Origin of the sequence: uncultured Comamonas sp., from assembly GCF_964277875.1 — a bacterium.
GTDB lineage: Bacteria > Pseudomonadota > Gammaproteobacteria > Burkholderiales > Burkholderiaceae_C > Comamonas > Comamonas sediminis.
In genome coordinates, this window is the sequence record NZ_CAXYJV010000027.1 from 1 (window position 1) to 112,320 (window position 112,320).

The 112,320-nt window shown below is 65.3% G+C and carries 95 protein-coding genes and 1 riboswitch; of the genes, 43 read left to right on the forward strand and 52 right to left on the reverse strand.

Annotated features, from left to right (window positions below):
- Positions 1-229: 229 nt before the first annotated feature.
- The 10 genes from ACHWUQ_RS10015 to ACHWUQ_RS10060 all read right to left on the reverse strand — a co-directional run bounded on the left by ACHWUQ_RS10015 (position 230) and on the right by ACHWUQ_RS10060 (position 13,205).
- Positions 230-1,126 carry a peptidylprolyl isomerase gene (locus tag ACHWUQ_RS10015; RefSeq protein ID WP_394681029.1) on the reverse strand — a complete coding sequence of 299 codons (897 nt, stop codon included), beginning with the start codon at positions 1,124-1,126 and terminating at the stop codon, positions 230-232.
- Positions 1,123-1,845, reverse strand: a complete 723-nt coding sequence (narI, locus tag ACHWUQ_RS10020) for a respiratory nitrate reductase subunit gamma (protein ID WP_312526132.1) — start codon at positions 1,843-1,845, stop codon at positions 1,123-1,125. Before narI ends, ACHWUQ_RS10015 begins: the two co-directional genes overlap by 4 nt.
- Positions 1,846-1,862: 17 nt before the next feature.
- Positions 1,863-2,549, reverse strand: coding sequence for a nitrate reductase molybdenum cofactor assembly chaperone (narJ, locus tag ACHWUQ_RS10025; RefSeq protein WP_394681030.1), 687 nt, complete (start codon positions 2,547-2,549; stop codon positions 1,863-1,865).
- An 11-nt stretch (positions 2,550-2,560) separates the two neighbouring features.
- Positions 2,561-4,084 carry a nitrate reductase subunit beta gene (gene narH, locus ACHWUQ_RS10030; protein ID WP_394681031.1) on the reverse strand — a complete coding sequence of 508 codons (1,524 nt, stop codon included), beginning with the start codon at positions 4,082-4,084 and terminating at the stop codon, positions 2,561-2,563.
- On the reverse strand, positions 4,081-4,440 hold the full coding sequence (locus tag ACHWUQ_RS10035) for a cupin domain-containing protein (protein ID WP_394681032.1): 360 nt from the start codon (positions 4,438-4,440) through the stop codon (positions 4,081-4,083). Before ACHWUQ_RS10035 ends, narH begins: the two co-directional genes overlap by 4 nt.
- A gap of 25 nt (positions 4,441-4,465) precedes the next feature.
- Positions 4,466-8,272, reverse strand: a complete 3,807-nt coding sequence (locus ACHWUQ_RS10040) for a nitrate reductase subunit alpha (RefSeq protein ID WP_394681033.1) — start codon at positions 8,270-8,272, stop codon at positions 4,466-4,468.
- Between the two features lie 30 nt (positions 8,273-8,302).
- The gene (locus tag ACHWUQ_RS10045) at positions 8,303-9,739 is read right to left on the reverse strand and encodes an MFS transporter (RefSeq protein WP_394681034.1); all 1,437 of its coding nucleotides are present in this window, start codon (positions 9,737-9,739) and stop codon (positions 8,303-8,305) included.
- 34 nt (positions 9,740-9,773) lie between these two features.
- Complete coding sequence (locus tag ACHWUQ_RS10050; protein WP_394681035.1) at positions 9,774-11,042, reverse strand: nitrate/nitrite transporter; 1,269 nt, start codon at positions 11,040-11,042, stop codon at positions 9,774-9,776.
- 206 nt (positions 11,043-11,248) lie between these two features.
- Complete coding sequence (locus tag ACHWUQ_RS10055) at positions 11,249-12,448, reverse strand: threonine ammonia-lyase (RefSeq protein ID WP_312414197.1); 1,200 nt, start codon at positions 12,446-12,448, stop codon at positions 11,249-11,251.
- Positions 12,449-12,539: 91 nt separating this feature from the next.
- Positions 12,540-13,205: a TenA family protein gene (locus ACHWUQ_RS10060; protein ID WP_239810157.1), complete on the reverse strand. Its 666-nt coding sequence runs from the start codon at positions 13,203-13,205 to the stop codon at positions 12,540-12,542.
- 123 nt (positions 13,206-13,328) lie between these two features.
- On the opposite strand from ACHWUQ_RS10060, the gene ACHWUQ_RS10065 reads away from it, so the two are divergent.
- The 4 genes from ACHWUQ_RS10065 to ACHWUQ_RS10080 all read left to right on the forward strand — a co-directional run bounded on the left by ACHWUQ_RS10065 (position 13,329) and on the right by ACHWUQ_RS10080 (position 16,541).
- Positions 13,329-13,694, forward strand: a complete 366-nt coding sequence (locus ACHWUQ_RS10065) for a RidA family protein (protein WP_230773740.1) — start codon at positions 13,329-13,331, stop codon at positions 13,692-13,694.
- 221 nt (positions 13,695-13,915) lie between these two features.
- Positions 13,916-15,223 carry a C4-dicarboxylate transporter DctA gene (locus ACHWUQ_RS10070; RefSeq protein WP_239810156.1) on the forward strand — a complete coding sequence of 436 codons (1,308 nt, stop codon included), beginning with the start codon at positions 13,916-13,918 and terminating at the stop codon, positions 15,221-15,223.
- A gap of 5 nt (positions 15,224-15,228) precedes the next feature.
- On the forward strand, positions 15,229-15,915 hold the full coding sequence (locus tag ACHWUQ_RS10075; protein WP_239810155.1) for a GntR family transcriptional regulator: 687 nt from the start codon (positions 15,229-15,231) through the stop codon (positions 15,913-15,915).
- A gap of 14 nt (positions 15,916-15,929) precedes the next feature.
- On the forward strand, positions 15,930-16,541 hold the full coding sequence (locus ACHWUQ_RS10080) for a pseudouridine synthase (protein WP_239810154.1): 612 nt from the start codon (positions 15,930-15,932) through the stop codon (positions 16,539-16,541).
- Positions 16,542-16,560: 19 nt separating this feature from the next.
- Here the strand turns inward: ACHWUQ_RS10080 and ACHWUQ_RS10085 are convergent, their stop codons facing one another.
- Positions 16,561-17,727, reverse strand: a complete 1,167-nt coding sequence (locus ACHWUQ_RS10085) for a hypothetical protein (RefSeq protein ID WP_394681036.1) — start codon at positions 17,725-17,727, stop codon at positions 16,561-16,563.
- A gap of 162 nt (positions 17,728-17,889) precedes the next feature.
- Here ACHWUQ_RS10085 and ACHWUQ_RS10090 point away from each other — a divergent pair, with 162 nt between their 5' ends.
- From ACHWUQ_RS10090 to ACHWUQ_RS10100, 3 genes are all read left to right on the forward strand, one after another.
- Positions 17,890-18,561: an ankyrin repeat domain-containing protein gene (locus tag ACHWUQ_RS10090; protein WP_394681037.1), complete on the forward strand. Its 672-nt coding sequence runs from the start codon at positions 17,890-17,892 to the stop codon at positions 18,559-18,561.
- Between the two features lie 300 nt (positions 18,562-18,861).
- Entirely contained in the window at positions 18,862-19,071 is a 210-nt protein-coding gene (locus ACHWUQ_RS10095; RefSeq protein WP_230774304.1) for a hypothetical protein, read from the forward strand.
- Between the two features lie 111 nt (positions 19,072-19,182).
- A complete protein-coding gene (locus ACHWUQ_RS10100; RefSeq protein ID WP_239810152.1) occupies positions 19,183-19,533 on the forward strand; it encodes an RNA-binding protein in 351 nt (116 codons plus the stop codon).
- 109 nt (positions 19,534-19,642) lie between these two features.
- Here ACHWUQ_RS10100 and ACHWUQ_RS10105 read toward each other — a convergent pair whose 3' ends face one another.
- Positions 19,643-20,578 (reverse strand): LysR family transcriptional regulator, encoded by a 936-nt coding sequence (locus tag ACHWUQ_RS10105; protein ID WP_239810151.1) that lies wholly within the window; start codon positions 20,576-20,578, stop codon positions 19,643-19,645.
- 120 nt (positions 20,579-20,698) lie between these two features.
- Between ACHWUQ_RS10105 and ACHWUQ_RS10110 the strand changes: the two genes are divergently transcribed.
- The 3 genes from ACHWUQ_RS10110 to ACHWUQ_RS10120 all read left to right on the forward strand — a co-directional run bounded on the left by ACHWUQ_RS10110 (position 20,699) and on the right by ACHWUQ_RS10120 (position 23,428).
- The gene (locus ACHWUQ_RS10110) at positions 20,699-21,478 is read left to right on the forward strand and encodes an SDR family oxidoreductase (protein ID WP_394681038.1); all 780 of its coding nucleotides are present in this window, start codon (positions 20,699-20,701) and stop codon (positions 21,476-21,478) included.
- Between the two features lie 44 nt (positions 21,479-21,522).
- Complete coding sequence (locus ACHWUQ_RS10115; RefSeq protein WP_394681039.1) at positions 21,523-21,792, forward strand: hypothetical protein; 270 nt, start codon at positions 21,523-21,525, stop codon at positions 21,790-21,792.
- A gap of 274 nt (positions 21,793-22,066) precedes the next feature.
- Entirely contained in the window at positions 22,067-23,428 is a 1,362-nt protein-coding gene (locus ACHWUQ_RS10120; RefSeq protein WP_394681040.1) for a glycerophosphodiester phosphodiesterase family protein, read from the forward strand.
- A gap of 72 nt (positions 23,429-23,500) precedes the next feature.
- On the opposite strand, the gene ACHWUQ_RS10125 is transcribed toward ACHWUQ_RS10120, so the two are convergent.
- From ACHWUQ_RS10125 to ACHWUQ_RS10135, 3 genes are all read right to left on the reverse strand, one after another.
- On the reverse strand, positions 23,501-24,190 hold the full coding sequence (locus ACHWUQ_RS10125; RefSeq protein ID WP_394681041.1) for an amino acid ABC transporter permease: 690 nt from the start codon (positions 24,188-24,190) through the stop codon (positions 23,501-23,503).
- Positions 24,187-24,954: an amino acid ABC transporter permease gene (locus ACHWUQ_RS10130; RefSeq protein ID WP_394681042.1), complete on the reverse strand. Its 768-nt coding sequence runs from the start codon at positions 24,952-24,954 to the stop codon at positions 24,187-24,189. Before ACHWUQ_RS10130 ends, ACHWUQ_RS10125 begins: the two co-directional genes overlap by 4 nt.
- Positions 24,955-25,020: 66 nt before the next feature.
- Positions 25,021-25,845 (reverse strand): ABC transporter substrate-binding protein, encoded by an 825-nt coding sequence (locus ACHWUQ_RS10135; protein WP_394681043.1) that lies wholly within the window; start codon positions 25,843-25,845, stop codon positions 25,021-25,023.
- Positions 25,846-26,085: 240 nt separating this feature from the next.
- Between ACHWUQ_RS10135 and ACHWUQ_RS10140 the strand changes: the two genes are divergently transcribed.
- A complete protein-coding gene (locus ACHWUQ_RS10140; protein ID WP_394681044.1) occupies positions 26,086-26,691 on the forward strand; it encodes a DUF4304 domain-containing protein in 606 nt (201 codons plus the stop codon).
- Positions 26,692-26,737: 46 nt separating this feature from the next.
- Here the strand turns inward: ACHWUQ_RS10140 and ACHWUQ_RS10145 are convergent, their stop codons facing one another.
- The 3 genes from ACHWUQ_RS10145 to metH form a co-directional block, all read right to left on the reverse strand.
- Positions 26,738-28,087, reverse strand: coding sequence for a type II toxin-antitoxin system HipA family toxin (locus ACHWUQ_RS10145; RefSeq protein ID WP_394681045.1), 1,350 nt, complete (start codon positions 28,085-28,087; stop codon positions 26,738-26,740).
- Between the two features lie 3 nt (positions 28,088-28,090).
- On the reverse strand, positions 28,091-28,366 hold the full coding sequence (locus ACHWUQ_RS10150) for a helix-turn-helix domain-containing protein (RefSeq protein WP_369460631.1): 276 nt from the start codon (positions 28,364-28,366) through the stop codon (positions 28,091-28,093).
- 127 nt (positions 28,367-28,493) lie between these two features.
- Positions 28,494-31,262, reverse strand: coding sequence for a methionine synthase (gene metH / locus ACHWUQ_RS10155; protein WP_312461892.1), 2,769 nt, complete (start codon positions 31,260-31,262; stop codon positions 28,494-28,496).
- 35 nt (positions 31,263-31,297) lie between these two features.
- A riboswitch (S-adenosyl-L-homocysteine riboswitch) is annotated at positions 31,298-31,408 on the reverse strand.
- Positions 31,409-31,633: 225 nt separating this feature from the next.
- Here metH and gltS point away from each other — a divergent pair.
- A complete protein-coding gene (gene gltS / locus ACHWUQ_RS10160; protein WP_312836113.1) occupies positions 31,634-32,872 on the forward strand; it encodes a sodium/glutamate symporter in 1,239 nt (412 codons plus the stop codon).
- Positions 32,873-32,941: 69 nt separating this feature from the next.
- Here the strand turns inward: gltS and ACHWUQ_RS10165 are convergent, their stop codons facing one another.
- Entirely contained in the window at positions 32,942-33,397 is a 456-nt protein-coding gene (locus ACHWUQ_RS10165) for a PACE efflux transporter (RefSeq protein WP_239810141.1), read from the reverse strand.
- A 68-nt stretch (positions 33,398-33,465) separates the two neighbouring features.
- Here ACHWUQ_RS10165 and ACHWUQ_RS10170 point away from each other — a divergent pair, with 68 nt between their 5' ends.
- Entirely contained in the window at positions 33,466-34,407 is a 942-nt protein-coding gene (locus tag ACHWUQ_RS10170; protein WP_239810140.1) for a LysR family transcriptional regulator, read from the forward strand.
- Here the strand turns inward: ACHWUQ_RS10170 and ACHWUQ_RS10175 are convergent.
- The 6 genes from ACHWUQ_RS10175 to ACHWUQ_RS10200 all read right to left on the reverse strand — a co-directional run bounded on the left by ACHWUQ_RS10175 (position 34,404) and on the right by ACHWUQ_RS10200 (position 47,659).
- Positions 34,404-37,790 (reverse strand): mechanosensitive ion channel domain-containing protein, encoded by a 3,387-nt coding sequence (locus tag ACHWUQ_RS10175; protein ID WP_394681046.1) that lies wholly within the window; start codon positions 37,788-37,790, stop codon positions 34,404-34,406. The genes ACHWUQ_RS10170 and ACHWUQ_RS10175 overlap by 4 nt on opposite strands.
- Positions 37,791-37,864: 74 nt before the next feature.
- A complete protein-coding gene (locus ACHWUQ_RS10180; RefSeq protein ID WP_394681047.1) occupies positions 37,865-43,366 on the reverse strand; it encodes a DNA repair ATPase in 5,502 nt (1,833 codons plus the stop codon).
- 149 nt (positions 43,367-43,515) lie between these two features.
- Positions 43,516-45,606, reverse strand: a complete 2,091-nt coding sequence (locus ACHWUQ_RS10185) for a hypothetical protein (protein WP_394681048.1) — start codon at positions 45,604-45,606, stop codon at positions 43,516-43,518.
- A 78-nt stretch (positions 45,607-45,684) separates the two neighbouring features.
- On the reverse strand, positions 45,685-46,368 hold the full coding sequence (locus ACHWUQ_RS10190) for a ubiquinone biosynthesis protein UbiH (RefSeq protein WP_312414259.1): 684 nt from the start codon (positions 46,366-46,368) through the stop codon (positions 45,685-45,687).
- Positions 46,369-46,461: 93 nt separating this feature from the next.
- The gene (locus tag ACHWUQ_RS10195) at positions 46,462-47,166 is read right to left on the reverse strand and encodes a PspA/IM30 family protein (protein ID WP_239810135.1); all 705 of its coding nucleotides are present in this window, start codon (positions 47,164-47,166) and stop codon (positions 46,462-46,464) included.
- 40 nt (positions 47,167-47,206) lie between these two features.
- Positions 47,207-47,659, reverse strand: a complete 453-nt coding sequence (locus ACHWUQ_RS10200) for a YjfI family protein (RefSeq protein WP_239810134.1) — start codon at positions 47,657-47,659, stop codon at positions 47,207-47,209.
- 349 nt (positions 47,660-48,008) lie between these two features.
- Between ACHWUQ_RS10200 and ACHWUQ_RS10205 the strand changes: the two genes are divergently transcribed.
- From ACHWUQ_RS10205 to catC, 9 genes are all read left to right on the forward strand, one after another.
- A complete protein-coding gene (locus ACHWUQ_RS10205; protein ID WP_394681049.1) occupies positions 48,009-48,776 on the forward strand; it encodes an enoyl-CoA hydratase in 768 nt (255 codons plus the stop codon).
- A gap of 623 nt (positions 48,777-49,399) precedes the next feature.
- Entirely contained in the window at positions 49,400-50,761 is a 1,362-nt protein-coding gene (locus ACHWUQ_RS10210; protein WP_312526187.1) for a glycosyltransferase family 2 protein, read from the forward strand.
- Complete coding sequence (locus ACHWUQ_RS10215; protein ID WP_394681050.1) at positions 50,758-51,711, forward strand: hypothetical protein; 954 nt, start codon at positions 50,758-50,760, stop codon at positions 51,709-51,711. The genes ACHWUQ_RS10210 and ACHWUQ_RS10215 overlap by 4 nt, the downstream gene beginning before the upstream one ends.
- Entirely contained in the window at positions 51,708-52,691 is a 984-nt protein-coding gene (locus ACHWUQ_RS10220; protein WP_394681051.1) for a hypothetical protein, read from the forward strand. Before ACHWUQ_RS10215 ends, ACHWUQ_RS10220 begins: the two co-directional genes overlap by 4 nt.
- A 9-nt stretch (positions 52,692-52,700) precedes the next feature.
- Complete coding sequence (locus ACHWUQ_RS10225) at positions 52,701-54,590, forward strand: hypothetical protein (protein WP_312834789.1); 1,890 nt, start codon at positions 52,701-52,703, stop codon at positions 54,588-54,590.
- Entirely contained in the window at positions 54,587-55,771 is a 1,185-nt protein-coding gene (gene wecB / locus ACHWUQ_RS10230; protein ID WP_369460623.1) for a non-hydrolyzing UDP-N-acetylglucosamine 2-epimerase, read from the forward strand. The genes ACHWUQ_RS10225 and wecB overlap by 4 nt, the downstream gene beginning before the upstream one ends.
- A gap of 18 nt (positions 55,772-55,789) precedes the next feature.
- A complete protein-coding gene (locus ACHWUQ_RS10235; RefSeq protein WP_312526197.1) occupies positions 55,790-56,686 on the forward strand; it encodes a YaiO family outer membrane beta-barrel protein in 897 nt (298 codons plus the stop codon).
- A 10-nt stretch (positions 56,687-56,696) separates the two neighbouring features.
- Positions 56,697-57,461: a hypothetical protein gene (locus ACHWUQ_RS10240; protein ID WP_239810126.1), complete on the forward strand. Its 765-nt coding sequence runs from the start codon at positions 56,697-56,699 to the stop codon at positions 57,459-57,461.
- Positions 57,462-57,658: 197 nt separating this feature from the next.
- Positions 57,659-57,943, forward strand: a complete 285-nt coding sequence (gene catC, locus ACHWUQ_RS10245; RefSeq protein WP_312414285.1) for a muconolactone Delta-isomerase — start codon at positions 57,659-57,661, stop codon at positions 57,941-57,943.
- 97 nt (positions 57,944-58,040) lie between these two features.
- On the opposite strand, the gene ACHWUQ_RS10250 is transcribed toward catC, so the two are convergent.
- Complete coding sequence (locus tag ACHWUQ_RS10250) at positions 58,041-58,823, reverse strand: fumarylacetoacetate hydrolase family protein (RefSeq protein ID WP_394681052.1); 783 nt, start codon at positions 58,821-58,823, stop codon at positions 58,041-58,043.
- A gap of 209 nt (positions 58,824-59,032) precedes the next feature.
- Between ACHWUQ_RS10250 and ACHWUQ_RS10255 the strand changes: the two genes are divergently transcribed.
- The 4 genes from ACHWUQ_RS10255 (at position 59,033) to ACHWUQ_RS10270 (ending at position 64,138) form a co-directional block, all read left to right on the forward strand.
- On the forward strand, positions 59,033-60,337 hold the full coding sequence (locus ACHWUQ_RS10255; protein WP_394681053.1) for a Glu/Leu/Phe/Val dehydrogenase: 1,305 nt from the start codon (positions 59,033-59,035) through the stop codon (positions 60,335-60,337).
- Positions 60,338-60,525: 188 nt separating this feature from the next.
- The gene (locus ACHWUQ_RS10260; protein WP_394681054.1) at positions 60,526-61,479 is read left to right on the forward strand and encodes a Bug family tripartite tricarboxylate transporter substrate binding protein; all 954 of its coding nucleotides are present in this window, start codon (positions 60,526-60,528) and stop codon (positions 61,477-61,479) included.
- A gap of 23 nt (positions 61,480-61,502) precedes the next feature.
- A complete protein-coding gene (locus tag ACHWUQ_RS10265; RefSeq protein WP_394681055.1) occupies positions 61,503-63,089 on the forward strand; it encodes a class I adenylate-forming enzyme family protein in 1,587 nt (528 codons plus the stop codon).
- 44 nt (positions 63,090-63,133) lie between these two features.
- The gene (locus ACHWUQ_RS10270) at positions 63,134-64,138 is read left to right on the forward strand and encodes a tripartite tricarboxylate transporter substrate binding protein (RefSeq protein ID WP_394681056.1); all 1,005 of its coding nucleotides are present in this window, start codon (positions 63,134-63,136) and stop codon (positions 64,136-64,138) included.
- A 67-nt stretch (positions 64,139-64,205) separates the two neighbouring features.
- On the opposite strand, the gene ACHWUQ_RS10275 is transcribed toward ACHWUQ_RS10270, so the two are convergent.
- The 7 genes from ACHWUQ_RS10275 to ACHWUQ_RS10305 all read right to left on the reverse strand — a co-directional run bounded on the left by ACHWUQ_RS10275 (position 64,206) and on the right by ACHWUQ_RS10305 (position 72,031).
- Positions 64,206-65,081, reverse strand: coding sequence for a hypothetical protein (locus ACHWUQ_RS10275; protein WP_394681057.1), 876 nt, complete (start codon positions 65,079-65,081; stop codon positions 64,206-64,208).
- Between the two features lie 118 nt (positions 65,082-65,199).
- Positions 65,200-66,081 (reverse strand): HpcH/HpaI aldolase/citrate lyase family protein, encoded by an 882-nt coding sequence (locus ACHWUQ_RS10280; protein ID WP_394681058.1) that lies wholly within the window; start codon positions 66,079-66,081, stop codon positions 65,200-65,202.
- A gap of 68 nt (positions 66,082-66,149) precedes the next feature.
- The gene (locus ACHWUQ_RS10285; RefSeq protein WP_369460617.1) at positions 66,150-67,145 is read right to left on the reverse strand and encodes a tripartite tricarboxylate transporter substrate-binding protein; all 996 of its coding nucleotides are present in this window, start codon (positions 67,143-67,145) and stop codon (positions 66,150-66,152) included.
- Positions 67,146-67,253: 108 nt separating this feature from the next.
- Positions 67,254-68,633 (reverse strand): MmgE/PrpD family protein, encoded by a 1,380-nt coding sequence (locus tag ACHWUQ_RS10290; RefSeq protein ID WP_394681059.1) that lies wholly within the window; start codon positions 68,631-68,633, stop codon positions 67,254-67,256.
- A gap of 25 nt (positions 68,634-68,658) precedes the next feature.
- On the reverse strand, positions 68,659-69,840 hold the full coding sequence (locus ACHWUQ_RS10295) for a CaiB/BaiF CoA transferase family protein (RefSeq protein WP_394681060.1): 1,182 nt from the start codon (positions 69,838-69,840) through the stop codon (positions 68,659-68,661).
- Positions 69,841-69,880: 40 nt separating this feature from the next.
- Positions 69,881-71,047 (reverse strand): acyl-CoA dehydrogenase family protein, encoded by a 1,167-nt coding sequence (locus ACHWUQ_RS10300; protein ID WP_116927445.1) that lies wholly within the window; start codon positions 71,045-71,047, stop codon positions 69,881-69,883.
- An 87-nt stretch (positions 71,048-71,134) separates the two neighbouring features.
- Positions 71,135-72,031: a MaoC family dehydratase N-terminal domain-containing protein gene (locus ACHWUQ_RS10305; RefSeq protein WP_312526214.1), complete on the reverse strand. Its 897-nt coding sequence runs from the start codon at positions 72,029-72,031 to the stop codon at positions 71,135-71,137.
- A gap of 221 nt (positions 72,032-72,252) precedes the next feature.
- On the opposite strand from ACHWUQ_RS10305, the gene ACHWUQ_RS10310 reads away from it, so the two are divergent.
- The 6 genes from ACHWUQ_RS10310 to ACHWUQ_RS10335 all read left to right on the forward strand — a co-directional run bounded on the left by ACHWUQ_RS10310 (position 72,253) and on the right by ACHWUQ_RS10335 (position 79,405).
- On the forward strand, positions 72,253-73,158 hold the full coding sequence (locus ACHWUQ_RS10310) for an SDR family NAD(P)-dependent oxidoreductase (protein WP_394681089.1): 906 nt from the start codon (positions 72,253-72,255) through the stop codon (positions 73,156-73,158).
- A 280-nt stretch (positions 73,159-73,438) separates the two neighbouring features.
- The gene (locus ACHWUQ_RS10315; protein ID WP_312414313.1) at positions 73,439-74,332 is read left to right on the forward strand and encodes a MaoC/PaaZ C-terminal domain-containing protein; all 894 of its coding nucleotides are present in this window, start codon (positions 73,439-73,441) and stop codon (positions 74,330-74,332) included.
- Entirely contained in the window at positions 74,329-75,597 is a 1,269-nt protein-coding gene (locus ACHWUQ_RS10320; RefSeq protein WP_394681061.1) for an acetyl-CoA hydrolase/transferase family protein, read from the forward strand. The genes ACHWUQ_RS10315 and ACHWUQ_RS10320 overlap by 4 nt, the downstream gene beginning before the upstream one ends.
- A 25-nt stretch (positions 75,598-75,622) precedes the next feature.
- A complete protein-coding gene (locus ACHWUQ_RS10325; protein WP_230773848.1) occupies positions 75,623-76,819 on the forward strand; it encodes an acetyl-CoA C-acetyltransferase in 1,197 nt (398 codons plus the stop codon).
- A 43-nt stretch (positions 76,820-76,862) separates the two neighbouring features.
- Positions 76,863-77,852, forward strand: coding sequence for a Bug family tripartite tricarboxylate transporter substrate binding protein (locus tag ACHWUQ_RS10330; RefSeq protein WP_394681062.1), 990 nt, complete (start codon positions 76,863-76,865; stop codon positions 77,850-77,852).
- Positions 77,853-77,863: 11 nt separating this feature from the next.
- Positions 77,864-79,405: a class I adenylate-forming enzyme family protein gene (locus tag ACHWUQ_RS10335; protein ID WP_394681063.1), complete on the forward strand. Its 1,542-nt coding sequence runs from the start codon at positions 77,864-77,866 to the stop codon at positions 79,403-79,405.
- On the opposite strand, the gene ACHWUQ_RS10340 is transcribed toward ACHWUQ_RS10335, so the two are convergent.
- On the reverse strand, positions 79,392-80,213 hold the full coding sequence (locus ACHWUQ_RS10340) for a prolipoprotein diacylglyceryl transferase family protein (protein ID WP_394681064.1): 822 nt from the start codon (positions 80,211-80,213) through the stop codon (positions 79,392-79,394). The two genes, ACHWUQ_RS10335 and ACHWUQ_RS10340, sit on opposite strands and share 14 nt — an antisense overlap.
- A 317-nt stretch (positions 80,214-80,530) precedes the next feature.
- On the opposite strand from ACHWUQ_RS10340, the gene ACHWUQ_RS10345 reads away from it, so the two are divergent.
- Both ACHWUQ_RS10345 and ACHWUQ_RS10350 read left to right on the forward strand, forming a co-directional pair.
- Entirely contained in the window at positions 80,531-80,935 is a 405-nt protein-coding gene (locus ACHWUQ_RS10345) for a type II toxin-antitoxin system RelE/ParE family toxin (RefSeq protein WP_312526226.1), read from the forward strand.
- A gap of 39 nt (positions 80,936-80,974) precedes the next feature.
- Positions 80,975-81,343, forward strand: coding sequence for an XRE family transcriptional regulator (locus tag ACHWUQ_RS10350; RefSeq protein ID WP_312462483.1), 369 nt, complete (start codon positions 80,975-80,977; stop codon positions 81,341-81,343).
- 112 nt (positions 81,344-81,455) lie between these two features.
- On the opposite strand, the gene ACHWUQ_RS10355 is transcribed toward ACHWUQ_RS10350, so the two are convergent.
- Positions 81,456-82,895, reverse strand: coding sequence for an NAD-dependent succinate-semialdehyde dehydrogenase (locus tag ACHWUQ_RS10355; protein ID WP_394681065.1), 1,440 nt, complete (start codon positions 82,893-82,895; stop codon positions 81,456-81,458).
- Between the two features lie 82 nt (positions 82,896-82,977).
- Positions 82,978-84,186 carry an ABC transporter substrate-binding protein gene (locus ACHWUQ_RS10360; RefSeq protein ID WP_394681066.1) on the reverse strand — a complete coding sequence of 403 codons (1,209 nt, stop codon included), beginning with the start codon at positions 84,184-84,186 and terminating at the stop codon, positions 82,978-82,980.
- 255 nt (positions 84,187-84,441) lie between these two features.
- Here ACHWUQ_RS10360 and ACHWUQ_RS10365 point away from each other — a divergent pair, with 255 nt between their 5' ends.
- The 4 genes from ACHWUQ_RS10365 to ACHWUQ_RS10380 are packed head-to-tail and all read left to right on the forward strand — an operon-like array spanning position 84,442 to position 87,657.
- Positions 84,442-84,807 (forward strand): Zn-ribbon domain-containing OB-fold protein, encoded by a 366-nt coding sequence (locus ACHWUQ_RS10365; RefSeq protein ID WP_133856704.1) that lies wholly within the window; start codon positions 84,442-84,444, stop codon positions 84,805-84,807.
- 15 nt (positions 84,808-84,822) lie between these two features.
- Complete coding sequence (locus ACHWUQ_RS10370) at positions 84,823-86,016, forward strand: thiolase (protein WP_394681067.1); 1,194 nt, start codon at positions 84,823-84,825, stop codon at positions 86,014-86,016.
- Between the two features lie 25 nt (positions 86,017-86,041).
- Positions 86,042-87,202, forward strand: a complete 1,161-nt coding sequence (locus tag ACHWUQ_RS10375; RefSeq protein WP_239810107.1) for an acyl-CoA dehydrogenase family protein — start codon at positions 86,042-86,044, stop codon at positions 87,200-87,202.
- Entirely contained in the window at positions 87,199-87,657 is a 459-nt protein-coding gene (locus tag ACHWUQ_RS10380) for a PaaI family thioesterase (RefSeq protein WP_312462477.1), read from the forward strand. The genes ACHWUQ_RS10375 and ACHWUQ_RS10380 overlap by 4 nt, the downstream gene beginning before the upstream one ends.
- Before the next feature lie 223 nt (positions 87,658-87,880).
- Here ACHWUQ_RS10380 and ACHWUQ_RS10385 read toward each other — a convergent pair whose 3' ends face one another.
- The 7 genes from ACHWUQ_RS10385 to ACHWUQ_RS10415 form a co-directional block, all read right to left on the reverse strand.
- Positions 87,881-88,240: a hypothetical protein gene (locus tag ACHWUQ_RS10385; protein WP_394681068.1), complete on the reverse strand. Its 360-nt coding sequence runs from the start codon at positions 88,238-88,240 to the stop codon at positions 87,881-87,883.
- Positions 88,241-88,420: 180 nt separating this feature from the next.
- Positions 88,421-88,681, reverse strand: a complete 261-nt coding sequence (minE, locus tag ACHWUQ_RS10390; RefSeq protein ID WP_394681069.1) for a cell division topological specificity factor MinE — start codon at positions 88,679-88,681, stop codon at positions 88,421-88,423.
- Between the two features lie 5 nt (positions 88,682-88,686).
- A complete protein-coding gene (minD, locus tag ACHWUQ_RS10395) occupies positions 88,687-89,499 on the reverse strand; it encodes a septum site-determining protein MinD (protein ID WP_133856701.1) in 813 nt (270 codons plus the stop codon).
- Between the two features lie 67 nt (positions 89,500-89,566).
- Positions 89,567-90,298 (reverse strand): septum site-determining protein MinC, encoded by a 732-nt coding sequence (gene minC, locus ACHWUQ_RS10400; protein WP_239810104.1) that lies wholly within the window; start codon positions 90,296-90,298, stop codon positions 89,567-89,569.
- A 189-nt stretch (positions 90,299-90,487) separates the two neighbouring features.
- A complete protein-coding gene (locus ACHWUQ_RS10405; RefSeq protein ID WP_312526239.1) occupies positions 90,488-91,984 on the reverse strand; it encodes a hypothetical protein in 1,497 nt (498 codons plus the stop codon).
- Positions 91,985-92,071: 87 nt separating this feature from the next.
- Complete coding sequence (locus tag ACHWUQ_RS10410; protein WP_239810103.1) at positions 92,072-92,707, reverse strand: hypothetical protein; 636 nt, start codon at positions 92,705-92,707, stop codon at positions 92,072-92,074.
- A 23-nt stretch (positions 92,708-92,730) separates the two neighbouring features.
- The gene (locus tag ACHWUQ_RS10415; protein WP_394681070.1) at positions 92,731-93,648 is read right to left on the reverse strand and encodes a zinc ribbon domain-containing protein; all 918 of its coding nucleotides are present in this window, start codon (positions 93,646-93,648) and stop codon (positions 92,731-92,733) included.
- Between the two features lie 277 nt (positions 93,649-93,925).
- Between ACHWUQ_RS10415 and ACHWUQ_RS10420 the strand changes: the two genes are divergently transcribed.
- From ACHWUQ_RS10420 to ACHWUQ_RS10430, 3 genes are all read left to right on the forward strand, one after another.
- Entirely contained in the window at positions 93,926-95,218 is a 1,293-nt protein-coding gene (locus tag ACHWUQ_RS10420) for a solute carrier family 23 protein (RefSeq protein ID WP_239810101.1), read from the forward strand.
- Positions 95,219-95,448: 230 nt separating this feature from the next.
- Positions 95,449-96,969 (forward strand): acetyl-CoA hydrolase/transferase family protein, encoded by a 1,521-nt coding sequence (locus ACHWUQ_RS10425; protein ID WP_239810100.1) that lies wholly within the window; start codon positions 95,449-95,451, stop codon positions 96,967-96,969.
- Positions 96,970-97,197: 228 nt separating this feature from the next.
- Positions 97,198-98,499 carry an MFS transporter gene (locus ACHWUQ_RS10430; protein ID WP_394681071.1) on the forward strand — a complete coding sequence of 434 codons (1,302 nt, stop codon included), beginning with the start codon at positions 97,198-97,200 and terminating at the stop codon, positions 98,497-98,499.
- 69 nt (positions 98,500-98,568) lie between these two features.
- Here the strand turns inward: ACHWUQ_RS10430 and ACHWUQ_RS10435 are convergent, their stop codons facing one another.
- Together ACHWUQ_RS10435 and ACHWUQ_RS10440 are read right to left on the reverse strand one after the other, a co-directional pair.
- The gene (locus tag ACHWUQ_RS10435) at positions 98,569-99,549 is read right to left on the reverse strand and encodes a YihY/virulence factor BrkB family protein (protein ID WP_312414394.1); all 981 of its coding nucleotides are present in this window, start codon (positions 99,547-99,549) and stop codon (positions 98,569-98,571) included.
- A gap of 110 nt (positions 99,550-99,659) precedes the next feature.
- A complete protein-coding gene (locus tag ACHWUQ_RS10440; protein ID WP_394681072.1) occupies positions 99,660-101,504 on the reverse strand; it encodes a flavin-containing monooxygenase in 1,845 nt (614 codons plus the stop codon).
- Between the two features lie 281 nt (positions 101,505-101,785).
- Here ACHWUQ_RS10440 and ACHWUQ_RS10445 point away from each other — a divergent pair, with 281 nt between their 5' ends.
- Positions 101,786-103,750, forward strand: coding sequence for a sigma-54-dependent Fis family transcriptional regulator (locus ACHWUQ_RS10445; RefSeq protein WP_394681073.1), 1,965 nt, complete (start codon positions 101,786-101,788; stop codon positions 103,748-103,750).
- A 117-nt stretch (positions 103,751-103,867) separates the two neighbouring features.
- Positions 103,868-104,107: a hypothetical protein gene (locus tag ACHWUQ_RS10450; protein ID WP_394681074.1), complete on the forward strand. Its 240-nt coding sequence runs from the start codon at positions 103,868-103,870 to the stop codon at positions 104,105-104,107.
- A gap of 30 nt (positions 104,108-104,137) precedes the next feature.
- On the opposite strand, the gene ACHWUQ_RS10455 is transcribed toward ACHWUQ_RS10450, so the two are convergent.
- The 7 genes from ACHWUQ_RS10455 to ACHWUQ_RS10485 all read right to left on the reverse strand — a co-directional run bounded on the left by ACHWUQ_RS10455 (position 104,138) and on the right by ACHWUQ_RS10485 (position 112,200).
- The gene (locus tag ACHWUQ_RS10455; protein WP_394681075.1) at positions 104,138-105,142 is read right to left on the reverse strand and encodes a virulence RhuM family protein; all 1,005 of its coding nucleotides are present in this window, start codon (positions 105,140-105,142) and stop codon (positions 104,138-104,140) included.
- 367 nt (positions 105,143-105,509) lie between these two features.
- On the reverse strand, positions 105,510-107,234 hold the full coding sequence (locus tag ACHWUQ_RS10460; RefSeq protein WP_133856691.1) for a biotin carboxylase N-terminal domain-containing protein: 1,725 nt from the start codon (positions 107,232-107,234) through the stop codon (positions 105,510-105,512).
- Positions 107,235-107,412: 178 nt separating this feature from the next.
- Positions 107,413-109,005 carry a carboxyltransferase domain-containing protein gene (locus ACHWUQ_RS10465; protein ID WP_394681090.1) on the reverse strand — a complete coding sequence of 531 codons (1,593 nt, stop codon included), beginning with the start codon at positions 109,003-109,005 and terminating at the stop codon, positions 107,413-107,415.
- 14 nt (positions 109,006-109,019) lie between these two features.
- Entirely contained in the window at positions 109,020-109,796 is a 777-nt protein-coding gene (locus ACHWUQ_RS10470; RefSeq protein ID WP_394681076.1) for a LamB/YcsF family protein, read from the reverse strand.
- A 22-nt stretch (positions 109,797-109,818) separates the two neighbouring features.
- Positions 109,819-110,487, reverse strand: coding sequence for a pyroglutamyl-peptidase I (gene pcp, locus ACHWUQ_RS10475; RefSeq protein WP_239810093.1), 669 nt, complete (start codon positions 110,485-110,487; stop codon positions 109,819-109,821).
- Positions 110,488-110,512: 25 nt separating this feature from the next.
- Entirely contained in the window at positions 110,513-111,469 is a 957-nt protein-coding gene (locus tag ACHWUQ_RS10480) for a DUF979 domain-containing protein (protein WP_239810092.1), read from the reverse strand.
- The gene (locus tag ACHWUQ_RS10485) at positions 111,466-112,200 is read right to left on the reverse strand and encodes a DUF969 domain-containing protein (RefSeq protein WP_394681077.1); all 735 of its coding nucleotides are present in this window, start codon (positions 112,198-112,200) and stop codon (positions 111,466-111,468) included. Before ACHWUQ_RS10485 ends, ACHWUQ_RS10480 begins: the two co-directional genes overlap by 4 nt.
- Positions 112,201-112,320: the final 120 nt, after the last annotated feature.

Here is a 112,320-nt window from a genome sequence, read left to right on the forward strand (position 1 = left end):
GCGCACTTCTTTTGCTTACTTTTCTTTGGTCCGGCACACCGGTGCGAGCAAGAAAAGTGAGTCGGCTGCCGGACGAAATCCGGCTTCTGTCCTTCGATTAAGCAATTGAGATAAAGAGGAAGCTGAGTCCGTCAGCATCTCTTACTTGGACACTCCCGGCCTCTGTCATCAAAGCAACCACAGTTGCCAAAACAATAGCCTTGCGGCACAGAGCAAACAAACAAGCGAGCTACTGCACCAAAGGCGTCTCCGCCCCTTCCAAATCCACCCCCACCACCAGCGCCCGCCCAGCCAACACCCGCAGATACTGCGACAACCCCGTCGCAAAACTCTGCTGCCGCAACTGCTGCAACACAGCGGCCCGCACCTGCTCATAAGGCGGCACGGTGCCCGCCTCACGCTCCAGCACCTCCACCACATGCAGACCAAAACGGCTGTGCACCAACCGCGGCAACACCCCCACCTCGGCATGGCCGAAAAGCTCGCGGGCAAATTCAGGGGCGCAGTCTTCGATGCGCAGCCAGCCCAGCTGGCCACCCTGCGCGCCGCTGGGGCAGTTGCTGCTGGCGCTGGCAGCGGCGGCAAAGCGGTCGCCGGCGGCCTGCTCTTGTGGGGTGGCGCTGCGCACATCCAGCAGGCAGGCCTCGGCGCGCTGGCGCAAGGCGTGGATGTCGACACCCGGCGTCACGGCGAAGAGCACATGGCGTGCCCTTACGCGCTCGCCCCGGGCGTAGCGGGCTGCATGGGCCTGGTAGTGGCGGCGGCCGGCGTTGTCGTCGGGATCGGGCAGTGGCAGCTCGGCGTCCAGCAGCTGCTCGATGGCGCTGCCGGCCGCTTCGCTGATGGCGCCAGCGCTGGGCACGGGGTCGTCCGCCGCCAGCAGGCCCTGGGCCTGGGCGGCCTGGCGCAGCAGCTCGGTGCAGGCGCGCTGGCGCAGCTCCATCGGGTCCAGCAGCTCGTCGGCATCGCACAGCGCAATGCCGTTGACCTGGGCAGCGGCCAGCGCACCGCGCGGGGCGCCGAGTGGGGCCTCGATGCGGGGCAGGCTGGGGGTGGCGGGGCTGTCCTGGCAGCTGCAGGCCGCGCTTCCGCAGCCACCGGTGGGGGGGTGCAGGTCGGCGTTCATGGGCGGCCTCCTTGCTGTTTGTTGGGCAGGTTCAGACGGCGCGCACGCACCAGCTGGTAGGGGCGTGCCAGGTAGGCGACCGAGGCCAGCCCGCTCCAGACATGCACCAGGCGGCTGAAGGGGAAGAGCAGGAAGATCGTCATGCCCAGCACCATGTGCACCTTGAACTGCCAGTCCAGCCCCACCAGGCCTGCCGCGTCGGGGCGGAAGGTGACGATGCGCTGGGCCCAGTCGGCCAGCACCAGCATCGCGTGGGCATCGACCCGGTGCGAGAACGAGGCGGGCAAGGTGGCCAGGCCCAGCACCAGCTGCACCCACAGGATGATGAGGATGGCCAGGTCAGTGCGGTGGCTGGTGCGGCGAATGCGCGGATCGACAATGCGGCGGTGCAGCAGCAGGCTCAGGCCGATAAAGCAGACCAGGCCGGCAGTACCGCCGGAGATGATGGCCAGCATCTGCTTTTGCGGTGCGGTGATCAGCCACTCATACATGAAGTGTGGCGTGAGCAGGCCCACCGTGTGGCCGAACAGCAAGAACAGAATGCCGATATGGAACAGGTTGCTGCCCCAGCGCAGCTGGCCGGCGCGCAGCATCTGCGAGGAGTCGCTCTTCCAGGTGTACTGGTCGCGGTCAAAGCGCGCCAGGCTGCCCATCAGAAAGACGGCCAGGCAGATGTAGGGATAGACATTAAACAGGAAGTTGTGCAATGCAATGGGCATGGCGGTCTCCTCGGGGTTCAGCGGGCCGCGCCAGCGGGTGGCTGGCGCCGCGTGATGTGGATGGGTTGGGTGCTGCCCGGTGCGGCCTGGCCCTGGCTGTTGCAGCCGCCAAAGGCAGCGGGCTCTTCCCAGCTTGCGTCCAGCGGCTCGTCGGCGGGCAGCGGTGCAGCGGGGGTGTCGGCCACCACCGGCTGGCCGGCCAGATCGAGCACGGCCGACACGACGGCGGCGTAGTCGCTGTGCCGGCGGCTCAGTGCAGCGGCGATGGATTGCAGGATGTGCGCAAACTCACCGATGAAGGCGCGCGCCTCCAAGGTCGGCTGGGTGGAGGCGAACTCCAGCAGCACGGTCATGTGGTCGGGCAGCTCGGCAGGGTCGAGCAGCAGGCCGGCCTGCTCATAGGTCTGGACCAGGTCCACCATCGCCGGGCCCCGGTCGCGCGAGTCGCCATGCACATGCTCGAAAAGGTGCAGCGCAGTGCCACGGCCGCGGTCAAACAGGTCCACATAGATGGCCTCGGCATCCATGCCTTCGGCCAGCAGGCGGTCCATCAATGCGTCCAGCTCGCTGCGGCGCACATGGCCCAAGGCGTTCTCGGCATTGAGCGCCGTGTGGATGTCCACCAGATGACCGCGCATGTCGGCGTCGGGGTAGCGCAGCAGGTGGGCCAGTGCGCGCAAGGTAAAGCTGATGCTGTCTTTCATGTCGTCTCTCCTCACAGGCTCGCCTGGATCGGGATGGTGCGTTTTTTCTCGCTGCCGAACAGGCTGGTGTCGGTCACGCCTTCGCTGCAACCGTTGCCAAACGAGAAGCCGCAGCCGCCGCGCACATTGAAGGCGTTCTCGGCGTATTCGCGGTGCGTGGTGGGGATCACAAAGCGGTCTTCGTAGTTGGCAATGGCCATGATCCGGTACATCTCCTCGGCCTCGGCCACCGTCAGCTCGGCCTGCTGCAGCGCGGCCTCGTTGGGCACGCCATCGACATGCTTGCCGCGCTGGTAGGCGCGCATGGCCAGCATGCGCTCCAGCGCGCGCACCACCGGCACCGTGTCGCCTGCGGTGAGCAGGTTGGCCAGGTATTTAACGGGGATGCGCAGCTGGTCCACATCGGGCAGCTCGCCATTGGCGCTCACATGGCCGGCCTGGGCGGCGGCGGTGATGGGCGACAGCGGCGGCACATACCAGACCATCGGCAAGGTGCGGTACTCAGGGTGCAGCGGCAGGGCCACCTGCCAGTCCACCGCCATCTTGTAGACGGGGCTGCTCTTGGCCGCGATCAGCCAGGCCTCGGGGATGCCATCGGCCCGCGCCTGGGTGATCACCGCCGGGTCGTTGGGGTCGAGGAAGATGTCGAGCTGGGCCTGGTACAAGTCCTTGTCCTGGGTGACGCTGGCCGCTTCTTCAATGCGGTCGGCGTCGTACAGCAGCACACCCAGATAGCGGATGCGGCCGACGCAGGTTTCGGAGCAGACCGTGGGCTGGCCCGCCTCGATGCGCGGGTAGCAGAAGATGCACTTCTCGGCCTTGCCGCTTTTCCAGTTGTAGTAGATCTTCTTGTAGGGGCAGCCCGAGACGCACATGCGCCAGCCACGGCACTTGTCCTGGTCGATCAGCACAATGCCGTCTTCCTCGCGCTTGTAGATCGAGCCGCTGGGGCAACTGGCCACGCAGGCGGGGTTGAGGCAGTGCTCGCACAGGCGCGGCAGGTACATCATGAAGGTGTTCTCGAACTGGCCGTAGATGTCCTTTTGCACCTCGTCGAAGTTCACATCCTTGCTGCGCTTGCTGAACTCGCCGCCCAGGATCTCTTCCCAGTTCGGGCCCCAGACGATCTTGTCCATGCGCTGGCCGGTGATCAGGCTACGCGGCCGGGCCGTGGGCGCGGCCTTCATCTCCTTGGCGGTTTGCAGGTGCTCGTAGTCGAAGGTAAAGGGCTCGTAGTAGTCGTCGATCTCGGGCAGGTTGGGGTTGGCGAAGATCTTCATCAACAGCTGCCATTTGCCGCCCTGGCGTGGCGCGATGGAGCCATCGGCCTTGCGGACCCAGCCGCCATTCCAGCGGTCCTGGTTTTCCCATTCCTTGGGGTAGCCGATGCCCGGTTTGGTCTCGACGTTGTTGAACCAGGCGTACTCGACGCCGGGGCGGTTGGTCCAGACGTTCTTGCAGGTGACGCTGCAGGTATGGCAGCCGATGCATTTGTCCAGGTTCAGGACCATGCCGATTTGTGCGCGAACCTTCATGTTGGGTTCTCCGTGGGGGTTGGTGTGGGGGTCGGTGCGAAAAGCATGACCAGGGCCGAGGCGGCCTCCTGGGCATGCACAGCGTGGGGCTCGCCCGCGCCGATATGGCAGAAGTCACCCGGCGCCATGGCCAGCTGGCGGCCCATGGTCTCGAAGATGAAACGACCTTCGATGCACTGGATCACCATGCGCTCGGGCACCTGGTGGCGGTGCAGGCGCTGGCCGGCCTGCAGCACCAGGCGGAAGATCTGCAGATCGGGATCGCGCACCAAGGTGTACGAGCTCGCCTCGCCCAGCGCGGCCGCCAGGGGCCGCGCCGAGAAGATGGCGCCAGCAGGGGTGTGGATCAGTGCCATGGCGGGGACTCCTTCTGCGCGGCGCTCAGGGGTTCTCGCCCTGGGCCTGGTAGGCGGCGGCCAGGTGGTCATCGCGCGGCGTGTCCAGCCAGTCCACCTTGGCCATCTTGCGCACCACGACGAACTCGTCGCGGTTGGTGCCGATGGTGCCGTAGTAGTTGAAGCCGTAGCTGTACTGCGCGTAGCCGCCGATCATGTGCGTGGGTTTGAGCACAATCCGCGTGACCGAGTTGTGGATACCGCCGCGCACCCCAGTGATCTCGCTGCCGGGCGTGTTGATGATCTTCTCCTGCGCGTGGTACATCATCACCATGCCGGGCTTGACCCGCTGGCTGACGACCGCCCGCACGGCGACAGCGCCGTTGAGGTTGAACATCTCCATCCAGTCGTTGTCCTCGATGCCGGCGCGCTGGGCGTCCTCCTCGCTGATCCAGGCCACCGGCCCGCCCCGGTTGAGCGTGAGCATCAACAGGTTGTCGGTATAGGTGCTGTGGATGCCCCATTTCTGGTGCGGCGTGATGAAGTTCAGCTGGATCTCGGGGTGGCCATTGGGCTGGATGCCCTGCATGCCGGCCGTGGCCTTCATGTCCACCGGCGGACGGTAGCTGGAGAAGCCCTCGCCAAAGGCCACCATCCAGGGATGGTCCTGGTAGAACTGCTGGCGGCCGGTGAGGGTGCGCCATGGGATCAGCTCATGCACATTGGTGTAGCCGGCGTTGTAGCTGACCGTCTCGCTCTCGATGCCGCTCCAGGTGGGCGAGCTGATGATCTTGCGCGGCTGCGCCTGGATGTCGCGGTAGCGGATCTTCTCGTCCTCGCGGTAGATCGCCAGGTGCTTGTGCTCGCGGCCGGTGAACTTCTCCAGCGCCACCCAGGCCTTCACCGCCACATGGCCGTTGGTCTCGGGGGCCAGCTGCAGGATGACTTCGCAGGCATCGATGTCGCTGACGATGCGCGGGCGGCCTTCGGTCACGCCAGGCTCGGTGGTCAGGCCATTCAACTGGCCCAGCTGCTCGACCTCGGTGCCGGTCTGCCAGCCAATGCCCTTGCCGCCATTGCCCAGCTTGTCCATCAGCGGGCCCAGTGCGGTAAAGCGCTTGTAGGTGTTGGGGTAGTCGCGCTCCACCACAGTCACCTGCGGCGCGGTCTTGCCGGGGATCAGCTCGCACTCGCCCTTTTTCCACTCGGCCACGCCATAGGGCTGGGCCAGCTCGGCGGGGGTGTCGTGCATCAGCGGGGTCAGCACGGTGTCGCGCTCCACGCCCAGGTGGCCCACGCAGACCTCGCTGAAGGACTTGGCAAAGCCCTTGTAGATTTCCCAGTCCGAGCGCGATTCCCACACCGGATCGACCGCTGCCGACAGCGGGTGGATGAAGGGGTGCATGTCGCTGGTGTTGAGGTCGTTCTTCTCGTACCAGCTGGCCGTGGGCAGCACGATGTCCGAATACAGACAGGTGGTGCTCATGCGGAAGTCCAGGGTGACCAGCAGATCGAGCTTGCCCTGGGGCGCATCGGCATGCCAGGTCACCTCTTCGGGCCTGGCGTCATCGGGGCCCAGGTCCTTGCCCTGCACGCCGTTGTCGGTGCCCAGCAGGTGCTTGCAGAAGTACTCATGGCCCTTGCCGCTGGAGCCCAGCAGGTTGCTGCGCCACACAAACAGGTTGCGCGGCCAGTTCTCGGGCGCATCGGGGTCTTCGCAGCTCATCGCCAGGCTGCCGCTTTGCAGGCCCTGGGCCACATAGTCGCGCGGCGCCAGGTTGGCGGCATCGGCGGCGGCCGCTATCGACAAGGGGTTGGTCTTGAGCTGCGGCGCGCTGGGCAGCCAGCCCATGCGTTCGGCGCGCACGTTGTAGTCGATCATGCTGCCGCCGTACTGGCTGCGGTCGGCCAGCGGGCTCACGATCTCTTCAAGGCCCAGCTTCTCATAGCGCCACTGGTCGGTGTGGGCGTAGAAGAAGCTGGTCGAGTTCTGCTGGCGTGGTGGGCGTGCCCAGTCCAGTGCAAAGGCCAGCGCGGTCCAGCCGGTCTGGGGGCGCAGCTTTTCCTGGCCCACATAGTGCGACCAGCCGCCGCCGCTTTGGCCCACGCAGCCGCAGAGCATCAGCAGGTTGATGACGCCCCGGTAGTTCATGTCGCAGTGGTACCAGTGGTTCATCGCCGCGCCGATGATGACCATGGACTTGCCCTTGGTCTTGTCGGCATTGGCGGCAAACTCGCGCGCCACCATCGTGATCTGTTCGCGCGGCACGCCGGTGATGCTCTCGGCCCAGGCGGGCGTGTAGGCGGCATTGTCGTCGTAGCTGGCAGCACCGCTGCCCAGCCCCCGGTTGATACCGTATTGCGCAGCCTGCAGGTCGAACACGGTGGCTACCAGGGCCTCGTGGTATTCGCCATCGCTGCCCAGGCGCAGGCGCACGGCCGGCACCTTGGCGCGGCTCACGTCGCCTTGCTGTTCGTTGGCGGTGAAGTGCGGCGTGGCAATGCCGCCAAAGTACGGAAAGCCCACATCCACAATCTCATGGGCCTGGCTGCCGTCTTCCAGCACCGAGAGCTTGAGGGTGACCTCGTCGCCATGGCGTGCTTCCTTGGACTCCAGGTTCCACTTGCCCGCGTCATCGCGGCCCTCGGCGCCCCAGCGAAAGCCGATGGAGCCATGGGGCAGCACGGCGCGGCCCTGGCTGTCAAAGGCCATGGTCTTCCACTCGGGGTTGTTGTCCTGGCCGAGCTTGCCGTTGAAATCGTTGGCGCGCAGGTAGCGGCCGGGCACCTGCACCACGCTGCCGTCGGCCAGGGTCTTGCTCTCGAGCAGTACCAGCATCGGCAGGTCGGTGAAGCGGCGTGCGTAGTCGTCAAAGTATTCGCTGCGCTTGTCGAAGTAGAACTCCTTGAACGCCACATGGCCCATGGCCATCGCCAGCGCCGCATCGGTGCCCTGCTTGGGGTGCAGCCAGACATCGGAGAGCTTGGCCACCTCGCTGTAGTCGGGGGTGACGGCGACGGTCTTGGCGCCCTTGTAGCGCACTTCGGTGAAGAAGTGGGCATCGGGCGTGCGCGTCTGCGGCACGTTCGAGCCCCAGGCAATGATGTAGCTGCTGTTGTACCAGTCCGCCGATTCGGGCACGTCGGTCTGCTCGCCCCAGACTTGGGGGCTGGCCGGCGGCAGGTCGCAGTACCAGTCGTAAAAGCTCATGCAGACGCCGCCGATCAGGCTCAGGTAGCGGCTGCCGGCCGCGTAGCTGACCATGCTCATCGCCGGGATGGGCGAGAAGCCGATGATGCGGTCCGGCCCGTGCTGCTTGATGGTGTAGACATTGGCAGCGGCCACCAGCTGGTTGACCTCGTCCCAGGTGGAGCGGACAAAGCCGCCCAGGCCACGCACCTGCTGGTAGTCGCGGCGTGCAGCGTCGTCCTGCGCAATCAAGGCCCAGGCATCGACCGGCGTCCTGGCGACCTGGAGCGCAGCGCGCCAGCGCTCCAGCAGACGACCGCGCACCATCGGGTACTTGACCCGGTTGGCGCTGTACAGATACCAGCTGTAGCTGGCGCCCCGGGCGCAGCCACGCGGCTCATGGTTGGGCATGTCCCAGCGGGTGCGGGGGTAGTCGGTCTGCTGGGTTTCCCAGGTGACGATGCCGCCTTTGACATAGATCTTCCAGGAGCAGGAGCCCGTGCAGTTGACGCCATGCGTGCTGCGCACGATCTTGTCATGCGCCCAGCGGGCGCGGTAGGCATCTTCCCAGGTGCGGTCTTCGCCGGTGGTGCGGCCGTGGCCGCCGGCAAAGCTCTCCTTGGGCAGACGAAAGTGGGTGAGTCGGTCGAGGAAATGGCTCATAACAGTTCTCTTTCTCGTGGGGTCCAGGCTTTAGCAGGGCATCGCGGCGTTGCGGCGGGCATAGCACCACCAGGTCACCACGGCACACAGCAGATAGAACGCAGAAAAGACCCACAGCGCGGCCTCGGGCCCGCCGGTGGATGCGATCGAGCTGCCATAGCTCTTGGGAATGAAAAAGCCCCCGTAGGCGCCCAGTGCACCGGCAAAGCCGACAGCAGCGGCGCCCAGCACATTGCCTTCCTTGAGGGCGGCGGCCTGCGAGGCCGCATCCTTGCCGGCACCTTGCGTAGCCAGCTGGTTGAAGATCACGGGGATCATGCGGAAGGTCGATCCGTTGCCGATGCCGGTGGTGACAAACAGCACCAGGAACATCAGAAAGAAACCGGTGAAGCTGCCCGCCTGGGGCCCCACGGCCAGCGCGTAGCTGCCCGTGCCCTTGGGCAGAAACCACAGCACGCCCAGCACGGCCAGCGCCATCACCAGAAAGTTCCAGAACGTGACCACGCCGCCACCGACCTTGTCGGCCAGCCAGCCACCAAAGGGGCGCACCAGCGCGCCCACCAGCGGGCCCAGCCAGGCGTAGGCCAGCGGATTGACCTCGGGGAACAGGCCCTTGATGAGCAGCGGAAAGCCGGCCGCAAAGCCGATGAAGGAGCCGAAGGTGCCCAGGTAGAGCACGCACATGATCCAGTTGTGGGGCTGCACAAAGATGGCAGCCTGCGCGGCCACCGAAGCCTTGGCATCGGCCACGTCATTCATCGTGAACCAGGCCACCACCGAGGTCAGCGCGATCCAGGGCACCCAGATGAAGGCGGCGTTCTGCATCCACACCTTGACCTGCACACCGCCCTGGGTGATGGTTTGCGGCTCACCGCCAAAGATGCCCAGCAGGCCCACGGTGACGACGATGGGGCTCAGGAACTGCACCACCGACACGCCCAGGTTGCCCAGGCCGGCATTCACGCCCAGCGCCGAGCCCTTGCGGTCCTTGGGGAAGAAGTAGCTGATGTTGGCCATGCTGGAGCTGAAATTGCCCCCGCCCAGGCCGCACAGCAAGGCCAGGATCAGCATGGTCGGGTATGGCGTGGCGGGGTCCTGCACGGCAATGCCGATGCCGATCGCAGGGATCAGCAGGCTGGCAGTGGAGATCGCCGTCCAGCGCCGGCCGCCCACCAGCGGCACCATGAAGGAGTAGAAGATGCGCAAGGTGGCACCTGACAGCGCAGGCGCGGCCGCCAGCCAGAACAGCTGGTTGGTGGAGTACTGGAAGCCCAGGCCCGGCAGACTGACGGCCACCACACTCCAGACCTGCCAGACGGCAAAGGCCAGGAACAGGGCCGGCACGGAGATCCAGAGGTTGAGCTTGGCGATGGCCTCGCCCTCCTTCTCCCAGAAGGCCTTGTCCTCCGGGGTCCAGATCTTCAAGGTGCTGCCGCGGCGCGGTGCAGAGGGGGTGTTGGTTTTCATGGAGAGTCTTTCCGGGGGAAATCGATGGCGGCTGTCATGCCTTGCGGTCAGCGGCAGCGCCCATCACATCGGTGCGGCGCACCTCGGTCCAGTACATCCAGATCAGCGAGACCCAGACCACGCCATAGAGCAGCATGAAAGCGCTGGAGCGCACGCCCGTCAGATCGAGCAGCAGGCCGAACAGGATGGGCAGCACAAAGCCGCCCAGGCCGCCGGCCAGGCCCACGATGCCGCTGATGGCACCGATGTTGTCGGGGTAGTCGTTGCCGATGTACTTGAAGACGCTGGCCTTGCCAAACGCAAAGGCCACGCCCAGCACGCCCATCAGCGCGGTGAAGCTGTAGACGTTCAGGCCCAGGTGGAAGGTCTTGGGGCCGTTGACGGTGGCAATGGTGAAATCGGTCTGCGGGTAGCTGAGCAGGAACAGGCAGATCCAGCTCACCCACATCACCCACCAGGTGACCTTGTGGGCGCCGTATTTGTCGGACAGCACACCGCCAATAGCGCGCAGCACGCCGCCGGGCAGCGAGAAGCAGGCCGCCAGCAAGGCAGCCACGCGGATGTCCAGGCCGTACTCGCCCACGTAGTACTGCACCATCCACAGCGCCAGCGCCACATAGCCGCCAAAGACGATGCTGTAGTACTGGCAGTACTTGAGCACGCGCGGGTCCCTCAAGGCCTGCAGCTGGTCGACAAAGCGGACATTGCTGGCCACCAGGTGGCGCGGGTCGTGCGCGCTGAACAGCCAAAACAGCACCACGGTGCCGGCCAGAATGGCTGCATAGACCTGGGGCACCAGCGCCCAGCCGCCGGCCACCAACAGGACCGGGGCCAGAAACTTGTTGACGGCCGAGCCCGAGTTGCCCGCGCCATAGACACCCATGGCCATGCCCTGGCGCTGCTGGGGGAACCAGCGCGCCACATAGGGCGTGCCCACCGAGAACGAGCCCCCCGCCAGGCCGACAAACAGGCCGATGACGAGAAACTGCCAGTACTGCGTGGCGTATGCCATGAGCCAGACGGCTGGCACGGTGACCGCCATCAACAGGGTCATCACGTTGCGGCCGCCAAAGCGGTCGGTCCAGATGCCCAGCGGCACCCGCACCAGCGAGCCCGAGAGCACCGGCATGGCGGTGAGCAGGCCGAACTCGGTCGCGTTCAGGCCCAGTTGCTGCTTGAGCGGGATGCCGATGACGCCGAACATCATCCACACCATGAAGCAGACCGTGAAGGCCAGCGTGCTGACGGCGAGCACGCTCCAGGCCTGGCGCGAGACAGCGGGAGGGGCAGTGGCGGAATCCATGGTGGGGGCAGATGTTGTTGGTCTACCCCTACTGTCCTGCGCCAGCGCGCAGCGCACCATCCACCGGTTAGCGCATCAGGCCGCGCCGGAAGAACGATGGCCTGCGCCCTGCCATCGTTCTGAAGAACTACGCCGCCACTTTTCTCGGCAGCGCCTGATATGCATCAAACCGGCCCTGCGGCCGGGCCGGCATGATGCCCGGTTGCTCAGGCCAGATCGACCTGCATGCCGACGGCGCGCAGCTTGTCCACCACCTCGTCGATATGCGCCTTGCTGCGGGTCTGCAGCACGATGTCGATCTCGGTGTTCTGCGCGGCCAGCTTGGTGAAGGCGCGCTGGTGGTGCACCTCTTCGATGTTGGCCCCCGCCTCGGCCACGATGGCGGTGATGCGCGCGAGCATGCCGGGCACATCGCGCGAGCTGATGCGCAGGCGCGCGAGCCGGCCCGAGCGCACCATGCCGCGCTGGATGATGGAGGCCAGCAGCAGCGGATCGATATTGCCGCCCGACAGCACCAGGCCCACCTTCTGGCCCCGGAAGCGCTCGGGGTAGCGCAGAAGCGCCGCCAGACCCACCGAGCCAGCCCCTTCGACCAGGGTCTTTTCAATCTCCAGCAGCATCAGCACGGCCTGCTCGATATCGCTCTCTTCGACCAGCACCAGGTCATCGACGGTGCGGGCCACGATCTCGCGGGTGATCATGCCGGCCGTGGCCACGGCAATGCCTTCGGCCATCGTCGATACGCCCACCGGCAAATCCAGGTGCTGCACCGCATTGACCATGCTGGGAAAGCGCGAGGTCTGCACGCCCACCACCTGGATGCCGGGCTTGACGGCCTTGGCCGCCGTGGCGATGCCGGCAATCAGGCCACCACCGCCCACGGCGATGAGCAAGGTGTCCAGATCGGGCTGGTCTTCGAGCATCTCCAGCGCCAAGGTGCCCTGGCCCGCGGCAATGTCGGCATCGTCAAACGGATGCACAAACACCAGCTTCTGGTCCTCGGCCATCGCATAGGCATGGGCGCGGGCCTCTTCCAGGGTGTCGCCATGCAGCACCACCTCGGCACCAAAGCTGCGCGTGCGCTCCACCTTGACGCCCGGCGTGAAGCGCGGCATCACGATCACCGCCCGCACACCCAGCTGCTGCGCATGGTAGGCCACGCCCTGGGCATGGTTGCCCGCGCTCATCGCGATCACGCCCCGTGCGCGCTGCTCGGCGTCCAGCTGCATCAGCTTGTTGCAGGCACCGCGCTCCTTGAACGCCGCCGTGAACTGCAGGTTCTCGAACTTGAGATAGACCTTGGCGCCCACGATCTGGGACAGCGTATGGGAGTAGAGGCAGGGCGTGCGCTCGACCTTGCCTTGGATGCGCTGCGCGGCATTGCGGATGTCTTGGATGCTGAGCATGGGATGACTCGCTGAAGGGATGGGGTGCCGCCCGGCCAGGGGCTGGCTGTTGTCATGGAATGTCTCGTCGTCTCGATGGCTGGCGCGGCGTTCAGTCGGCGCTGGGCGGCTGGTAGACATGGTCAAAAAACGCCTGCTCCAGCGCGACCGCGCGGCTGAAATAATCGGCCGCCTCGGCGCGTGCATCGGGGTCGATGCTTTCGCCCATGCGGTCGAGCTCAGCACGCAGCCAGCCCACAAAATCGCGGAAGAAGTCGTTGGCATGCAGGCTGATCCATTCGGCATGCACAAAGCGCGGCGGCAGGGTCTGGCCGGGCTGGTCAAAGCCGTCCAGGTACAGGCCTTCGGCCACGCAGAGCACGGCCAGGCAGTTGGCGTATTTCTGGCTGCGCGCGGCCTGGCCCATCAGCGCCTGGAACTGCACGGTCGGCAGCGTCAGCGGCGGTGTCTCGCGCTCCTGCGCGGGCACCTGCAGCTCGTCCAAGCTGCGCTGGAAATAGGTGTTCTCGTCGCTGGTGATCATCGCCGCAAACTGCGCCAGCCGCACGCGCGGCGCAAAGCTGTCGGCACTGGCGATGGCCGCGCCCAGCAGCGCCACGAACTGGTTGATGAACTGGTAGTCCTGCACCAGGTAGCGGCGCAGCACCGCATCGTCCAGGCTGCCGGCCCGCATCTCGTCAATGAAGCGGTGGTGGATGCAGGCATCCCAAACGGGCTGGTTCAGCGCTTGGAGCGATTCAGAAAAGCGGTCGGTCATGGTGGGCGGCAGAGGCAGCAACGGCAAAGAGGGCCATTGTGCCGCAACAGCCTTGTGCCTGCGCACGGGCCTGGCGATGCGCTATGATTTTTGCGTATCCCCCTCCGTTACCGAAAGACGAGCATGACCTCTGCCATCGACCGCCGCCACGTCGGCGCACGCCTGTCCGAAACCGCCATCCACAACGGCACCGTCTACCTGGCGGGCCAGATCCCCGAGAACAACCCCGGTGCCGATATCGTCACCCAAACGCAAGAAGTGCTGGGCCATATCGACCGCCTGCTGGGCGAGGCCGGATCGAGCAAGGCCAGCATCCTGCAGTGCCAGATCTACCTGACCGACATCACCGAGATCGGCCAGATGAACAGCGTCTGGGACGCCTGGGTCGCCCCCGGCCACACGCCGCCCCGCGCCACCGTGCAGGCCACCTTGGGCAACCCCGATTACAAGATCGAAGTGGTGGTGGTCGCAGCCGTCGAAAAGGCCTGATCGCCCCGCACGGCCCTGAGCGGGCCGTTGCAGAATGCTGCATTCCTTGCATACAAAGCCTGTCTTGCATCTTGCATGGCAGGCTTTTTGCTTCTGTCTCCGAGGCCGCACAAGTCGGTGAACACTCACGGGTAATCCCTGTTCACCAAATGCTTTGTGCTTGGGTACATTTTTGCATACAAGAAATCTATAACTTGTATACAAACTCAAAAGGAATGCGTATGCGTCGCTTTGTCAGATCGCTGTTCGGGCAGGTGGTGGTGGCTCTCATCATCGGGGTCATCGTCGGCCTGCTGGCGCCGGAATGGGCCGTCAAACTCAAGCCTTTGGGCGATGGCTTCATCAAGCTCATCAAGATGATCATCCCGGTGCTGGTGTTCTGCGTGGTGGTGCATGGCATTGCCGGGGCGGGCGACCTCAAGCGCGTGGGCAGGGTCGGCGTCAAGGCGCTGATCTATTTCGAGGTGCTGACCACCATTGCACTGGTTCTGGGCCTGGTGCTGGCCTTTGTGTTCCAACCTGGTGCAGGCATGAACGTGGACCCGAGCAAGCTCGATGCCTCGGCGATGAGCGCTTACGCCAGCAATGCCGACAAGCTGACCAGCGGCGGCACGGTCGATTTCCTGATGAAGCTGATCCCCACCACCGTGGTGCAGGCCTTTGCCACTGGCGATGTGCTGCAGGTGCTGCTGTTTGCCGTGCTGTTTGGCTGCGGCCTGACGATGCTGGGCGAGCGCGGCGCGCCGGTCAGCCTGTTGATCGACACCATGTCGCATGTGCTGTTCAAGGTGATGGGCATCATCATCAAGCTGGCGCCGCTGGGCGTGCTGGGTGCGATTGCGTTTACCGTCGGCCAGTACGGCGTGGGCTCGCTCAAGCAGCTGGGCATGCTGGTGCTGCTGTTCTATGTCGCAGTCGCCTTCTTCGTTTTTGTCGTGCTGGGTTTTGCGATGCGCGTCTCGGGCTTCAGCCTGATCAAGCTGCTGCGCTACCTGCGCGAAGAGCTGATGGTCGTCTTCGCCACCACCTCGTCCGACAGCGTGCTGCCCCAGATCATGGCCAAGCTGCGCCACCTGGGCATCCGCGACTCCACCGTCGGCCTGGTGATTCCCACCGGCTACTCGTTCAACCTCGACGCGTTCTCGATCTACATCACGTTGGCAGCGGTCTTCATTGCGCAGGCCACCAACACGCCGATCTCGATGACCGATCTGCTGACCATCCTGGCCATTGCGCTGGTGACCTCCAAGGGTGCGCATGGCGTGCCGGGCTCGGCCATTGTGGTGCTGGCCGCCACCTTGCATGCGATCCCCGCGATCCCGGCCATCGGCCTGGTGCTGGTGCTGTCGGTGGACTGGTTCATGGGTATTGCCCGCGCGCTGGGCAACCTGATCGGCAACTGCGTGGCGACCGTGGCGATTGCGTCCTGGGAAGGCGATATCGACCGCGAGCGGGCCCATAAGGTGCTCAATGGCGAGAAGCTGCCGCAAGACACGGCACAATCGGAGCTGTCCACACCCCACGCCTGAGCCTCATGACTGCTGTCAGCCCCACCACCATCGCGGAACGCGTTGTCGAAGCCATCCTCGCACAGAAGCTGTCGCCAGGAGAGCGCCTGGGAGAGCAGGCGCTGGCGGACAACTTCTCGGTCAGCCGCACCCTGGTGCGTGAGGCGCTGATGCAGCTGCAGGCGCGCGGCTTTGTGCAGGTGCAGCCGCGCCGGGGCTGGTATGTGGTGCAGCCCAGTGCCGAGGAGGCGCGCGACGCCTTTGCCGCCCGCCGCATCATCGAGGCCGGCATCCTGGAGACGGCAGGCCGCCCGATGCAGCAGGTGATCCGCCAGCTGCGCCTGCATATCGACGAGGAGCAGCGCGCGATCCAGGGCGCCGATGCCGCCACGCGCGCCTTCCTGCTGGCCGATTTCCATGTCTGCCTGGCCGAGAACATGGGCCACCGTCTGCTGGCCGATACCCTGCGCGACCTGACCGCCCGCACCACCTTGGCAGCAACGCTCTACCAGTCCGACCACAGCGCCGAGCAGTCCTGCGCCGACCACGCGAGCATTGTCCAAGCGCTGGAGCGCGGCGACGCCGAGCAGGCCCGCGCGCTGATGCTGGCCCACATCGGCAACGTGGAAGAAGCGCTGGAGACCACGCCGCCGCCGCCGGAGACCGCACCCGGCGAGCGCCTGCGGGCCACCCTGAGCCCCGTGCAGCGCTGATGCCCGGGCCACGCATGCGCCCGCGCAAGAGCGGCGGGCCCGTTCAATTCCTCAAAGCTTCCAAGCCCGCCAGTCCGGCCGGTCCGCCACGGCTGTTGGGTTTTCACAAGCCCTATGGCGTCGTCAGCCAGTTCACGCCCGAGGGGCGCTGGCAAGGCCTCAAGGACTTTATCGATGTGCCTGGCGTCTATGTGGCTGGCCGGCTCGATGGCGACAGCGAAGGCCTGCTGCTGCTGACCAACGACGGCCAGCTGCAGGCCCGCATTGCCGACCCGCGCCACAAGATGGCCAAGACCTACTGGGTGCAGGTGGAAGGCATCCCCGATGCAGCGGCCTTGCAGCAGCTGCGCGATGGCGTGGACCTGAAAGACGGCAGGACCCTGCCTGCCCAGGTGCGCATGCTCGACCCGCAGCCGGCGATGTGGCCCCGCCACCCGCCGATCCGCGTGCGCCAGAGCGTGCCCGATTGCTGGATCGAGCTCATCATCCGCGAAGGCCGTAACCGCCAGGTGCGGCGCATGACGGCCGCCGTCGGCCACCCCACCCTGCGCCTGGTGCGCATGGCGATCGGCCCCTATACGCTCGATGGCCTGGAGCCCGGGCAGTGGACGGATCTGGCGCTGTAAAAAGCCGCCGCGCCACGCCTCAATGCGCCAGCATCGGCAGGTCGTTCAAAGCCTCGTCCCCCGTGGGCAAGGCCACGGCCTGCCAGCCGCCGCGCCGGGGCCAGGGCCGGTAGTGCGCCAGCGGCAATAGCTCCACCTGCAGGATCTGCCCCTGCAGCTGCGCGCCCAGCGCTTGCAAGGCCTGGCTGCGCTGCTGCGCGCAGGCCTGCATCTGTGCCCCCTGCGCGCGCCGCGCTGCCGCGCTGAGGGCCGCCATCGCACTGGGGGCCGGCAGGCATTGCGCCGCGGCCAACCAGCGCAGCGCGGCGTGGTCGCCCGCGCCCAGCTGCTGCAGCTGCTGCGCATAGCGCTGCAGCCCCTCCGGATCCAGGCGGCCTGCCAATTGGATATCGAGCACATCGCCCTGCAGCCGGTAGCGCGCCGGCAGGGCGGCCGTCCAGTGGCTGCTGCCGTGGCGGCTGCGCATGCTGGCACGGATACGGCGGCTGCCCTGCACCAGCAAAGGCTGCACCAGCTCCAGCAAGGCGGCATCGCGCAGGCGCGCCTGCTCAGGGTGGCTGGCGGGCGCCAGCTGGATACGGAGCGGCTGGCTGTCATAACCGCGCCATTGCAGGCCCCATGCCTGCAGCCCAGCCCGGTCTGGCGCCAGCAGGCCCATGGCCAGCATGGCCGGCACAAAGGCGATCGCCGCCCAAACCCACCATTCGGGCGACATGCGGCGCGCATTCCAGGCCTGGCCCTGGCGCAGCAGTGACCAGCCGGTGCTGAGCTGCCCCAGCAGCCACACGGCCACCAGCACCACAATGGCACCAGCCAGGCCCGTGCCCATCTGCACCATCTCGGCCGGGTGCAGGCTGTCGGGCAGCAGGAACAACACCATCCAGCCGCAGGCCGTGGCCACCAGGGCTGCCAGCATGGCGTAAAACGGCAGCCACACCGGCGTGCGCAAGCGCCCGTCCTCCATCCGCAACGCCGGATCGCGCAGCGCGCGCCGCCCTTCCAGCATCCAGCCGATACGGCCCACCTGTGACAGCAGCACAAACACCAGCCCGCCTGCGGCCACCGCGATCAGCAGCGGCAGCCACAGCCAGAACAGCAGCACCCCGAGCGCCACCATCACCACCCCGCCCAGCACCAGCAGCGCCGCATGGCCGCGCTGCTGCCTGCGCGCATGGCTCCCACCCATTCGTCTCTCCACTCCGTTGCCTCTCATCTCCATTGGCCTTCAATTCTTGTGCAAGAATGGCCTTTCACACCCGTAAATCCTTCAAGACCAGCTATGGTTTTGGGAGTATATGAACTGGAGGGGATGGACTCGGCTGCCATACCCCCGCTGTAAGGAGACCCGATGCGCCCCTTGCTCAGCCTCTGCCTTGGCCTGGCCTTTCAACTGACGCAGCCCGCTGCCCACGCACAGAACATGACCACGCTCGCCCTGCACCAGGCAGCGGCTGCCAACAACAGCAGCCGCATCCAGCAACTGCTGCAAAACGGGGGCGCCAGCGCCATCGATGCGCGCGATGCCCAGGGCCGCACGCCCTTGCTGGTAGCGACCCAGAGCAACCAGGTGGCGGCGGCCAAGGCCTTGATCGACGCCGGCGCCGATGTGAACGCCAAGGACAACATCGAAGACAGCCCCTACCTCTATGCCGGCGCGCGTGGCCACCAGGAGATCCTGCAGATGACCCTGGCCCATGGCGCCGACCTGCGCAGCACCAACCGCTATGGCGGCACCGCGCTGATTCCGGCGGCCGAGCGCGGCCACGTAGATACGGTGCGCACCCTCATCCAGGCCGGCGTCGATGTGAACCATGTCAACCGCCTGGGCTGGACGGCGCTGATGGAGGCCATCATCCTGAGCGACGGCGGGCCGCGCCACCAGCAGATCCTGCAACTGCTGATCGATGCCAAGGCCGATGTGAACCTGGCCGACAAGGACGGCGTTACGCCACTGGCCCATGCGCGCCAGCGCGGCTACAGCGCGATGGTGGAGATGCTGACGGCCGCTGGCGCACGCTGATGCAGCCCAGCCCAGTCCGGCGCGGCGTTGGCGGGACGGTAGCCATGTCTGCGTTATGTAATAAAACAATAAAAACTGGCTTTTTTATAACCGATGCTATATAGTGGATCGCTTGCAGGGGCAGTGCCCTATGGGCAAGCCTCTTTCTTGCGCAGCGGCCCAGCACTGCGCAAGCCGCATTCCTGGCGACCTTCGCCTGGTTGGTCTGTAGAGCAGCAGGCAACCGTTTATCTCCCCGCTCACACAGGCGGCCACAGCCTGTGCCCCTGATTGATCCCCATTTCCAAGACTTTTATTGCCATCGGGAAGTACGTCGTTTCCCCCTCGACCCACCCGGCCCCCAACGGACGCTTCGGCGCGTCCTTCTCCGTTCAGCGATCCGGAGGCAACGGCAGCTATTGCCGCGTGTTCCGCTTCGACAAGACATTCGCCACTGCAGAAGCAGCACGCATCTTTGCCGTGACCCAGGGCTGGCTCCAATCGTCGATGCCCAAGCCCCCCGTCTGTTGATGGCCCGGTAGCAACCACTCCATTTCGCCCCTTTGCGATGCAACGCCGATCCCGGCGCTTGCATTCCACCCCTGCGCTGCGTGGCGCAACCTCTTTGAGAAAGGCTCTGACATGAGCAACAAAATCTATGTGGGCAACCTGCCCTACTCGGTGACCGATTCCAACCTCCACGACAACTTCTCCGAATTCGGCACCGTGAACTCGGCCAAGGTCATGATGGACCGCGAGACCGGCCGCTCCAAGGGCTTTGGCTTTGTCGAAATGGCCTCCGCCGAAGTGGCTCAAGCAGCGATCGACGCCCTCAATGGCATGTCGGTGGACGGGCGCCAGATCGTCGTCAACCTGGCCCGCCCGCGTGAAGCATCCCGCACCGCTGGCGGCTATGGTGATGCCGGCTACCGTTCGAGCGGCCGTTCCGACGTGGGTTACGGCAATGGCGGCTATGGCGGTGGCCGCTACTGAGCACATTACCTCCTGAAGACCCGGCTGCCCTGGCCGCTGCACTTCGGGTGGGATCCGCCCGCTCCCCCGCAAGAGCCTCTCAACGCCCTATCGCGTGAGAGGCTCTTTGTCATGGCGGGTTGGAAGCGCCGGCCGTGCCCGGCGCAATCGCCCCGGCCTGCACCAACAGCTGCGCCATCCAGTCGATGAACACCCGCACCCGGCGTGACAGGTGCGCGCGATGCAGGTAGAGCACATGCACCGGCAAAGCGGGCGGCGGGTAGGCCTGCAGCACCTCGACCAATTCTCCCGATTGCAGATGGCCCTGCACGTCATAGCGCGGTATCTGGATCAGCCCCAGACCGGCCAGCGCGCAGGCAATATAGCTCTCCACATGGTTGGCCCCCACGGTGCCCGGCAGCGCCATGCTGTGCCCGGCGCCGCCCTCCACCCATTCCCAGGCGGCAGCGCGCCCCGTGGTGGGCGAGTTGTAGCGCACGCTCAGGTGGCCTGCCAGCTCCGCCGGGCTTTGCGGCATGCCATGCCGGGCCAGGTAGGCGGGACTGGCGCAGTTGATCAGCGCCATGCTGCCCAGCGCCTTGGCCACCAGCGAACTGTCCGCCAGCGGGCCCACGCGCAACGCGCAGTCGATGTGCTCCTGCACCAGGTCCACCGCCCGGTCGCTGGAGCCCAGGTCCACCTCCAGCCCCGGGTGCTGCGCCAGCAGAGCGGGCAATGCAGGGGCTACGATCAAGCGTGCCACGCGGCTGGGCACATCGATGCGCAGGCGCCCCGCCACCGCATGCGACTGCGGGCGGAAGCGCTGCTCCAGATCCTGCATGTCGTTGACCAGGCTGCTGGCCCTGTCGACCAGCGCCTGGCCGTCCAAGGTCAGCGCCACCTTGCGCGTGGTGCGGTGGAGCAGGCGCGTGCCCAGCCGGGCTTCCAGCTGCTGCACCGCCAGTGACACGGTGGGCCGGGGCAGCGCCAGCTGGTCGGCCGCCTGGGAGAAGCTGCCGGTGGCCGCCACGCGCAAGAAGATGCGCAACAGATCAATGCGGTCCATGGCACCTCTGCAGCGCAGTCATTGTTAGTAAATCATGGATAAACATGGAATAAATTCTATATTTATCTTTGATTTATGACCAATTACGCTGAACAGCTTCCCCCATCACAGGAGCTTTTCATGTCCCATCCCAAGCACAGCCTCCAAGGCAAGACCGTTCTGATCGCTGGCGGCGCCAAGAACCTCGGGGGCCTGCTGGCGACCGATTTCGTCCACCACGGCGCCCAGGCCGTCGCCATCCACTACAACAGCGCCGCCAGCAAGGCGGATGCCGAAAAGACGCTGGCTGCATTGCACAAGCTCGGCGCCAAGGCGGTGATCCTGCAAGCGGACCTGACCACGGCCGCTGCCGTGGAAAAGCTGTTTGCCGATGCGGTGGCCGCTGTGGGCCGCCCCGACATCGCGATCAACACCGTCGGCAAGGTGCTGAAAAAGCCGATGTCCGAGATCAGCGAGGCCGAGTTCGACGAGATGGATGCGGTCAACAACAAGGCGGCTTTCTTCTTTCTGAAAGAGGCGGGCAAGCAGGTGAACGACGGCGGCAAGATCTGCACCCTGGTCACCTCGCTGCTGGGCGCGTTCACGCCGTTCTATTCGTCCTACGCGGGCACCAAGGCGCCTGTGGAACACTACACCCGCGCAGCGGCCAAGGAGCTGGGCACGCGGGGCATCTCGGTCACCGCCGTGGGCCCCGGTCCCATGGACACGCCCTTCTTCTACGGCCAGGAGAGCGCCGATGCCCAGGCCTACCACAAGAGCGCAGCCGCGCTGTCGCCGTTCAGCCAGACGGGCCTGACCGACATCGAAGATGTGGTGCCCTTTGTGCGCCACCTGGTGAGCGATGGCTGGTGGATCACCGGACAGACGATTCTGATCAACGGCGGCTATACGACAAAATAAGCCCACGGAGGGCCGCGCCCTCCGGCCACTACAAGGAGTTGCCCATGCATATGATTTTGGTCATGCTGACCGGCCTGCTGCTGTTGGCCGTCTTTGCCCTGCTGGGCAAGCTCTGGGGTGCCGATGCGGCCAGCATCATGCTGGCCGCCAAATATTTCATCCCCGTCTGGCTGGCCGTGGCGCTGGTCAATATGTGGGTGGGGGTGCACAAGGCCGGCTACACCGTTGCGCAAGAGCTGCCCATCCTGCTCGTCAACTTTGCCGTGCCTGCGGCGCTGGCGCTGGGCCTGGTATGGTGGCTGGGCCGCGCCTGATTGGCGATTGGACAGAACACCACAGTTGACGCGCTGCAGCATCGAAAACACTGGGCCCGCCACCGGGCTTGCACTACGCTGGTGCGCTGGATGCGGATGCCTGCGGCAACCGGTGCGGAGGTGCTCTACAGAAGCTTTCAACGGCCAGCAAGGGGCCCGCACACCTCGCCTGTTGTGAGCCGTAGACGCGCGCTTTACATTGTCACAGCGCCGTCATACCGTCCCCGCAGCATCCATCCACTTGCTGATTCACCAACCCTGGGGACAACGGACGATGACAACACACCAACCCACATTTCGCCTGGCTGCGCTGGGCTCTGCCCTGTGCGGCGCACTGCTGCTGACCGCTTGTGGCGGCGGCGATGATGATCCCAGCTTCAAGACCCTGGACGGCAAACAGCCCCAGGTGATCGCGCACCGTGGCTACTCCGGCATGTACCCCGAGCAGACGCGCATGGCCTACGAAAAGGCAGCAGACGCCGGCGCCGACATGCTGGAGCTGGACATGCACATGACGCGTGACTGCCAGTTGGTGGCACGCCATAACGCCTGGCTGAGCGACAGCACCAACATCGCCGATGTAGCCAAGACCAATTCCGCCGTGGCAGCCCGCAAGCGCACCACCCCTGGCGTGCTGGTCGATGTGAAGTACCCCGCCATTCCAGCCAACGGCCCCAGCCAATATCTGACGGACCTGGTCGAGCCCAGCAACCAGAAGTCGGTGCTCAAGGCCCTGATTGTGGATGGCGAAGACCACACCAATGACTGGTCGATCAGCGACTTCACGATGCAGGAGCTGCGCGACTGGATTGCCGGCACCACGTTGGACAACCGCGCCGACCGCCCCACCGAGTGGAACGGCAAGCTGCCGCTGATCAGCGCCCAGGATGTGATCGACATCGCAGCGGCCAAGGGCAAGGCGCTGGGCCGCACCATCCCCGTGTATGCCGAAACCAAGAACCCCTACTGGAACAACCAGCAGGCGATCGCCAACGGTTGCGGCACCGGTAACCACCCGTTTGAAGATGCGGTGATGGCGCTGCTCGAGAAGAACAAGCTCAACAGCAAGGACGCGGCCATCTACATCCAGAGCTTTGACCCCGAGAGCCTGAAGTACCTGCGCAAGGCCGGCATGAAGGCCAAGGGCGTGCAGCTGATCGATGGCAATGACTTCGACCTCAAGGACGGCTCGATGGTCTACATCACCACCGATGAATGGACCTTCATCAGTGGCCGCCCCTACAGCTGGACCCTCGCCGGCGATGCCCGCACCTTTGCCGTGATGCAGACCCCTGCTGGCCTGGCCGAGATCAAGACCTATGCCGACGGCATCGGCCCCTGGAAGCCACAGGTCCTCGCCCATTCCGTCGTGCCGTACAAGGAAGGCGCCGGCCTGAAGGATGTCAACACGCTCAAGGACACGGGCCTGATCGCCAACGCCCACAAGGCCGGCCTGATCGTGCACAGCTTCACTTTCCGCAACGAAGCGGGCCGCCTGGCTGGCATCTACAAGGGTGATCCGGTGCAAGAGTTCCTGGCCTACTACAGCCTGGGCATCGACGGCGTGTTCACCGACTTCACCCCCACCGGTGTGAAGGCTCGCGATGCCTACATCGCCGAGCTGAAAAACCAGTAATCGCGGCACTGCAGCACTGACCCAAAAAGGACGCCTGGCGTCCTTTTTTCATGCCCGCATCAGCGTGCCAACTCAGCGTACCAAATGCGGCTGGCTACGCCGCGCCACCGCCCAGGCCAGCAGGTTGAGCGCCGAGCACATCAGCCAGTAGATGGCGCCCACCAGCAGGAACACCTCGGCCGGGTGCACCATCAGCCGCGCATTGACCTGGGTGGACAGAAAGGACAGCTCGCCCACGCCGACGATATAGGCCAGCGAGCTGTCCTTGATCAGGGTCACCCACTGGTTGACGAACGAGGGCAGCATCACCGCCAGCGCCTGGGGCAGGATCAGGCTGCGCAGCACCTGCCAGCGCGTCAGGCCCAGTGCAGCGCCGGCATCCCACTGGCCCGGCGCAATCGCCTGCAGGCCAGCGGCCACGCCATGGGCCAGGTAGGCGCCGCTGACCAGTGACAGCGCGCACACCACCGAGAAGCTGCCCGGCACATCGAGCCGGAACAGCACCGGCAGCAAGAAATAAATCCAGAAGATCAGCAGCAGCACCGGAATGGCGCGCAGAAAGCCCAGCACCACCCGCAGGCACTGCAGGGCCCGGCCGCGCCCCATCACCAGTGCAATGCCCAGCGCCAGCCCCAGCAGCGCAGACAGCACGCCGGAGACGGCGCTCAGGATCAGGCTCAGCAGCGCGCCGCCCGGCGGTCCGTCAGGGAAAGTACCCAGCAGCAGGTAGCACCAGTCATCACTCAGAGCAGCAAAGTTCATGCGCGCCGCACCTCCACCCGGCCCCAGCGGCGGCGCTGGGCCAGGTGCTGGCTGAGCAGCTCCAGCCCGATGATCAGCACGATGTAGAGCAAGGTGGTGATGCCGTAGACCTGGAAAGACTGGAAGGTTTCGGCCTCTGCCTGGCGTGCCCGGTACGAGAGCTCGGCCAGGCCAATGGCCATGCCCAGCGAGGTGTTCTTGACGATGTTCATGTACTGGCCCATCAGCGGCGACACCACGCGCGCCAGCGCCTGGGGCAGCACGATGTGGCGCAGCAACTGCCAGCCATCCATGCCCAGCGAGCGCGCCGCCTGGCTCTGGCTGGCGGGCACGCTGTTGATGCCGGCGCGCACCTCTTCGCCCACGTAGGCGGTGGCATAGAACACCATGCCGATGCAGGCCGAGAGGAATTCCAGCGACGGCCAGCCCAGGCTGAGCGGGCCCAGCGCCAGGCTGTGCGCCTGGTTGAGCCAGGCCATCCACGCGGGCGGCAGCAGGCTGGGCACACCAAAGTACCAAAAGAACAGCTGCACCAGGAGCGGCGTATTGCGAAACACCGACAGGTAGCCCAGCGCCAGCCAGCGCAGCGGCGCCCAGGCCGCACTGCGCGCGACCGCAAAGCCGATGCCCAGCACCGTGGATGCTGCAATCACCAGCAACGACGCCAGCACCGTGGTGCACCAGCCATCGAGCAGCCAGCGCCAGTACTTGCCCGCCAGCAGATGGGGCCACAGCGGCTCCAGCCAGGACATCAAGAGTTGCATAAATGCCAACGCCAAACGCACGCAGCCGCGTCTTGTCGGACGCGGGGCTGCGCAGCAGCTAGGTGCTTATTGCTTGTCGCCGATCTTGAAGTTGCGCACCAGCGGCGTCGCGCTGTGCGGCCCGAACCAGGTGTCGTAGATCTTGCCGGCCTGGCCGCTGGCCTCCAGCTCCTTCAACGCGGTGTTGACGAAATCGGTCAATGCCGCTTCCCCCTTCGGAATGCCCACGCCAATGTAGTCGCTGGAGATCGTGAACGCCGGCACCTCCCACTTGTCGCGCTCCTTCTTGTCCTTGATGGTGGCCAGCAGGCCGACCAGCTTGGGGCCGTCTTGCGAGATGGCCTGCACATTGCCATTGCGCAGCGCGGTGAACGCAAACGGCGTGTCGTCGTAGGCCACCAAGGTGGCCTGCGGGTGCTTCTCGCGCAACACGATCTCGTTGGTGGTGCCCTTGTCCACGCCAATGCGCAGCTGGTTCAGCTGCTCGGGCGAAGTCAACGTGCCCTTGGCGGCGATGAACTGGGTGCCCGAGGCAAAGTAGGGAACGCTGAAGCCCACCTGCTTGGCACGCTCGTCGGTGATCGTGAAATTGGCCAGCACCAGATCGACCTTGTTCGACAGCAGCAGCGGCACGCGGTTGGCCGGGTTGGTCGGCACCAGCTGCAGCTTGACCCCCAGGCGCTGCGCAAAGGCCTGCGCATAGTCCACATCCAGGCCCACGATCTTGCGGGTCTTGGGATCGACAAAACCAAACGGTGGATTGGCATCGAAGGCTGCCACGCGCAGCACCCCTGCCTGCTTGATATCCTGCAGGCGATCCGCCCACACCGCCCCCGATGCCAGTGCTGCGACCGCAGCGGTCGCCACCATCGCCCATACCTTGTTTTTCATAGCTATGCTTTCTGAGATCGCCTCGCCAGGGCACCATGCCCTTGCCAGCGAAACCTTGACTGAGGACCCAGTGTAGAAATGCATAGCGTCGTCAGGCAACGACGATTTCATTCAATCGATATGTAGATTCCGCATGTAGCGATCGACGACAAAGCAAGCCATCCAGAACCGTTTATAAGCTGGGAAGCGCTGCGGACCCCCGGTCTGCACCATCCACCCGAACACCCACCAGCCACAGCCATGGACCGTAAAACGATTACCAGCGAACTGCGTGCGCAGTTCTTTCCGCTGCTGCAGGCCACCGGCTTTGTGCGCCAAGGCGATATCGCCCGGCGTGTGCTGGACGGCAGTGTGGTGCACATCGTCGAGATCCAGCACCGCCCGCGCAGCGCAGTGTTCCAGGTCAACCTGGGGGCCCATCTGTTGGCGCTGGGCGATGTGGCCGGCGGCACCCTGCCCGCGCCGCAAACCATGCGCGACCATGACTGCGCCTGGCGCGGCTCGGTCATCGCCGGCTTTCGCAACGCCACAGACGCCGAGTTGGCCTACGGCGCCAGCGCACACGAGGCGGCCGAATCGGTGGCCTTTCTGGTGTCGGAATGGCAGCGGCAGTCCCAGGCCTTTTTTGCGCCTTTCAGCGACTATCCCGCATCGTTGCTGGCCGCCGCCCGGCAGGCTGCGCAGGACCGGGAGAGGCACCCCGCCCACCTGCTCACCTGGGCCCGGGTCGCCGCGCTGCTGGGTGAGGCTGCACTGGCACAGTCCATCGCCCAGGCAGCGCTGCCCCGGGTGCCGGAGCGCGCTACTTCGCTGCGTGCGAAGCTGGAGGCTGTTTTGGCGGGTTGAGCTATGCAACGATGGGGCGAGCGCTGCCGTGGCTCAACACGGCAGCTCAGTCATGCACTTTGCCCAGGCGGTTCGCTGCGTCTTGCAGGCCATGGAATATGGCCGTTGACACGCTCTCCGGAAAGTCAGGGGGCAGCTGTTTTTCGACGCGTGCAATCACGTCCGGAGTCATCTCTACCACCTGGTCGATGATTGTTCGCACATCCAAGCCTTGGGGCGAGCGGATGCCATAGCGCTCGCCAACAGCCTCCCAGTGGCGGCGCATGATCTTGTTCATGTGCCAGTGCGCATTTTTGGAACGCACGGCCATGGCCATGCGCGCCTTGTGGGGCGACAACTTGCCAGGCCCGGCTCCCAAAATCGGGTAAGCCGAGATCACGTCATACAGCGGCGTCATCTCGAACACACCCTGGGGGCGCAAAAAGATGCTGAAGTTCTTGGCATGGCCGTCAGTGCCGCACAGCATCCAAAACAACAGCTGTGCCATGAAGAACTGGAACCGGTCTGTTGCTGGATTTCTGGATCTCATCAGCAAATTCATGATGGTGTCGACGCCGGGCCCGCCATCACTCTCGTATTTGAGAATCGGAGAGACGCCGCTGGCCTGGCACATGTCCTCCTGCGGAATCCGCACCAGGACTTTCTCCTGCCATACGCTCCGGTCAAAGCGTTCCACGGCCAACACCTTCTGGTCTTCAAAGCGCAGCATGTCGCAGCGCGCAATCGGAATCCCAAAGGCGGCCACCAGCTTTGAACACAGCCATTCGTTCTCCACCGAGTGGCGCATGTCGATCTGCATATTGCCAATCAGACCCAGCGGCAATTTCAGGATGTGTGAAGTGGGTGTTGCACCCAGGGGCCTGCACCATTGGCCAGCCCAGTAAAGCAGCGCGGTTTTCTCCTGTGCCCCGGCAATCGAGATCCGGAAATCGTCGTCGTCCAGACCGCCATCGCCGGACTGCGTCGGGCTCACTACCGCGCGAACCAGGCGTGCCACATCCGCCTCACTCAGCACCTCGTACTGCATCTCTGGCTCTTCGGGGGGCGCCTCACCAGCGGGCAGGATCTGCAATGCGCCAACGCAGTCTCTGCCGATTTCCCGCAACAGCGCATTGGGGTCTGTAGCACCCACTTTGTAGCGGCGCGCGATGCGCTCCAAAATCTGCTCATTGTCCGGCAGCAGATTCTGGAAATAGAAGCGCACCGCCTCGCCTTTGTGCGGACCATTTCCCGGTGTGAAGGGCAGTGACAAGGACAAGGGCCGGCGCAAAGCCACATCATGCACCCAGGCGTCGTCGTACTGCAGAACATCGTTGCCCGCCTCGATGCGCCATGTCCCGACACGGTGACCGTTCATCCAGAGGCCCAGGGCTTTGTTATGGCCAACGCTGCGCATGGCTTACCAGCTATCGAGTGTCAGCAGTTCACGGCCGGTGTCCGGAGACGGAGACGCGGCCGGCCGGGCGCGCAATACCAGATCCACGCCCAGGATGCCCATCAGCTTCATCAAGCGCTCAGCGCTGACCGACTCGGCATTGCGCTCCATGGCCGAGACCGTCTGCTGGGTGACCCCCAGACGCATGGCCACATCCGCCTGGGTCAGCTTGGCGGTCTTGCGAAAGGCTTTGAGCAGCGTCGGCAACTGTGCCGTCGTGCGTACGGTGAATTCTTCCATGGCGCGTTCCCCTGCAATCAGCAGAAAAACACACTATACGCTGTATTTTAGATTTACAAAATATAGGCTGTATTTTCAAAATACAAGTCTTGGTTTGTATTTCCGTTTTACGGCCTATGGCTTGTATTTATGCCAGATTCGGCGCCAGCGCCCGGCGCAGCACTTCGATGTCCATGCCCCGGCGCTCTGCCATATCGGCCAGTTGGTCTTCACCGATTTCGCCGACGTTGAAGTACACCGCTTCGGGGTAGCCCAGGTAGAAGCCGCTGACGCTGGAGGCGGGGAACATGGCCAGGCTCTCGGTCAGGTGCATGCCGATATCGGCGGCGTCCAGCGCCTTGAACAGGTCGATCTTGGCGGTGTGGTCAGGGCAGGCGGGGTAGCCGGGAGCAGGGCGCACGCCCTGGTATTTTTCCTTGATCAGCTCCTCGTTGCTCAGCTGCTCGCCGGCGGCGTAGCCCCAGAGGTCCTTGCGCACGCGCAGGTGCAGGCATTCGGCAAAGGCTTCGGCCAGGCGGTCGGCCAGGGCCTTGAACATGATGCCGCTGTAGTCGTCCAGCGCGGCTTCAAATTCCTGGTCCTTCTTCTCGGCTCCGATGCCGGCGGTGACCGCAAACAGGCCGGCGTAATCGCCAATGCCCGATTCCTTGCTGGCCACAAAGTCGGAAAGGCAGCGGCTCGGGCGCATTACGGGCCGGCCATCCGGGCCGTCCACCGCCTGCTTTTCGGTTTGCTGGCGCATGCCGTACCAGGTCAGCAGCTCGGTGCTGCGCGACTCATCGGTATAGAACACGATGTCGTCACCCACCCGGTTGGCGGGGAACAGGCCCATCACGCCATTGGCCTGCAGCCAGCGGCCTTCGATGATCTTCTTGAGCATGGCCTGGGCATCGGCGAGCACCTTGCGCGCCTCCACACCCACGACCTCATCGTCAAGGATGGCGGGGTACGGGCCGGCCAGGTCCCAGGTCTGGAAGAACGGGCCCCAGTCGATGTACTGGGCGATCTCGGCCAGGTCGAAGTTCTTGAACACGCGGCGGCCCAAAACGCGGGGCGTGACGGGCGGGTGTGCGGCAAAGTCCACCGGGGTCGCATTGGCGCGGGCCTGTGCCAGGGTCCACAGCGGTGTCTTCTTCTTGTTGGCGTGCTGGGTGCGCACCTTGTCGTAGTCGGCCTCGACCTCCTGCAGGTAGCGGTCCTTGTTCTCGCCGAGCAGGCTCTGGGCCACGCTCACACTGCGCGAGGCATCGGGCACATAGAGCACCGGGCCTTCGTACTTGGGGGCGATCTTCACGGCGGTATGCACGCGTGAGCAGGTGGCGCCGCCGATCAGCAGCGGGATCTTTTTGACACGGAAATAGTCGTCCTTGTGCATCTCGCCGGCCACGTACTGCATCTCTTCCAGGCTGGGCGTGATCAGACCCGACAGGCCGATGATGTCGGCGCCCTCGGCCTTGGCCCGGGCCAGGATCTCGTGGCAGGGCACCATCACGCCCATGTTGATGACCTCGAAGTTATTGCACTGCAGCACCACGGTGACGATGTTCTTGCCGATGTCATGCACATCGCCCTTGACGGTGGCGATAACGATCTTGCCCTTGCTCGAGACATCCATGCCAGCCGCTTCCTGCTGGCGCTTTTCCTCCTCGATGTAGGGCACCAGGTGAGCGACGGCCTGCTTCATCACGCGGGCCGACTTGACCACCTGGGGCAGGAACATCTTGCCGGCGCCAAACAGGTCGCCGACGATGTTCATGCCGTCCATCAGCGGCCCTTCGATCACATGCAGCGGGCGGCCACCGCCTTGCACGACGATCTGCTGGTAGGCCTCTTCGGTGTCTTCGGTGATGAAGTCGGTGATGCCATGCACCAGCGCATGCGACAGGCGCTCGTTCACGGTCTTCGGGCTCTCGGGCGTGCCACGCCACTCCAGCTTCTTGCTGTCGTCCTTGGCGCCGCTCTTGGCGCTGTCAGCCACTTCCACCAAGCGCTCGCCGGCGTCGGGGCGGCGGTTCAGCACCACGTCCTCGACGCGTTCGCGCAGCACCGGCTCCAGGTCGTCATAAACGCCGACCATGCCGGCGTTGACAATGCCCATGTCCATGCCCGCCTGGATCGCGTGGTAGAGGAACACCGTGTGGATCGCCTCACGCACCGGGTCGTTGCCACGGAACGAGAACGACACGTTGGACACGCCGCCGCTCACCTTGGCGCCGGGCAGGTTCTGCTTGATCCAGCGCGTCGCCTCGATGAAGTCCACGCCATAGTTGTTGTGCTCTTCGATGCCGGTGGCCACGGCAAAGATGTTCGGGTCGAAGATGATGTCCTCGGGCGGGAAACCCACCTCGTCGACCAGGATGCGGTAGGCACGCTCGCAGATCTCGATCTTGCGCTCGTAGGTGTCGGCCTGGCCTTTTTCGTCAAAGGCCATGACCACGGCCGCCGCGCCATAGCGCTTGACCAGACGCGCATGCTTCTTGAACTCGTCCACCCCCTCCTTCATCGAGATGGAGTTGACGATGCCCTTGCCCTGGATGCAGCGCAGGCCCGCCTCGATCACCTCCCATTTGGAGCTGTCGACCATGATGGGCACGCGGGCGATATCGGGCTCGGAGGCGATCAGGTTCAGAAAGCGCACCATCGCGGCCTTGCTGTCGAGCATGGCCTCGTCCATGTTCACGTCGATCACCTGGGCGCCGTTTTCCACCTGCTGGCGCGCAACGGCCAGCGCTTCTTCGTACTGCTCGTTGAGAATCAGGCGCGCAAAGGCCTTGGAGCCCGTCACGTTGGTGCGCTCACCGACGTTGACAAACAGGCTGTCCTCGCCAACAAACACGGGCTCCAGGCCCGACAGGCGCATGGGAGGAACGGAAACGGGGACGGCAGACGCAGACATGGGGCTCACCTGTAAAAACCAGAAAACAGAGACAGAACAGGTGAGCGCCGTTGATGCGGGCCATGCGAAATCAGCCCGTCGACCTGCCCCAAGCCTGACAGGCCTGTGGTGGTTACCACTGGCCAGCTGCAGCGCTCCTTGGAACAAGGCCCTGCATTTTAAGCCAGCCCAGGCGCGTAAGCACAGGCGGGGGGACTTGTCCATAGCCATAAACACCACTCACGAACGTTGGTTATAGCCTTATTAAATTAAACGATGCATCAGCTTTCACCCATATTGCAGCACTTTGCTGGCAACCTGCGTGAACGTCTACGCAACGCCGGCTTTCTGTGTTTAACCAGGTCAAGGCCTGCGATTTGAGGAGAATTCCCTTGCATCTGAGTTTCGGTGCTTACTACACGCTGATCTTTGCCGTCCTCGTGCTCTTGCTAGGCAAGCTGCTGACGCGGCACATCCGCTTTCTGCGTGACTTCAACATCCCCGAGCCGGTCTCCGGCGGCCTGGTGGTCGCGGCCATCATCTTTGCGCTGCACCAGGCCACCGGTCTGACGCTGGCCTTTGCCAGCGGCATGCAGACCACCTTCATGCTGGTGTTCTTCTCGTCGATCGGGCTGAGCGCCAACTTTGCCAAGCTCCGTGAGGGCGGCATGGGCCTGGTGGTGTTTCTGGGCGTGATCGTTGCCTTTATCTTTGTGCAAAACGGCGTGGGCGTCGGCCTGGCCACGTTGCTGGGGCTGGACCCGCTGATTGGCCTGGTCGCAGGCTCGATCACCCTGCTGGGCGGCCACGGCACTGCGGGCGCCTGGGGTTCGGTGCTGGAGAACCAATACGGCCTGAGCGGTGCCACCGCGTTGGGCATTGCCTGCGCCACCTTTGGCCTGGTCATTGGCGGCCTGCTCGGCGGCCCGTTGGCCAAGCGCCTGATCACCCGCCACCAGCTGGCCCAGCCACGCAGCCTGGCAGACGCGCAGACCGGCGCGCACGGCAGCGCCAGCGAAGGCACGGAGCCTGCCAACTTTGAAACGCCCAATACCGCCCCGCGCCTGATCACGGCCGAGGCGGCCATCGAGACCCTGGCACTGTTTGCCGGTTGCCTGGCCTTTGCCGAGTTCATGACCAGCGCCACCCAGGGCACCAAGCTGCAGCTGCCCACCTTTGTCTGGGCGCTGGGCGGCGGCGTGGTGATCCGCAATGTGCTCGACTATGGTTTTGGCTTCAAGGTGTTTGACCGCGCCATCGATGTGTTCGGCAACGCCGGCCTGTCGATCTACCTGGCCATTGCGCTGCTGTCGCTCAAGCTGTGGGAGCTGGCCGATCTGGCCGGGCCGCTGATGCTCATCCTGGCCGTGCAGACCGTGGCACTGGCGCTGTTTGCCGTCTTCGTCACCTTCCGTACGATGGGCCGCAACTACGATGCGGCCGTGCTGGCCGCCGGCCACTGCGGCTTTGGCATGGGCGCCACGCCCACCGCTGTTGCCAACATGCAGGCCATCACCAGCCAGTACGGCCCGTCGCACAAGGCCTTTCTGATCGTGCCGTTGGTGGGCGCGTTCTTTATCGACATCATCAACGCCTTTGTGCTGCAGCTGATGATTGCCTGGATACGCTGAGGCCGGGGCCATAGACAAGCGGGGCGTCGTGTTACCACGACGCCCCGCTGCGTTTTCAGACCGGGGAGGTCACTGCGCCGATTGCGGCAGGCCAAACAGACGGTCGAATGACCAGTTGAACACAAAGGTGTAGACCAGGAAGAAAAGCAGCAGGCCGATGTCCATCACCAGGGCTTCCCAGAGGCTGACGTCGAACCACCAGGCAAACAGCGGCACGAGCATGAAGACGAGGCCCCCTTCCATGCCCAGCGCATGCGCAATGCGGCGGCCCAGGCCGCGCCCGCGGGTGGGTTGGGTGGCTTCCCAGCGCTCGAACAGATGGTTCCAGACGACATTCCACACAATCGCGATGGCCGACGATGCAGCGGCCACCACGCCCGAGTGCGCTGCGCCCTGGCCCGACAAGGCCGACAGGCCTGCCGTGGCGGCCACTATCGCAATTGCTTCGTACAAGGCCACATAGACCACGCGCCGCATCGGCCCCTGCAGGGACCAGGGGCTGTTTTGTATTTTTTGAACTGACATGGGGCGCTATCTTATGTGTCATGAACTGATAACATAAGTCAGAATCTTTCAGAAAAACTGATACATCAATGCGCAGCGCTTTTGCCCCGTTCGACTCCGACACCATCCAGACCTTGCTGGCCGTGCTCGACCATGGCAGCTTTTCGGCCGCCGCCCGGGCGCTGGGCAAGGTGCCCTCGGCCGTCAGCATGCAGATCGCCCAGCTCGAGGCCGAGCTGCAGATGCCGCTGTTTGCCCGCGACGGCCGCGAGCCCCGGCCGCTGCCCGCCGCGCTGGCCCTGGAGCCGCAGGCGCGTCTGTTGGCCGCGCAGCTGCAGCAGCTCAATGCCCATGCGCTGGCGCTGGAGCAAGGGCTGGAATCACGGCTGACCTTGGCGATCGCGCCGGAGTTGCTGTCCGCCCCCTGGGCGGCGCCGCTGGCCGCGCTCGCGCAGGAATACCCGCAGCTGGCCATCGAAGTGCTCACCGCCCCCCAGGCCGATGCGCTGACCATGCTGCACAGCGGCCGTGCGCAGCTGGCACTGGTGTTTGAGCGGCCCAGCCTCGATGGCCGCGAAGGCTTTCAGGAAGTGGCGACCGAGACCTTGCTGGCCGTCATCGCCCCCAGCCACCCGCTGATGCAGTCGCTGCACCAGGGGCCGCTACCGGATGAGCCGGCCCGGCCCCAGCTGCGCGAGCACCACCTGACCAATACCCGGCAGATCATCGTTGCCAGCCGCGACTGGACGCTGGACCCTGAGCGCCTGGTCTATGCCCGCGATGTCTGGCGCACTGACAACCATGTGGCCGCGTTGCAGATGGTCAGCGCCGGCATTGGCTGGGGCTGGCTGCCCCAGCCGCTGGTGGCGCCGCTGCTGCAATCGGGCGCGCTGGTGGCGATGGAGTTTGCCAACCTCAGCAATGGCGCACAGCTCTATGTGGACGTGGTCTGGTCCAAGGAGCACCCGATGGGCCTGGCCGCCAAGCGCTTTGTGGCGCTGGTGCAGGCCGCTGCTTCGCCAACCCCTTAAGTGCGCTGGGCCTGCTGCGGTGCAGCCGGGGCGGGCGGCAGATCGCGCACATGGATGTCCATCTGCGGGAAGGCCACTGCAATGCCGGCCGCCTTCAGGCGGGCATTGATGCTGCGGTTGAGGTCGTTGCGCACCGGCAGGCGGTCGTCCACCGCGCCCACGTAGACGCGCAGCTCGAACTTCTGGCCCTGGCCTTCGAGCGCCATGAACCAGCAGTTGGCCTCGGGCTCGCGCAGCACCTTGGGATGCTCGGCCGCAATCGCCAGTAGCATGCGCTGCACCTCGGCGGGGTCGCTGCCATGGGCCACGGACACATCGATGATCAGACGGGTCACATCGTCGCTCAAAGTCCAGTTGGTCACCTGGCCGGTGATGAAGGTCTTGTTCGGGATGACGATTTCCTGGTTGTCGAAATCGAGCACCGTGGTCGCACGGGTGCGGATGCGCGTGACGGTGCCGGTGTGCTGGTTGATGGTGATCACATCGCCGACCCGGAAGGGCCGCTCGACCAGCAGGATCAGCCCCGAGACGAAGTTCGCAAAAATCTCCTGCAGACCAAAACCCAGACCCACGGTCAGTGCGGCAGCCATCCACTGCAGCTGGCTCCAGCGCAGCCCCAGCAGGGACAGCGCACTCACGGTGCCGGCAATGGTGATGCCGTAGCGCGCAAGGGTCGCCATCGTGTAGCGGTCCGAGCTGCTGACCCGGCGCGTGCTGGAGAACACCACCTCGACCAGGCCCGGCAGGTTGCGCGTCAGGCTGAAGGTCATCAGCAGAATCAGCGCGCCGATCAGCAGATCCATCAGGCTCACCGGTGCGGGGCGGGCGATACCGCTGGCCTCGGTATTGGTGGTGTACCAGAGCACCACACCTTCAAAGCGCAGCAGCGCCGGCAGCACCGGCGACCAGGCATAGACCAGGCTCAGCGCCACCAGCACCCGCTGGAGCAGGCCCAGCAGGCGGTGCGCCTGCGTGCTCACCGTCACCAGCGCCATCTGGCTTTGCTCATCGGTGGCATTGCTGTTGGCGGTGGCGGGGGTGCCTGTGGCGGCATCGGCCACTGCTGCCGCATTGGCCGCCTGGCGCTGCAGCGCAGCCGCACGCAGGCGGTTGAGCGCCAGCCGGCGCTCACCCAGCAGCAGCCAGCGCCGCAGCAGGCTGACCAGCACCTCCGCTGCCGCCAGGAACACAAAGCTGCTCAGCAGCGCCTGGATCACTTCGGTGGCGGTGTAGACATAGCCCAGCCCGATGCCGGCCAGGGTGACGGCCAGCACCAGCATCACCGCCACGCTCACCACCTGGCTCCAACGCAGCCCCGGGCGCTGCTTGAGCAGGCTTTGGCGCAGGTAGCGGAAGGCCATCCAGGCCAGGCCCAGGGTCAGCACCAGCAGGCACATGCGGCCCCAGGTACTGATGGCCGTGTCGTCGTGGCTGAAAAATGCCAGGCCGCCCAGCAGATCGATGGGCACGATCAGCCAGGTGGCGCGCAGTACCATCTGGCGCAGCACCTGCACGCGCTCGCGCGGCCAGCCAAAGTGCGCCACCGCGAGTCCGCAGGGGCGGAACAGCACGTTCAGCAAGGTCACGACAAACACAAAGGCGCTCAGCTGCTCCAGCGCCTGGCCCAGCGGCTCCAGCGCCACCGGCGCCGCCGCCGATTGCAGCAGGGTGCCCAGCGCGGCGGTCGCAAAACTCCAGGGCAGCGCATACAGCAGGCTCCAGCCCAGCGCCATCAAGGTCAGGCCAAAGTGGTCCTGCGAGAAGTTGTCCACCCGCAGCGCAATGGCCTGCAGCTTCTGCAACGCATAGCGGCGCAGTCCCAGCAGCAGCAGCACGCCGGCGAAGATGCCGGCATAGGTCCAGAGATTGCGCAGCATGCTGTCGCCCAGCACCCGGGCAGTGTTCCACGGCGATGCGCTGGCGCCCTGCTCCAGGCCTGCGCCGTCCGGGCTGCGCAGCACCGAGCGCCACTCGTCCAGCCAGGCACGGCCCATGGCCAGATGGCTGGGGAACCACAGCAACTCCTTGTCCATCACCTGGCGCAGCGCGCTGCCGCTCTTGAGCGTCGACTGCAGCGCAGCATCGGTCTGCTCCAGCACGGCGATGCGCCGCAGCAGCAGCGGCTGGAGCTGGTCGATCAGCGCCGCTTGCTTGGACCACAGCGCGGTGCTTTGGGTGCCGCTGCGCGTGGTCATGCCCGTGTCGCCGCCCCCGCCCACGTTGGCCGTGCCATTGAGGTTGAAGCGCCGCTCGCTGGCGTTGAACAGCGCCAGCCGCAGCTCGGCCAACTGCCGCAAGGTGGCCTTGCGCCGCGCCTGGATGGTGTTGGCCGTCGGAAGCGCCACCCGCTGCTTCCACAGCCACTGGCCTACCGATGCACTGCCGCCCAGGCGCAGGCGCGCCTGCGTGTCGCGCAGCGCAGAGGCCAGCTGGCTCTGGCGGTACTCATCGCTGGCCAGGTCCTGGCGCTCCTGCACCAGGCGGTTGTTGTGCGCGAGGATTTGCTCGGCCAGCGCACTGTTTTGCCGTGCCAGTTCCCGCACGGAAGCGGGCGCCTCGGCCGCATCGTGTTCGGCCGCCTGCGTTTGCTGCACCTGCTGCTCCAGCTGCTGGCGCGCGCGCTCAGCAATGCGCTGGTTCAGCCAGGCCACGCGCGGCGTGCGCTCCAGCAACTCGCGGCGCTGGGTCTGCAGCTGTACATCGAGCTGGCGCTGGCGTGTCTCGATCGTCGATTGTTCTTCCTGGCGCAGCGCCAGCTCCTGCCTGGCGCGGCGGTTCTCAGCACTGCGGCGCAGCTGGCGCGCCTGGGTCAGCGCACTCGATTCGCCCGGCTCGGCCGCTAGCGGCGTGGCCGTTTCCTGCACCCGTTGCTGCAACGTGGCCAGGTCCGTGCGGCCATTGCCGGGCTGGGCCACCAGGTTCGCCTGTTCGGCCGCCGATTTCTCGATGCCGGACTTGAGCGCGGCGATCGCCTCGCGCTCATCGGTCAGCAGCTTCTCCAGCACTTCCTGGCTGGCATTGGCAGGCACGCGCTCTTCCCAGCGGGCCTGAATCTGGCTCAGCTCCAGGTCGCTCAGCGGCGCAGGGGGCGCTGCGGCCGGCGTCTGGACCCGGCTGCGCAGGCGCTCAAGCGATTGCGCAAGCGCATCGGCCTCCTGCTCGGCCGTCGTGGTGGCCTCGCGCTGCGCCTGGATGGCGCGCTCCTCGTCGCTGCCGCTGCTGCTGGACGAACTGCTCCCTAAGCCCGCCAGCGACGTCAGTGACTGCGCCGACGCCCCCGGCACCCACGGCATCAGGCAGGCGCACAGCACCAGCCACAGGGCCGGCAACCACCAGCGTGGCAGGCCCTGGCGGGCAGAGAAAGAAAGGGGGAAGGCTTGCATCGGCACAGTGTATCGGTATGCGCCCTGCCCCATGGCTAGGACAAAGGCGCTGCTTGCACCTGATAACAAAGCTTTCAAGCCGGCGGGCGCGGGTCCTGCATCCGGTCAAAAGCCTTGTCGATGTCGTCGGCCTGCAAGGTGGGCTGCACCGGCAGGCGGCCGGCGCGCTGCTGGTCGATCTGCTCCTGCAGGCGCGCAGCGACCTGCAGCAGCACCCGGTGCAGGCCCAGCTGCTGGCGCCGGCTCTGGTCCAGGTGCTCGACGACGGGCTGCAAGGACTGCAGCACCAGCTGGCCGAGCTGCTGCACCGCCAGATCCAGCGGCTGTGGGTGGGCCTGGCGGGCCGGCTGTTGCGGCGGTGCACTGTCCAGCACCGCCTGGCGGATGCCATCGAGCGACTGGCGCACCGCCGTTTGCGCCTGGCCCCACTGCGCCAGCATGTGCTGCAGCTCCGCTTGCGCCGCGCTGGCGCCGCTGTGCCGGGCCTGCTGGGCATCGGCCATCGCGCGGGTGGCGGCCACCAGGTCGACCAGCTGGGTCGTCACCCGGGTGGCGGCATCGGCATTGGCGCCGCCGGCGGCCTTCTGGCGCTGGAACTGGGCCTTGATCTCGGCCCAGCGCGCCTGGCCCTGGGCATCGGCGCTGCCACGCAGCTCGGCGAGCTTGAGCAGGTTTTCCTCGGCGCCGCCGGTCAGCATCTGCGCCTCGCCCTGGTAATGGTCGCTCAGCATCTGCGCCATCTCGGCATCGTTCATCACCGGGGTGATCTTCTCGGCCAGCTTGTTCATGTTGCGGTAACTGCCCTGCAGCTTGAACGGTGGCTCGGTGCGGTAGTTGTCGTCCTGCGCAGCGCTGTGGATGTACTGCTGGTTGACCTTGAACACCAGCTCGCGCACCTGCAGCATGCGCTGGAGCACGGCCTCCATCTCGCGCAACTCGGCGGCGGCGTAGTCGTGCGACAGCGCATTGGCCGAGACCTCCTTGCCCTGCACCCGGTCGAGCAGCAGGTACAGGTCCTGCAGGCTGCGCGTGGCCATCGGCGCCAGCACCGCGTTCGAGGTCATGCTGTTTTCGATATAGCTGAGCTTGAAGACCTCGTCCATGCCGCCCAGCACATCGCCCAGGTTGTAGATATCGGCGCGGTTGGCCAGCATGTCCGGGATCTTGAAGACCTCCCCCGACTCGGTATAGGGGTTGCCGGACATGACCACGCAAAAGCGCTTGCCGCGCATGTCATGGGTCTTGGTCTGGCCCCGCCACACGCCTTCGATGCGGCGCGTGCCATCGGACAGCGAGATGAACTTCTGCAAAAACTCGGGGTGCGTGTGCTGGATGTCGTCGATGTACAGCATCACGTTGTTGGCCATCTCCAGCGCCAGGTTGAGCTTGTCCAGCTCCTTGGCCGCCGTCGCGTCGGGCGCCTGCGCCGGGTCAAGCGAGCGCACCGAATGGCCCAGCGCCGGGCCGTTGATCTTCATGAAGATCAGCCCCAGGCGGTTGGCCACGTACTCCATCAACGTGGTCTTGCCGTAGCCGGGCGGCGAGATCATCATCAGCAGGCCCATCTGGTCGGTGCGCTTGTTCTCGCCCACCACGCCGATCTGCTTGGCCAGGTTGTCGCCGATCACCGGCAGGTAGATCTCGTTGATCAGCCGGTTGCGCACAAAGGACGACAGCGGCCGCGCCTTGAACTCCTCCAGCCGGAAGCGCGCCCGGTAGTCGCCCAGCAGCTGCTGGCGCAGCGCCTGGTAGCGTTCCCACTGCGGCACATAGCGGCGGTAGTGGCGCGCCGCGCGCGTGGTCAGCTCGTCGAGTTGGATGTGCATGCAGCCGTCCTCCACCCGGCCGTGCTGCCCCAGCAGGCCCGGCACTTCGCAGCGCAGATCGGCATGGCTGACCTGGTGCGGCAGCTCGCTTTGGCAGACCAGCCAGGCGGCGGCCTCGCTGCAGTACGGCAGCCAGGCGGCGCGCTCGGCCGGCGGCGCAGCCTCGGCCACCGTCTGCAGCCAGTGCAGCGCGCTGCGCCAGCGCTGGGCCAGCGGTGCGGCGCCGCGCTCACGGCTGGCCTGGCCGGCCTCGCTGCCCGCCCAGTAGCGCTGCAGATCGGTCCAGTGCAGCCCCTCCTTGGGGCCGGCCTTGAGCGCCTGCTGCAAGGCAGCCACCACCGCCTGGCTGGCACCCGAGAAATGGAGGCGCAGCGCCTTGTGCGCCAGCTCGGCCTGCAGGTAATCGGCGGCGGCGCGCAGCAGGTTGTCGGCCTCGCTGTCCCACTCACCCTCATCGGGCGCAGCCGCTGACAGCAACGGGCTGGCCGGGTCGGAGCGCAGCAGCGCATCGAGCAGGCCCTGGTCCTGCGCAAAGGCGCGCAGCTGGGCCATGATGTCGGTCTGCAGCGCCAGGCGCTCGGCCTCGCTGCCCAGCAGTTGCTGCATCGCCAGGGCCTGCTGCGCGCGCTCCGGCCAGCGCGCAATGCTGCTGGCCAGCTGCGGCTGCTGGATATGGGCTTGCTGGCTCCAGAACAGCAGCGCCAGGCTGCGTGCCTGCGGCGCATGGCGCAGCACACCGGCGCCATCGGCCAGCGGCACCAGCGCCTGCAGGATCAGCGCCGCATCATGGTCGTGGATGCCGCGCTCATAGCCGTCGCGGTAGCGCGGCGCAGAAAACTCCCGAATCGCCTGGGTCAGCGCCCCGGCATCGGGCAAGAGCTGGCGCAGGCGGTCCTCGCTCCAGCCCTCGCGGCCGGCACGCACGGCCTGCACCACCTCCAGCGCCAGGTACTCCCCCCGGTACATCTCGGCCGATTCGGCGGGCGACGAGGCATCCCAGTAGGCCTGCAGACCGGCCAACTCGGGGTTGTCCACGGGCTCGAAATACTCGGTGCCCACCAGGTGCAGGTAAAGCTGGCCATCGCGGGGCAGCAAGGTCAGGTCCAGATCCTGGTTGCCGACCGAGAAGCGGTGGCGGCCCAGGCGGATCAGCTTGCCATCGCCCTCGTACAGCTCATTGCGGTCCTGCAGCGCGCGGAAGGCCTGGTCGCGCAGCGACTTGATGCGGCTGTCGATGTCATCGGCCTTGACGGGGTCCTGCAGCTCTCCGCGCAGGCGCTGGGCCAGCTCCTTGAGCTTGGCGATGAGCGGGTCGCCTGCGAAGAATGCGTGCAGCGCTTCGGGGCTGGCGATCTTCTCGGTGCGCTTGGGCAGGCCCTGCACAATGCGCAGCGCGGCGTCGAGCACGCCCTGCGCGCGGCGCTGGCGCTCGTCCTGCAGGGACTGCTTGCGCGCCTCGAAGGTCTCCAGCACCTCTTCGCGCTTGGCGATGATGTCCGAGAGAAACTGCGCATGCTCGCCAAACTGGCCCTCGATGTCTTCGAGCTGCACCAGCAAGCGCGCCAGCTGCTCATCGCATTTCTCGGGGGTCTGGGCCAGGTTCAGCCCGCTGACAATGCTCTGCGAGAACAGCGCCAGCTGCGCGGCAAACTGCGCCAGGTTCTCGGCGCTGCCCAGGCCGGACTTGCGCTGCTCGGCCCGGGCCCGCACCTGGTTGAGGCGGGCATAGATGGACGAGATGCGGTCCACCACCGCCGTGCGCTGGGTGGCATCGTCGATCTTGAGGCTGCCCATCAGCTCGGACAGCAGATCGAGCGCGGCCGACATCTGGGCCATCTGCGCCAGCGGCTCGGCCAGCTGCACCACGGTGGTGGCCGCCTGGGCCTGCTGGTCCAGTGCCTGCAGTTGCTCCACATAGGGCTGCATCGCAGCATCGGTGGCAATAAAGCCCGCCGTGCGTTGCGAGACCTCGGCCTGGGCCTCGTCAGCCGTCTGCACCATGGCCTCGATCGCTGCGGCATCGACATAACGCAGCTCGCGCGTGGCCAGCAACTGGCCGCGCAATGCGGCCAGATCGGTCAGCGCGCCTACATAGTCGTCGATGCTGTCGCCATCGGACAGGCGTATCTGCTTGAGCAGCTGCACATGGCGGCTGCTGACCTCACTCATCGCCTTGGCCGAGGCCTGGCGGATACTCTCGACTTTCTCGTACTCGTCCAGCACCGCATCGCCGGTGGCGACGATGCCCAGCAGGTTCTCATGCAGCGCCTGCATGCCCGGGCCGCTGAGCCAGTGGTAGCGCTCGAACAGGCGGCGCGCGGTGTCGATCAGGCGCTCGTAGCGCGGCAGCGATACCTCGGTGGCGGCGATCTCCTTGCGCACGCTGTACAGGTCAGAGATGCCGCTGACCAGCTCGGCATTGCCGATGCGGCCCAGCGCGCTGTCCTTTTGCGGCTGGCGCGCGGCATAGTCGTCCGATGCGAAGGGCGTGCGCCACAGCTGCATCGGGTGCACGCGCGAAGCCTCATTGCTCTCGGCAGCAAAGATGACGATGCGGCCATCGTCCATGCGCGCATAGCCGTGGCCGATGATCGGCGGCTGCAGCGCCCGCTCGATCAGGTTGTACTTGAACAGTGCCATGCGCCCGCTCTCGGGCTCGTAGAACACATAGAGCACGTCCTCACCATTGGGCGAGCGGATGCTGCGGCGGTAGCGCATGCCCTGCATGTTCTGCTCGAAGGCGCGGTGCTCGCCGTTTTGCAGGTAGTAGCCGCCGGGGAAGATGATGCCGTGGTCCTGCGGCAACTGGATGCAGGCTGCGCCAATCGCATCGATGCGCAGCACCTGGCGCGACAAGGTGTTGTAGACCAGATAGCGCCACTGGTCCTCGCGGTAGGGCAGGATCTTGAGCAGGATCAGGCTGCCGACGGCCGCGTATTCAAACACCGCGTCGTCGAGCGACTGGTTCTTCTCCTGCACCGGCTCGCGGTAGATGCCCAGGCCGTCGTTGGTGTTGTTCTCGACCTTGATCGTCAGGTCGCCATCGAGCGTCTCGACAAACACCTTGTCGAGGATGTTGATGTGCGGGTGGCGGCCCTGTACCAGGTGCTCGCGGCCGGCGCGCTGCCATTCGAAATCATGGGGTGCCGGCAGCTCGATGTCACGCTCGCCCCGGTTGTCGATGTAGCGGATCTGCTGGCCATCGGGCGAGACCGACCAGCGGAACACCCGCACATCGCCCAGGCGCTCGCCGATCTGGAAGCTGGCCAGCAGCTTGCCATCGCGCACCGCCAGCTGCATCAGCTTGGTGTGCTTGTAGTAGGCGTAGAGCTCCTGGAAATCCTGGACAAAGCTCTGGATGCCCAGAAAGCTGTCCCTGGTGTCCACCGGTGTGACTTCGTAGCCCTGCTCGCCCTCGTGCAGGCGGTAGAGCGCGAACACATCGTCGATGCGTGTCTCCTGCTTGAGGCCCATGAAGACGTTGTAGCCAAACAGCAGATAACCGCCGACCTGGGCGATGTCGCGGCCCAGGCAGTTGTTTTCGGTGCGCACCCGCATGCGGGCGATGACCTCCATCTGGCTGCGGCCAAACTCCTCCAGCCGTGCTTCATTGAGTTCACGCGCCAGCGTCTCCAGCGCCTGGCCCTGGGCATCGAGCCGCTTGGCCAGCACTTCATAGGAGCCGCCACTGGCGACGGCGTCGTCAACGGCAGAGCGGTCTGGGGAGTCGTTGGATGGGGTAGTGGACATGGCTAGAGCGGCAGAGAATGCGGTGGGGCACGGCAGGCCAGCGCGCGGACTGGGGCCTGCGTTGCAAGAGGGCGGGGCGCCCAGAAGGATCGGGCCGGCCCAAGGTCAGGCCAGACCAGGCAGGGCGCCTGGCCTGGCCTGGTCAGGGTTCAGGACTCGGCCGCCGAAGGGGGCAGGCTCTTCTTGTCCTGGCCACCGCCCAGCAGGTTGCTCAGCGCATCGCTGGGCAGGCCCTTGCCGCCAATGAACTTCTGCAGCAGCTCCTGCACGATGGGGCTCTTGGCCGAGACACCCTCGACCGCCTTGCCGACCGACAGCGCCTTGGCAAAGTTGTTGAAGAAGTCGCCACCGCCGCCGACGATGTCGATATTGGCCTTGGACAGTGCGGCCGACAGCACCTCGGCCTGCTCCTGCGCCACCGTCTTGTTCGCCTCGATGGCAGCGAGCGCCTGCTCGAAGTTCTTCTCCAGCTGCATGCGGAACTCTTCGTGCGAGCGGGCCTGGTCGGACAGCGAGGCCAGCGCGCCGAACTTCTCGGTCAGGCCCTTGGCCTCGGCGAACAGCTTGTCGCGCAGCACATCGGCTTCGGACTGGCCGACATCGCGGGTCACGACGGCCTTGGTGTTGCCCACCTGGGCCTCACCACGGGCCTGCGCCATCAGGCGCTCTTCGAGCACCTTGGCATCGGCCAGGCCCAGCTTCTCGTTGGCATCGGCCTGGGCCTCGATCACGCGCACTTCGGCCAGACCCTTTTCCTCTTCGCCCTTGGCCTGGGCAATGAGCTTTTCCGCAATGATCTTGGCTTGCACCAGGCCTTCGCGCTCGATCGCGGCGGCCGTCACTTCGCGCACTTTGGCATCGGCCAGGCCGGGCGCTGCGCGCTCGACCTCGATGGCCTCGGCCATCTTCTTCTTGGCTTCGGCCGTCTTGCCGGCGGCCTCCAGCTCGGCCTGGGCCAGGGTGGTCACCTCAACGGCCTTGTGGCGCGACGCGGTTTCATCCGCCTCGGCCTTCTTGACCTGGCGCACCAGGTCCTCTTCGGCCTGGGCCTGGGCGGTCAGCACGGTGACCTGCTTCATGCGCTCGGCTTCGGACACCACGCGCACTTCCTTGATGCGTTCCTCTTCCTGGGCCACGCCCTTTTCGACCACCACACGCTCGCGGATGACGTTGGCGATGTTGGCCTTCTCGACTTCGATGGCCTTTTCCTTCTCGATGCGCTGCAGCTCCACCTCGCGCTGGCGCGAGACCACTTCCAGGTCCTTGGCGCGGGTGACCTTTTCGATCTCGATGACCACCGCGCGCTCGCGGTTCTGCTGCGCCACCGCCACTTCACGCTGGCGGTTTTCTTCGCGGATGTCGAGCTGCTCCTGCGTCTGGATGCGGGCCTGCTCGGCCTTGAGGCGCTCCTCTTCCTGCACCTTCTGGGTCTCGGCCTGTTCGCGCGCCTGGATGGTCGCGATCTCGCGCTTCTGGCGCGCTTCAGCATCGGCCTGCTGGCGCTCCAGCGCCAGCATCGCTTCCTTGGTCTCGACGTTCTTCTTGGTCACGGCCAGCTCGGCATTGCGCTCGAGCTCGTTGGTGACGATGTTCTGGTTAGCCGTCAGCTCGGTGATCTTGCGGATACCTTCGGCGTCCAGGATGTTGTTCGGGTCCAGCGAGGCCTTGGAGGTCTGCTCCAGGTAGTCGATGGCCACGTCTTCGAGCACATAGCCGTTGAGATCGTTGCCGATCACATGGATGATCTGGTCGCGGAAATCCTGGCGGTTCTCGAACAGCTTCACAAAGTCGATCTGCTTGCCCACGGTCTTCAAGGCCTCGGAGAACTTGGCATTGAACAACTCGTTGACGGCACCCTTTTCCGAGGCGCGGTCCACGCCGATGGCCTTGGCCACCTTGAGCACGTCGGCAGCGGTCTCGTTGACGCGCAGGTAGAACGCGACGGTGATATCGGCGCGCATGTTGTCGCGGCAGATCAGGCCTTCCTTGCCCCGGCGGTCAATCTCCAAGGTGATCAGCGAGATGCGCATGAACTCCTTCTTGTGGATCACCGGCAGCACCATGCCGCCGGTGAACTTCACCTTGGGCTGCGAGGTGGTGTCGTTGATGATCAAGGCCGTGCCCTGGGGCACCTTGATGTAGAAGGCCTTGACCAGTGCAAACAGGCCCAGGATGACCACGAAGACCGAGCCGATCAGCACCCCGGCAACGATGTACCACTCCATATTTCCCCAATTCATGCGGATCTCCCTATCAATATCAGTCTTTGAAAAATTGCGAATGCGGGCCGCCGCGCTGGCGCGGGCGAGCCGCTCCCATCAAACCGGTGGCAGCAGGCCCGGTATCTCGCTGCCGTCGAACTCAGCCTTGCTGACCACGCGCCAGGCGTTGTGCTCGGGCAAGTGCTCGATCAGCACGATCTCGGTGCCGCGCGGCAGGTCGCGCTCTGGCGAGCGCATCTGCACATTGAGCCCGCCGCCGCCGTCATCGACGCTGCCATAGCCTTGCGTGGCGTTGACCACCCCGCTGCGCACCAGGCCCGTGCGGCCCAGCAGCACCTGGGGGGTCTCGGGCGGCGCAATGCGCGCCACCAGGCCGCGCAGCGGCCGCAGCACCACCACGGTGGCGGCAAAGCCCAGCACCAGCGCAGCCACTGCCAGCGCGCTGCCGATAAGCAGGTTGAGCAGCGCCCAGCCCTCGGGCATGGGCACCAGGTGGCACAGCACATAGGAGGCCAGCCAGGACAGCAGCAGCAACACCGTCAGGATCACGGTGGCCGGAATGCCGCCCAGACCCACCTTGAGCAGCAGGCCGGCCAGCGCGCTGACCGAATGCTCCACGCCATGGGCATGGTCGCTGCCGTCAAACAGCAGCCATTGGTCCAGCGAATCGGTCTCCACCAGGCCGACCAGGGCGATCAGCCAGTACAGCAGCATGCACAGCAGCAATGCGCCGAAGATGAAGGTCGGAAAGCCCAGCGCATAGTGCAGAAATGTCGACATGGCAGTCCCTCTTCTAGGTGTGCGGTAGCGGCCGCAGCGCCCGCTCCTCACTTGTTGTGTGTCTGGTCGGGCCAGCCATGGCCCCGGGCGGTATCAACCTTCCTTGGAGCCGGCGCGTTGCGCCTTGAGGCGCTCGAGCACCGACTGCGCATTGCCGGCGGTGGCGGTGATGCCTGCGGCGCGCAGCTTGGCGTCGAGCGCGTCCTCGCTGCTGCTTTGCGCCAGCTCGGCCGCGCTCTCCATGCGGGCGCCGCGCTCGGCCTGCTTTTGCTTGATGCGTTCGAGCGAATCAAGCGCCGTCTGCACCCGCGACTGCGAGCCGGTGTAGCGGCCCGCCACCGTCGCCTGGGCGCGTTGCACGCTCTCGGTGGCCTTGACGGTGTCCGCCTGCTGCTTGAGGCGCTTGATGTTGGACTGCGCCGTCTGGATCGCCGTGCGCAGCTGCTCCACGCTCTGGGTGAAGGCGCCCAGCTGGGCCTCTTCTTCATCGCGCTGGGTTTCGAGCAGCGCAACCTTGCCGGCCACTTCGAGTGCCAGGGCTTCGTCCTGGGTTTCCAGCGCCTTGAGTGCATAGCCTTCGTATTCGGCAATCTTCGCCTGGGTGGTCTGCAGCTTGCCGGCAGACAGCTTTTGCTTGGCCATGATCTCGGCCAGCGCTTCCTTGGAGCTGTTCAGGTCGTTGTCGGCATCGCGGATCTCCTGGTCCAGGATGCGCAGCGCCTGGCTGTCAGTGACGGCTTCACCCGCCTCGTGCGCGGCGCCGCGCAGCGCAGTCACCAGCTTGTTCCATACGGTCATGATGCTCTCCTTGTACTGTGGGGTCGGGGACGGGCTGCGCTCAGACCTGCGCCAAGGTCAGATAGGGGGCCAGCGCCTCGGTGGCCTGGATCACGCTGTCGGCCAGGATCAGGATCTCGGCGAGGATGTCGTCCGTGCTGCTGTTGGCGCGCATCGCGGCAAACATCACATAGCCCTCGCCGCCCCGCGCCAGTGGCTCCAGCGCCATCGTCGTGAACGGGAACAGCTTTTGCAGCCGCAGGATTTGGGCATTGAGGCCCGCGCCATCGCGCACCTGGTTGGCGGGCCACAGAAAGGCCTCGACCACCAGCTGCTCGCCTGACAGCGCCAAATGCACCGGCAGGTCGCCAAAATCGGACAAGGTGACCAGCACGCTGGTCTCGGCCCCTTCCAGTAGCTCAATCTGCAACTTGCCCTCCCGGGCCAGCGCCGATGCACCCAACTCTTCGGCCAGTGCCTGAATGCTGCGGTAGTGGTGCTTGCTGCTTTCCATACTCCCCTCCTGTTGGTGGATGGTCCATGAACCCGGTTGCGCCTGCGGCTGGCGCATCTGCTTTTCGAGCAGATGCAGGACCGCGCTGTACTCTGGAAGTACCCAGACTTCTTTCTTCACCAACCCTTGCTCCCGCAGCCGTTGGCGGTGCAAGCGCTGGTAGTGGGCAGATGTTTTTTGGTCCATGGGGCCACGATAACAGTCATTACATGTGATGTGTACATGTAATAGTTTCAATATGTAAATTCTCTTTTAAAATCATAGCGCTGCATGGTTGTTTCATGCGGCTGATTGGCGTTTTGTCTCGATGGGGACCGGCCCGCTGGCGATGCATCTTCACAATGGCTGCATGCTTTTGACCGACCTGCACCATGCCCACACCAGCCTGCAAGACAACGGCGTGGCGACCCTGACTTTCCGCAACGCCGGCAGCCTCAATATCCTGTCGTCACCGGTGCTGGAAGATCTGGCCCAGGCACTCGGTACCTTGGCGCAGGACAGCCGCATCCGCGTGCTGGTGCTGCGCGGCACAGGCGACAAGGCCTTTGTCGCAGGTGCGGATATCAAGGAGATGCGGGCGCTCACGCCCGACAATGCCGCCGCCTTCATCACCCGGCTGCGCCGCGTCTGCGAAGGGGCGCGCCAGTTCCCCACACCGGTGATTGCGCGCCTGCCGGGCTGGACCCTGGGTGGCGGGCTGGAGCTGGCCTGTGCCTGCGATATCCGCATTGCCAGCAACCGCGTGCAATGCGGCATGCCCGAGGTCCAGGTGGGTATCCCCTCGGTGATCCATGCCGCGCTGCTGCCCCGGCTGATTGGCGCAGCCCGCACGCAGTGGCTGCTGCTGACCGGCGACAACATCGATGCCGCGCAGGCACTCCAGTGGGGGCTGCTCGACCAGGTGGTGCCGCCCGCGCGGCTGGACGGCGAGGTGGAACACATGGCCAACAAGCTGGCCAGCTACGGCCCGCAGGCCCTGCGCCAGCAAAAGCGCATGCTGCGTGCCTGGGAGCAGCAATCGATCGACCAGGCGATCGGCGACAGCGTGCAGGAGTTTGCCAACGCCTTCAAGACCGGTGAGCCTCAGGCCTATATGGCCCGCTTCGGACAGCACTGAGCCATTTCGCAGGCGCGCCAGGCCTGGCCCGGGCGGCCTGGTCACCCGCAGCGCCTGCTGAGCGCCGCGCCGCCGCTGCGCGGCGCTTCTATCCCCGCCTCCCACCTCTCTTAGCCAGCGCCACGCGCCCGCCCCCGCGCGGGCGCTGTCCCGTTGCGCGCTGACCCTCCTTCCCCCGCCCGCTTCTGTGGTCCCGGCCCCGGCCGCCTGCATGGAGCGCGCTTGCCTCCACTGCTGCGCATTTTTTCTATCGGTGTGCGCTTCTTGCCACTGCTGAGCGCATCACCCGGTCACAGAATCCGATGCTGCAGCGCATCATCCGCCGTGTCAAATCGTTAAAAAACACTTCCAAATCAAGCATCAATTTGTAACTGCAACAGGACGAAGATCCGGCAGAGCGTTGATAGTTATCTCCTTTGGCGTTAATAAATACTTACTTTTTACTCGGATACTTGTTGAAACACTATTCATACTGTTTTGTCGATTGATATAATCGAATCGCAAGTCGTAAGAATTTTTTTCTATCAATCACCATGCCCAAGCGCTCCGCACCCCTCCTTCAGGCACCTGCCCTCTGCGCAGCGTTTCTGGGCCTTTTTCCTGTTTGGGCCCATGCGCAGCCGTTGAGGCCTTACCAAGCCAGCTGGGCCACCTGGGGCCTGGGTCTGTGCCTGGCAGCGCTGCTGCTGGTGGTATTGCTCGAAGCGCTCTACACCTTCCGCCACTATGCGTTCACGCTCAACCGCCTGTTTGCACGGCAGCGCCCGCTGTATGCCGGCATCGAGCATGCCCATTGGCCGCACATCACGGTATTTATCGCAGCGCACAACGAAGAGGCCGTCATCTCCGGCTGCATCGAGGCATTGCTGGATGTGGACTATCCGCGCGACCGCCTGACCATCATGCCGGTCAATGACCGTTCGACCGATGGCACACGCCAGATCATCGACGGCTATGCCGACCGCCACCCAGGCCGCCTGCAGCTGTTTCACCGCCAGGAAGGCCCGCCCGGCAAGGCCGCTGCACTGGCCGATGCCACGGCGATCGTCCAGGCCCGGGGCCAGTCCGAGCTGATCGTCGTGTTCGACGCCGACTACCTGCCCGGCAAGAAGATCATCAAGCAGCTGGTGGCCCCCTTTCTCGACCCTGAAGTCGGTGCCGTCATGGGCCGCGTGGTGCCGCAGAACGCCGGTGTGAACCTGCTCACCCGCCTGTTGGATCTGGAGCGCTCCGGCGGCTACCAGGTGGACCAGCAGGCCCGCTTCAACCTGGGCGCCGTGGCCCAATACGGCGGCACGGTCGGCGGCATTCGCCTGAGCGCGCTGCAGGACGTGGGCGGCTGGACACCGGAGGTGCTGGCCGAGGACACCGACCTGACCTACCGCCTGCTGCTCAAGGGCTGGCAAACCGCTTACCTGGGCTATGCCGAATGCTATGAAGAAGTCCCTGAGAGCTGGGCCGTGCGTTTTCGCCAGATCAGCCGCTGGGCCAAGGGCCACAACCAGGTCATGACCAAGCTGGGCACCGAGATGCTGACCCGCAAGGGCCTGCGCTGGATGGAGCGGGTCGATGGCGTGGCACTGCTGGGCGTGTTCCTGATGTCCCCCATCCTGCTGGTGGGCTGGATGCTGGCGCTGGTGCTGACCGTGACGGGCTATGGCATCGGTGCGAATGTGAACATTGCGCTGCTGATGCTGCTGATCGCCACCGGTTTTGCCTGCGTCGGCAACTTCGCGGCCTTCTTTGAAGTGGCTGCGGCCGTGCACCTCGATGGCCACCAGCGCCGCCTGCGCCTGCTGCCGCTGCTGCTGACCGGCTTTGTCGTCAGCATGGTGGCGGTCTCGAAGGCCACGATCGACGGGCTGCTGCTCGACAAGCTGTTCAAGCGCCAGTTCAAATGGGACAAGACCGTGCGCTACCGCCAGCCACCCGCTGCGCCAGCCACTGTCCCGGTCACCCCCGCCCTGCCTGAAGCCCGTGTATGACCGCCCCCACCAACCCCTTGCTGTTTGGCAGCATGTGGCTGATCGCGACCGTCCTGGTCTTCCTTCTGCCGCTGTTGCCGGCGCTGCGAGAGCTGTACTCGCGCAGCGATGCCGATGCGCTGGAGATCGACCCGCTGGACGACGGCCGCACCGACTACGCCGCCCACCGCATGGCCGAGCAGCTCGACCTGCTCGAAGCCATGCCGCGCGTAGCGCAATGGCAACGGGATGACCAGGGGCGCCTGATGGTCCCCCGAGGCCAGAGCCGCCTCATGGCCCGGACCGCACTGCCGGTGGTGATCGGCTTTCGCTCCGAGCTGCGCACCCTCGTCTCCAGCGATATCGTCGAGCTGCAGGCCAACAGCGTCGTGCAGCGCGTGTTGCATGCCAAAAGCATCCACTGCCTGGGGCCGGCGCAGCTGGCGCGCCTGACCAGTGCCGAACGCCATATCGTGCTGTCGCCCGGTGCGCGCTTTCTGCGCCTCGCAGCCGAATGCGTGTTTACCTGGCCGCTCAAGCGCTCGCTGCAGTTTCCGCTGCCCGAGCTGGGCATCGGCATGCCGCTGACAACGCAGCAGCGGCGCCATGAAGGTGACTTGCGCATTCCCGTCGGCACCATCTTGCGGGGCGGCCTGGTGGTCACCGGCAACCTGCTGATGGAGGAGATGTCCGTGGTCATCGGCCACGTCAAGGTGCATGGCAATGCCGTCCTCGCCAAGAGTGCCTGCGTGCAAGGTGCCGTGTTCGTCAATGGCGATCTGCAGACCAAGGGCAACAACTATGTCGAAGGCCCGCTGTGCGCGGGCAAACGCCTGCACCTGGGGCCTGACAGCCAGGTCGGCGACAAGGACTGTCCCAGCAGTGTCTCGGCCTGGACCATTGCGCTCAACGCCAGTGTGCGGGTTTATGGCAGTATTGCGGCGGTACGTTCCGGACAGGTGGTGCTATGAAAACACGCAATCTCTGGATCGCCTCTGCCGCGATGGCCTGGCAGCTCGCAGGCGCGGCCCAGCCGGCCGAGCCGCCGGGGCTGGCCGCCTTTGCCACCGGCGATGGCGCCTATTACACGACCGTGGGCGGCCAGGTGGTGGACCCGTATTTCGTCAACAAGGGCTTCACGATCGCGCTGCAGGCGGATGCGCCCCTGCAGGCCGAGCTGCAGCAGTGGCTGTCCTGGCTGTTGCCGCGCCAGCGCCAGGACGGCGGCTTTGACCGCTTTTGCCCTGCAGCGGACAAGGCCTGGCGCAGTTGCATGGGTGCCGATGCCGATGATTCCATGGCCGCCACGACGATCGAGATGCTGCATCTGGCACAGAAAAAAAAATGGCTGCTGCCCAGCCAGCAGCCGGCTGCCGAGCAAGCCATCGCGCGCAGCCAGCAGCTGCTCGCACGTCTGCGCAACCCCAAGAACCAGCTCTACAAGGCCTTGCTCGACACCGAGCTGTACTACCTGATGGACAACATCGAGGTCTATGAAGCACTGCGGGTGAGCGAAGGCGCGCAGGCCGGCCCCGGATCCAAGCGGCTGGCGGCCGCCATCCACCAGCGCTTTCGCAGCGGCAGCGAATGGAAACCCGCCTTGCCCGAGTACGACCGCCCCCGCTTTTACCCCCATACCCTGGCCAGTGCCTACCTGTGGCAGACCGGCCTGATCTCGCGCGCCGAATCGGACCGCGCCACCGCCCAATGGCTGGCCCAGCACGGCAACGCCTGGCTCTCGCGCAGCGAAGACCACTATGCCTGGGGTCTGGTGGCCTGGAAGATGCGCCAGACTGCCCCGATCCAGGCTGCCTGCTGGCGCGCATCGCTGCGCCCCTTCCCCGCTGCGCTGGGCTGGACCGTGCTGGATGCGATGATCGACCCCTCGCTGGCGCACACCGGCATCGGTACGCAGTGCCCCTTTGCCCCTGCTGCGGCGGCCAACCGCTGAGGCTGAACCATGAACAAGCTCTTGCGCTGGAAAAAATGGCTGGCTGCCTCTGCGCTCGTGCTGTGCGTGCTCGCCGCCATCGCCTGGCACCAGTCGCGCAGCCTTCGGGCCAGCCAGCATTACGCCACCATCAGCCTGTTGATCCCCGACCGCATGGCCCCCGATGCGCCAGAGGTCGCCATCTGGCGCCAGGCCGCGCGCGAGCGCGGCGTGCTGCTGAGGCCGCTGGCCATCAGCGAATGGATGCGTGGCATCCACTACGGCGCGCCCGCGGCGCAGCAGTCGGTGATCCTGCCCGATACCTTCCATCGCAATATCTCGGACGCCGCTGTGCAGACCCTGATTGACGTCGTGCATGCCGGTGGCCAGGCCATGGTCGTGCAGGATGGCGGCTTGCTCGATGAGCGGGGCTACTACAACAAGGGCAGCTCACGCCTGTCGCAGATGCTGGGCCTGCGCTATGGCGATTACGACACCTTCAAGGACCAGCTGTCGGACTATGAAGAGATCCGTGGGGCGCCAGCGACGATGGAGCTGCTGGGCATACCCCCCGGGCGCTACCTCGATGCCAAGGCCGCCGCCAAGCTCACCGCCATCGACCCGGCCGAGCTGGCGCAGCAGGAACCGGCCTTCCCCAGCTTCATCGCGGGCTACACCAAGGATTCGCAGCGCTTTACCGTGCTGAAAACCGACCGTCCCAGCGGCCTGCAGGTGCTGCTGCAATCGAGCAACGGCGATGTCGTGGCCAGCGTCAACCGCTGGGGCAAGGGCCAGGCGATGTTCATCAACCTGCCGCTGACCTACCTGCTCGAACGCACCGACGGCATCTTTCTGCATGGCTTTCTGGCCTACTTTGCCCACCAGGTGGTGCAGCAGCCCGCGCTGCTCAGCGCGCCGGACGGCAAGGGCGCTCTGGTGCTGAACTGGCACAACGACGACGGCAAGGCCATCGGCTACCTGCACGAGCTGCAGGAGGCCGGCATTTTCGACCACGGCCACCAGTCGATGCATTTCACCGCCGGCCCCGATGTGAACAAGCCGGGTGACGGCCTGGGCATGGACCTGGACTACAACGAAGACGCCCAGCAGATGATCCAGAAGCTGCTCAGCCAGGGCCATACCATCGGCAACCATGGCGGCTGGATCCACAACTATTTCGGCGACGGGGCATCGGACAGCAACAGCGATGACTTCATGCCGCTGCTCGACCTGAACAATGCCGCCGTCACCAAGGCCAACCATGGCCAGCAGCCCAAGGAATACTCGGCCCCCAATGGCAACACACCGCTGTGGACCTACGACTGGATGGCCGAGCATGGCGTGCAGGCCTTCTACACGGTGGCCAACGTCGGCATGCCACCCACGCGGCAGTGGCTGGGCACGCGCCAGATCCACCAGTCCTGGGCCTTCCCGGTGCTGACCTATGGCCAGGTGGCGTCGGCGGAAGAGGCCTCGTTCCAGAAGATGCCGACCGAGGAATTTGGCGCATGGCTGCAGCAGGTGGCGCGTTTCATCGAGCAGACCCGCAGCATCCGCCTGAGCTACTTTCACCCGATTGGCGCGGTCGGCTACCTGCCCGCCGTCAAGGCCTATATCGACAGCATGCAGGCCTGCGTGGACCGCGCGCAGTGCCAGTTCATCTCGATGACGGAGGCCGCCGACTTCCTCAGCCGCCGCGACCAGGTAGAGTGGTCCCTGCAGGCCCAGGGTAATGCCGATGTGCTCAGTGCCCGCCACCCCCAGTCCCTGGCCGGCATGGCCTGGACACTGCCCAGAAAAAAATATGCTGCCGTGCAAGTACAAGCAGGCCAGGCCCAGGTGCAAGCCACCGACGACGGCTGGCTGGTGCGTGCGCAAGGCGGCCAAGAACTTCGTCTCGAACTGCGCCGCCAACCATGACTTCCTCGCCCCCCTCCTCCCCCTCGTCCGTCGTAGCCATCATGGGCACCCGGCCCGAGATCATCAAGATGGCACCGGTGGTGCTGGCACTGCGCCAGCGCGGCATCCCCACCCATGTGCTGCACACCGGCCAGCACGAAGAGATGGCTTGGCCGCTCTATGCGTTCTTTGGCATCGCGCCCGAGCAGGTGATCCGCCTCAAGCGCGAGGTCGCCAGCTTGCCGGCGCTGTCGAGCGAGCTGATGTCCGCGATCGGCAGCACGCTGGCCAGCCTCCAGCCGGCGGTGGCGCTGGTGCATGGCGACACCAGCAGCGCCGCAATGGGCGCACTGGCGGCCGCCTACCTGCAGATCCCTGTCGGCCATGTGGAAGCCGGGCTGCGCTCGGGCCGCATTGCCGAGCCCTTTCCTGAAGAGATCAACCGCAGCCTGATCGGCCGCGTCAGCCAATGGCACTTTGCGCCCACCGGCCAGGCCCGCGAGAACCTGGAGAAGGAAAACGTGCCGGGCGAGATCTCGGTGGTCGGCAATACCGTCGTGGACGCCGTGCTGCTGGCAGCCCGCCATGTGCGCACGCAGCGCGCTGCCGGCCAGCCGGTGGCCAACCCCGACTACCAGTGGTTCATTGACAGTGGCCTGCGCCAGCTGGTGCTGGTGACTGCGCACCGGCGCGAGAACTGGGGCGAACCGATGGTGGAGATTGCCCAATCGGTGGCCCGCCTGCTCGAGCAGCACCCCGATGCGGCAGTGATCTGGCCGGTGCACCTGAACCCGCTGGTGCAGCAGGTGGTGCGCGGCGCCCATGCGGCCTGCCCTGCCGATGTGCAGCGCCGCTGGCGCCTGACCGCTCCGCTCGATTACGCGCCGATGGTCGAGATCATGGACGCGGCCCAGCTGCTGCTGACCGACTCGGGCGGCATCCAGGAAGAGGGCCTGTCGCTGCACAAGCCGCTGCTGGTGATGCGCGAAGTGACCGAGCGCCCCGAAGTCATCGCCTGCGGCGCCGGCCTGCTGGTGGGCACCGAAGCCGAGCGCATTCTGCAGGCAGCCAGCCATGTGCTGGCCACCGGCCAGCTCCCCGGCCTGCCGCCCACCACCGTCGACAACCCCTTTGGCGATGGCAGCAGCGGTGCACAGATTGCTGCCGCGATTGGCCGCCATCTGCAGCACGCCTCTGTCTGAACCCTCCACAAGAACACCATGAACATACGCACCCTCCCCCCTACGCTGGCGCTGAGCGCCGCCTTGCTGGCGCCTGCCCTGGCTGTGGCGCAAACCGCCGATGCCACGCCCGCCGCAGCGACGGCCAGCACGCCCGTGGCACCGCCTGCGGATGCACTGCCCGCTGATGCGCCAGCCGCTGATTTCGAACCCGGCCGCCGTGGCCGCGTCGATGCCGGCATGGGCTTTTCGAGCCTGACCGGGGGCAACAGCAACTGGAACGAGCAGTTCGTGCGTGGCTATGTCGGGCTGCGGCCCGGCACCACGTTGAACTGGGACCTGTCCAGCCAACGCCATTTCGACCAGCGCGGCACCGTGGGCGCGCTGTCGCTGACGCACACCCTCACCCCCTGGTGGTATGTGTCGGTGGGCGCCAGCTCCGGCTCGGCCGACTTCCAGAACAAGTACCGGGGCGACATCGCCATCTACCGCAAGTGGACCGAGAGCCAGCAGTGGGTGACCGGGCTGGCGCTGATGAAGTCGGCCAGCCGCGATGGCATCCACCGCGACACCGGCATCACCGCGTCGGTGGCCTACTACTCGGCCCACGACTGGGTCGGCGAAGGCGGCGTGGTCTACAACAAGTCCAACCCCGGCTCGGTCGAAGGCTTCCGGGGTTTTGCGGCGCTGACCATGGGCCGCGAAAAGCAGCACTACTTCACCGCCCGCATCGACCACGGCAAGGAGGGCTACCTGCCCACCGGCGCCATTGCCAATGGCGCCGGCAACCAGGTGGGCTTCCAGTCGACCGAGCTGAGCCTGCAGTGGCGCCAGTGGCTGGGCAGGGACTGGGGCTACCTGGTGGGCGGCCAGTTCTACCGCAACCCTTACTACAACCGCAAGGGCATCAGCGCTGCGGTGTTCTTCGACTTCTAGAGGCCAGACCATGTCGTTGCGCATGACCCGCCAGCACCGGGGGCTCAGAAGCTACATCTGGACCTGGCAGCACAGCGCGCAGCTGCTGGTACTGCTGACGGCGTTCTGGCTGGTGCTGTGGTGGGCGGCGCCGCTGCTGATGCACCGCTGGGCCGATGTGCTGGGCTGGGCCTGGCCACATCTGGGCCTGGGCAGCAGCGATGGGGTCGAGGTCAAAACCACCTCACTGCTGGGTGTGCCCGTGGACGTGGTGCGCACGCAGTTCTATGTGCCGCCGCCAAGCCTGTGGCAGTGGTGGGGCGGCGCGCTGCTGTCGCTGGGGCTGATGGCGCTGTCCTTCGCGCTCTCGCGTGAACGCCTGCCGCTGATCTACGGCCTGCGCATCGTCGCACTGCTGGGCATCGTGGGTCTGCTCTCGTACGAATTTCTGCCCGCGCTGGCCGTCAGCGACGTCAACCGTCTGCTGGCCGACAACATCCTGGACATGGGCCTGGCGATGCTCTGGCTGCTGCCGGCCGTGCATGCGCTGGTGCTGTATATCTTTCCGATCCCGGTGCTGCACAAGGTGGCGGCCACGATGACCGGCATGCTGATGCTGGTCGTCAGCATCCCGCTGCAGGCGGCCTCGCTCGCGTGGCTGGCCCAGCAATGCAGCCTGCTCGTCACCCTGCCCCTGTACATGCTGTTCAGCTTTCTGCCCCAGATTGCGGCACAACTGGGCATCTATGGGCTGTTCATGAGCTTTGCCCCCGCGCCGGAGCCCCGCAGCCCGTAGCGCCTGGCGCCCGAAAAAGTTTCCCAAGCAACAATTAGCCGACGAGACCCTGTTGGCATCCACCTGGGCGGACAATGCGCGCTGGCCCTGCGTTCAGCCCCCGTTGCCGACCTCAGAGGCCACAACTACCGATCGATCACTGGCGCTCGGCAGCCGGCCCTGGGGCAGGCCCGCTCAGCGCCGCCAAGGAGAAAACAATGCTGTACCTGGTTCGCATGGATGTGAACATTCCCCATGACCTGCCCGCAGAGCAGGCCCAAGAGATCAAGGCCCGCGAGAAGGCCTACTCGCAAGACCTGCAGCGCGATGGCCGCTGGAAGCACATCTGGCGCGTGGCGGGTGAGTATGCGAACTACAGCGTGTTCGATGTGGAATCGAACGACGAACTCCATGGCCTGCTGCAGGCACTGCCGCTGTTCCCGTACATGAAGATCTCGGTCACGCCGCTGGCCCAGCACCCGTCGGCCATTGCCCAGAACTGATAGCGCCGGCACCGGCCGGCCACCCGCTGTGCAACGCACACCCTCGCCCATGGCGAACGGTGTGCGTTCTGCTTTCTGGCCTGGCCTGGCGTGCGGATTACAGCTGCACCCGCAGCTCGCCCATACCGTCAAACTGCACCCGCACTGCATCGCCGGGCGCGGCCTGCAGCAGGCCGCACCAGCTGCCGGTCGTCACCACCGTGCCGGCGCGCAGGCTGCCAAAGTGTGCGGTCGCATGGCGCAGCCACTGCGGCAGCAGCCAGGCGGGGTCCAGCAGGCCGTAGCTGTTCTCAAAAGCCTGGGCAGGCTGCGCACCGATCTGCACCGTGCAGCGCTGCGTGCGGCCATCGACCGGGCGGTACGGCAGCCAGGGCCCCAGCACCAGCGCGCCATGGCAGAGCAGATCGGCAGCCTTGAGGGCGGCCGGCGCCTGCAGCTGCTGCTGCCAGCGCGAATCAACGATCTCGATGCTCAGCGCCATCGCATCGACCAGCTCGGCGGCGCTGGCCTCATCAAGCGCTGCAGCCTGGGCCGCATCGACCGGCCGGCCCAGCCGCAGCGCAATCTCGGCCTCCACGCCGCGCAGAAAGAACGGGGTATTACCAAGATCGGCGCCGCCGCCATGCACCCCTTGCGGAGGCAGCGGCGCATGGCCCAGCGGCTGGCTGCGGCTGGGTCCGCCGGATTTCCAGTACTGCGGCGCCTGGGCGCTGTCGCCCCAGCGCTGGGCGCGCTCGCGGTGCACGGCGATGATGTCGGCAGGCGCCAGGCTCGCAGGCCAGGCAGCCGCGTCGATGGCAGTGCCAGCGGACGTGGCCGTCTGCAGCACCTGGGCCAGGGCAGCGGGTTGAAAAGGTGCGGCGGTGTCGGCAGAGGGCATGGCGATGGTGTCCGAAAGTGTAAGAAGTCCAATCGGCATAGCGTAACGGACCGCCGTACCCGCCCCTGTCGCCGCAGCACCAACGCAACATGTAAGCAGCACCCAGCCGAGGTTATGCAAAAAAAGCATTCCATCCCAATCATCCGGCCTTGGACAAAGGCTATAGAGCGGATTTAAGCTGTGCAGACCTTTTCAACCGCATGGATCGTATGACGTCCAACAGCACTCTCGCCGCAACGCAACACGCGCTGCCTTCCTACCTCGACGCCAAGCACCTGGGCCCCTGGGGCAACTACCTGCAGCAGGTCGACCGCGTCACGCCTTACCTCGGCTCGCTGGCCCGCTGGGTCGAGACGCTCAAGCGCCCCAAGCGCGCGCTGATTGTGGATGTGCCCATCGAGATGGACAACGGCACGATCGCCCACTTTGAAGGCTACCGCGTGCAGCACAACCTGAGCCGTGGCCCCGGCAAGGGCGGCGTGCGCTTCCACCAGGATGTGACCCTGTCCGAAGTGATGGCCCTGTCGGCCTGGATGTCGATCAAGAATGCCGCCGTGAACGTGCCCTACGGTGGCGCCAAGGGTGGTATCCGCGTCGACCCCAAGACCCTGTCCAAGGGTGAGCTCGAACGCCTGACCCGCCGCTACACCAGCGAAATCGGTCTGTTCATTGGCCCGTCCAAGGACATCCCTGCGCCCGACGTGAACACCAACGGCCAGATCATGGCCTGGATGATGGACACCTACTCGATGAACACCGGCGCCACCTCCACCGGTGTGGTCACCGGCAAGCCCATCGATCTGGGCGGTTCGCTGGGCCGTGTCGAGGCCACCGGCCGCGGCGTTTTCACCGTGGGCGTCGAGGCCGCCAAGCTGTCGGGCCTGGCGTTGCAAGGCGCCAAGGTGGCGGTGCAAGGTTTTGGTAACGTGGGCGGCACGGCAGGCAAGCTGTTTGCCGAAGCCGGCGCCCTCGTCGTGGCGGTGCAAGACCACACCGGCACCATCTTCAATGCCAAGGGCCTCGATGTGCCCGCTGTGCTCGACCATGTCGCCAACACCGGCGGTGTGGGCGGCTTCAAGGGCGCCGACAAGATGGCCAACGAGGACTTCTGGGCTGTCGACTGCGACATCCTGATCCCCGCTGCGCTGGAAGGCCAGATCAATGCCAAGAACGCCGGCAAGATCAAGGCCAAGATGGTGATCGAGGGCGCCAACGGCCCGACCACCACCGAAGCCGATGACATCCTGCATGACAAGGGCGTGCTGGTGCTGCCCGACGTGATCGCCAACGCCGGCGGCGTGACGGTGAGCTACTTCGAATGGGTGCAGGATTTCTCCAGCTTCTTCTGGAGCGAGGACGAGATCAACGCCCGCCTGGTGCGCATCATGCAGGACGCCTTTGCCGCCGTCTGGCAAGTGGCGCAGGAGAACCGGGTGTCGCTGCGTACCGCCACCTTCATCATCGCCTGCCGCCGCATTCTGCACGCACGCGAAGCACGCGGTCTGTACCCATAAAGCCAGCGCGATTCCACGCTTTGTCAGCGGCCCTCGTGGCCGCTTTTTTGCGCCCTGCTTCCGCGCACGCAAAGCATGGCTTTCGCAACGGCGAAGGCCCAATGCGCCCGGGTGCAGGCAAACCCCATCACGCCTGCCAGCGCGACTGCCTATGGTGAACTCCTAACTAAAAATACGGAGACACCACCATGCGCTTTGCGCGCCGCCGCGCCCTTGCGGCCCTGCTGCTTTCCCCGCTGCTGGCCTGGGCGGCCGACTGGCCGGCCCGCCCCATCACCATCGTCGTGCCCGCCGCTGCCGGCGGCACCACCGACATCGCAGCGCGCCTGCTGGCGCAGAAGATGGGCCAGTCGCTCAAGACCAGCGTCATCGTCGAAAACAAGGCCGGCGGCGGCGGTGGCATCGGCACCGCCTATGTGGCGCGTGCCAAGCCCGATGGCTACACCTTGCTGATGGGCAACATCGGCCCGGTGGCGATCAATTTCAGCCTCTACAAGAAGCTGGCCTACGGCCCTCATGACCTGCGCGGCATCACCAATGTGATCTCGGTGCCCAACATCCTGGTCGTGCATGCCAGCTCCCCCATCCAGAACGTGCAGCAGCTCGTGGCACTGGGCCAGCAAAAGCCACTGACCGCTGCGACCTCGGGCGTGGGCCAGTCGCCGCACATGTCCACCGAGCTGTTCCGCCAGCAAAGCGGACTGGATGTGACCCTGGTGCCCCACAGCGGCGCGGCGCCCGCCGTCACGGCCTTGCTGGGCCAGCAGGTCGATTTCATGATCGACAACCTGCCCAGCTCGATGCCGCACATCCAGTCGGGCAAGTTCCGTGCCTTGGCCATCACCAGCCGCGAGCGCTCGGCCCAGCTGCCCGATGTGCCGACGATGCGCGAGGCCGGTGTGCCGATGGATGTGACCGCCTGGTTCGATCTGCTCGCGCCGGCCGGCACGCCCGATGCCATCGTCAACCGCCTGCAGCAGGTGGCCCATGAGGCGCTGCAAGGCGCCGACATCCGCCGCACCTTTGCCGAGCTGGGTGGTGTGCCCGGCGGCGAGACGGCGGCCGAGCACGACGCCTTCATCGCGCAGGAGCGCAAGCGCTGGGCCGAGATCGTCCGCGCCGCCAACCTGTCTCTCGACTGATTCCTTTCGTTTGCATCCCTGGTATGTCTGACACTTCCTCCTTCCAACTCGCCCAGCCCTTTGGCTCCATCCCCGCCCTGGTCCTGGCCCAGGCCCAGGAACGCCCCGACCACACCGCGCTGGTGCTGGGTGACACGCGCCTGAACTACACCCAGCTCGCGCAGGGCATGCGCCAGGTGGCCTGCGCGCTGCAGCAGCAAGGCCTGCAGGCCGGTGATGTGGTGGCCATCTGCGCCAGCACCTCGGTGCCCTATGTGCTGGCCTACCTGGGCGCGCTGCAAGCCGGTGTCGTGGTCGCACCGCTGGCGCCCTCGGCCACCGCCGAGCACCTGAGCGCCATGCTGGACAATGCCGAGGCCAAGCTGCTGCTGCGCGATGCCGAGGTCGCCGCCCAGTGGCCGCTGGCCAGCACCGCAGAGCGGCCCTGCATCGCGCTGGACGATGACGCGCAGGCGGGCACGCCCTGGAGCGGCTGGCTGGCCCAGGTGCCCGCCGGCCAGGCGCCCCAGCCGGTGCAGCCCACGCCGCAGTGGCCTTTCAACCTGATCTACTCGTCGGGCACCACCGGCGTGCCCAAGGGCATTGTGCAAAGCTGGGGCATGCGCTGGTCGCATGTGATCCGCGCCGTCACCAACGGCTATGGGCCCGATGCGGTATCGCTGTGCGCGACGCCGCTGTACTCCAACACCACGTTGGTGGCAGTCCTGCCCACGTTGGCCCTGGGCGGCACCCTGGTGATGATGCGCAAGTTCGACGCGGCCCAGTACCTGCAGCTGGCCCAGGCAGAGCGCGCCACCCACACGATGCTGGTGCCCGTGCAGTACCAGCGCCTGCTGGACTGCCCGGCCTTTGACCAGACCGATCTGACGCGGCTGCAGAACAAGTTCTGCACCAGCGCGCCGTTCAAGACCGCGCTCAAGGCCGAGGTGCTGCGCCGCTGGCCCGGCCGCCTGATCGAGTACTACGGCATGACCGAAGGGGGCGTGCGCTGCGAGCTGCACTGCCACCAGTTCCCCGACAAGCTGCACACCGTCGGCCGCGCCGGGCCTGACGCCGATCTGCGCTTTATCGACGAAGAGGGCAAGGAGCTGCCCAAGGGCGCGCAAGGCGAGATCGTCGGCCGCTCGGCCGGCATGATGACGGGCTACCACCGCCAGCCCGACAAGACCCGCGAGGCCGAGTGGATCAGCCCCAGCGGCGAGCGCTTTATCCGCAGCGGCGATGTGGGCCAGATGGATGCCGATGGCTTCATCGTGCTGGGCGACCGCAAGAAGGACATGATCATCACCGGCGGCTTCAACGTCTACCCCAGCGACATCGAGGCCGTGCTGCTGCAGCACCCCGAGGTGCGCGAATGCGCAGTGATCGGCGTGCCCTCGGACGCCTGGGGCGAGAGCCCCGTTGCCTATGTGGTGCCACAGCCCGGCAGCAACCCCCAGCCGGCTGACCTGCAGCAGTGGCTCAACAGCCGCGTGGGCAAGACCCAGCGTGTGGCTGACCTGGTCATCCATGCGCAACTGCCCCGCAGCGAGATCGGCAAGGTGCTCAAGCGCGAGCTGCGCACGCTGTATGCGCGCCAGACCCACCCCACCAGCCCATCAACGGCCTGAGCGCCCCCGGGCGCCCATTCACGAAAAGGACCAGGAGACATGACATGATCCATCGCCCCCCCTCATCCACCCGGCGCAGGCAGCTGGCCGGCCTGCTCACGGGCCTGGCCGTTGCCGCAAGCAGCCTGCTGGCCGGCGTGGCCCATGCGGCGCCCTGGCCCAGCAAGCCGATCCAGCTGGTCATCCCCTACCCGCCCGGGGGCAGTGCCGATCTGCTGGGCCGGCCGCTGGCCTTGCAGTTGCAGCAGCAGCTGGGCCAGCCGGTGGTGCTCGAGTACAAGCCTGGCGCAGGCGGCACCCTGGCCTCGCAGTATGTGGCGCGGGCCAAGCCCGACGGCTACACCGTGCTGATGGTGCTGGCCGCGCATGCGATCAACGACAGCCTCTACCCCAAGCTGCCCTACGACACCCGCAAGGACTTTGCGCCGGTCTCGCTGGTGGCCAACCTGCCGATGATCGTCGTGGGCAGCAGCAAGCTGCAGGCCAAGAACATTGGCGAGCTGGTCAAGGCCGCGCAGGCCGCCCCGGAAAAGCTCACCTATGGCTCGGCCGGCAATGGCAATACCGGCCACCTCGCCGGCGCGCTGTTTGCCAGCACCGCCGGCGTCAAGATGACCCATGTGCCCTACAAGGGCAGTGCCGGTGTCGTCAACGCGATGCTGGCCAGCGATATCGACCTGACCTTTGACAGCATCTCGACGTCGATCCCGCATGTGCGCAGCGGCAAGCTCCATGCGCTGGCCGTCACCAGCGCTAAGCGCTCGGCGCTGGCGCCCGAGATTCCCACCGTGCAGGAGCAGGGCTTTCCAGGGTTTGACATCAATGGCTGGTATGCGGTGATCGCGCCAGCAGGCACCCCGGCCGACATCACCAGCAAGCTCAGCCGCGAGATTGCGACCGCGCTGCAAAACCCCTCGCTGCAATCGCAGCTGGCTGCCAGCGGCTATGAGCCAGTGGGCTCCACCCCCGAGGCACTGGGTGCCCATATCGACCGTGAGATGGAGCGTTGGGCAGCGGTGGTCAAAGCGACCGGCGCACGCATCGAATAAGCGCCCAAGGCCCCAACGACAATGCCCTGGCAAGCCAGGGCATTTTTCATCAGACAATTAACGCAGATCAGCGGCTTTGGCGCGCGCTGGCCTGGGCTTCCAGTGCGGCGCGCAGTGCATCGTCATTGCTGTTTTGCTCGCTGCCGGCATCTGGCGTCACCTTGCGCAGCAGGCCGGTGATGCGGCCCGAGTTCTGCATCAGACGGTTGGCATAGAGGGCGCCAGTGCCCGAGCCACGGGTGTTGCTCCAGTCACCCTCACCCTGGTTGACACTGAAGTTGAACCAGAAGCCCCGCACCGTTTCGCTCGATGTGCCGCTGCGCATCTTCACGCACTGGGTCTTGCCGGCATCGACGCCACGGATGATCTGCTCACAGGCAAACAGGCCGTCATAAGACACGGTCATGCCGCTGCCAAAGGACGATCCGCCGGTGATGCGGGTCAGCTGCATGGTCTCGGTTTCGATATTGCCGTTGCTGTCGCCATAGACCAGGCTCCACAGACCCAGCAGCGAAGCGGGCGAGTTGTCATAGCCAAACTGGTAGCGCTTGATTTCCTTCTCGCCCTCGCCCGGCAAGGTGATATAGCCCAGGGTGCCGCTGACAAAGCGGATGCGCACATTGCCCGGGCTGCCGCGCTCGACACCGCTGCGGTCGCCACTGCCCAGGAAACGGCCGCCCTCGTAGCGGCCCAATCGGGTGGTCAGCTCGCTGTTGTCATCCAGGCGGCCGGTAGCCATATAGAACGTGGGCTGGCCGCTGCTTTCATAGGCATAGACCTGCATCACCAGCACATCGTTTTGCACATCGATGGCAAAACCACGGCCGGGGCGGCCGTTGACTTCATCGGAGACGATCCAGGTGCCACCCTGCGGCACGTAGGCATGGACCATCCCGGTAAGGGCCACGGCGGCCCAGGCAATCGCGTGTTTGGGTTTGAACATGTCGCTCTCCTAATGGGGTGCGCCGCTGCTGCGGCGCGGTAGTGGAGCGAGTATATAGACGAGATTGCGCAGAGCTGTGTCAGAAAGTGTCCTGCTCGGCTACCCGAGCAAGCCACTTTTACGCGTCGCTTTGCACGCGCCGCTGGGCCTGCTGGTGGCGCTGCAAGGTTTTGTGGGCCAGTGCAATCACGGGGGCATCGACCATGCGGCCATCGACCACGCAGACCCCGCCTTGCGCCGCCTCTGCCGCCGCCAGCACCTGCCGGGCGCGCTGCAGCTGCGCACCGGTCGGCGCAAAGGCCGCATTGATGGGCGCCACCTGCATCGGGTGGATGCTGAGCTTGCCGCCAAAGCCGCCGCGCAGCGCCCGCGCCGCATCGGCCTGCACCACGGTGGCATCCTGGGTGTTCACGGTCACCCCATCGATGGGCGCTGGCAGCTGGGCGCGGCGCGCAGCCAGCACCACGGCCAGGCGCACCGGCAGCAGCTCGCTCTCGTCCTCGGCACAGGCCATGCCGGCATCGACCTGAAAATCCAAGTGGCCAAAGGCCAGGCGCAGCACACGCGGCGCGCGCGCAATTGCATCGATGGCATGCAGGCCCGCCACCGATTCGATGATCGGCACCAGCACCCCTTGCGTGCCCAGCGCCGGCAGCAGCAGTGCCATCGCCTCGGCCGTCTCGGCCTTGGGCAGCACCACGCCGGCGCCGCCCTGTGCGACCAGCTGGGCCAGCGCCTGCAGATCGCCGTCAAACCAGGGCGTGCCATGGGCATTGATGCGCACCAGCACCCGGGCGCGCCCGGCCGCCTGCAGCTGGCCAAAGGCGCCCAGCAAGGCACTGCGTGCAGCTTCCTTGTCCTGCGGTGCCACCGCATCTTCCAGGTCCACGATCACTGCATCGGCCCCACTGGCCAGTGCCTTGGCAATGCGCTCGGGACGGCTGGCCGGTACAAACAGCCAGGAGGTGGCGGTGGCCAGCGGATGCGTGTTGAGAGTCATGTCCATCAGTCTTCCGTTTATCAAAAAGGGGCCCATGGCCCCTGCTCCTGCGCGGGTGAACGCCAGGCTTATTCGGCGGTCACGCCGGCTGCCTTGATCACCGTATTCCAGCGCTTCACTTCCGATTCCAGCAAGGCCTTCAAGCTCTGCGGCGTGGCGCGGTCCGGGGTCACCAGCTCGCTGCTCAGGTCGGCAATGCGCTGCACCACCACAGGGTCCTTCAAGGCCACATTCAGGGCGGCGTTGATCTTGTTGATCACCTCGGCCGGCGTGCCCTTGGGGGCATACATGCCGTGCCAGACCTTGACGTCAAAGCCCTTGAGGCCCTGCTCGTCGAGCGTCGGGATCTGCGGCATGGCGGTCAGGCGCTGGGGCGTGGTCACGCCAAAGACCTTGACCCTGTTGCCGTCCTTGATGACTGGTGCGGTCTGCGTGGTCTGGTCGCACAGCAGATCGACCTGGCCGCCCATCAAATCGTTCATCGCCGGGCCGGCGCCCTTGTAGGGCACCGTCGTCAGCTTGACGCCCGCCTGGTACGCAAACAGCATGCCGCACAGCTGCGAGACCGCGCCAATGCCGGCATTGGCCAGCGACACCTTGTCCTGGTTGGCCTTCACATAGGCCATCAGCTCCTGGAAGTTGTTGGCCGGAAAGTCCTTGCGCGACAGCAGGGTCATCGGCACATCGAGCACCTGGCCGATGTACTCGAAATCCTTCAGCGGGTCATAGGGCAGCTTCTTGTACAGCGACGGCGCCGTAGCCATGCCCATGTGGTGGATCAGGATGGTGTAGCCATCGTTCTTGGCGCGGGCCACGCGCGCCGGTGCAATCGTGCCGCCTGCGCCCACGGTGTTTTCCACCACCACGGTCTGGCCCAGCGATTTGCCCATCGGAATGGCCAGCATGCGCGCCACCACATCGGTCGGGCCACCGGCCGAGTAGGGCACCACCATCACCACCGGTTTGGTGGGCCAGTCCTCTGCCTGGGCGTTGAGGTGCAGGCCCAGGCCGGCACAGGCCAACACGGCGGCAGCGGCTGCCGGGGTCAACAAGCGAAAGCGCATTTTTGTCTCCTGGTCTTGGGAGGGGTACATTGCCCATCCCGGTAGGGGGAGGAGGCCGGGTCGGGCCCCCCGCATCGCAGCCGCCCAGCGTCGGCGCTGCTGCATTCTTTATACGGCCAGCAACAGCTTTTCGACCCTGGTCCATTCCCGTACTTGCCACAGTTTCTGCACCGATTGCTGCATCTGCGCGGCGGGCACCGCACGGCTGAATTCGCCCAGGCGCAGTGCCTTGTCGGTCAGCTCCTCGCGGCTCAGTGTGTTGCCTGGGTCGCCCTTGGGCTCGTCCACCCGGCCCTCCAGCACGCGGCCATCGGTGGTGGTCACGGTCACCTTGCCAATCCAGCGCTGCGGGTAGGCGCTGTCCACCTCGGGGTCCAGCACCATGCGCACCTTGTCGCGCAACGCCATCGTGTCCTCGGCGCGGAACTCGTTGTCGAACTCATTGAGGCCGGCAAAGCCAAAGCGCGCGGCCAGCGCCAGCACCGTGCCCATCGAAAACTTGCTCTGGTGCACCGTGCTCGGGTCCACGACCGGGCCCAGCACATCGATCGCCGCCTGGTGCACATGGGTCACCACTTCAGCAATGTCCGAGACCTTGAGCTGGTGCGCGCGTACCACCTGCAGCAGCGCATCGGCGGCCGGGTGCGTGTGGCGGCAGGAGGCATGCCATTTGAACGAGGTCTCCGGCGTCGCCCAGCGCGTGCCCAGGCCATCGACCAGGCGGGCCGGATCGCTGTCGCTGGACATGCCGGCGGCCATGCCCTGCGCGCCGCAGAAGATATCGGCCGCGCCGGTGAAACCATCGCTGGCCAGGTAGGCGGCCATCAGGCCGGCACCGGCGGCGTGCGCGGTGTGCAGCTGCTTGCTGTCGGCAGCGGTGCGCAAAAACTCCCACAGGCCGGCAGACTGCGTGCCGGCCGAGCCAAAGGCATGCAGCATCTGCTGCGCATTGAGGCCCAGCAGATGGCCCACAGCGGCCGCTGCGGCCAAGGTGCCGGCCGTGCCGGTGGTGTGGAAGATCTTGTAGTGCGAGCGGCCCAGGAATTCGCCCACACGGATGCCCACTTCATAGCCGGCGATGCAGGCGGTCAGCAGTTCCTTGCCGGACTTGCCCAGCGCCTGCGCCACGGCCACGGCCGGGGGGAAGACGACGGCCGCCGGGTGGAACACCGAGCCGTTGTGCACATCGTCCTGCTCGGCCACATGCGAGGCGGCGGCATTGGCCATCGCCGCCAGGTAGGGGCTGCTGCTGCGGCCCTCGGGGCCGATCACCTCAGCCGGGCCTTGGGCCGGGCCCTGGCCCAGCGCAAAGCGGGTGATGCTGGCCACGGGGCGGGCATTGTGGCCGGCCACCACCGAGCCAAACCAGTCAACCCAGAGGTCTTCGGTCTTCTGCAGCACGGACTCGGGAATGTCGCTGTATTGCAGCTCAGCTGCAAAGCGGGCCAGTTGGGCCGCTGGCGTGGGGGATGGGGTTGCTGTGGTCATGTTCTTTTTTCTCCAACAGAAAGCATCAAAGGCCAGAGGCCTTGCGCACCGCTGCCAGCGCATCGGCCGGCAGCTGCAGCGCGTCGAGGATGGCGGCCGTGTGCTCGCCCACCGCCGGCACCGCGTCCATGCGGTAGTCGTACTGGTTGTTGCGGCCGGGCGGCAGCAGCGCGGGCACTGCGCCCACCGGCGTGTCCACCTGCGCAAAGCGCTGGCGTGCCAGCAGCTGCGGGTGCGCCCACAGGCCCGCCATGTCGTTGACATGCGCGTTGGCAATGCCGGCCTCGTCCAGGCGCTGCACCACATCGCTGGCATTGAGCGAGCCAAAGATGCGCAGGATCTCGGCCTGCAGCTCGGCGCGGTTGGCATTGCGCTTGGCATTGCTGTCAAAGCGCGCATCGGTGGCCAGCGCCGGTGCCAGCAGCACCTGGTCGCAGAAGACCTTCCACTCGCGCTCGTTTTGCAGGCCCAGCATCACCGTGCCGCCATCGCCGGCCACAAAGGGGCCATAGGGGTAGATGCTGGCATGCGAGGCGCCCGTGCGCGGTGGCGGCGCAGCGCCTTCAAACGCGTAGTACATCGGGTAGCCCATCCACTCGCCCAGCGCTTCGAGCATGGACACATCGATATGGCTGCCCTCGCCCGTCTTGCCGCGCAGCAACAGGGCCGAGAGGATATTGGTATAGGCATACATGCCCGCCGCAATATCGGCCACCGAGATGCCCGATTTGCTCGGCGTCTCGGGGGTGCCGGTCACCGACAGAAAACCCGCCTCGCTCTGGATCAGCAGGTCATAGGCCTTCTTGTCGCGGTAGGGGCCGTTGTCGCCATAGCCGCTGATGTCGCAGACGATCAGGCGCGGAAAGGCGGCGTGCAGGGCCTCGTACGACAGGCCCATGCGCGCCGCAGCGCCCGGCGCCAGGTTCTGCAGCAGCACATCGGCCGTGCCCAGCAGCTGCTTGAGCGTCTCCAGGGATGCAGGGTCCTTCAGGTCCAGCGCGAGGCTTTCCTTGTTGCGGTTGAGCCAGGTGAAGTGCGAGGACTGGCCGCGCACGCGGCTGTCATAGCCGCGCGCAAAATCGCCGCTGCCCGGCCGCTCCACCTTGATGACGCGCGCCCCCAGATCGGCCAGCTGGCGTGCGCAAAAAGGCGCCGCCACGGCGTGCTCCAGCGATACGACGGTGATCCCGTCCAATGGTCTGGTCATGAAGTCTCCGGTTGTCTGTTTTTCTCGCTGCGCGGCGCCATCAGAACGAGCGCGGCAGGCCCAGGATGTGCTCGGCCACGTAGGAATAGATCAGGTTCGTCGAGATCGGTGCCACCTGGTACAGGCGCGTCTCGCGGAACTTGCGCTCCACGTCGTATTCGCAGGCAAAGCCAAAGCCGCCGTGGAACTGCAGGCAGGCGTTGGCCGCCTCCCAGCTCGCCTTGGCCGCCAGGTACTTGGCCATATTGGCCTGGGCGCCCATGGGCTCGTGCTTGTCAAACAGCTCGCAGGCTTTCCAGCGCATCAGGTTGGCCGCTTCCACCTCGATGAAGGCATCGGCAATCGGGAACTGCACGCCCTGGTTCTGGCCAATCGGGCGGCCAAACACTTCGCGGTCGCGCACATAGTTGGTCACGCGGTCGAGGAACCAGTAGCCGTCGCCAATGCACTCGGCCGCGATCAGCGTGCGCTCGGCGTTGAGGCCGTCGAGGATGTACTTGAAGCCCTTGCCCTCTTCGCCGATCAGGTTCTCCTCGGGGATCTCCAGGTTCTCGAAGAACAGCTCATTGGTCTCGTGGTTCACCATGTTCAGAATGGGGCGCACGGTCAGGCCTTTTTTCTCGGCCTCGCGCAGGTCGACCATGAAGATCGACATGCCTTCGCTCTTTTTCTTCACCTCGGCCAGCGGCGTGGTGCGCGCCAGCAGGATCATGAAATCGCTGTGCTGGATGCGGCTGATCCAGACCTTCTGGCCGTTGATGACGTACTTGTCGCCCTTCTTCACGGCCGTGGTCTTGATCTTGGTGGTGTCGGTGCCGGTGGTGGGCTCGGTCACACCCATCGATTGCAGGCGCCATTCGCCGCTGGCGATCTTGGGCAGGTACTTTTCCTTCTGCGCGGCCGAGCCATGGCGCAACAAGGTGCCCATGTTGTACATCTGGCCGTGGCAGGCGCCGGAGTTGCCGCCGCAGCGGTTGATCTCTTCCATGATGACCGAGGCCTCGGTCAGGCCCAGGCCCGAGCCGCCGTACTCCTGCGGAATCAGCGCTGCCAGCCAGCCGGCCTTGGTCAGCGCCTCGACAAAGGTCTCGGGGTAGGCACGGGCCTCATCGACCTTGCGGAAATACTCGTCGGGGAACTCGGCGCAGAGCGCGCGGATGGCATCGCGGATTTCGGGGAAGTTGTTGGAGCCGGTATGTTCGATCATGGTTCTGGGTCGGGCGTTGGGGCTGGCGGCGCTGACAGCGAATGCGCCACCCGCCGGTGTTGGGGAAAGCGTGGTGGTCTGCGGCGCTCAGCGGATCTTGGCGGTGGCCTGCATCGTGAGCCAGCCCTCGTGGTCATGCGCCCAGAGCTTGATGGTCTTGCCATCGTCCTGGGGCTGGCCCAGCACGGTGAACGGATGCAGATCAAAGGTGGGGCGGATGGCCTTGAACGAGAAGTCGGTCAGCACCGCATCGGGCGCATTGCGGCGCAGCAGATCGACCAGCAAGGTCGCAATCAGCGGGCCATGCACGATCAGGCCGGGGTAACCCTCTTCCTGCGTGACATAGCTGCGGTCGTAGTGGATGCGGTGGCCGTTGAAGGTGAGCGCCGAATAGCGGAACAGCATCACCGGGTCGGCGTTGATCTCGCGCTTCCAGGCGGCCTGCGTGTCGGCGGCGGTGGGCGGGGGCACCGGGTCGCCGGGCTGGGCGGCGGCGCGGTAGACGATGTCATGCTCCTCGGTCAGCGCCAGGCCGTCTGCATTGCTGTAGCTGTGCTGCACCAGCACAAACAGCAGCTCGCCCGATCGGCCGACCTTGTGGTCCACCGAGGCGATGCGCGAGACGCGCTCCACGCGCTCGCCAATGCGCAGCGGGTTGTCCGCCTGCCACTGCAGGCGGCCACCGGCCCACATGCGCCGGGGCAGCGGCACCGGCGGCAGAAAGCCGCCACGCGCCGGGTGGCCATCGGGCCCCAGCAGGCTTTGCCGCGCCATCGGCAGAAAGTTCATCCAGTGCCACAGCGGCGGCAGGCTGTCACCGTCCTGGGCCGGGAGGTCATCGCGGTCCAAGGTGGCCGACAGACCGGTCACGGCCGTGCGGGCCACCAGGTCCTGCGTGGTCTCGGTCTTGTTGATCCAGCTTTGCAAATGGGCGACCTGCTCGGCAGAGAGCGAGGCGGCAGAAGGTTCAGGGGTGTGCGACATGGTGGCACTGTCGCAGGCTGCGCTCGCCAGCGCAATCGCAGAGATTGGAACCTCTCCTTTGGCAGCGGTGAAGACAGCGGGTTAACGCGCATTAGTGAGCCAGCCGTTTCAGTTTGCCAAAGCCCTGCCTACGTATTTGCGAATTGGCAATGCGCTTCATGGACGGCATGCTGGCGATATTCATCTACACACAGCTCCAAGGAAAAACAGACATGTCCACCATGCTCGAAGGCAAAGTCGTTATCGTCACCGGTTCTGGCGGTGGCATCGGCCGTGATATGGCACTGGCCATGGCCAAGGAAGGCGCCAAGGTCGTCGTCAATGACATCGGCACCTCCACCACCGGTGAAGGCCATGACGACGGCCCCGCGCAAAAGGTCGTCAACGAGATCAAGGCCGCCGGCGGTGAAGCCGTGGCCAATACCGACAGCGTCTCGGACCCCAATGCCGCCGCCAAGATTGTGCAGTGCGCGCTCGACAGCTTTGGCAAGCTCGATGGCATCGTCAACAACGCCGGCATCCTGCGCGACCGCTTCTTCCACAAGATGAGCGTCGACGAGTGGGACGCCGTCATCAAGGTCCACCTCTACGGCAGCTACTACGTGGCACGCGCTGCGGCCAACCACTTCAAGGAGCAGGAAAGCGGCGCCATGGTCCACATGACCAGCACCTCCGGCCTGATCGGCAACTTTGGCCAGGCCAACTACTCGGCCGCCAAGCTGGGCATCGTCGCGCTGTCCAAGAGCATTGCGCTGGACATGGCCAAGTTCAATGTGCGCAGCAACTGCATCTCGCCCTTTGCCTGGAGCCGCATGATCGGCTCCATCCCCACCGACACGCCCGAACAGCAGGCCCGTGTGGACAAGCTCAAGCAGATGACCCCCAACAAGATCGCACCCCTGGCCGTCTACCTGCTCAGCGAGCAGGCCCAGGACGTCAACGCCCAGGTGTTTGCGGTGCGCAATAACGAGATCTTCCTGATGAGCCAACCGCGCCCCCTGCGCTCGGTGCACCAGGGCGAAGGCTGGACGCCCGAGGACATCGCCTCGCATGCGATGCCGGCGCTGAAATCCTCGTTTGTGCCGATGGAGCGGTCGGGGGAGGTTTTTAGCTGGGATCCGGTTTGACTTGGACTTCCCCCTGAGCCGCTTTGCGGCTTCCCCCTTCTCTCACGCTTCGCGTGGGAAGGGGGACGGCACCCTCCGTGCGGGAGCGGCCCTTCGTCGGTGCCAGTTAGTACGGTAGCGCCAGTTTTTACGCGCAGTGCACAGTGGGCGTGTTGATTCTCGAACAACGAAGCTCGATGGGTGTGCTCTGACCGTTTCAAGGAGGTCCCCCGGTGGCCTCGCAAAACACCCAACAAGCAGTGCACTACGCCGCACCACAACAACCCCAGAGACAACGACCATGACGATCAACTACCAGCAACTCAAGGCCCGGCCGTTTGCGCCGGTGCACCAGGATTATTCGCAGCGCGACACGATGCTGTATGCGCTCAGTCTGGGGGTGGGCAATGATCCGCTCGATACCCGCAATCTGCCGCTGGTCTACGAGGGCATGGCGCAGCCGCTGCAGGCGCTGCCGACGATGAGCTCGGTGCTGGGCTACCCGGGCTTTTGGGCCAAGGAGGCGGATACGGGGATTGACTGGGTCAAGCTGGTGCATGGCGAGCAGCGCACCACCATCCACCAGCCGCTGCCGGTGGGGGCCAAGGTGGTGGGCAAGACCAAGGTCACGCGGGTGATCGACAAGGGCGCGGGCAAGGGCGCGATTGTGGTCAGCGAGCGCAGCCTGGAGGGCGAAGACGGCACCTTGTACGCCACCCTGGAGCAGGTCACGTTCTGCCGGGGCGATGGCGGCTACAGCGAAGCGCTGGGCGGCCAGCCCAGCGATGCCTCGCTGCCGGCGCTGGCGCCCACGCCCGATACGGCACCGCGCTGGACCTATACCCACACCATCCGCCCCGAGGCCGCCCTGCTCTACCGCCTGATGGGCGACTACAACCCGCTGCATGCCGACCCCCAGGTGGCGCAGGCGGCAGGCTTTGACAAGCCCATCCTGCACGGCCTGGCCACCTACGGCATGGTCTGCCATGCGCTGGTGATGACGGCCTGCAACGGCGATGCCAGCCTGCTGCGCAGCATGCATGCACGCTTTTCGTCGCCGGTCTTTCCGGGCGAGACCTTGCGCACCGAGGTCTGGCAGGCCGGTGATGCGCTGCAGTTCCGCGCGCTGGTGGTCGAGCGCGGCATTGTCGTGCTCAGCCATGGCAATGCCAGCCTGGCTCCCGCACAGCCATGAGCATAGCCCAAGGCCGGCAGATGGCGCTGGCGGATCTGGATCTGGCGCAGTTCATCCGCGCTGGCGACAGCATCGTCTGGGGCCAGTCCGCTGCCGAGCCGCTGTCGCTGATCCAGGCCTATGTGGCCCAGCGCCAGCGCTTTGCCCGCACCAGCGTGTTTCTGGGCATTGGCGGCGCCAACACCTTGCAGCCGGCGCATGCCGATGCCATCGACATGCGCGGCTACGCCGCCGGTGGCGCGCACCGTGCGCTCGGCATGGCCGGTGTGCTCGATCCGATTCCCTGCCATTACTCGCAGATTCCGCAGCTGATCGCCAGCCGCCGCATTGCCGTCGATGTGGTGTTCGTCCAGGTATCACCGCCCAATGCCGATGGCGACTGCAGTCTGGGCCTGGCCCATGACTATTTGGTCACCGCGATGCGCCATGCACGCTGCGTGATCGCCGAGGTGAACGCCGATGTGCCCTGGGTCACGGGCGCCAGCCTGCGCCTGGCCGATGTCGATGCCTGGGTGCAGAGCGACCAGGCTGTGGTCGATGTGCCCGCCGGCAAGATTGGCCCCGCTGAAGAGGCGATTGCGCAGCTGATCGCCAGCCGCGTGGAAGACGGCGCCACCTTGCAGCTGGGCATTGGCAACCTGCCCGATGCGGTGCTGCAGGCGCTGCAAGGCCACCGCGACCTGGGCGTGCACAGCGGCACCATCGGCGACCGCGTGGCCGACTTGGTCGACGCCGGCGTCATCACCAATGCGCGCAAGGGCATCGATGCGGGCACCAGCGTCACCGGCCTGCTGATGGGCAGTGCCCGCACGCGGCGCTGGGCGCATAACAACCCTGCGTTGCGCATTGCCGGCACCGACTACACCCACAACGCCCAGGTGCTGGGCCGGACCCACCGGCTCACCGCGATCAACTCGGCGATCGAGGTGGACCTAACCGGCCAGATCAATGCCGAGGTGGTGGCAGGCCAATACCTGGGTGCCGTCGGTGGCGCGATGGACTTTTTGCGCGCCGCTGCCGCCTGCGATGGCGGCCTGCCGATTGTGGCGCTGCCCGCCACCGCCAGAGGCCAGTCGCGCATCGTCGCGCAGCTGTCCGGCCCGGTCTCCACGCCGCGCGCCGATGCCGGCCTGATCGTCACCGAGCACGGCATTGCCGACCTGCGCGGCCTGAGCCTGGGCCAACGCCTGCGCGCGATGCTGGCCATTGCCGCGCCTGAACACCGAGACCTGCTGGCGGCCCAAGCGCGCCAGCAGCTGAATTGACCCCTTTTTTTCTGGAGAGAAAACCATGCGTAAAGCCGCCATCGTCACCCCTTTGCGAACCCCGGTGGGCACCTACGGGGGCAGCCTGCGCCCCGTCTCGGTCGAAGACCTGGCCGCCACCACCGTGCGTGCCGTGGTCGAGCGCAGCGGTATCGACCCCAGCCGCATCGACGATGTGGTGTTTGCCCAGTCCTATGCCAGCAGCGAAACGCCTTGCGTGGGCCGCTGGGCCGCGCTGCAGGCCGGCCTGCCGGTGGAGGTGCCAGGCATGCAGCTTGACCGCCGCTGCGGTGGCGGCCTGCAGGCCGTGGTTACCGCCTGCATGATGGTGCAAAGCGGCGCCGCCGATGTGGTGATCGCCGGCGGTGTGGAGAGCATGAGCAATATCGAGTACTACACCACCGATATGCGCTGGGGCAAGCGGGCCGGCAGCGTCACCATGTATGACCGCCTGGACCGGGGCCGCGAGCGCTCGCAACCGGTGGAACGCTTTGGCGTCATCTCCGGCATGATCGAGACCGCCGAGAACCTGGCGCGTGACTACGGCATCAGCCGCGAAGAGGCCGACGCCTTTGCGCTGCGCAGCCACCAGCGCGCTGCCGCCGCCTGGCAGGCCGGCCGCTTTGATGCCGAGGTGGTGCCCGTCAGCGTGCCGCAGAAAAAGGGCGAGGCAACCCTGTTCAGCCGCGACGAAGGCTTCCGCGCCGATGCCACGATGGATTCGCTGGGCAAGCTGCGCGCGTTGATGAAGGGTGGCACCGTCAGCGCCGGCAATGCCAGCCAGCAAAACGATGCCTCGGCCGCCTGCCTGATCGTGGCCGAAGACAAGCTCCAGGAGCTGGGCCTGACGCCGATGGCCAGCCTGGTCGGCTGGGCCGCCGCCGGCTGCGAGCCCTCGCGCATGGGCATTGGCCCGGTGCCCGCCGTCAAGAAGCTGCTGGGCAAGCTGGGCCTGACGATGAACGACATGGACCTGGTCGAGATCAACGAGGCCTTTGCCTGCCAGGTGCTTGCTGTCCTGCAGGGCCTGGAATGGAACGATGCCGAGCGCCTGAATGTGAACGGCTCGGGCATCTCGCTGGGCCACCCGATTGGTGCCACCGGCGTGCGCATTCTGGCCACCTTGCTGCATGAGCTGGAACGCCGCAAGGGCCGTTATGGCCTGGAGACCATGTGCATCGGCGGCGGCCAGGGCATTGCCGCCGTGTTCGAGCGCTACTGAGCGCCCGCCCTCCCCACCGCTTACAAAAACCAGGAGACAAGACATGACCCTCATCCACCGCCGCGGCCTGCTGGCTGCCACGGCCGCCGCCGCCCTCAGCCTCTGCGCCTCTGTCCATGCCCAGGGGGGCCTGGGTTCAGGCGCACCGGTGCGCCTCATCGTCGGCTACTCGGCAGGCGGCCCTGTGGACCAGGGCGCACGCCTGCTGTCCATCGCGCTGTCCAAGGAGCTGGGCAGCAATGTCGTGGTCGACAACAAGACCGGTGCCAACGCCACCCTGGCGGGCAACGAAACCTCGCGCGCCAACCCCGATGGCCTGACCCTGTGGTTTGCCGCCAGCCCCACGATCACCATCAGCCCCAATGTGATGCGCAAGATGCAGTTCGACCCGGTCAAGGACCTGACCCCGATCGCACCGGTGCTGAGCTACTACAACGTGCTGGTGGCCAACAACAACGAGCCCTTCAAGACCACGAAGGCGCTGGTGGACTATGCCAAGGCCAACCCTGGCAAGCTCAGCTATGCCTCGGCCGGCGTGGGCGGCTCCAACCACCTGGGCACCCTGCTGTTTGCCAAGCGCAGCGGCATCGAGCTGAACCATGTGCCCTACCGGGGCAATGCACCGGCGATGACCGATGTGATGGGCGGCCAGATCAACATGATGATGGACATCATCAGCACGGCCGGCACCTACATCCACGGCAAGAAGGTGACCCCGATTGCGGTGACCTCGCCGCAGCGCAACCCGGCCCTGCCCGATGTGCCGACCTTTGCCGAAAGCGGCATCGAAGGCCTCAAGGGCTTTGATGTGGGCGGCTGGTATGCCGTCTACGGCCCCAAGGGCATGGCGCCCGAGCTGCAGATGCGCCTGAACAAGGCCATCAACGCCGCGCTGGCCCAGCCCGAGCTGAAGGCCAAGTACAAGGAACTGGGCTATGACGAATGGACGGGCAGCCCCCAGACCCTGAGCGAACGCGCCGCCAAGGAACGCCAGATGTGGTCCACCGTGACCCAGGGCATTGTGGTGGACTGACAGGACCCAAGATGGAATTTCGCATTCACCAGTTTCTGGACCGCTGGCTGCAGGAGGCCCCGGACCGGCCCTTCATCTACCTGCCCGATCGCACCCTGAGCTATGCCGACCTGGGACGCCTGGTCGATGCGCTGGAGGCGGAGCTGCGCGCGCTGCAGGTGCGCAGCGGCGACCGCGTGCTGGTGGTCGCCGAGAACTGCCCCGAGCACGCCGCCTTGCTGCTGGCCTGCAGCCGCGTGGGCGCCTGGGTCTGCGGCGTCAATGCCCGCATGGCGCCCGGCGAGGTGCGCGGCTTTGCCGACAAGGCCGACGCGCGGGTGGTCTACTTCACCGACCGCGTCTCCAAGGCCGCCGCAGCGCATGCCGAGCGCTATGGCACCCGCCCGTCCTGCGTGCCGGGCCTGGCCCACACGGCCGTGCGTGCCGATGCGCGCGCCGAGCCCGAGCCGGACGGCAATCCGGTGGCCGCCATCATCTTCACCTCCGGCACCACCGGCACCCCCAAGGGCGTGCTGATGAGCCAGCGCGGTGTGGCGCACTTTGCCCGCGTCTCGGCCCAGTCACGCCGGCTGGGGCCGGATGACAAGGTCTACGCCTTTGTGCCTATGACCCATATCTTTGGCCTGGGCACCGTGCTGCTGGCCTCGCTGTCGGCCGGTGCTGCGCTGGAGATGCGCAGCCAGTTCGAACCCGCCGACCTGCTGGACGCGCTGGCCCACCATGGCATCACCCAGCTGCAAGGCCCGCCCACCCTGTTTGCACGCCTGCTGCAGTACTGCGAGCAGCATGGCATCACCCAGCCCGCTGCACCGCATCTGCGCTACCTCTACACCGGCGCCGGCCCGCTCGATCTGGCGCTGAAAACCAAGGTCGAGGCGTTGTTTGGCCAGACCCTGCACCACGGCTATGCGATGAGCGAATACGCCGGCTCGCTGCACCTGACGCGCATTGACGAAGCCCGCAGCGACACCAGCGCGGGCTACTGCATCGATGGCGCGGAATTGCAGATCGTCGATCCGCACAGCGGCCGGCCACTGCCGACCGGCGAGCGGGGCGAGATCTGGGTGCGTGGCACGGGCCTGATGCCCGGCTACTTCCGCGACCCCGAGGCCACGGCCGCCGCCTTGCGCGACGGCGGCTGGTATGCCACTGGCGACCTGGGCGAGCTGCATGCCGATGGCGCGCTCTTCGTCGTGGGCCGCCTCAAGGAGATGATCATCCGCTCGGGCTTCAACGTCTACCCCAGCGAGGTCGAGCATGCGCTGGGCAGCTTTCCCGGCATCCAGCGCGCCGCCGTCGTGGGCCAGAAGGAGGCCGATGGCAACGAGGCCGTGGTCGCCTTTGTCGTGCAGGATGCCCGCCATCCACCGGACCTGGATGCCTTGCAAGCGCACTTGCGCGAGCACCTGGCGCCTTATAAGCGGCCGGCACGCATCATCGCCATCGATGAGCTGCCGGTGAATGCCAATGGCAAGGTGATGAAGCGCGAGCTGCAGGCCCGGCTGGAGGCCGAGCAGGCTGCTGCAGCGCCCGCAAGCGCTACAGCGTCGTAGCCGGCACGATCTTCTGCATGAAGTCGTTCACGCTGGCCCCAGACAGCTCGCCCACGCGCTGGCCCTGCAGCTGGCCGTTCGCGTCATAGAACAGGGTGGTGGGCAGCGCACGGCTGCCGGCCACCTCGCCCATGCTGTTGCGCGGGTCCAGCAGCACCTGGCCATCGGGCAGGCCAAAGCCGCGTGCGGCCTTGAGCACCACCTCGGGTGCTTCCTGCTGGTTCACCCACAGAAACTGCGCCTGCGGGTAGCGCTTTTGCGCCTCCAGCAGCGCGGGCATCTCGCGCACACAAGGAGTACACCAGCTGGCCCAGAGGTTGATGACCACGGGCTTGCCCTTGAACTGGTCGAGCGCATGGGTTTGGGCATCCAGCGCCACCAGCGACAGCTGCGGCAAGGCCTTGGCGCTGGAGGAGAAGTGATGGACCAGCGCATTGCCGCCCAGCCACAGCACCGCAAACAGCGCCGCCGCACCCGCCAGCGGCTGAACCACCGCCTTCTTGCGCAGCCACAGCCACCAAACGTAAACAACCGTCACCGCCAGCGCCGCCCAGGGCTCCCAGCCCCCGTCGCGCACATTGAACAGCGACAACGGCTGCGCCAGGTACTCATCGGCATAGCGCGCCACAAAGCCCAGGCGCGCCGCGACCAGCGCCAACAGCGGCAGCAGCCAGGCATGTGGCGTCGTGGACAGTCCCCGCTGCCGCGCCCAGCGCGCCAGCAGCACATCGGCCAGCAGCCATGCCAGCATCAAAATGACCAAACCCCAGGGCAGCGAAAACGGCCCGATCTGCAAACTTGCGCTCATAAATGCTTTTTCAATCAACAAGAAGTGATGTGGTTACCGATCCTCCACATTCATGGTGCACCATCTGAATGCAATACGGCATTTTGGTTCCAGTGGCGTTTCGGTTGAAGGGATGCCTAGGCTTCCACCAGCAAATGACCACGGCATCCAGCACAAACCCAGCAGCCAAATTTATATAAGTAGTTATATAATTAAAGGATGCACTGCCGTGACGATGTGCACGCAAATTATTCCTATAACTGGAGTGTGTATGAAGCAAAAGCGCCGCAAGGCCTCCTGGCAATCCCAAGGGATTGCAATTTTCAAGCAGGGAAGAAATGCAATTCAAACCACGAAAGCCACTCCAGTTTTGGGAGCAATCCGTTGTCAATGACTACCGCAAGTTTCCCGCAGATATCCAGGACGATGGCGGCTACCAGCTCGACCGTCTTCAACAGGGCCTAGACCCCGATGATTTCAAGCCCATGGCGGTCATTGGCGCAGGTGCTTTTGAGCTTCGGTTGCGAGACGACAGCAATGCCTACCGTGTGATCTACGTCGTCAAGTTTGAGGATGCGGTCTGGGTGCTGCATGCATTCCAGAAGACCACGCAAAAGACCAGCAACAAAGATATCCAGCTGGCGAAGGAGCGCTTCGCAAAACTGCTCCAGCTGAAATCGGAGGAGAAGGCGCTGCAGAAGAAAACCGCCAGAAAGACAGCCTCTGGCAAGACTGCATCGTGATGCAGCCGCCAGCGCCATGACTATTGCAAAGGATGCCCTATGAATGCCATCACCGAACATGTCAGCTTCTCCAGCGTGTCGGATCTTCTGGAGAAGACACCTGAAGAACGCCGAGATTACGAATTGCGCTGTGAGCTGCTCACGGCCCTGCGGGAGCACATCGAGCGATCGGACATGACCCAGGCCGCCGTGGCCAAGGCGCTGGGCGTCGCCCAGCCACGGGTGAGCGATCTGGTGCGGGGCAAGCTGTCCAAGTTTTCGGTCGGCACCCTGCTGGATTTCATGATGCGCCTGGGCTTCACGGTGGCGATCAAGCCCACCCCGCCGAAGGTGACGGCGGCCAAGGCCGGCGTAGCGCGCAAAAAAGCCAGCAAAACAAAACCTGCGCCAGAGCTGGAGACAGCCTGACGGGTTTCTCAACCGCCGGCGACTACCGCAAGCAGTCGCCGGTTTTCATCGCGCTATACCAGCGCGTTGGGTAATCTCCACCCACCAACGCGCCTCGGTAGCAATAGCCGTCTTACTGGTCCTCGCTCACCAGCTTGATATTGCAGTAAGCCTGCAGCCCTTCAATACCGCACTCCGAGCCCCAGCCGCTTTCCTTGACGCCGCCAAAGGGCGCCTCGGCCATCGAGATGTTCAAGGTGTTGATGCCCAGCATGCCGGTCTGCACGCCGTTGGAGAGCTGCTGGCGCACGGCGCTGTCCTGCGTGAAGGCATAGGCGGCCAGGCCGTATTGCAGGCGGTTGGCGCGTTGCAGCGCTTCGTCCATGTCGGCGATGGGATTGATCAGCGCGACGGGGCCAAAGGGCTCCTCGTTCATCAGGCCTGCGTCTTCGGGCAGGTTGCTGATGACGGTGGGCTCCCAGAAGAAGCCCTTGCCGGGCATGCGCTTGCCGCCGGTGTGCAGGGTGGCGCCCTTGTCTTGCGCATCGGCGATCAGGCGGGTCAGCGCCTCGATGCGGCGCGGATTGGCCAGCGGGCCCATCTGGCTGCTTTCGTCGAGGCCATTGCCGACCTTGAGCTTCCTGGTGCGCTCGACAAAGGCGGTCACAAAGCGGTCGAACACATCGCGGTGCACATAAAAGCGCGTGGGCGAGATGCAGACCTGGCCGGCGTTGCGGAACTTGCCGGCGACCAGGGCGTCGGCGGCCTTGTTGATATCGGCATCCTTCCAGACGATGACCGGCGCATGGCCGCCCAGCTCCAGGGTGGCGCGCTTCATGCTCTTGGCGGCATGCGAGGCCAGCATCTTGCCCACGGCGGTGGAGCCGGTGAACGAGAACTTGGCCACCTCGGGCTGGTCGAGCAGGTAGCCCGATACCTCGGCCGGCACGCCAAACACCATGTTCAGCACACCGGCGGGCAGGCCGGCATCGTGCAGCACGCGCACCAGCTCCTGGGCGGTGGCGGGGGTTTCCTCAGCGGGCTTGAGCACCAGGGTGCAACCTGCAGCCAGGGCGCCGGCGATCTTGCGCGCGGGCGTGATGGCGGGGAAGTTCCAGGGCGCAAAGGCGGCGCAGACACCGACCGGCTCATGGTGCACGGCAATGCGCTGGGTCGGGGTCTTGCCCGGCACCAGGCGGCCATAGTTGCGGCGGCCTTCTTCGGCATACCAGTCGTAGGTGTCGGCGGCGGCCAGCACTTCCAGCCTGGCTTCGCGCACGGGCTTGCCCTGCTCCAGGGTCATGCAGCGGGCGATGTGGTCGGCACGTTCACGGATCAGGCTGGCGGCCTTGCGCAAGATGTCCGAGCGGGCCAGCGGCGAGGTGCGCTTCCAGCCTTCAAACGCGGCGTTGGCGGCCTGCAGGGCGGCCTGCAGATCGGCTAGGCTGGCATGGGGCAGCTGGCCCAGTGTGGACTCGTCCAGCGGGTTGATGACGGGCTCGCTCTTGCGGCCGTCGGCGGACAGCCATTGGCCGTTGATAAACAGCTGCAACTGTGGATAAGATTGGGACATCGGTGGCTCCTGCCAGGGGTTTGGAATGCATAACGCGGTCTTTCTGAAAAGAAGACCGCGTGGCTTGTGGATAAGTCTGTGGTTACTTCTTCACGAAACCACACTTGCCGTCGGCCATGGGCCGGAACGCCTGGTCACCCGGAATGGTGGCCAGCACCTTGTAATAGTCCCAAGGGCCTTTGGATTCCTCGGGCGACTTGACCTGCACCAGGTAGAGGTCGTGCACCATGCGGCCGTCCTCACGCACATGGCCGTTCTGGCTGAAGAAATCCTCGATCTTGTTGGACTTGAGGTACTTGGTGACGGCGGGGCCGTCGTCGGTCTTGATCGCGGCCACGGCCTTCAGGTACTGGGTGACGGCCGAGTAGGTACCGGCATGCACCATCGAAGGCATGGTCTTCTTGCCCATGCGCTCAAAAAAGCGCTGCGAGAAGGCGCGCGTCTCGGGCGTGCGGTCCCAGTAGAAGGCGGTCGCAAAGGTCAGTCCCTGCGCGGTCTTGAGGCCCAGCGAATGCACGTCCTGGATGAACATGAACTGCGGCGCCACGGTCTGCTTTTGCATCAGGCCAAACTGCTTGGCCGACTTGATCGCATTGATGGTGTCATTGCCCGCGCTCACCAAGGTGACCACCGAGGCCTTGGACTCCTGCGCCTGCAGCACGAAGGACGAGAAATCGCTGGCATTGAGCGGGAAGTTGGTGCGGCCCACAATCTTGCCACCGCCCTTGCTGACGATATTGGTGACCGTCTCGGCGCCAGCCTTGCCGAAGGCATAGTCCACCGCCATGATGTACCAGTCCTTCTTGCCTTTTTCCAGCATCGCATGGGCCACGCCGCTGGCCATCGCATAGGTGTCGTAGGTGTAGTGGATGCCGGTGGGGATGCAGGCCTCACTGGTCAGTGCGTCCGATGCGCCGCCCGAGGTCAGCACCAGCTTGTTGCGCTCCTTGGCCAGGTTGTAAACGGCCATCGCGACGGCCGAGTTGTTCAGGTCAACCACCACATCCACGCCATCGGTATCGAACCAGGTGCGTGCGCGGCTGGCGCCGACATCGGCCTTGCCCTGGTGGTCGGCAAACACCACCTCGATCTTCTTGCCCCCGACCTTGCCGCCAAAGTCCTCCACCGCCATGCGCGCGGCCTCCAGCGAGCCGCGCCCTGCGGTGTCGGCATAGGGGCCGGACATGTCGCTGAGCACGGCAATCTTGACGACGTCGTCAGAGATGCCCTGCGCTTGCGCGCCCGTGGTGCAGCATGCGGCCATGGCCAAAGCCAGCGCGGTCATTTTCATGGTCTTGTCTCCGGTTTTATAGAAAGCGTTTGACAGACGATGCTAGAGATTTCTGACCCGCCGGTTTCTGCATTTGCCAAGCGCTGCCTTAGCCTGCGCCAAAGCCTAGAAAACCCTGATACCCACAGAAGCGAAAGCAGTGTCACCCAGGTTCGTCAAGCGCGGCCAAACCCCCTCTTCGGCAACCAATAATTGCGTGCAGCAGGCAATGGGGCCATGCTTGACCATCCGCTATCTCCTCAGAAAGATTCCGCAATGACACCCTCGATGTCAAGCCAGTACCAGGCTGCATTGGATACGGGCAGCTTCCAGATTCAGCGCTGCAAGGCCTGTGCCCAGGCCATCTTCTACCCCCGTGAGCTGTGCCCGCATTGCGGCAGCGATGCGCTGGCCTGGGAGCAACCCAGTGGCAAGGGCACGGTCTACTCGACCACGGTGATCCGCCGCAAGGCCGAGGCCGGTGGCGACTACAACGTCGCGCTGGTGGACCTGGCAGAAGGCCCGCGCATGATGAGCCGCGTCGAAGGCATGGCGCCCGCCGATGTGAAGATCGGCATGGCCGTGCAGGCCGAGGTGATCGAGCACAACGGCAAGGGCCTGGTGGTGTTCAAGGCCGCATAACAAGAGGGATAAGACATGGCACAAGTACATACCAGCAGCGGCCTGCGCGCGCTGCGCGGCAAGGCCGCCATCACCGGCGTGGCCACCTATGGCTGCGGCGAAGCCCCGGGTTCGGACGACATGCTGCTGCTCGCACGCGCTGCCCATGCAGCCGTCGCCGATGCGGGCCTGACGATGCAGGACATCGACGGCCTGGCCACCTGCAGCGTCAACGCCACGATGTGGCCGATGCCGGTGATCGAGCACCTGGGCATCAACCCGAACTACATCAACGGCACCATGGTGGGCGGCTCCAGCTTTATCGCCCACCTGCTGCCGTCGATCATGGCGTTGGAGGCCGGCCAGTGCAAGCATGTGCTGGTCTGCTACGGCAGCGCCCAGCGCTCGGCCGCCTTTGGCCGCAAGGAGTCCACCGCTGCGCGCAAGTTCATGGACCCGCAGCCTTTCGAGCACCCCTTCGAGCCCACGATGCCGGTCGCCGCCTATGCAATGGCAGCGGCCCGCCACATGCACCAGTACGGCACCACGCGCGAGCAGCTCGCGGCCGTGGCCGTCTCGGCCCGCCAATGGGCACAGAAAAACCCCGAGGCCTTCATGCGCGACCCGCTGACCATCGAGCAGGTGCTGGGCGCCCGCATGGTGGCCGATCCCTTCACTGTGCGCGATTGCTGCCTGGTGACCGATGGCGGCGGCGCCTTTGTGCTCAGCCGCGCCGACGATGCCCAGCGCGGCCCGAACGCGCCCATCTATGTGCTGGGCAATGCCACGGCCTGCTGGAACCGCCAGATCTCGTCGATGCCCGACCTCACCGTCACCGCTGCGAGCCAGTCGGGTGCGCAGGCCTTTGCGATGGCGGGCCTGACGGCGCAAGACATGGATGTGGTCGAGCTGTATGACGCCTTCACCATCAACACCCTGCTCTTCCTGGAAGACCTGGGCTTTGTCAAAAAGGGCGAGGCCGGTGCCTTTGTCGCCAGCGGCGCGATTGCACCGGGCGGCAGTCTGCCGGTCAACACCAATGGTGGCGGCCTGTCCTGCGTGCACCCGGGCATGTACGGCATCTTTGCGCTGATCGAGGCAGTGCGCCAGCTGCGCGGCCACTGCGGCGAGCGCCAGGTGGCGGGCGCCCAGCTGGCACTGGCCCACGGCAATGGCGGCACCCTGTCGAGCCAGGCTACGGCGATTTTGGGCACGGCGGCAACGCTCTAAAAGCCCTCAAGAGAGAGAACATTCGATGATCCGAGACCAAGAAACCCTGGACGCACTGCTCGACAGCGTGCGCCGCTTTGTGCGCGAGCGCCTGGTGCCCGCCGAGAACGAAGTCGCCGAAACCGACGAGATCCCCGAAGCCATCGTGCAGGAGATGCGCGAGCTGGGCCTGTTCGGCCTGACCATCCCGGAAGCATTCGGCGGCCTGGAGCTGACGATGGAAGAGGAAGTGCATGTGCTGCTGGAGCTGTGCCAGACCTCGCCCGCCTTCCGCTCGGTGATCGGCACCACGGTGGGCATCGGCTCGCAAGGCATTCTGATGGATGGCACCGATGCCCAGAAGGCCGAATGGCTGCCGCGCCTGGCCACCGGCGAGGTGATCGCCTCGTTCGCGCTGACCGAGCCCGAAGCCGGCTCGGACGCCGCATCGTTGCGCACCACCGCCGTCAGGCAGGGCGACCACTACATCGTCAACGGCACCAAGCGCTTCATCACCAATGCGCCCCATGCCGGCATGTTCACGTTGATGGCACGCACCAACCCGGCCGACAAGGGCGCCGGCGGCGTGTCCTCCTTCATCGTCGATGCCAAGAGCCCGGGCATCAGCTTTGGCAAGTACGACAAGAAGATGGGCCAGCGCGGCGCCCACACCTGCGATGTGATCTTTGACAACGTGAAGGTGCCCGCTGCCAACCTGATCGGCCTGCAAGAAGGCCGGGGCTTCAAGACCGCGATGAAGGTGCTGGAAAAAGGCCGCATCCACATCGCCGCCGTGGCCGTGGGTTGCGCCAAACGCATCCTGCGCGATGCGCTGCAGTACGCGCTGGAGCGCAAGCAGTTTGGCCAGGCGATCTGCGACTTCCAGCTGGTGCAGGCGATGCTGGCCGACAGCCAGGCCGAGCTCTATGCCGCCGAGTGCATGACCATCGACGCCGCGCGCCGCCGCGATGCGGGCCAGAACGTCTCGACCGAGGCATCGAGTGCCAAGATGTTTGCCACCGAGATGTGTGGCCGCGTGGCCGATCGTGCAGTGCAGATCCTCGGCGGCTCGGGCTATATGGCCGAGTACGGCATCGAGCGCTTCTACCGCGATGTGCGGCTGTTCCGCCTCTACGAGGGCACGACGCAGATCCAGCAGATCATCATTGCGCGCAACATGGTGCGCGAAGCCAAGGCCGCCGCATGAGCACCACCCCGCCCCGCCAGCAGCTGAGCATCGAGGACCTCAACACCCGCGTGCCGTTTCTGCGCCTCATCGGCGCCCGCCAGGATCCGAACTTTGAAGACGGCATCGTGCGCGTGCACCTGCCCGACCTGCGCGAGGAGCTGTGCAACCAGCTGCCCGCCGCGCATGGCGGCATTCTGATGACCCTGCTCGATGTGGCGATGTCGCGCGCCGCCGTGCTCGCCCCCGGCGCACCGTCGAGCACCGCCGTCACGGTAGAGATGTCCTCGCGCTTCATCTACCCTGGCCGCGGCCCGCTGGTTGCTGAAGGCTGGGTCATCAACCAGGGCCGCTCGCTGTGCACCTGCCAGGCCAACATCTACGACGCCAACCGCCGCATCCTGGCCACCGCCCAAGGTACCTTCAAATACTGGAAAGCCCACGCCTACGACAACACGGCCGAACCCGGTGCATAACTGAGGGGAAAAGCACAAACCTGTGCACAGTTTTGTGGATAAACCAGCCACTTATCCACGAACCGCCAGAAATCCACCGACTTACCCCCAACAAAAACGCGACCCGAAGGTCGCGTTTGTTTTTTGGAGAACCGAAACCAGGATGGTGATTCCGATTACGGTATTCAACAGCCAAGTCAGCAGCCCACAGAGCACTATCTCGGCACCTAGCCAGGGAACAGGTCTAGCGTGATAGCTCTCTCCACACCAACGCGGCCACCAACAGCACCAGCACACCGATTGCTCCGATCAGCACCTTGGTGAGGGAGCGGTTCGCTATCGCAAGACTGCTGGGACTGGCCAAATAAGCGTGATAAGCCGCAACGTCAACGGGATGGGCAACTATATGCGAAGGATTGCACATGAGCTGGACGGCATCTTCGAGCTGCTCCTCGAGTGCGCAAAAGACCAAATACTCGAAACCAGCTTTCCTTTTGTGATGCGTATTTGCATGCACAACGAGTGCTGCAATACCTGCATCTTCTAGGCATCTGCTCAAGCTGTATGCCGCATCGCTCGTATGAAACCCGCCCAATAATTTCATGGCTCGCAGAGGTCAAATTAACATGACACGCTAGCACATGATCGCGCCAAAATAGTGCGCACAATAAGTAACCAACACATATCTCGTCGGTCAGCTAGTCAGCAAAGCAAACGGAGGCATCAAGCCTCCGTTTATTTTGCGCCCTTGGTCGAGCGCTTATTCCGTCGTGCCTGGCCCAGATTACTTGGGCTCTGGCAGCTCGATCTTGACTTCGAGAACTTCAAGATTATCTTGTCGTTCCAAGTTGACACGTACATCGTCGGGATTGATCGACACGTACTTGGCGATCACGGCCATCAGCTCCTTTTGCAGAGCAGGGAGGTAGTCCGGCTGGTTGTTGCTACGCCCAGTGCGCTCCCGCGCCAAGATAATCTGCAGCCGCTCCTTGGCGACCGACGCGGTCTTCTTCTTTTCACCCAAGAACAGGGACAGCAAGGACATCAGACTTACCTCCCGAAAATACGTTTGAAGAAACCAGGCTTCTGCGCATCGGTAAAGCGCATCGGCTTGTCTTCACCCAAAAAGCGCGCCACCACATCCTTGTAGGCTTCGGACACATCGGTCTGGCTCAGATTGATCGCAGGGGTGCCCTGGTTGGAGGCCTGCAGCACCGATTCCGACTCGGGAATCACACCGATCAGCGGAATGCGCAGAATGTCCTGGATGTCTTCCAGCGACAGCATCTGGCCGTCCTGCACCCGGTTGGGGTTGTAACGCGTGATCAGCAGGTGTTCCTTGATAGGATCGCCGCCATCGACGGCACGCTTGGTCTTGGAGCTGAGCATGCCCAGGATGCGGTCCGAGTCACGCACGGACGACACCTCGGGGTTGGTGACCACCAGTGCCTCGTCGGCAAAGTGCATCGCCATCAGCGCGCCGCTCTCGATACCGGCGGGCGAGTCGCAGACGATGTAGTCAAAGTCCATCGCCGCCAGGTCCTTGAGGATCTTCTCGACCCCGTCCTGCGTCAGCGCATCCTTGTCGCGCGTTTGCGAGGCGGCCAGGATGTAGAGGTTCTCCAATTGCTTGTCCTTGATCAGCGCCTGGTTGAGGTTGGCCTCTCCCTGGATCACATTGATCAGGTCATAGACCACACGGCGCTCGCAGCCCATGATCAGGTCCAGATTGCGCAGGCCGACGTCAAAGTCGATCACCGCAGTTTTGTGGCCGCTCAGCGCCAATCCGGCCGCAAAGCTTGCACTGGTGGTAGTTTTTCCAACTCCGCCCTTGCCGGAAGTTACAACGACGATTTTTGCCATCTTTCGATCCGATCCCTTTACGTCCTCAAATGTCCAAAGCCCTGTCCGGGCTGTCCCTTGGTGCCTGTCACAGCGGTTCAATCAGCAGTTTCTCACCTTCAAGCCGCACCACGGCAGCCTTGCCCGACAGCTCGGCGGGCCAATCCGACTCGACCGTGCGGTAGATGCCCGCAATCGACACGAGCTGCGGCTCGAAACAGGTGCAATAAATACGCGCGCTCTTGTCCCCACGGGCGCCGGCCACGGCCCGGCCCCGCAGCGGACCGTAGACATGGACGTTGCCATCGGCAATCACCTCGGCGCCAAAGCTGACGATGGCGTTGACGATCACATCGCTGCCCGACGCATAGACCTGCTGGCCCGAACGCATGGGTTTGTCGACCCGCAGGGTGGTCTTGGGCGGCAGCTGCACTTCCTTGATCACCTCGACCTCAACCTCGCGCACCTCGGGTTCCGCCGCCTTGCGCGCTGGCGGCGCTTCGGGCGCAGCGATGAGGCCTGCTGCGTAGGCACTGGCCATCTGCGCCTCGCTGCCGCCGCGCACGGCCACTGGCGTGGTGCGGTACTGGCGCAGCAACGCCACGAGCGCCGCAAAGTCGATGTCCTCCCCGCTCTCGCGCAGTTGCGCGAGATCGACCAGCACCGGGTCATGGTCGAAGAACGCGGAGTCGCTGCCAAAACGCTCGGCAAACTCCTGGGCCAATTGCTCCAGGTCGGCCGAACGCAATGCGAACGCAACCACCGGCAACTGGGCGCTTTTCATATCGAAACCGCTGCGCTGGGTTGTTTCACCTGACATGGTTATAAGCCGATCTACTTATTGGACATGAATCGGCAAAGTGTAACCTGCTTGACGTGAACCGCCGCAGCCGGTCTGCCGTTTTGCCCGGATTGACAACACTCTTTTACCAATGAGGCCATGCGGGCCGGGGCTTGCAGAGTGCCATGAAAAAGGGCGCTCACGCGCCCTGGGGGATGCCTCAGCCGGTCAGGGCTTGAGCTGGAAGCCGCAATGGCCGCAGAACACATCGTCAGCCGCCACCACCTCAAAGCAACTGCGGCAGCGCAGCAAGGGCTCGGAGGCCACCGGTGCCGCTGGCGCTGCAGTGGGCGGCAAAGCCGATGCGGCCGCACCGCCAACGACTGCTGCAGCGCCCAGGCCAGTGGTGGGCGTTGGCGCCACCGGCGGCTGCACGGGCGCAGGTGGCACCACGGAAGCCGGCGCCACAGGGGCTGGCGCTACCGGAGCAGAGGGTGTGGGGGCTGCGGGTGCTGGGGCTGGCACCGGAGCGGCGACCGATGCCGGTGCAGGAGCCGACGTCACCGGGGGCACCGGAGCCACGGGAGCGACCGGCGCAGGCGCTGGCGCAAAGATGTCATTCAGCGGCGCTACCGGTGCAGCAGGCGTTGCTGGTGCTGCCGGAGCCACGGGCGCAGCCGGGGCACGCGCCGTGCCGCCGTGGTGGCCATGGCCATCCATATGCGCGGCATGGCGCACCTTGTCGGCCGCCTCGCGGGCCATGCCCTGGGCCTGGCGGGCCTTCTCGCGCGCCAGGTCAATGCCGGCCTGCAGGCTCTCTTCGGTACCTTGCTCATCGAGGCCATCGGTGACCATCAGGTAGATGATGTTCACGCCCATGATCATCACCTGCATGGTCAGCGCCATCAGCACGGCAAACAGGATCACGGTCGACAGGGTGCCGGCCAGCATATGGCCGCTGCCGGCCATCGCGCCAAAGGCGGCAGAGTTGCCCATGCCGCCCATCGACGCCATCATGCTCGGGCCGATCACGCCGCTGGCAATCGCCGTCATGTAGGCAAAGCCGGGGATGAAGCCGGTGAACACCACCAAGGTAATGACGGTGATGACGATGTAGAGCGCCAGCAGCATCAGCACCAGCGGCACCAGGCGCGTGCGCACCACTGCCAGCACCAGCGAGACCGCGCGGCGCAGCGAACGGCCGTCCCAGATCGCGGGGGCCAGCAGCGGCGCCGCCACCCAGTACAGCGCGATGAAGAACACCGACGCGGCAATCACCATCACCGGATGGGCAAAGAACAGCAGGATCGGGCCGATGAACGGAATCTTGCAGACGAAATAGACAATGGCCGCCACCAGGCACAGGCCCAGCACCACGGCCAGTACCAGCAGGCCAAACAGGATGAAGCGCGGGACACACAGCAGGCCCGCCCGGATGGCGGCAGCCACGCTGCGCTGCTCCACATCCTTGGCCTTGTCCTGCAGCAGGATGCCGACTGCCGACATGCCGGCCGAGAACACCACCGAGGCGATGACCAGGAACAGCAGCGCCAGCAGCATGCTGCCCGCGCGGGTGGCCAGCATCTGGCCGCCCACCATCACCAGGCCGCCGGCCAGCCAGGTCAGGAACGACAGGCCGAGCACACGCCATTGGGTCAGGCCCTCGGCCGCTCGCATCAGTTGGCCAAAGTCAATGGACTTCAGCATCGATTTGGGAGAAGACATCAGCGATTCCTTCGTCGTGGTTATCGTTGGGTGGGGCCAGCGGCCCCGCAGGGGCGCGCATGGCTGCTACAGGCGCGGGTGGTGGCTTCAATCGATACGGCTGGGCCAGGGTTTGGCCTGGATCACGAAGTGCTCGATACCCGGTGGCACATTCTTGTCGGCCGATTTCTTGACCTCGACCGGGTTGCCGGCCTCGGTGGGTGCGGTGCCGGAATTGGTATTGACCTTCTTGGCACGGAGATCGCGCGGCGAGACGGTGACAAAGATCGTGGCGCCGCCCCGGTTGTCGGCCATCATCGTGGCGATGTCCTTGATGGCAACCATCGCATCCTTGTGCTCCTGGCGCGACTTGGCGGCCCAGGGCAGATCGAGCGATACCGCATCGAGCACCGGCATGCCGCGCGTGGCAGGCGACTGGCTGGAGCTGAAGACCTGCTCAGTGGTGGTGGTCTTGCTGCCCGAGATGCGCTGCTTGACCGGCAGCGCCGACATCGCCTCGACCGCGCGGACGCGCAGCGCCTCGGCCTGGTCGATCTCGCCCTTGATCTTCTGCTCCCAGGTCACCAGTGCAGGTGGCACGGCAGGCTCACGGCAGCCGGGGGGCGACGCAACCCCGCACTCCACCTGCACCGGCACCGCTGGCGCGGGCGCAGGTGCGGGTTCTGGCGGTGGCGCCACGCAGCCCGCCAGCGCGAGCACCGACACCAGGGCGGACATTTTCATCAACAGCTTCACAATGCTCTCCTTCAATTCAGCAAATCATCCAGGGTTTGGGGGCGCGCCGGCTTGCGCACGGCCGGCCGGGCCGGCGCCGGTGCCGGCGCAGGGGCAGCCGCTTCTTCGATGGGCACCGCAGCGGCCACGGCCTCCTCGGCAGTTGCCGGGGCTACCAGCGATTCATTGGGGGCGAGCGCAGCATTGGTCTCGACCATCGCCGGCGCAGCCGCCTCTACCGGCGCAGCGGCGGCGGCAGGTGCGGAGACGCTGGGCGCCGCCACGGTGCCCGCTGCAGGGCGCCCCTGCTGGCTCTTCCACCACCAGGCACCGCCTGCGGCCACTACCAACAGGCCCAGCAGTGCCAACATAATACGCAGCCCGTGGCCGCTGGAGGGCACCGGGGCTTCGGGCATGGGGTTGCGCACCTGCGCGCCGGCACGCGGGCGCAGGCCGGGGTCCGGGGCGGTGGGAGGGGCACGCCTGGCAGCGGCATCGGTCTGCCACAGCGGCACGTCGGGTTCGCGCAACGCAGGCGCCGGCACGGCCGCTGCCGAGCTGGCCGCCGCACCACCGATCACCATCGCGGCGCTGGTCTGGATGCGCTCACCGGGCAGCGTGGACGCGGGCTCGGAGCTGTCCTGCACATTGCCAAAGACCAGAATGGCCTTCTCTTCGGCCGGGCTCAGCGGGGTGTCCCAGTCGGGCGCGGTGTCCTGAAACCCGGGGCTTTCCTCAAAGCGGCAGCCGCATTGCTTGCAAAACAATGCCTGCCCTTTGCACAGCGCGCCGCAGTCGGGGCAGGTTGCATAGGCGGCCACCGGCGCTGCCGGCAGGCTGCGGGGGCTGGCCAGCGCCTCGGACAGCGGCTCCGACTGCACCTTGCAGCCGCATTTCCGACAGAATTTGGCGTTGGCGGCCAATGCCTCGCCACATTGCACACAGTTCATCGAAACCCTCTCTCCCTGGACGTACAAGCTGCCGAAAGCAACCTACCGTATTTGTTCTGAATATCATTGTGATTATCTATTGCATTGGCCCATTGGGCCAGTGCCATGGCGCCACACCGTGCAGCATCGCCGTCCCGGCCGCACTGCATGGGTTCCTGGTTAGAGAGTTTCCCTCTCTCTACAAGGATTGGCAAATTCACTATGATGCAGCACCTTTTCTCTCGCCCGCCTGCAATTGCGCCCACCGGCGCAGCCCTGCACGCGGCCTGCCCATACCATGTCTGAATCCTTCCTTCCCCGCTGGCGTGAAGTGCGCCCAGGCGCTGACGATGTCGTCGCGCCCGATGAGCGCCTGCCCTGGCCACAAACCTCGATCATGGGGGTGCAGCATGTCATCGCCATGTTTGGCTCGACCATTCTGGCGCCCATTCTGATGGGTTTTGACCCGAATGTCGCCATTTTGATGAGTGGTGTCGGCACTTTGATCTTCTTTTTGATCACTGGCGGCCGGGTGCCCAGTTATCTGGGATCGAGCTTTGCGTTCATCGGCGTGGTGATTGCCGCCACCGGCTATGCCGGCTCCGGGCCCAATGCCAACATCGGCATGGCGCTGGGCGGCATCATTGCCTGCGGCCTGCTCTACACCTTGATCGGCTTCATCGTGCAGGTGGTGGGTACCGGGTGGATCGAGCGCTTCATGCCACCGGTGGTGACGGGCGCGATCGTCGCGGTGATCGGCCTGAACCTCGCCAGCGTTCCCGTCAAGAACATGGCCAGCAACAACTTCGAGAGCTGGATGCAGGCGATGACCTTTGTCTGCGTCGGCATGGTGGCCGTGCTCACCCGGGGCATGGTGCAGCGCCTGCTGATCCTGGTGGGCCTGATGGCAGCGTCCATCATCTACGCCATCCTCACCAATGGCATGGGTCTGGGCAAGCCGGTGGATCTGTCGGGCCTGGCCTCGGCCGCCTGGATCGGCATGCCCAACTTCTCGGCCCCCCAGTTCAGCCCGCAAGCGATGGTGCTGATCGCGCCGATCGTGATCATCCTCGTCGCCGAGAACCTGGGCCACATCAAGGCGGTGACGGCCATGACCGGCCGCAACCTGGACCAGTACATGGGCCGGGCCTTCATCGGTGACGGCGTGGCCACGATGGTCAGCGGCGGCGTGGGCGGCACGGGTGTGACCACCTATGCAGAAAACATCGGCGTGATGGCCGCAACGCGCATCTACTCGACCGCTGTCTTCATGGTGGCCGGCCTCATTGCGCTGCTGCTGGGCTTTTCGCCCAAGTTCGGCGCGCTGATCCAGGCCATCCCGCTGCCGGTCATGGGCGGCGTGTCGATTGTCGTGTTCGGCCTGATCGCGGTGGCCGGCGCCAAAATCTGGGTGGAAAACAAGGTGGATTTCTCGCAGAACAAGAACCTGATCGTCGCCGCCATCACCTTGATCATCGGCACCGGTGACTTCACATTGAAATTCGGCAGCTTTGCGCTGGGCGGCATCGGGACCGCGACCTTCGGCGCCATCATCCTCTACCAACTGCTCAACCGCAGCGACAAGCGCTGAGCGGCACATCTCCCCAAGCCCGGTTGTCCCGGGCTTTTTTCTTGCGCTAAATTGTTGCAGCGCAACAATAAATGGGCATTGCAGTAGCACTTATCCACAATCGGGTATTCCCCGATCCCAAATGGTTTCGCGTGCAACGACTGCTAAGATTTGCCCGCCTCGCCGCCCGGCCATTGCCGCTGGGCTGCATCTGTAGACAATAACGAAAACACCCTCCCGGAGTCTTCCCCATGTCGTTGAATGACCGCGTGCGCTGCAGCGCGCTGCACTCCCGCATCATGTCCGCTGCCGACGCGGCCGCGCTGATCCCCGCTGGCGCCAATGTGGGCATGAGCGGCTTCACCGGCGCCGGCTATCCCAAGGCGCTGCCACAGGCCATCGCCGCCCATGCCAAGTCCGAGCATGCGGCCGGCCGCCCCTACAAGCTCAATGTCTGGACAGGCGCGTCCACCGCCGCCGAATGCGATGGTGTGATGGCCGAGGCCGGGGCCATTGGCCAGCGGCTGCCGTTCAACACCGACCCGATCGCGCGCAAGGCGATCAATGCCGGTGACATCGACTTCATCGACATGCACCTCTCGCATGTGGCCCAGCACGCCTGGTTCGGCTTTCTGGGCCCCATGCATGTGGCCGTGGTCGAAGTGCTGGGCATCACCGCCGATGGCCTGCTGATCCCGTCGACCGCCGTGGGCAACAACAAGACCTGGCTGGAGATTGCGGACAAGGTGATCCTCGAGGTGAACACCAAGCCACCCGCCAGAATGGAAGGCATGCACGACATCTACTACGGCACGGCGATCCCGCCGCGCCGCGTGCCTATCCGCATGACGCATGCCGACGACCGCATCGGCGAGGGCTACCTGAAGGTGGACCTGGACAAGGTGGTCGCCGTGGTCGAGACCCACAAGGGCGACCGCGACAATGTGTTTGCCGCGCCGGATGCCAACTCCAACACCATTGCCGCCTCGATCATCGACTTTCTCTCGCACGAGATGAAGATGGGCCGCCTGCCCCAGCAGATGCTGCCGATCCAGTCGGGCGTGGGCAATGTGGCCAATGCGGTATTGGCCGGCCTGCTGACCGGCCCCTTCGACAACCTGCTGGGCTTCACCGAAGTGCTGCAGGACGGCATGCTCGACCTGCTGCGCAGCGGCAAGATGGCGCGCGCCTCGGCCACCGCCATCTCGCTGTCGTCTGCCGCCTACCGCGATTTCGAGGAGAACATCGACTTCTACCGCGACCGCATCATCCTGCGCCCGCAGGAGATCTCGAACCACCCCGAGCTGGTACGCCGCCTGGGCGTGATCGCGATGAATTCGATGATCGAGGCCGACATCTACGGCAACATCAACTCCACCCATGTGATGGGCTCGAGCATGATGAACGGCATTGGCGGCAGTGGCGACTTTGCCCGCAACGGCTTTCTGTCCTTCTTCGTCACGCCCTCGGTGGCCAAGAACGGCCACATCTCCTGCATCGTGCCCATGTGCTCGCATGTGGACCACACCGAGCACGACACACAGATCATCGTCACCGAACAAGGCCTGGCCGATCTGCGCGGCCTCTCGCCCAAGCAGCGCGCCAAGGTCATCATCGAGCGCTGCGCGCACCCGGACTTCCGCCCGATGCTGCAGGACTATGTGGACCGTGCGATGCAGCAGTCGGCCGGCCTGCATACGCCGCACATCCTGACCGAGGCGCTGTCCTGGCACCAGCGCTACCTGGATACCGGTTCGATGAAGACCGCCTGATCCACCCACCCGATCACCCGGACGCCCCGCCAGCCTGCGCTGCGCGGGGCGTTTTGCATCTGTCTCCGACGCAATTGCGGCAGCGGGCGCTGCAGCGCACAATAGCGGCGACCCGATGGCAGCCGCCATCGAAAAGCCGCACCAGCTTTTGATACAACTGAACATACAGCTATCAAAAGTGAAGCGCCTCTACCGCACGTCCTACCCATAACAGCATCGGAGACCAACATGGACACCCTGGAACAGCGCACCATCTCCAAGATCAGCTGGCGGCTCCTGCCGCTGCTGATGGTCTGCTACTTCATCGCCTACCTCGACCGCGTCAACATCGGCTTTGCCGGGGCCAGCATGTCCAAGGACCTGGGCTTCTCCGCGGCCGTCTTCGGCAGTGCGGCCGGCATCTTCTTTCTCTCGTACTTTCTCTGTGAAGTGCCGAGCAACCTGGCACTGGAGAAGTTCGGCGCCCGCAAGTGGATCGCCCGCATCATGTTCAGCTGGGGCGTGCTGTCGGCCGGCCAGGCCTGGGTGGACAGCGCCACCAGCTTCAACGTGGTGCGCTTTCTGCTGGGCATTGCCGAGGCGGGCTTCTTCCCCGGCGTCATTTTCTACATCACCTTGTGGTTCCCGGCCGCCTACCGCGCGCGCATCGTCGGCTGGTTCATGTTCGCCATTCCGATCTCCACGGTGATCGGCGCGCCCATCTCCGGCTTCATCCTCGACATGGACGGCATGGGCGGCATGCATGGCTGGCAATGGCTGTTCATCCTGGAGGCGCTGCCGGCGATCTTCCTGACCTTCGTCGTGCTGTTCTACCTGCCCGATGGCCCGCAGGACGCCAAGTGGCTGACCGCCGAAGAACGCGCCTGGCTCGCCCAGACCCTGGCGGCCGAACGCCAGAACCGCGAATCCATCCACAAGATCTCCTGGAAGCAGACCCTGCTCAACCCCAAGGTAATCGCGCTGGGCTTTGTCTACATGGGCATCACCGTGCCGCTCTACGGCCTGGGCTTCTTCCTGCCGCAGATCATCAAGGGCTTTGGTGGCCTGTCCAATGTGCAGGTCGGCTTCATCAACGCCTTCCCCTATCTGGTCGGCGCCATCGCGATGATCTTCTGGACACGCGGCTCCGACCGCATGAAGGAGCGCAAATGGTTTGTGCTGATTCCGCTGGCCTGCATCGTTGCCGGCCTGCTGATCGCTGCCAACACCGCCGCACCAGTGCCCAAGATGGCGGCGGTGACCCTGGCTGCGTTTGGCATCTTCAGCGCGCTGCCCACGTTCTGGACCTTGCCCACCGCCTTCCTGAGCGGCACCGCTGCGGCAGCGGGCATCGCCTGGATCAACTCCATCGGCAACCTGGGTGGCTACATCGGCCCCACGATCTTTGGCACGCTCAAGGACAAGATGGGCAACGATGTCTACGCCGTCATGTTCCTGGCATCGCTGGCCGTTGTCGCGTTTGCGCTGGTGTTCTTCATGCGCCATGACACCCGCGCCGAAGGCTTTGATGTGAAGGCCCCGGCCCACTGAAGAGCGGGGCCACCCTCCCCCTAAAAAACAATGCGCCCTCGGGCGCATTGTTGTTGGTGCGATGGTCTTCTAGATCTGAAAATCCACCGTCGCCGCCTCGCCCGCCGCAGGCCGCAGACGCGCGCTGTCCGCCTCCGCTGCGCCGCCTCCCTTGCCATGCAGCGCAATATCCGCACCGTTGAGCGACCGTGCACAACTCGCTGCAAACAGCAGGATCGCGGACGAGAAATAGATCCACATCAGCAGCACCACCAGCGAGCCGGCAGCGCCATAGGCCGATACGACGGCTGCAGTGGACAGATACCAGGCCAGCACCTGCTTGCCGATGGTGAAGAGAAAGGCGCCGATCGCAGCGCCGGCAATCAGAAAGCGCAGCCGGGGCTTGGTGCCGGTGCCGATGCGCATCATGCCGACGAACAAGGTCACGGTGATCAGGAAGGACACCGTCTCATTGATGACGCCCAGCAGCATGCCGGGGGCCTCCACATGCAATACGGCGCCGGCCCAGCGCGTGGTCATGCTCAGCATCGTCGTGATGACCAGCGAGATCAGCATCAAGAAGCCCAGCACCAGGATATAGCCCAGGCCCCGCACACGCTGCACCAGCGAATACCACCACGGGGTATCGCTCTTGTCAACCGCCTCGCCATGGTTCCACAGCCGCTCCAGCGAAGTCTGCAGCTCCACGAACACCCCGGTGGCACCGGACAGCAGCATCACAAAACCAATGGCCGAGGCAATCAAACCCTGCGATTTGGTTTGCGCACTCGACAGCGCGCCGCGCACCACATCGGCCACCTGCGCGCCCATGATGTCCTCGACCTGGTGGATCAGGTTGCTCTCTATGTAGGAGCGGTCCAGCCACCAGCCCAGCACGCCCACCAGGAGCAGCAGCAACGGTGCCAGGCTCAGCATGCCGTAGAAGGACATGGCCGCGCTCATGCGCAGACCGTCAGCCGCCAGCCATTGCTGGGCGGCATCGTAGAAAGGGCGGAAAGGGTTGAGCTTGTGCTGCACCCGCTGGGCGAGCGTGGAGTCTTGGTTCACCATCGCCCGATTCTGGCATTGAAGGGCGGCCGGCCGGTGTCAGCCATCGGCCATAGCTGGCCGCCCTGTGCAATGTTGACATTCCGCAGCGGCGCGCTGGCCCCGCGCTGCGCTCAATGCCGGTGGTGCACCTGCTGCAGGCCGTAGACCGGGGTAGGCAGCCCCTCTTGCCGCGCCTTGAGCTGCAGCGCCAGGTACAGCGAATAGTGGCGCGACTGGTGCAGATTGCCCCCGTGGAACCACAGCTGCGGCTGCTGGGTGGGCTTCCACATATTGCGCTGCTCGCCCTCCCAGGGGCCTGGGTCCTTGGTGGTGTCCGATCCCAGACCCCAGACCTTGCCCACCCTGTCGGCCACCTCCTGGCTGATGAGGTCGGCCACCCAACCATTCATCGAGCCATAGCCGGTGGCATAGACCACCAGGTCGGCCGGCAGCTCGGTGCCATCGCTCAGCACTACGGCGTTTTCAGTGAGGTGGCTGATGCCCTTGTTCTTGCCCGCCTGCAACTTGATGCTGCCGTCGATCACCAGGTCGCAGGCCCCCACATCGATGTAGTAGCCCGAGGCGCGGCGCAGGTACTTCATGAACAGGCCCGATCCGTCATCGCCGAAATCGAGCATGAAGCCCGCCGCTTCCAGTTGGCGGTAGAACTCCGCGTCGCGCTCGCGGATGCGGTCGTACAGCGGCACCTGGAAGTCGGCCATGATGCGGTAGGGCAGTGACGCAAAGACCAGGTCTGCCTTCTTCGTGGTCATGCCGCTGGCCACGGCGCGCTCCGAGTACAGATCACCCAGGCCAATGTCCATCAGCGAATCGGAGCGCACGATGTGCGTGGACGAGCGCTGCACCATCGTCACATCGGCGCCATGCTCCCAGAGTGCGGCGCAGATGTCGTGGGCCGAGTTGTTGGCCCCGATCACCACCACCTTCTTGCCAGCATAGGCCTCGGGCCCCGAATGCTGCGACGAGTGCTGCTGCTCGCCCCGGAAGCGCTCCTGGCCTTCGATGCGGGGGATGTTGGCCTTGCCCGACATGCCGGTGGCAAACACCAGCTGCTTAGGGCGCAGTACCATCGTGCGGCCCTCGCGCTCCACCGTCACTTCCCACTCCTGGGCAGCCTCGTCGTAGCGCGCGCCCAGGCATTGGGTGGACGACCAGTAGTTCACCTCCATCACCCGGGTGTACATCTCCAGCCAATCGCCAATCTTGTCCTTGGGCGCAAACACCGGCCAGTGTTCGGGGAAGGGGATGTAGGGCAGGTGGTCATACCAGACCGGGTCGTGCAGGCACAGCGATTTGTAGCGGTTGCGCCATTGGTCCCCCGGGCGCGGCTGCCGGTCGATGACGATGTGCGACACGCCCAGCTGGCGCAACCGCGCACCCAGCGCAATACCGCCCTGGCCGCCGCCAATCACCAGCACATAGGGCTGGCGGCTTTCGCCCAGGGTCTCGGCCTCTTCCTGCTGGCGGTCCAGCCAGGTCTTGCGGCCCCGGCGTATGCCATGCTCGGCACCCATCGGGCGGCGCAGCCCCTGCGCTTCTTCAAAGCCCTTGAGCTCCTGGATGGTGGTCAGCAAGGTCCAGATGCGACCATCACGGATCCGCAGATGGCCCAGGCCCCGTGCATGGCGCGCATCCACCACCAGCCAGGCGCTCAGCACGCCATCGGCCTCCGTCACCTCTTCGTTCGGGTCCAGCTGCAGCAGCAACGGCGCGGCGGCATCCAGCTGCGCGGCCAGCATGTCGGCCACCTGTGCCGGGCCTTCGCAGGTCTTGAGGTTCCAGGTCAGCAGCACCAGGTCGCGCCAGAAGCAGTCTTGGGCAAACAACTGGCTGGCCGCCGCAAAATCGCGGGCGGCCAGCGCCTGGTTGAGCTGGTCCAGCAGGGCCTGGGCGCGGGCGGTGGGTGTGTCTGCAGCGGTAGCGGTGGCCATCGGGTTGGCAGTAGCGGTGGTCATGGCTTGTCTCCTTTTATGGGCGGTATCGCAGCGGCTCTGCGGCCGCAGCGTCAGCGTTTTTGCAAGCCCCATGCCAAACGGCCATGCTGCACTGCAACCTCCTTAGAGCATGGCAGCGCGCTGCGGGTTTGCCAGCAGCGCGCTGGCGCAGGCACTGCGGCAGCCGATGCAACACCTGTTGCATGCGCCTTTTTGCACTGCAGCATCTGTTGCGGGTAAGCCTGATTGGCAGCGCCAGGGTGCAGGCACAGAATCAGCCCGGTGATTGCAGGAGACCCGCCATGCCCATCCACAGCTATACCGCCCATGTCCAGGAGCTCGAAGCCTTTGGCATGGGCTACCCGCTGCACGGAGAGGCGCGCGACCGGGCTGTGCTGGGCAGCTGGCGCCGCTGCATTGACCAGCACCGGCTCGACCCGAGCCGCACCAGCGAAGCCCATATCGTGCCCGCCGGCCAGCTGCGCGCCCACCGCGAAGAGTCCGAACCGCTGATCCGCATTGCCCGCAGCGGGCTGGAGCGCCTGTACCAACAGCTCAAGGGCCTGGACTATGTATTGCTGCTGGCCGACCGCCATGGCGTGGCGGTGGATTTTCTGGGCCATGACAGCGATGCCAGCGACCTGCGCAGCGCCGGCCTCTACCTGGGCGCGCAGTGGCGCGAGGATGTCGCCGGCACCTCGGCCGTCGGCACCTGCCTGGCCACCGGCGAGGCGCTGACGGTGCACCAGAGCGACCATTTCGACTTCACCCATACGCGCCTGTCGTGCACCGCCGCGCCCATCTACGATCTGCAAGGCCAGCTCGCTGCGGTGCTGGACCTGTCGCTGCTGCGCTCGCCCGCCGCCCGCGCCAGCCAGCAGATGGCCTTGCACCTGGTCACCGCCGCCGTGCGCCGGGTGGAGCTGGCCAATTTGATGGCCCAATCGGGCAGCGACTGGGTGCTGCGCCTGGCGCAGTCGCCGGATTTTCTCGATGTCGATGCCGATGCGGCGCTCAGCATCGATGCGCGCGGCCGCATCCGCGCAATGACCCACGCCGCCAGCCGCATGCTGGCCTCCATCGCCGGGCTGAACTGGCGCCAGCAACCGCTGCTGACCGGCCAGCCGCTGGGCCGTTTTTTTGACACCGACCTGCAGGCCCTGCCGCAGTTGATGCGCAACCGCCCGGCGCAAGAGCGCATTCTGCGCGCCCGCGATGGGAGCATCTGGTTTGCCCATGCGCTGCCACCCCAGCCGCGCAGCAGCGCGCAGGCCAGCCCGCGCCCCAGCCTGCCCGCGCCGCTGCAGGCGCTCAACACCGGCGACGCCGCGATGGGCCAGGTGCTGCACAAGGCCGCCCGGCTGGCGCCGCAAGACCTGCCGGTGCTGCTGCAGGGCGAGACCGGCAGCGGCAAGGAATTTCTGGCCCGCGCGCTGCATGCCGCCAGCGGCCGCAGCGGTGCCTTTGTCGCCATCAACTGCGCCGCCATCCCCGAGGCGCTGCTGGAGAGCGAGCTGTTTGGCTACCTGCCCGGCACCTGGACGGGCGGCGCGCACAAAGGCCGCGCCGGCCTGGTCGAGGCCGCGCACCAGGGCAGCCTCTTCCTCGATGAAATCGGCGACATGCCGCTGGCGCTGCAGGCCAAGCTGCTGCGTGTGCTGTCCGAGTCGGAGATCACGCCGCTGGGCGCGCGTGCGCCACAGAAGGTCGATATCCGGGTCATCTCCGCATCGCACCGGCCGCTGGCCGAGCTGGTGCGCAGTGGCCAGTTCCGCGCCGACCTGCTCTACCGCCTGAACGCCGCCGAGCTGCAGCTGCCCGCCTTGCGCGAGCGCAGCGACCTGCTGGCCCTGGCCGGGCACATGCTCGCCGCCATAGGCTGCAGCCTGCGCCTGAGCGCGCCCGCACAGGCTGCCCTGCGCGCCCACCGCTGGCCCGGCAATCTGCGCGAGCTGCACAATGCGCTGCGCTACGCCGCCGCGCTGGCCGAGCAGCAGATCGACCTGGAGCACCTGCCCGATGCGCTGCAGTGCAGCCCGGCAGTGGCGCAGGGGCAGGACGCGGTTGGCGAAGCAAGCTTGGCAGGCGCCGCATGCGGCGGCCATGCCCTGCATGCCGCCACGCTGGAACAGGTACTCGCCCAGTGCCAAGGCAATGTCTCCGAAGCCGCCCGCCTGCTGGGCGTGAACCGCTCGACCATCCACCGCCGCATCCAGCGGCAACAGCTCAGCCGGGTGTTTGCCAGGCAGGACGGCGAGCGACCTTAAGGGTTCTCGTCGCGTGATGTGGCACCCGGGCGAACGCGGCAAGTACCCCGTCGTGACATGCGCCTGAGGGTCCTCGGTTAGGCTGGTGCCACCACCACCCTATCGCGTTGCTTGCCCATGCCCCGACACCGCTTTAACGTCTTTGGCCGCATCCTCGATCTGGAGCCCTGCCCCAGCGGCTGGCGCTGCTATGCCGTCGGCCAGGATGGCAAACGCGCTCCGGTTCAACTGGCGGTGCCCGCTGATCTGCCTGCCAGCGATCTCGGTCAGTACCTCTACGACATCTACCATGAGCTGGCGGCGGGCAGCCGGGGGGATGTGGTGGAGATTTCTGTTCAAGGTTCCAAAGGGGTCTAGCGCGGTACAGAGGCGGCTGCCTGATGGGCCTCAGTCCTTTTTCTGGCGTTGTTTGAGTTTGCTCGTCAAAGCTTGGAGATCGGCCTCATCCTGCTGGTCGGCCTGAATTGCTTCACGCATTCTGCGGTCTTGGTCGAACTGCTGGTATAGCGCATCGGTGCGCGCTTCCATCTGGTCGTGGCTGATCGTGCCAGCGTGGTTGAGCAAGGGAAAGCCATTGGAGGTAATGATCTGATCGACGTTCTGCTTCCAGAAAGCCATCGGCGTCTCACGCTTGCTCTTGGCCCGAAGTTCAGCGGTTTCCAGGAAGATGACCACCAACCGGTTCAAGGTGTCAACTTCATCTTCGCTCAGGTAGTTCTTGGCCACCACAATGTCTGCTTTGCGGACTTTGTCGCCCTTCCAAGCCAACAGGCCGAAATGCGGATCCGCCGAATCTGCCCGAGCCATGATCAGCTCGGCAGCGGTCTTGTCGGTCACAGCAAAGATCAACAGGTTCTGCACTGTCGCAAAAAACACCTGCGTTGCCTTGTCCGTTTTGTCGTAGTCGCTGGACAGCGCGAAGAGATCTCTCACCTTTTGGTAGAAGCGCTTTTCCGAGGCCCGAATGTCGCGGATACGGGCCAGCATTTCGTCAAAGTAATCTGGGCGACCATCCGGGTTCTTCAGCCGCTCGTCATCCATCACAAAGCCCTTGGTCAGATACTCCTTCAGAATGGTGGACGCCCAGCGGCGAAACTGCACCCCGCGTGGCGAGCGCACGCGGTAGCCGACCGCCAGAATGGCTTCGAGGTTATAGAGCTTGGTAAGGTAGTTTTTGCCGTCGGAGGCAGTTACCGAGGATTCCTCGGTAACTGAAGACGCCTCGATTTCCTCGTCAGCAAAGATGTTCTTGAGATGCAGCCCAATATTGTCGGTACTCACGTCAAATAGCTGGGCCATTTCACGCTGTGTGAGCCAGACCGTTTGGCCTTTGGTCCGCAGCTTGATCTGGCTGCGACCGTCTTCTGTAGTGTAGAGAATGAAGTCGCTCATGCTGCCTCCTTCTGGGATGGAAATAGCCGCCAACTACGCATGCAGTCAAGGCTGTCTTCATAGGTCAGCCTGCCCATACAGCTGTATTCGATGTGCTTTTTTTCGACGACCAGACTTGGGATTGCACAAGGCATATCGTGGAAGGAGAAAGATGAAGGCATGGACGCAAATCAATGAAGCGGGCGAATCCGCTAGATTGTGACAGGCCACTCCAGTCCGCAAGTTGGCTACTAGCCACGGTTCTGGAACGATACGTTCTGTCCGGGTAACTTTGCATCCTGCGCTGAAACATACGCAGCGCCCTAGCAACAAAAAAGCCGCGCAACCCAAAGGCTGCGCGGCGCTTGGCCTCCGTCAAAAAGACGGCTTAGTCGATGCGCGCAATCACTGCGCCAGCGGCCTGGTAGCTGCCCGCTTCCACCTTCAGGCTGATGCGGCCAGCGCGGGGGGCGTTGATCTGCATTTCCATCTTCATGGCTTCCATCACGGCGATCAGCTCACCCTCTTGCACGGTGGCGCCGTCAGCGACCTTCCAGGTGGTGAGGGTGCCGGCGGAGGCGGCCGTGACGGCCTTCTCGTCCACGGCTGCTTCCACGGGCGCTGGGGCAGCGCCAGGGGCCGACAGGCCGGACAGCAGGGAGGCGGGCAGGCCCAGCATCACGCGGCGGCCGTCGAGCTCAATGGCCACGCGCTGCAGGCCAGCGGTGGCGGCAGGCTGGGGACGGGTTTCGGGCTGGGCATCCCACTGGGGCATCAGCTCGGTTTCGATCCAGCGGGTGTGCACACCAAAGTGCTGGCCGTTGATGAAGTCGGCATGCGCCATCACGGCTTCATGGAAAGGCAGCACGGTCGGCACGCCTTCGATCTTGAACTCCTTGAGCGCGCGGCGTGCGCGTTGCACGGCCACTTCGCGGGTGGGGCCCCAGACGATCAGCTTGGCCAGCATCGAATCGAACTGGCCCGCCACCTGCGAGCCCGATTCGACACCGCTGTCGACGCGCACGCCGGGGCCCGATGGGGCCTCGAAGCGGGTCACCAGACCGGGGGCGGGCAGGAAGCCACGGCCCACGTCTTCGGCGTTGATGCGGAACTCAAACGCATGGCCGTGGGGGGCAGGCACCGTGGTATCGGCCAGCACTTCGCCTTCGGCCACGCGGAACTGCAGGCGCACCAGGTCGGTACCGGTGGTCTCCTCGGTCACAGGGTGCTCCACCTGCAAGCGGGTGTTGACTTCCAGGAACGAGATCGCGCCGCCCTGGCTCAGCAGGTATTCCACCGTGCCGGCGCCCACATAGCCAGCGGCCTGGCAGATCTCGCGGGCCGATTGGTGGATGCGTTCGCGCTGCGCGTCGGTCAGGAAAGGCGCTGGAGCCTCTTCGACCAGCTTCTGGTTGCGGCGCTGCAAGGAGCAGTCACGCGTGCCCAGCACCCGCACATTGCCGTGCTGGTCGGCCATCACCTGGGCTTCGATGTGGCGCGGCTTGTCCAGAAACTGCTCGACAAAGCACTCGCCACGGCCAAAGGCGGTCACGGCCTCGCGCACCGCCGCGCCATACAGCTCGTCGATGTCCTCGGCCTTCCAGATCACCTTGATGCCACGGCCACCACCGCCGAACGCAGCCTTGACCGCAATCGGCAGGCCATGGTCACGTGCAAAGGCATGCACCTCGGAGACATCCTTGACCGGCTCGGGCGTGCCTGCCACCAGCGGCGCACCCACGCTCAGCGCCAGCTTGCGCGCCTGTACCTTGTCGCCCAATTGCTCGATGGCCGAAGGCGGTGGGCCCACCCAGGTCAGGCCGGCACCGATCACGGCGCGGGCAAAGGCGGCGTTTTCCGACAGAAAGCCGTAGCCTGGGTGCACCGCATCTGCGCCGCTCTTTTGCGCCACTGCAATCAGCTTGGCGATGTCCAGATAGGTCTCTGCCGGGCGCTGGCCTTCAAGCGCATAGGCCTCATCGGCCATGCGCACATGCAGCGCGTCGATATCGGCATCGGCATACACCGCCACGCTCTTGAGGCCGTGGTCCGTGCAGGCACGAATAATGCGGACGGCGATCTCGCCACGGTTTGCAATCAATACTTTTTTCATGGCTGAGACTCCGAGCAACCAAACATCGACAGAGAAGCGAGATCGCCGCAGCCTGCTGCGCAGGCACTGCAATGTAGAGAAACCGCCGCTGCGCGTCTGTTTTCGCCTCTATTAGCAATCAGAACTTTTTTCATAGCTATATCCATTCAAGAACGGGCGCGCACGCCCTGTTCAACACTCAGCCCACCAGATCCGCGAAGGGCGCCAGGGGGCGGAATTGCAGCCAGCCACCGACGGGCACTTGCGCGGCCAGGTCCAGGTGGTAGGAGGCAATGCAGGCGATGACCGGGTAACCACCGGTCAAGGGGTGGTCAGCCAGGAACAGCACGGGCTGGCCGCTGGCGGGCACCTGGATGGCGCCCAGGGCCGTGCCCTCGCTGGGCAGCTCCTGGGTTTGGCTGCGCACCAGTGCCTCTTCACCGGCCAGGCGCAAGCCCACGCGGTTGGACTGGGGGGTGACCTGCCAGCGCTGCGCGGCAAACAGGGCCACCGCCTCGGGGGTGAACCAGTCGGTGCGCGGGCCCATGACGACATCGAGCACCACCGTCTCACCGGCCTTGGGCAGTGCAGGCGGGTTCAGATCAGGGGCTTGCACCGCAGCGGCATCGCGTGCATCGCCGACGGCCAGGGTCTGGCCGGTGGTCAAGGCGGCAGGGCCGATGCGGGCCAGGGTGTCGGTGCTGGTGCTGCCCAGCACGGGCTCCACCAGCCAGCCCCCGCGCACCGCCACATAGCTGCGCACGCCGCTGTCGGGCTCGCCCAGCTGGATCACATCGCCATCGTTCAAGGCAATGGCCGCATTGCGTTCGGCCTGCCAGGCAGCGCCGCTGGCGCTGCGCACGGTCAGGGGGCCGGTGGCGCCAGTGACGGCTACCACGGTGGCCCCCAGGCTTTGCAGCTGCAGGCCTGCAGCGACGGACTCCAGCACCGATTGGCGCGCATCGTTGCCCACCAGGCGGTTGGCACGGCGCATCGCGCCCTGGTCCAGCGCACCGGCGGCCGATACGCCCTGGCCCGCCTGGCCGGCGCGGCCGGCGTCCTGCACCAGGGTCTGCAAGCCGGTGGCACGCACACGCATGCCGGCGCCGGTATGCTCAGCCGCTGCGGGGGCCTGGGCCTGCGCCGCGGATTGCTGCTTCAGCAAGGCCTGGCCAGCCGCAGTGCTGGCATCGACAAAGCGCACCAGCATGCCCGGCTGCAGCAAGGCAGGCGGGTTGCGCAGCAGGTCCCACATGGGCACCTCGGTGCGGCCCAGCAGCTGCCAGCCGCCGGGGGTGTCATTGGGGTAGACGGCACTGAAGGTGCCGGCAATCGCCACCGAGCCCGCAGGCACCTTGGTGCGCGGCGTGCTGCGGCGCGGCACGTTCAGGCTCGGGTCGCCACCGGTCAGGTAGGCAAAGCCGGGCGCAAAGCCGCAAAAGGCCACGCTGTAATCGCTACCGCTGTGGCGGCGAATCAGCTCGGGCACATCAATGCCCAGGATCTGCGCCACATCGGCCAGGTCCTCGCCGTCGTAGTGCACAGCAATCTCGACACGCTGGCCGGCGCTGCGGGCCTGGCGGCCCAGGCGCAATGCGGCCATATGGCGCTGCAGGTCGGCAGCACTGGTCTGCCAGCGGTCGAACGAGACCAGGATGGTGCGCGCAGCGGGCACCAGCTCCTGCACGCCAGCGGGCAGCTCGGCCTGCAGTGCGGCCAGCAGGTCCAAGGTGTGCTCCAAGTCCTGCAGCTCCACCAGCATGCTCTGGTCGCTCACGGGCAGAAAGCGCATCGTGCGTTCGTCGCTCATGCGCCCGCCTTGTCCATGAAGGAGCGGATCTGCACACCTGCGGCCTGCAGGTGCTCACGCACCGCCTTGGCCATGGCCACCGCGCCGGGGCTGTCGCCATGCACGCAGATGGAATCGGCCTGCACCTCGACCACGGAGCCATCATTGGCCTGCACCGTGCCTTGCTGCACCAGCTGCAGCATGCGCTGGGCGACCATCTCCGGGTCGTGCAGCACAGCGCCTGGCTCGCGGCGCGATACCAAGGTGCCTTGCGGGGTGTAGCCCCGGTCGGCAAAGGCCTCGGCGATCACCGTCAGGCCCGCGTCGCGTGCCCATTGCATCAGCGGCGAGCCGGCCAGCACCACCAGCGCCAGCTGGCCGCCCACGGCCTGCATGGCCTCGATCACGGCAGCGGCCTGGCGGCGGTCCTGAGCAATGGTGTTGTACAGCGCGCCATGGGGTTTGACATAGCGCACCGTGGTGCCTGCCGCAGCGGCCAGGCCTTGCAGCGCGCCAATCTGGTAGATCACGTCGCTCACCAGGTCGGCATGGGCCACATCCATGTTGCGGCGGCCAAAACCGACCAGGTCGCGGTAGGCCACATGGGCACCGACCACGACGTTGCTGGCCTTGGCTTTTTTCAAGGTATCGAGAATGCCAGCCGGATCGCCTGCATGAAAACCGCAGGCCACGTTGGCGCTGCTGACGATGGACAGCATGGACGCATCGTCGCCCATGGTCCATGCACCCAGGCTCTCGCCCAGATCGCTGTTCAAATCCATGGTGAGGGACATGGTGCTACCTTTCTTATGAATTTCAATGGAGTTGGCCTGCGCTCAGTTGCAGATCCTGCTGCTCAGGATCATGCCGCAGCACGGCCGCAATCAGCGCTTCAATACCCTTGCACTGCGTCTCCACCGCCATGCTCGGGGCGCCCGGCAGCGCCGCTGCCATCTCGGGCAGGTAGGGCACATGCACAAAGCCGCCGCGCGTCTGTGCCCAGGCGGGCACCGTGTTCAGGCGGTGCATCAGGCCGTAGAAGACATGGTTGCAGACAAAGGTGCCGGCGGTGTTGCTCACCTCGGCAGGCACACCGGCTGCACGCATGGCAGTCACGGCCTGCTTGATGGGCAGGCGCGCAAAATAGGCCGCAGGGCCATCGGGGGTGACGGCCACATCGATAGGCTGCTGGCCGGCGTTGTCGGCAATGCGGGCATCATCGACATTGATGGCCACGCGCTCGATCGACAGGGCCGTGCGGCCGCCGGCCAGGCCCAGCGCAATCACCAGGCTAGGCTGGTGCTGCTGCAGGGCTGCGTCCAGCGCATCCAGCGCCTTGCCAAACACACAGGGCAGCTGCACGCCAGCCACGCGCGCACCGTCAATGGTCTTGCCATCGAGCCTGCGGGCCACTTCCCACGCGGGGTTGAGGGGGGCTTTGTCAAAGGGCTCAAAGCCCAGCACCAGTACGGTTGTGTCGGTCATGCAGAGGTCCTGTGGGTGGCGGCGATCAGTGGTTCATCAAAAAGTACAGCAAAAACACGTTGCAGACCAGAATGCCCAGCGCCGTAGGCACCTGCGCCTTGATAACGGCATTGCGGTCCGGCAGCTCCAGCAGCGCCGCCGGCACGATGTTGAAGTTGGCCGCCATCGGTGTCAGCAAGGTGCCGCAGTAGCCCGAGAGCATGCCCACCGCGGCCATGATCGCTGGATCACCGTGGTACACGTTGATCAGCACGGGCACGCCCACGCCGCCGGTCATCACCGGGAAGGCCGCAAAGCCATTGCCCATGATGACGGTGAACAGCGCCATACCGACCACATAGACCACCACCGCCACAAAGCGCAGGTCCATGTTGATGTAGGTGGTGGTCACATGGGCCACGGCCTTGCCAACGCCCGCATCGGAGAACACCAGACCGAGCATGCCCAGCATCTGCGGCAGCACCATGGCCCAGCCCATCGCATCGACCAGGCGGCGCGATTCGCGCAGCGATTGCACCGGCGATTCGCGGGTCATCTTGCAGGCCATGGCCGCACCGATGATGCAGCCCAGTGCCAGGCTCACCAGGGTGGCGTTCTTGGGGTCGATCAGGAAGTTGCCGCCGATCTTGAAGTCCTTGAGCAGCACACTGCCGATCACCGTGACCACCGGGATCGCCAGCGCCGGCACAAACAGCTTGTTCTTCAGGCGCAGTGCGCTTTCCTTGTTCTCGGCATCGCTGCGCACTTGCGGCTTGCCACCGCCCACGCCCTTGACGAGCACGATCAGCGCCAGCACGACCACGCCGGCACCCACCACTTCAGGCGGCATCTTGTCGCCCAGCAGGAACATGACCGCATACAGGCCCCAGAACAGGCCGGTGGTCCAGCGCTTGGGGTTGCTGGCATCGAGCAGGTTGAAGACGGCCACGGCCGCCATGACCAGACCGGCCAGCCAATAGACTTGGGTGATGCTGAAAATCATGCTGCACCTCCTTCGCGGGTGGTCGATGCTGGGGCAGGCGCGTTGGCCATTTCCTTGGCGATGTACTGGTCCAGACGACGCAGGCGGTAGGAATGGATCAGGAACGCGCAGATGGCGGTCGGGATGCCCCATACGGCCACATGGATCGGCTCGACATCAATACCCGCCTCATGCAGGAAGGTGGTCATCAGCACGATCGCGCCAAAGGCCACAAAGATATCTTCGCCGAAGAACAGGCCGACGTTGTCGGTCGCGGCGCTGAAAGCGCGCAGGCGGTTGCGCAGTGCTTCGGGCAGCTTGCCGTAGCGGGTTTCGGTCGCGCCTTCAGCCATGGGGGCCAGCAGGGGACGCACCATCTGGGGGTGGCCACCCAGGCTGGTCAGGCCGATGGCAGCGGTCAGCTGGCGCGCGGCCAGGTAGACGATCAGCAGGCGGCCGGTGGTCGCCGACTTGATCTGGCCAATCCAGTTTTGCGCATGCTGGCGCAGCCCATGGCGCTCCAGCAGGCCGATCACGGCCAGCGGCAGCACCAGGATGAGCGGCAGATTGCGGGTTTTGACAAAGCCCGTGCCCAGCTCGGCCAGCACTTTCTGGACCGGGAAGCCCGCCAGCGCAGCGGTGACGATCGCCGTCACGACCACCACCACAAAGGGATTGAAGCGCAGGACGAATCCCACAATGATGACGGCCACCCCGAGGAGCGGCCAGAGGTTGACGATTGAGCTGTCCATGACAATACAAGGTTTGTTATAGGCACGGCCCCCAGGGACTGGGCACCGCATAGTTTTTGTTCAACAACCTATCTGTTTCACCAATGGTGAATGACAGTTTGTTGAACAATACAAAAGTTT

What these genes read in the sequence shown, in the direction of transcription:
- ACHWUQ_RS10355 (WP_394681065.1), bottom strand. Translation starts at nt 82,895, where the DNA reads ATGTCCCAATCTTATCCACAGTTGCAGCTGTTTATCAACGGCCAATGG.
- ACHWUQ_RS10260 (WP_394681054.1), top strand. Translation starts at nt 60,526, where the DNA reads ATGCGCTTTGCGCGCCGCCGCGCCCTTGCGGCCCTGCTGCTTTCCCCG.
- ACHWUQ_RS10240 (WP_239810126.1), top strand. Translation starts at nt 56,697, where the DNA reads ATGTCGTTGCGCATGACCCGCCAGCACCGGGGGCTCAGAAGCTACATC.
- ACHWUQ_RS10125 (WP_394681041.1), bottom strand. Translation starts at nt 24,190, where the DNA reads ATGAACTTTGCTGCTCTGAGTGATGACTGGTGCTACCTGCTGCTGGGT.
- ACHWUQ_RS10270 (WP_394681056.1), top strand. Translation starts at nt 63,134, where the DNA reads ATGATCCATCGCCCCCCCTCATCCACCCGGCGCAGGCAGCTGGCCGGC.
- ACHWUQ_RS10250 (WP_394681052.1), bottom strand. Translation starts at nt 58,823, where the DNA reads ATGCCCTCTGCCGACACCGCCGCACCTTTTCAACCCGCTGCCCTGGCC.
- ACHWUQ_RS10100 (WP_239810152.1), top strand. Translation starts at nt 19,183, where the DNA reads ATGAGCAACAAAATCTATGTGGGCAACCTGCCCTACTCGGTGACCGAT.
- ACHWUQ_RS10330 (WP_394681062.1), top strand. Translation starts at nt 76,863, where the DNA reads ATGACCCTCATCCACCGCCGCGGCCTGCTGGCTGCCACGGCCGCCGCC.
- ACHWUQ_RS10195 (WP_239810135.1), bottom strand. Translation starts at nt 47,166, where the DNA reads ATGACCGTATGGAACAAGCTGGTGACTGCGCTGCGCGGCGCCGCGCAC.
- catC (WP_312414285.1), top strand. Translation starts at nt 57,659, where the DNA reads ATGCTGTACCTGGTTCGCATGGATGTGAACATTCCCCATGACCTGCCC.
- ACHWUQ_RS10445 (WP_394681073.1), top strand. Translation starts at nt 101,786, where the DNA reads ATGCCCATCCACAGCTATACCGCCCATGTCCAGGAGCTCGAAGCCTTT.
- ACHWUQ_RS10185 (WP_394681048.1), bottom strand. Translation starts at nt 45,606, where the DNA reads ATGAATTGGGGAAATATGGAGTGGTACATCGTTGCCGGGGTGCTGATC.
- ACHWUQ_RS10440 (WP_394681072.1), bottom strand. Translation starts at nt 101,504, where the DNA reads ATGACCACCGCTACTGCCAACCCGATGGCCACCGCTACCGCTGCAGAC.
- ACHWUQ_RS10015 (WP_394681029.1), bottom strand. Translation starts at nt 1,126, where the DNA reads ATGAACGCCGACCTGCACCCCCCCACCGGTGGCTGCGGAAGCGCGGCC.
- ACHWUQ_RS10275 (WP_394681057.1), bottom strand. Translation starts at nt 65,081, where the DNA reads ATGTTCAAACCCAAACACGCGATTGCCTGGGCCGCCGTGGCCCTTACC.
- narJ (WP_394681030.1), bottom strand. Translation starts at nt 2,549, where the DNA reads ATGAAAGACAGCATCAGCTTTACCTTGCGCGCACTGGCCCACCTGCTG.
- ACHWUQ_RS10430 (WP_394681071.1), top strand. Translation starts at nt 97,198, where the DNA reads ATGGACACCCTGGAACAGCGCACCATCTCCAAGATCAGCTGGCGGCTC.
- ACHWUQ_RS10315 (WP_312414313.1), top strand. Translation starts at nt 73,439, where the DNA reads ATGACGATCAACTACCAGCAACTCAAGGCCCGGCCGTTTGCGCCGGTG.
- ACHWUQ_RS10040 (WP_394681033.1), bottom strand. Translation starts at nt 8,272, where the DNA reads ATGAGCCATTTCCTCGACCGACTCACCCACTTTCGTCTGCCCAAGGAG.
- ACHWUQ_RS10080 (WP_239810154.1), top strand. Translation starts at nt 15,930, where the DNA reads ATGCGCCCGCGCAAGAGCGGCGGGCCCGTTCAATTCCTCAAAGCTTCC.
- ACHWUQ_RS10385 (WP_394681068.1), bottom strand. Translation starts at nt 88,240, where the DNA reads ATGAAATTATTGGGCGGGTTTCATACGAGCGATGCGGCATACAGCTTG.
- ACHWUQ_RS10460 (WP_133856691.1), bottom strand. Translation starts at nt 107,234, where the DNA reads ATGAAAAAAGTATTGATTGCAAACCGTGGCGAGATCGCCGTCCGCATT.
- ACHWUQ_RS10075 (WP_239810155.1), top strand. Translation starts at nt 15,229, where the DNA reads ATGACTGCTGTCAGCCCCACCACCATCGCGGAACGCGTTGTCGAAGCC.
- ACHWUQ_RS10220 (WP_394681051.1), top strand. Translation starts at nt 51,708, where the DNA reads ATGAAAACACGCAATCTCTGGATCGCCTCTGCCGCGATGGCCTGGCAG.
- ACHWUQ_RS10425 (WP_239810100.1), top strand. Translation starts at nt 95,449, where the DNA reads ATGTCGTTGAATGACCGCGTGCGCTGCAGCGCGCTGCACTCCCGCATC.
- ACHWUQ_RS10175 (WP_394681046.1), bottom strand. Translation starts at nt 37,790, where the DNA reads ATGCAAGCCTTCCCCCTTTCTTTCTCTGCCCGCCAGGGCCTGCCACGC.
- ACHWUQ_RS10170 (WP_239810140.1), top strand. Translation starts at nt 33,466, where the DNA reads ATGCGCAGCGCTTTTGCCCCGTTCGACTCCGACACCATCCAGACCTTG.
- ACHWUQ_RS10345 (WP_312526226.1), top strand. Translation starts at nt 80,531, where the DNA reads ATGCAATTCAAACCACGAAAGCCACTCCAGTTTTGGGAGCAATCCGTT.
- ACHWUQ_RS10335 (WP_394681063.1), top strand. Translation starts at nt 77,864, where the DNA reads ATGGAATTTCGCATTCACCAGTTTCTGGACCGCTGGCTGCAGGAGGCC.
- ACHWUQ_RS10200 (WP_239810134.1), bottom strand. Translation starts at nt 47,659, where the DNA reads ATGGAAAGCAGCAAGCACCACTACCGCAGCATTCAGGCACTGGCCGAA.
- ACHWUQ_RS10070 (WP_239810156.1), top strand. Translation starts at nt 13,916, where the DNA reads ATGCGTCGCTTTGTCAGATCGCTGTTCGGGCAGGTGGTGGTGGCTCTC.
- ACHWUQ_RS10215 (WP_394681050.1), top strand. Translation starts at nt 50,758, where the DNA reads ATGACCGCCCCCACCAACCCCTTGCTGTTTGGCAGCATGTGGCTGATC.
- ACHWUQ_RS10115 (WP_394681039.1), top strand. Translation starts at nt 21,523, where the DNA reads ATGCATATGATTTTGGTCATGCTGACCGGCCTGCTGCTGTTGGCCGTC.
- ACHWUQ_RS10050 (WP_394681035.1), bottom strand. Translation starts at nt 11,042, where the DNA reads ATGGATTCCGCCACTGCCCCTCCCGCTGTCTCGCGCCAGGCCTGGAGC.
- ACHWUQ_RS10060 (WP_239810157.1), bottom strand. Translation starts at nt 13,205, where the DNA reads ATGACCGACCGCTTTTCTGAATCGCTCCAAGCGCTGAACCAGCCCGTT.
- ACHWUQ_RS10405 (WP_312526239.1), bottom strand. Translation starts at nt 91,984, where the DNA reads ATGTCTTCTCCCAAATCGATGCTGAAGTCCATTGACTTTGGCCAACTG.
- minC (WP_239810104.1), bottom strand. Translation starts at nt 90,298, where the DNA reads ATGTCAGGTGAAACAACCCAGCGCAGCGGTTTCGATATGAAAAGCGCC.
- wecB (WP_369460623.1), top strand. Translation starts at nt 54,587, where the DNA reads ATGACTTCCTCGCCCCCCTCCTCCCCCTCGTCCGTCGTAGCCATCATG.
- ACHWUQ_RS10310 (WP_394681089.1), top strand. Translation starts at nt 72,253, where the DNA reads ATGCTCGAAGGCAAAGTCGTTATCGTCACCGGTTCTGGCGGTGGCATC.
- ACHWUQ_RS10140 (WP_394681044.1), top strand. Translation starts at nt 26,086, where the DNA reads ATGGACCGTAAAACGATTACCAGCGAACTGCGTGCGCAGTTCTTTCCG.
- ACHWUQ_RS10205 (WP_394681049.1), top strand. Translation starts at nt 48,009, where the DNA reads ATGCTTTTGACCGACCTGCACCATGCCCACACCAGCCTGCAAGACAAC.
- ACHWUQ_RS10450 (WP_394681074.1), top strand. Translation starts at nt 103,868, where the DNA reads ATGCCCCGACACCGCTTTAACGTCTTTGGCCGCATCCTCGATCTGGAG.
- ACHWUQ_RS10180 (WP_394681047.1), bottom strand. Translation starts at nt 43,366, where the DNA reads ATGTCCACTACCCCATCCAACGACTCCCCAGACCGCTCTGCCGTTGAC.
- ACHWUQ_RS10295 (WP_394681060.1), bottom strand. Translation starts at nt 69,840, where the DNA reads ATGACCAGACCATTGGACGGGATCACCGTCGTATCGCTGGAGCACGCC.
- ACHWUQ_RS10420 (WP_239810101.1), top strand. Translation starts at nt 93,926, where the DNA reads ATGTCTGAATCCTTCCTTCCCCGCTGGCGTGAAGTGCGCCCAGGCGCT.
- ACHWUQ_RS10485 (WP_394681077.1), bottom strand. Translation starts at nt 112,200, where the DNA reads ATGGACAGCTCAATCGTCAACCTCTGGCCGCTCCTCGGGGTGGCCGTC.
- ACHWUQ_RS10340 (WP_394681064.1), bottom strand. Translation starts at nt 80,213, where the DNA reads ATGAGCGCAAGTTTGCAGATCGGGCCGTTTTCGCTGCCCTGGGGTTTG.
- ACHWUQ_RS10350 (WP_312462483.1), top strand. Translation starts at nt 80,975, where the DNA reads ATGAATGCCATCACCGAACATGTCAGCTTCTCCAGCGTGTCGGATCTT.
- ACHWUQ_RS10455 (WP_394681075.1), bottom strand. Translation starts at nt 105,142, where the DNA reads ATGAGCGACTTCATTCTCTACACTACAGAAGACGGTCGCAGCCAGATC.
- ACHWUQ_RS10410 (WP_239810103.1), bottom strand. Translation starts at nt 92,707, where the DNA reads ATGAAAATGTCCGCCCTGGTGTCGGTGCTCGCGCTGGCGGGCTGCGTG.
- ACHWUQ_RS10135 (WP_394681043.1), bottom strand. Translation starts at nt 25,845, where the DNA reads ATGAAAAACAAGGTATGGGCGATGGTGGCGACCGCTGCGGTCGCAGCA.
- narH (WP_394681031.1), bottom strand. Translation starts at nt 4,084, where the DNA reads ATGAAGGTTCGCGCACAAATCGGCATGGTCCTGAACCTGGACAAATGC.
- ACHWUQ_RS10285 (WP_369460617.1), bottom strand. Translation starts at nt 67,145, where the DNA reads ATGCGCTTTCGCTTGTTGACCCCGGCAGCCGCTGCCGCCGTGTTGGCC.
- minE (WP_394681069.1), bottom strand. Translation starts at nt 88,681, where the DNA reads ATGTCCTTGCTGTCCCTGTTCTTGGGTGAAAAGAAGAAGACCGCGTCG.
- ACHWUQ_RS10320 (WP_394681061.1), top strand. Translation starts at nt 74,329, where the DNA reads ATGAGCATAGCCCAAGGCCGGCAGATGGCGCTGGCGGATCTGGATCTG.
- ACHWUQ_RS10105 (WP_239810151.1), bottom strand. Translation starts at nt 20,578, where the DNA reads ATGGACCGCATTGATCTGTTGCGCATCTTCTTGCGCGTGGCGGCCACC.
- ACHWUQ_RS10265 (WP_394681055.1), top strand. Translation starts at nt 61,503, where the DNA reads ATGTCTGACACTTCCTCCTTCCAACTCGCCCAGCCCTTTGGCTCCATC.
- ACHWUQ_RS10435 (WP_312414394.1), bottom strand. Translation starts at nt 99,549, where the DNA reads ATGGTGAACCAAGACTCCACGCTCGCCCAGCGGGTGCAGCACAAGCTC.
- ACHWUQ_RS10360 (WP_394681066.1), bottom strand. Translation starts at nt 84,186, where the DNA reads ATGAAAATGACCGCGCTGGCTTTGGCCATGGCCGCATGCTGCACCACG.
- ACHWUQ_RS10470 (WP_394681076.1), bottom strand. Translation starts at nt 109,796, where the DNA reads ATGTCCCTCACCATGGATTTGAACAGCGATCTGGGCGAGAGCCTGGGT.
- ACHWUQ_RS10120 (WP_394681040.1), top strand. Translation starts at nt 22,067, where the DNA reads ATGACAACACACCAACCCACATTTCGCCTGGCTGCGCTGGGCTCTGCC.
- ACHWUQ_RS10415 (WP_394681070.1), bottom strand. Translation starts at nt 93,648, where the DNA reads ATGAACTGTGTGCAATGTGGCGAGGCATTGGCCGCCAACGCCAAATTC.
- ACHWUQ_RS10255 (WP_394681053.1), top strand. Translation starts at nt 59,033, where the DNA reads ATGACGTCCAACAGCACTCTCGCCGCAACGCAACACGCGCTGCCTTCC.
- narI (WP_312526132.1), bottom strand. Translation starts at nt 1,845, where the DNA reads ATGCCCATTGCATTGCACAACTTCCTGTTTAATGTCTATCCCTACATC.
- ACHWUQ_RS10325 (WP_230773848.1), top strand. Translation starts at nt 75,623, where the DNA reads ATGCGTAAAGCCGCCATCGTCACCCCTTTGCGAACCCCGGTGGGCACC.
- ACHWUQ_RS10130 (WP_394681042.1), bottom strand. Translation starts at nt 24,954, where the DNA reads ATGCAACTCTTGATGTCCTGGCTGGAGCCGCTGTGGCCCCATCTGCTG.
- ACHWUQ_RS10165 (WP_239810141.1), bottom strand. Translation starts at nt 33,397, where the DNA reads ATGTCAGTTCAAAAAATACAAAACAGCCCCTGGTCCCTGCAGGGGCCG.
- ACHWUQ_RS10305 (WP_312526214.1), bottom strand. Translation starts at nt 72,031, where the DNA reads ATGTCGCACACCCCTGAACCTTCTGCCGCCTCGCTCTCTGCCGAGCAG.
- ACHWUQ_RS10290 (WP_394681059.1), bottom strand. Translation starts at nt 68,633, where the DNA reads ATGACCACAGCAACCCCATCCCCCACGCCAGCGGCCCAACTGGCCCGC.
- ACHWUQ_RS10055 (WP_312414197.1), bottom strand. Translation starts at nt 12,448, where the DNA reads ATGCTCAGCATCCAAGACATCCGCAATGCCGCGCAGCGCATCCAAGGC.
- ACHWUQ_RS10225 (WP_312834789.1), top strand. Translation starts at nt 52,701, where the DNA reads ATGAACAAGCTCTTGCGCTGGAAAAAATGGCTGGCTGCCTCTGCGCTC.
- ACHWUQ_RS10110 (WP_394681038.1), top strand. Translation starts at nt 20,699, where the DNA reads ATGTCCCATCCCAAGCACAGCCTCCAAGGCAAGACCGTTCTGATCGCT.
- ACHWUQ_RS10300 (WP_116927445.1), bottom strand. Translation starts at nt 71,047, where the DNA reads ATGATCGAACATACCGGCTCCAACAACTTCCCCGAAATCCGCGATGCC.
- ACHWUQ_RS10375 (WP_239810107.1), top strand. Translation starts at nt 86,042, where the DNA reads ATGATCCGAGACCAAGAAACCCTGGACGCACTGCTCGACAGCGTGCGC.
- ACHWUQ_RS10365 (WP_133856704.1), top strand. Translation starts at nt 84,442, where the DNA reads ATGACACCCTCGATGTCAAGCCAGTACCAGGCTGCATTGGATACGGGC.
- ACHWUQ_RS10480 (WP_239810092.1), bottom strand. Translation starts at nt 111,469, where the DNA reads ATGATTTTCAGCATCACCCAAGTCTATTGGCTGGCCGGTCTGGTCATG.
- ACHWUQ_RS10085 (WP_394681036.1), bottom strand. Translation starts at nt 17,727, where the DNA reads ATGGGTGGGAGCCATGCGCGCAGGCAGCAGCGCGGCCATGCGGCGCTG.
- ACHWUQ_RS10280 (WP_394681058.1), bottom strand. Translation starts at nt 66,081, where the DNA reads ATGACTCTCAACACGCATCCGCTGGCCACCGCCACCTCCTGGCTGTTT.
- ACHWUQ_RS10090 (WP_394681037.1), top strand. Translation starts at nt 17,890, where the DNA reads ATGCGCCCCTTGCTCAGCCTCTGCCTTGGCCTGGCCTTTCAACTGACG.
- ACHWUQ_RS10465 (WP_394681090.1), bottom strand. Translation starts at nt 109,005, where the DNA reads ATGCGCTTTCTGCCCGTGAGCGACCAGAGCATGCTGGTGGAGCTGCAG.
- ACHWUQ_RS10380 (WP_312462477.1), top strand. Translation starts at nt 87,199, where the DNA reads ATGAGCACCACCCCGCCCCGCCAGCAGCTGAGCATCGAGGACCTCAAC.
- minD (WP_133856701.1), bottom strand. Translation starts at nt 89,499, where the DNA reads ATGGCAAAAATCGTCGTTGTAACTTCCGGCAAGGGCGGAGTTGGAAAA.
- ACHWUQ_RS10065 (WP_230773740.1), top strand. Translation starts at nt 13,329, where the DNA reads ATGACCTCTGCCATCGACCGCCGCCACGTCGGCGCACGCCTGTCCGAA.
- ACHWUQ_RS10235 (WP_312526197.1), top strand. Translation starts at nt 55,790, where the DNA reads ATGAACATACGCACCCTCCCCCCTACGCTGGCGCTGAGCGCCGCCTTG.
- pcp (WP_239810093.1), bottom strand. Translation starts at nt 110,487, where the DNA reads ATGACCGACACAACCGTACTGGTGCTGGGCTTTGAGCCCTTTGACAAA.
- ACHWUQ_RS10370 (WP_394681067.1), top strand. Translation starts at nt 84,823, where the DNA reads ATGGCACAAGTACATACCAGCAGCGGCCTGCGCGCGCTGCGCGGCAAG.
- ACHWUQ_RS10145 (WP_394681045.1), bottom strand. Translation starts at nt 28,087, where the DNA reads ATGCGCAGCGTTGGCCATAACAAAGCCCTGGGCCTCTGGATGAACGGT.
- ACHWUQ_RS10045 (WP_394681034.1), bottom strand. Translation starts at nt 9,739, where the DNA reads ATGAAAACCAACACCCCCTCTGCACCGCGCCGCGGCAGCACCTTGAAG.
- metH (WP_312461892.1), bottom strand. Translation starts at nt 31,262, where the DNA reads ATGTCTGCGTCTGCCGTCCCCGTTTCCGTTCCTCCCATGCGCCTGTCG.
- ACHWUQ_RS10150 (WP_369460631.1), bottom strand. Translation starts at nt 28,366, where the DNA reads ATGGAAGAATTCACCGTACGCACGACGGCACAGTTGCCGACGCTGCTC.
- ACHWUQ_RS10035 (WP_394681032.1), bottom strand. Translation starts at nt 4,440, where the DNA reads ATGGCACTGATCCACACCCCTGCTGGCGCCATCTTCTCGGCGCGGCCC.
- ACHWUQ_RS10190 (WP_312414259.1), bottom strand. Translation starts at nt 46,368, where the DNA reads ATGTCGACATTTCTGCACTATGCGCTGGGCTTTCCGACCTTCATCTTC.